Source organism: Pseudothioclava nitratireducens (assembly GCF_029210495.1).
In the GTDB taxonomy this organism is placed as follows: Bacteria; Pseudomonadota; Alphaproteobacteria; order Rhodobacterales; family Rhodobacteraceae; genus Pseudothioclava; species Pseudothioclava nitratireducens.
In genome coordinates, this window is the sequence record NZ_JARGDK010000013.1 from 1 (window position 1) to 84,222 (window position 84,222).

Sequence of the window (84,222 nt, forward strand, 5' to 3'; positions counted from 1 at the left end):
TCAGCATAACCACGAAAGCCGCCTGATCATGACCTCAGGCCATCTGGGAAATTACACCACCTTGACGGACGCTACCGAGCGTCCCGGCCTTTTTCGTTTCGCGCGAGACCTTTAGGCAAGCATTGCCATTGGATTCTCAAGGTTTGACACGATAGCTGCAAGCAATTCCGCGCCGAGTGCCCCGTCGATCACCCTGTGGTCGACTGAAAGCGTCATCGACATCACCGTCGCGACGCCGATTTCGCCACTCTCTTTGACCACTGGCTTCTGGATGCCGGCGCCTACCGCGAGGATCGCTCCATGCGGTGGGTTGATGACGGCGTCGAAATTTTCAATCCCCATCATCCCCAGATTCGAAATCGCAAAGCTGCCACCCTGGTATTCATGCGGAGCGAGCTTCCGATCGCGCGCACGTTTCGCAAGGTCCTTCATTTCGGAAGACAGTTTCGACAGGGATTTGCTTTCGGCATCTTGCAGTACCGGCGTAAACAGGCCGCCTTCGATTGCTACCGCGACCGCGACATCGGACGCTTTCATTTGCAGCACGCGATCGCCGGCCCAAACCGCATTTGCGGTCGGAACGGCCTGAAGCGCCAACGCGCAGGCTTTGATGATGAAGTCGTTGACCGACAGCTTCACCCCGCGCGCCTCCAATTGCTTATTTAGTTGCCCCCGAAACTCCAACAGGTTGTCAATCGTGACATCCCGGCGGAGATAGAAATGCGGGATCGTTTGCTTGGCCTCGGTGAGGCGCGCGGCGATGGTTTTGCGCATCCCGTCAAGTGGCAGTTCTTCAAAGGCACGGCCTTCGTAAATTTTGCGGATGACATCGGCGCCCGGGGACGTCGGTGCCGGAGTGGCCGTCGGGGTGGGCGCAGGCGCAGCCGTCGCGGGTTTCGTCCGCACGGTGCTTGCCTCGACATCCGCTTTCACGATGCGGCCTTTCGGACCCGAGCCGGTGATTGTCGACAGGTCCAAACCCTTCTCCGCAGCGATGCGACGGGCGAGCGGGGACGCAAATATCCGGCGCGCATCCGTCGCTTTTGGCGTGGTCGGCGCAGAAGCGGCAGCCGATGCTGCCGGTGCAGGGGCTTCGGCTTTCGGAGCAGGGGACGCCGCTTTCGGAGCCTCCGCTGCGGCCGAGGCGTCCTCACCTTCCTCCAAGAGCACCGCGATGGCCGTATTGACCTTCACGCCCTGCGTCCCGGCTTCGATCAGGATCTTGCCGATCACGCCTTCATCCACGGCTTCGAACTCCATCGTTGCCTTGTCAGTTTCGATCTCGGCCAGAATATCGCCGGACGAGACCGTATCCCCTTCTTTCACCAGCCATTTCGCCAGCGTGCCTTCTTCCATCGTGGGGGACAGGGCGGGCATCAGAATTTCAGTTGCCATTTCTCTAACCCCTTAGCGGTAAGTGACTTTTTTGACGGCATCGACCACTTCATCCGAGGTGATCAGCGCCAGTTTCTCGAGGTTGGCCGCGTAAGGCATCGGCACATCCTTGCCCGTGCAGTTGATCACCGGCGCGTCGAGATAGTCGAAAGCGCGTTCCATGATGACGGCACTGAGGTGGTTTCCGATGGAACCCACGGGCCAGCCTTCTTCCACGGTGACGCAGCGGTTGGTCTTCATCACCGAGGTGAGCACCGTGTCATAGTCAATCGGGCGCAGCGTGCGCAGGTCGATCACCTCCGCCGAAATCCCTTGCTCGGCCAACTTGTCTGCCGCTTCCAGCGTATGTGCCATGCCGATCCCGAAGCTCACCAGCGTCACATCCGTGCCTTCGCGCCAGATCTTGGCCTTTCCGAAGGGGATGGTGAAATCGTCGAGCACCGGCACGTCGAAGGAGCGTCCGTAAAGGATCTCGTTCTCGAGGAAAATGACCGGGTTGGGGTCGCGGATCGCACTCTTCAAAAGGCCCTTCGCGTCCGCCGCCGAGTAGGGCATCACCACTTTCAGGCCGGGGATTTGCGCATACCATGCGGCGTAATCCTGGCTGTGCTGAGCTGCCACGCGGGCGGCGGCACCGTTCGGGCCGCGGAACACGATCGGGCAGCCCATCTGGCCACCCGACATATAGAGCGTCTTGGCTGCCGAGTTGATGATCTGGTCAATCGCCTGCATCGCGAAGTTAAAGGTCATGAACTCGACGATCGGGCGCAACCCACCAAAGGCCGAGCCCACTGCAATCCCCGCAAAGCCGTGCTCCGTGATCGGCGTGTCGATCACGCGTTTCGCGCCGAACTCGTCCAGAAGACCCTGCGAGATTTTGTAGGCGCCCTGATATTCACCGACTTCCTCGCCCATCAGATACACGCTCGCATCGCCGCGCATCTCTTCGGCCATCGCCTCGCGCAACGCTTCGCGCACGGTCATGGACTTCATCTCGGTGCCTTCCGGCCAGTCGGGCGTCGTATCCGCCGCCTTGACCGGATGGGGCGCTTCTTCGACCGCGGAGACCGGCGCTGCCGGGGCAGGGGCATCCGCCTTGGGGGACGCCGGTTTCACGTCATCCGCGCTTTCGCCTTCTTCGACGAGGACCGCAATCGGCGTGTTCACCTTTACACCAGCGGTCCCGGCGGGCACTAGGATCTTACCCAGAATCCCCTCGTCGACCGCCTCGAACTCCATCGTGGCCTTGTCGGTTTCGATCTCGGCGATGATGTCGCCCGCCGCGACCGTATCGCCCTCGTTCTTGAGCCATTTCGCCAGCGTGCCTTCCTCCATGGTCGGCGACAGGGCGGGCATCAGGATTTCAGTAGCCATTTCTCGGTCTCCCCCTCAGGCCTGCGCCGCGTCATCGGCATAGATATCGGTCCAAAGCTCGCTCAGCGCGGGCTCGGGGCTCTCCTTGGCGAACTCGGCTGACTCGTTGACCACAGCCTTGATCTCCTTGTCGATGGCCTTCAGCTCATCCTCAGTTGCGTGCTTGCCCGCGAGCAGCAGCTCACGCACATGCTCGATCGCATCACGCTCTTCGCGCATCTTCTGAACTTCCTCGCGCGTGCGATATTTCGCCGGGTCCGACATCGAGTGGCCGCGATACCGGTAGGTCTTCACTTCCAGAATGTAGGGGCCATCGCCCGCGCGGCAGTGCGCAACGGCTTTCTCGCCCGCCGCCTTCACCGCCAGAACGTCCATGCCATCCACGATCTCACCGGGGATGCCGAAGGCCTCGCCGCGCGTGTAGAGATCCGGCGTCGAGGTCGAGCGCTTCTGCGCCGTGCCCATCGCGTATTGGTTGTTCTCGATCACGAAGATCACCGGAAGCTTCCACAGCGCCGCCATGTTGAAGGTCTCGTAGACCTGACCCTGGTTTGCAGCGCCATCGCCGAAATAGGTGAAGGTCACGCGGCCATTCTCATTATACTTGTCGGCAAAGGCCAGACCGGCGCCGAGCGGCACCTGCGCGCCCACGATGCCGTGGCCGCCGTAGAAATGCTTCTCCTTGGAGAACATGTGCATCGAGCCGCCCTTGCCCTTCGACAGGCCGCCCTCACGGCCCGTCAACTCGGCCATGACGCCTTTCGGGTCCATGCCACAGGCGAGCATATGGCCGTGGTCGCGATAGGAGGTGATGCGCTTGTCGCCGTCTTCGGCGGCCGCCTCGAGCCCGACCACAACGGCCTCTTGCCCGATATAGAGGTGACAGAAACCACCAATCAGTCCCATGCCGTAAAGCTGACCCGCCTTCTCCTCGAAGCGCCGGATCAGCAGCATGTCGCGGTAATAGGTTAGCAGGTCGTCCTTGGAAATATTGGCCTTGGAGGCGTTGCTCGCCTCCGACCCTTTGCGTGCCGCCATGGTGGCTCCTCCCATTCCGGTGGAATAGTTCAACGTTAAACCACTTTTATAACATTGCGTCATGAACTGCAATCGCCCTGCATGCAAAAGCCGCCCCTCATCGGGACGGCCTTGAAAACTGGCGATTTGTCGCTGAAAGCACGCCCAGTCGTGGCGCCGAAGCGGTTTAGCGGATCACGATTTCATCGGAACGCAGGGTGCCCAGAACGTCGCGCGCGCGCTCATCGAGCAGGTCGAGATCAAGATAGGCATCCGACAGGCGGCGCGTCAGGTTGGCCATCCGCTCAACTTCGGCGCGCAGCGCGTCACGCTCGACGGTCAACTCCGCGATCTCCGCTTCGATCTGGACCTGACGGAAAATCCCGTAAGACCCCTGCACGGCGGCAAAGGCGAAATACGCCGCCAGCACGAGGGAGATTCCGAAAAAGATCAGGGGGCCGAAACCGGGCCGTTTGCGCGTCATATCTGTCCTGCCTCAACGCCTCTTTCCGGGCGATAGGGTGATCATGCCATAAGTGATTCGCCTTGTGAATCCCCCTTGGGGTGGACGCGCAAAAAAAGGCTGCGGAAATGGAAACGGGCCCCGCAGGGCCCGTCCACTTTAACGTCTGTGATACGTTTAGCCCGCGACAGAGGCCGCGTGGATCGACGAGATTGCCTCTTCAAGCATCGCATCGAATTCCGCATCCGTCTGCTTTGCGCTCAGCCCCTCGGTCAGCGCGCGGCTGAACGAGGCGATCATGCCGGTGTTCTGCGCGAGTTTCGCATTCGCCTCGTCGCGCGAGTAGCCGCCCGACAGCGCCACGACCTTCATCACGCGCGGATGATCGACCAGCGGCTTATAGAAATTTGCTTCGCTCGGCAGGGTGAGTTTCAGCATCACCTGCTTGTCGGCGGGCAGGGCGTCGAGCTGTGCGAGAATCTCGTCACGCAGAATTGCCTCGGCCTCGGCCTTGTCCGCGATCGAGATCGTCACTTCCGGCTCGATGATCGGCACGAGCCCATGGGCGAGCACTTGATTGCCCAGCTCGAATTGCTGCGCGACGACCGCCTTGATCCCCTCGGCATTCGCCGCCGAAATCACCGAGCGCTCCTTGGTGCCGAAAATCCCGGCCTTGGCGGCGCGCGAGAGCAGATCGTCGAGCCCCGGGATCGGCTTCATCATCTGGCAGCCGTTCACCTCCGCCTCAAGGCCCTTGTCGATCTTGAGGAAGGGCACCACGCCGCGGGTTTCCCACAGGTAGGTTGCGGTCGGCGTGCCGTCGATGTCGCGGTCCATCGTTTGCTCGAAAAGGATCGCGCCAACCACTTTATCGCCGGTGAAGGCGGGGGATTTGATGATCCGGCTGCGCATCTGGTGGATCAGGTCGAACATCTCGGTGTCGCCCGAATATTCCGATTCTTCGATCCCGTAGAGGCGCAGCGCCTTGGGCGTCGAGCCGCCCGACTGATCCAGCGCGGCAATGAAGCCCTCACCCTTGCGCATCTGTTCGGTCTGCTTGGCGTTCGACATGAGAATCCCCTCAATCCATTGCAATCATGGGCCTTTGGCCCGGGTGCTGCCCCTCCGATAGCGGTTCGCGGTGGCGCGTTCAATCGGGGTAACGCTAACAGCCGTATGTCTCGCGCCGGGCGCGGGTGGTGCGGATGTGAAGCGGCCCGCCATGTGTCAGGGCGGGCCGCTTCATGTTTCAGTCTTGCAGCGCTTTCACGCCGGGCAGTTCCTTGCCTTCCATCCATTCAAGGAAGGCACCGCCCGCAGTCGAGATATAGGTAAAGCGCGCAGCGGCTCCGGCCTTGTTCAGCGCCGCAACCGTGTCCCCGCCACCCGCGACCGAGGTCAGCGACCCGGCTTCGGTCAGCTCTGCCGCCTTCACCGCCGCCGCATTGGTCGCGGCATCGAACGGCGCGATTTCGAACGCGCCGAGCGGCCCGTTCCAGATCAGCGTGCGCGAGTTCTCGAACACATCCGAAATCTCTTCGACCGATTTCGGACCTGCGTCGAGGATCATCGCATCTGCCGGGCAGGCATCCGCGGCGACTGTTTCGTTCGCGGCACCGGCCTTGAACTCGCGCGCAACGACGACATCGACCGGCAGCACGATCCGGCAGCCCGCCGCCGAGGCTTTTTCGAGGATTTCGCGGGCGGTGTCGGCCATGTCATGCTCGGCCAGCGATTTGCCGACATCCACGCCCTGCGCCACAAGGAAGGTGTTCGCCATGCCGCCCCCGATCACAAGGTTGTCCACCTTGCTCACGAGATTGCCCAGCAGGTCCAGTTTGGTCGAGACCTTGGCCCCGCCGACAACCGCCGTCACCGGGCGGACCGGGTCGCCAAGTGCGGCTTCCAGCGCCTTGAGTTCCGCCTCCATCAACCGTCCGGCGGCGGCGGGCAGGATATGGGCGATCCCTTCGGTCGAAGCATGCGCGCGGTGCGCGGCCGAGAAGGCGTCATTCACATAGACCTCGCCAAGCGCGCCCATCGCGGCAGCCAGTTCGGGATCGTTCTTTTCCTCACCCGCGTGGAAGCGGGTGTTTTCCAGCAGCAGAACCTCGCCCGCCTGCAATGCGGCCACCGCTTTCTTGGCCGGGCCACCGATGCTGTCCTCGGCGAATTGCACCGGGCACCCAAGGGCTTGCGAGAGCGCGGGCACCAACGGGCGCAGGCTCATCTCGGGGACGACCTCGCCTTTCGGGCGGCCAAAATGGGCCAGCAAAACCGGCTTGCCGCCAGCCGCCATGATATCCTTGACGGTCGGCACGATCTTGTCGATCCGGGTCGTGTCGGTGACCTTGCCGTTCTCGACGGGGACGTTGATATCCACGCGCACCAAAACGACCTTGCCCGATAGATCCATCTCGTCGAGCGTTTTCCAAGCCATACTGTCTTCTCCTGATTGACGCGCGCGGCGGGGGCCGTCCACCGGCGCGGTTCACGCAAACTTGCCCCGATGTGAGGGGGGCGTCAACGGCCCCGCGCGGTTTCGCCTTTCGAATCTGCAAGCCCTTGCCTAAAGTTGCGCAAAATTCTGGAGGACCGTTCATGGCCGAGATCAAAGACCCCGAAAACACGATCATCATCGAACTCAAGGATGGCCCCGTCGTCATCGAGCTTCTGCCCGATGTCGCGCCCAAGCATTCCGAGCGCATGAAGCAGCTCGCCCGCGATGGCGCCTATGACAACGTGGCGTTCCACCGGGTGATCGAGGGCTTCATGGCCCAGACGGGCGATGTCGAGAACGCCAATATGGAAAAAGACTACAATCCGGGCCGCGCAGGCACCGGCGGCTCGCAATACCCGGACCTTCCGGCGGAGTTTTCCAAGCTGCCGCATGATCGTGGCACGCTCGGCGCGGCACGTTCGATGAACCCGAACTCGGCCAATTCGCAATTCTTCATCAACTTCAGCGACAACCATTTCCTGAACGGCCAATACACCGTCTATGGCCGTGTCATCTCTGGGATGGAGCATGTGGACAAGATCGCGCGCGGTGAGCCGCCGCGGAACCCCGACCGGATGATCTCGGTGAAGGTGGCCGCCGATGCGTAAGCTTCTCGCCTCTGCCGCCCTTGTCGCATTTGCCACTGGCGCGCTGGCCGAAGGGTCGGGCGTGCCCGATACCGACGGACCGAACCTGACGCTCGAGATCGCGGGCGCGACCTCGGGCAAGGTGGTGATCGACCTGCTGCCCGACGTGGCGCCGAAACATGTCGAGCGCATCGTCGAACTCGCCAAGTCGGGGGCCTATGATGACGTGGTGTTCCACCGCGTGATCGACGGCTTCATGGCGCAGACGGGGGACGTGCAATTCGGCAAGCGTGGCGGCAATGTGCAGATGGCCGGGATGGGCGGTTCGGATATGCCCGATCTTCCCGCGGAATTCTCGAACCGCAGCTTCGAGCGCGGCATGGTCGGCATGGCGCGCTCGGCGGACCCGAATTCGGCCAATTCGCAATTCTTCATCATGTTCGAACCCGCCCCGCATCTGAATGGCCAATACACGATCGTGGGCCATGTGATCGAAGGGCTGGAAGTCGTCGATCAGATCAAGAAGGGCAGTGCCGCGCGCAACGGGATCGTGGACGAGCCTGACTACATCGCTGCGGCCTCGGTCGAGGAGTGAGGGCAGGGGGCGCTGTCCTCTCTGACCTGACGGTCATCCCCCCGGAGTATTTCGGGTTTGATGAAAGCAAAAGGGCGCGCGGGGGAAACCCGCGCGCCCTTTGATTTTGGTTTGGTGTGGCTTAGCCGAGTTCAACCAGAGCGTGACGCTTCTTGCCCGCCGAGAGCTTGACCGGGCTGACAAGATCGGCTGCGGTGAACATGCGGCCCGCGTCGGTGCAGGTCTCGTCATTCACCTTGAGCCCGCCCTCGGCGATCAGGCGCTTGCCGTCCTTGCCCGATTTCGCAAGACCCGAGCGCACCACGAGCTGCGCGAGGCTGATGCCCTCCACCAGTTCCGCTGCCGGCAGGGCGAGGGTGGGCAGGTCATCGCCCACGCCGCCCTTCTCGAAGACTTCGCGCGCGGTGGCTTCGGCAGCCTCGGCGGCGGCGCGGCCATGGCAGAGCGCGGTCACCTCATTGGCCAGCACGATCTTGGCCTCGTTGATCTCGGAGCCTTGGAGCGCGCCGAGCCGTTCGCATTCGTCGAGCGGAAGCTCGGTGTAGAGTTTCAGGAACCGGCCCACATCGGCATCGGTCGTGTTGCGCCAGAACTGCCAGAACTCATAGGCGCTCAGCATCTCTTCATTGAGCCAGATCGCGCCGTTTTGCGACTTGCCCATCTTCTTGCCGTCCGAGGTGGTCAGAAGCGGCGAGGTCAGGCCGTAGATCTCCTGATCGAGCACGCGGCGCGTCAGGTCGATCCCGTTGACGATATTGCCCCACTGGTCCGAGCCGCCCATTTGCAGCAGGCAGCCGTAGCGGCGGTTCAGCTCCAGAAAGTCATAGGCTTGCAGGATCATGTAGTTGAATTCGAGGAAGCTCAGCGATTGCTCCCGATCGAGCCGCGACTTCACCGATTCAAAGCTCAGCATCCGGTTGACCGAGAAATGCCGCCCGATATCGCGCAGAAAATCGAGGTAGTTCAGCCCGTCCAGCCATTCGGCATTGTCGAGCATAAGCGCGCCGTTCGGCCCGTCGGCGTAGTCGATATATTTCGCAAAGACCTTCTGGATGCCCGCGATATTCTCGGCGATCTGATCGGGGCCCAAAAGCGGGCGCTCATCCGAGCGGAACGAAGGATCGCCCACCTTGGTGGTGCCACCGCCCATGAGCGTGATCGGCTTGTGCCCGGTCTTTTGCAGCCAGCGCAGCATCATGATCTGGATGAGCGAGCCGACATGCAGCGACTTCGCGGTCGCATCGAAGCCGATATAGGCCGGCACGATCCCTTTGACCAAAGCCTCGTCCAGCCCTTGATAATCTGTGCAGTCGGCCAGAAAGCCGCGTTCGATCATCACGCGCATGAAGTCTGATTTCGGGTGGTAGGTCATCGTGCTTGTCCCTTTCTTCGCCCCATGCGTATATCGGTCCATGGAATGAAGGGGAAGCCATGTTGAAGCCCGACGCGATCTGGTCTGTGGGGGCGATGTCGGGGACATCGCTCGACGGGGTGGACGCGGCGCTGGTTCTGACCGATGGCGAGCGGATCGTCGAGTTCGGCCGCAGCGCCTATCGCCCCTATACCGAGGCCGAGCGCAACGTTTTGCGGGCCGCGCTTGGGTGCTGGCCGGGTGAAGATGGGGTCGCCGCCGCCGCCGAAGTGGTCGAACTGGCCCATGCCGAAATCCTCTCGGAGTTCCCGGAGGCTGAGATCGTGGGCTTCCACGGGCAAACGCTCGCGCATGATCCTTTCGGGTTGCAAGGGCCGCGCCGGACGCATCAAGCGGGTGATGGGGACATTCTGGCAGAGGTACTGGGGCGTAAGGTGGTCTGGGATTTCCGCTCGATGGATGTGGAGATGGGCGGGCAGGGCGCGCCGCTCGCGCCCTATTTCCACTTTGCCTGCGCAAAATGGGCGGGGCTCGACGCGCCGGTCGTGATCCTCAATCTCGGCGGCGTGGGCAATGTGACATGGCTCGATCCGCGCGAACCTGGGCCAGACGTGCCGGGCGCGATCCTTGCCTTCGATACCGGGCCTGCCAATGCGCCGATCAACGATCTGATGCGCGCGCGGTTGGGGCGCGATTGCGACGAGGGTGGCGCTCTGGCGCTCGGCGGGCAGGTGGATGAAGCCCTGCTGGCGCGGTTCCTTTCCCATCCCTATTTCTTGCGCATCCCGCCCAAATCATTGGACCGAAACGATTTCCATGACGCCCTGAGCGGTGTCGAGGCGCTGTCCGACGCCGATGCGGCGGCTACGCTTACCGCTTGTGCCGCCGCCGCCGTTGCGCGCGGGGCGGAGCATTACCCGGCCCCACCCGCGGCGATCTATGTCACGGGGGGCGGGCGGCTCAATCAGGCGCTGATGGTGGCGCTTGCGCAGCGGGTGAACTGCCCGGTTGCCCCCATTGAGGATATCGGCCTCGACGGCGACATGCTCGAAGCCCAAGCTTTCGCCTATCTCGCGCTGCGCGTGGCGCGCGGCCTGCCGACGTCGGGACCTGCGACGACCGGCGTGGCCGCGCAGATCGGCGGCGGACGCATCAGCGCGGGGGAGTGAGCGGGCTGGCCCGCCTTGCCGCGAGGTTTCGGGCTGTGGCCGCGCAAGGGGAACGGCGGAACGCAAGTTGCCCGGGCAAGACGCCCGGGCGTGCTGGGCCCAAACAGGGTAGCGATGCGATCAGGCCCGAACACGGTTCATGCCTCGGCAGTCTGTTGCGGTTTCACAAGGAGGCCCGCGCCTTTCTCCGAGACAAAGCCGAACAGGTTGCCGAGGATCAGCGAGACCAGAACCATGCCTGCGGCAGGCACGGAAGCGGCCAGATCGCCAATCGCAACGCCGGTCAACAGGCAGAAGGCCGCCGTGGAGGCATAGCCATAGACCGCCGCCGGAATCGTGGCCAGCAGCGGAAGATGCGCGCCGAGCACCAACACAACGACCGACAGGCCCACGATGAGCGAGGTCACCGGAACTGCCCCGCCGACCGTTGCGACGACGAACAGCGCGACGGTTGCGACAATCACGCCCCAGGCGTGGTTCGCGGCGCATTTGGTGATGCTCTGGGCGGTGCCACCCGTGTGGTAATAGGCGCCCCAGCCGATGAACAAGGCCCAGACTTGCAGGCCGAGCCCGGTGCCGAGGCACAGATAGGTGGCGACAGCGGCCAAGGCGCCGATGGAAATCGCCAGTGCGGTAATCAGGTTCATGTTCCCCTCCCTTTTATATGCGCGTCATGGCGCTGCGCGAGAGGGTATGGCGCAGGCAGGGGCTCGGCTATCGGGACCAAGGTGCGTCGCGTCTTACGACCGACCCGACTTTGGGCGCAGATGCGGGCGCGGCATGTAGCGGAGACAGATCCCGTGACCGAAGGCTCGCCCCGTCATGCGTTTCAAGATTGTGCGGGGCGCGTGCCGCCGGGCTCGTGCATCTCGGGGCAGGCGGCGTCATCGACCGCGCGGAACTCCGGTCCGACGCGCAGGAACACCTTGCGCACCGTAGCGCAGACCCAGTCCCCTTCGCGGAGGACGCGCGACGTCGGATCTGGCAAGAACTGGCCAGCCTCGCCCGAGAGGGTTTCGCCACGGATGACATAGCCCGAAGTGTAGCGGGCGTGGGAAACTTCGACCCGCGTGATGCGGACCCATTGCGCCCCGGAGGCCACGGTGCTGTGCCAGTTGAGAAGCGAGGCCAGATAAACCGCAAGCGCCAGAGTCAGCACTCCGGCGATCACGTCGGCATATCCGAACAGTCGAAATCTGCGCATCAATGGCCTTCCAACAGAATGTCCGTACTTGACCGCTGCGACATCACGACGTCAATCCGCGCTGATCTGCGTCATGGCGCAAGCGGGCCGAAAGGCGTAAGCTTGAGCCGTTCGGAAATGGAGGTTCCCATGACCGCGTCTCATACCGATCCCTGCCCAACCCCCGCCGCCCGCAAGGTCGCGCCTTTTTCCAATCGCGCTGCTGCGGTGTTTCTTGTGGGTCTCGCCTTTCTGGTGATGGTGCCCTCGGGACTCGTGGTGATGATCGCGCCCTCGGGGCGCATCGCCGCCGATCTCGGCTGGTCGCTTCTCGGCCTGTCGCGCCCGCAATGGGAGTTGATCCATCTCGCCACCGGGTTTGTCTTTATCGGGGCCGGCGTCTGGCATATCTGGCTGCACTGGTCGGTGATCCGCAACCTGCTCTGGTCGGCGGCGGCCCGCACGCTCTGCCACCGCCGCGAGCTTGCCCTCGCCTTGGGTCTCGTGGGTGTCACGGTTCTGCTCGCGGTTCTATCCTGGCCGCCGATAAGCTGGCTCGAACACCTCGCAAGCTGGTTCCGGCGCGATTTCTGGTGAGGCCCGCTTTCATCAAACCCCAGATACGCCCCGCGCGGCGCACATGAAAAAGGGGGCCGCGGGGCCCCCTTGATCCGTTCCGTGTCCCGCGATCACTTGAGGATCGAGCGCCCGGCATATTGTGCGGTCTCACCCAGCATTTCCTCGATGCGGATCAGCTGGTTGTATTTCGCAAGCCGGTCCGAGCGCGCCAGCGACCCGGTCTTGATCTGACCGCAATTGGTGGCGACCGCGAGGTCGGCAATGGTCGCGTCCTCGGTCTCGCCCGAGCGGTGCGACATGACATTGGTGTAGCGCGCGCGGTGGGCCATCTCGACCGCTTCGAGGGTCTCGGTGAGCGTGCCGATCTGGTTCACTTTCACCAGCATCGAGTTGGCGACGCCTTGCTTGATGCCATCGGCCAGACGGCGCGGGTTGGTCACGAAGAGATCGTCGCCGACCAGTTGCACCTTGTCGCCCAGCTTCTCGGTCAGGATCTTCCAGCCGTCCCAGTCATCCTCGGCCATGCCGTCTTCGATCGAGATGATCGGGTAGGCGGCGCAGAGCTTGGCAAGGTAATCCGCGTTCTCTTCGGACGAGAGCGAGAGGCCTTCGCCTTTCATCTCGTATTTGCCGCCTTTGAAATACTCGGTCGAGGCGCAGTCGAGCGCGAGATAGATATCTTCGCCCGGCTTATAGCCTGCCTTTTCGATGGATTTCAGGATCAGGTCGAGCGCGGCGGTGGTCGAGGCCAGTTCCGGCGCGAAGCCGCCCTCATCGCCCAGACCGGTCGAGAGACCCGCCGCCGACAGCTCTTTCTTCAGCGTGTGGAAGACTTCGGACCCCATGCGCACCGCGTCGCGGATATTGCCTGCCGAGACCGGCATGATCATGAATTCCTGAATGTCGATCGGGTTGTCGGCGTGCTCACCGCCGTTGATGATGTTCATCATCGGAACGGGCAGGATGCGGGCCGAGGTGCCGCCGACATAACGGTAGAGCGGCTGCATCGTGAAATCGGCCGCGGCCTTCGCACAGGCGAGCGACACGCCGAGGATCGCGTTCGCGCCCAGACGGCCTTTGTTGTCGGTGCCGTCAAGCTCGATCATCGCGCGGTCGATCTCGACCTGCTCGGTGACGTCTTCGCCCACGAGGTTCTCTGCGATTTCGCCATTCACCGCCATCACGGCTTCGAGCACGCCTTTGCCCATGTAGCGCGACGTGTCGCCATCGCGGCGTTCCACGGCTTCATGCGCGCCGGTCGACGCGCCCGAGGGCACAGCAGCGCGGCCCATCGTGCCGTCTTCGAGGATGACGTCGACTTCGACGGTCGGGTTGCCCCGGCTGTCGAGGATTTCGCGGGCGTGGATGTCGATGATCGTGCTCATGAGGGCGTCCCTTCAGAGTTGAAAGATTTGCCCAACCCTATAGACGCCTGCTGACGCGGCGAAAAGAGCGCTTTGGCCAAAATCGGCGCCTTGGCTCATGTTAGCGACGAAGCGCGGGCGGCACGGCGGGCCTGTGCCTGCCGCCAGAGCGTGTAAAGCCCCGATCCGACGATCACCGCGCCCCCGATCAGCGTGGCCTCGTCGACCTCTTCGCTGAAGACGGTCCAGCCGATGATCAGCGCAAAGATCAGCCGAGTATAGCGGAAGGGGGTGATGACCGCGACCTCGCCGATCCGCATCGCCGCGATCAGCGCGTAATAGCCCAGCGTGCCTACGATAATCGCGCCTGCGAGAAACCCGAATTCGGTCAGGTCGGGCATCACCGCCACATCCCCCATCAGCCAGAGCAGGAACCCGCCCGCCGGCACGACCGAGGCGAAACCATAGGTCGCAAGCTGCATCGAGGTGATCGTGCGGGGCACCTTGCGCGTCACCACGTCGCGCGCGGCCAGTCCGATGACCGCCGCCACGGAGAGCAGCGAGAGCACCGAAAACCCGTCCGTTCCCGGACGGATCACGATCATGACGCCCGCAAACCCGATCAGGATCGCCGTCCAGCGCCGCCAGCCGACGCTCTCGCCCAGAAACAGCGCGGCCCCCAGCGTCACGGCAAGCGGTGTCGCCTGCAAGATGGCCGAGGCCTGCGCGAGCGGGGTGAAAGCGATGGCGCAGACAAAGCACATCGTGCCGATGAGTTCGGTCAGGTTGCGCCCGATCACCGAAGGCGCCAGCAAATCGCGTGAGAACAGCCGGTCGCGTCGTATCAGGGCGAAGCTTGCAAAGACCAGCGCGCCACCGCCGCCGATCAGGGCCAGAACCTCGCCAATCGGCAGGCGCGCGGCCAGTGCCTTGACGAACATGTCCTCAAGGGCAAATCCCGCCATGGCGAGCACCATCAGAAGGCTTCCGCGCAGATTTTCCATTGGGTCACGATCCTGTCCGGGGGCGAGAGCCCTCCTTAGGCGGGCGCTATGGTGGCAGGCAAGCGCGCGATTGTGTCACGCACAATCGCCGTGCTCACAGGGGCCGGGCGCGCTGCACGATGCCCGCCAGATCGGCCCAGATCGGCAGATGATCCGATGCCTTGCGGGCCAGCGGCGTATCGAGCACGCCCATATGCACCACCCGGATCTGCGGGCAGGTCACCAGCCGGTCGAGCCGCCCGAAGGGCGCGCGCGCCGGATAGCTTGGCCCCGGCGCGTGCACGTGGAACCCGGTCAGCACCTCGAAGCCGCGCTTGGCCGACCATTCGTTGAAATCCCCGATCGCCAGAGCCGGGTGGGGCGCATGATGGCGCAACTCCTGCGCGAGGCGTCTCCATTGCGCGCGCCGGTCCATACGACGCAGGCCCAGATGCGCGCCGATCACCGTGAAGGGCGCGCCCGAGTCGATCGCCACCTGCACCGACAGCGCGCCACGCGGCTCCAGCCCCGGCAGTGCGATACCGCCCACGCCCAGCACCCGCGCGCCGCGTTTGACCAGCACCGCCTGCCCATGCCAGCCCAGACTGTCCGGCCCCGTGCGCGGCTGCTCGATCACCTCGAAATCGGTTTCGTCCTCGATCATCCGGGCGGGCAGGGTAGCCGGTCGCGCACCCATCCGGCGGTCGACCTCTTGCAGCGCGACCACATCCGCGCCGAGCGCATTGATCACGTCAAGCACCCGGCCCGGATCGCGCCGACCATCACTGCCCACGCATTTATGCAGATTGTAAGAGGCGATACGGATCGTCATGCCCTTGGTATAGCCATCTCGCGCGCCGCTTGCACCCCGGCTTGCACGCGCTAGTTTGATCCCATGCGGATCGGATCGCTTTTCAACAACCTACGTCAGCAACCCCGCCTCGTGCAGGCGATCTGGGCGGTGCTTGCGCTTGAATTCTGCGCGGCCCTGTTCGAGCGCCAATGGCCGCTCGCCGGGGTGGCGCTTGCGACCTTCTTGCTCACGCTGATCCCGCGCTATGTGACCTCGCGGATCGGTCTGGCCTTGCCGACCCCGATGATCGTGGCGATCACCCTGTTCATCTTTGCGACGATCTTCCTTGGCGAGGCTTTCGATTACTACAACCGCTTCTGGTGGTGGGACATTGCGCTCCATGGCGGCTCGGCGATCGGGTTCGGTCTCTTGGGGTTCCTCTTTGTCTTCACCTTGTTCGAGGGCGACCGTTACGCCGCGCCGCATTGGGCGCTTGCGCTGATCGCGTTTTGTGTGGCGGTCACCATCGGCGTGCTCTGGGAGATTTTCGAGTTCGGTATGGATCAGCTCTTTGGCATGAACATGCAGAAATCCGGGCTGATGGACACGATGGGCGACCTGATCGTCGATGTGATCGGCGCCTCGCTCGGTGCGCTGGCAGGGTGGGCCTATCTGGTCGGGCGCGGCCCCGGCTTTACCCGCAACCTGTTCGAGCAATTTGTCGCCAAGAACCGCCGCCTCTATCGCAAGTTCCGCGACCGCGACTAGATCAGGTCCCGCAAAAGGTGCGCTCGACAATCTCGGCGGCTTTGGGCGCGGCCTCCAGATCGGCGAATTCGGGCGCGGGGTCATAGGGCGCGGCAAGCCCCGCCATCAGGTGCTCGAAGGGGTCCATGTCGCCCGCGACGGCCGCCTCGATCATCTGCTCGATCCGGTGATTGCGTGGGATGCGCACCGGATTGGCGCGCGCCATGACGCCTTGCGCATCTGTCTCTCCCGCAAGACGCGCGTGCCACTTGATCTCCCATTGATCGAAGGCGGCAGGCTCGGTGAATTCGTCCCGCGCGCGCCCTGTCGATAGCCCTCGGAAACTGCGGGTGAAATCCGCCCGCTCTACGGCCATCCGACCCAGCAGGTCCTCGATCAATGCACGGTCATCGTCGGTCGGGTTGGCCAGCCCGATCTTCGCCCCGAACCGGCGCAGCCAGGCCGCCTGAAACGCCGGCGCAAAGCCATGCACGGCCTCGGTCGCAGCCTCGATGGCGGCCTCGCGTTCGCCCATCAACGGCAAAAGGCATGTCGCAAGCTGCGCCAGATTCCACGCCGCGATTTGCGGTTGCGCGGCATAGGCGTAACGGCCCCATTGGTCGATCGAGGAAAACACTGTCTGCGGGTGATAGGCATCCATGAAGGCGCAGGGGCCATAGTCGATGGTCTCGCCCGAAATCGCCATGTTGTCGGTATTCATCACCCCGTGAATGAACCCGACCGAAAGCCAGCCCGCGATCAGCTCGGCCTGGGCCGCGACCACCGCCCGTAACAGCCCTAACGGCCCCTCGGCCTGTGGATAGTGACGTGCAATCGCATGATCGCATAACAGGCGCAGCGCCTCGTCGTCGTCGCGGGCTGCGAAATACTGGAAGGTGCCGATGCGGATATGGCTGGCGGCCACGCGGGTCAGCACCGCGCCCGGACGGGCGAACCCGTCCCGGACGACCCGTTCCCCTGTCGCCACCGCCGCCAGCGCCCGCGTGCTCGGCAGTCCAAGCGCCGCCATCGCTTCCGAGACGACATATTCCCGCAGCACAGGCCCAAGCCATGCCTTGCCATCGCCCCGGCGCGAAAACGGTGTCTGCCCGGCCCCTTTGAGCTGTAGATCGAACCGCGCCCCTTCAGGGGTCACGACCTCGCCCAACAAAACCGCCCGCCCGTCGCCGAGCTGCGGGACCCAGCCACCGAACTGATGCCCGGCATAGGCCTGCGCGATCGGATCGGCCCCATCCGGCATCCAGTTGCCCGCGAGCATCGCGCGCCCGGCCTCGCTTTGTAGCCAGTCCGCATCGATCCCAAGCTGCTGCGTGAGCCGGCTGTTCGCCGCCAAAAGGCGCGGCTCCGGCACCGCCGCCGGTGCAACCCGGGCAAAGAACCGCTCGGGCAGGCGCGCGTAGCTGTTGTCAAATTCGATCATTCGATGTCTCCCACTGCGCCAGATAGGGCGCCGCGCCGCCCCGCCAATCCCCTCACGCTGCCGAAAATATCCCGGGGGGCTTCGGCAGGAGCGGGGGCAGCGCCCCCTCGGCCCTCAGAGCCGCGCGATCCGCTCGGTCAGAAGCGCGTAGAACCCTTCCGCATCGACATCGCCCATGAACATCGCATTGGCCGGACGGTCGGTGACGCGCCACCAATCGGCAACCGTCATGCCCAAGGTGAGCTCTGAGCCGGTCTCGATCTCGACATTGACGTGACGCCCCGAGAACAGCCCCGGCTGCAACAGATAGGCGATCACGCAAGGGTCATGCAGCGGCGCGCCTTGCGAGCCATATTTGGCCATGTCGTAGCGCTCGAAGAAATCGGTCCAACTGGCCACCGCATGGCCGACACGGGTGCCAAGGGCGCGCAGGGTCTCGATGCGCGGACGGGTGGTCAGCACCTGATGCGTGACGTCGAGCGGCATCACTACCAGCGGCACGCCGGATTTGAACACGATATCAGCGGCTTGCGGATCGACATAAATGTTGAATTCCGCAGCCGGGGTGACGTTGCCAACCTCGAAATAGGCCCCGCCCATCAGCACGATCTCGGCGATTTTCGGCACGATGTCGGGCGCGCGTTCCATGGCGGTGGCGATATTCGTCAGCGGCCCCAGCGGGCAGAGCGTGACAGCTCCCTCGGGCTCGGCTCGTAGCGTCTCGATGAGGAAATCGACCGCGTGTTGCTCGTCCAGCGCCATGCGTGGTTCGGGCAGTTCGATCCCGTCGAGCCCGGTCTTGCCATGCACATATTCCGCCGTCACCAGATCCCGCGCCATCGGCCGGTCGCATCCGGCAAAGACGCGCATATCGGCGCGCCCCGCCAATTCGCAGACCTTGCGCGCGTTCAGCGCGGTCAGCGTGAGCGGCACGTTGCCCGCGACGCAGGTGATCCCCAGAACCTCCAGTTCGGGGCTGGCCAGTGCCAGCAGGATCGCCACCGCATCGTCTTGTCCGGGGTCCGTGTCGATGATGATCTTGCGTGCCATGCGGGTCTCCTGCGTGCGGGTTTGGCGCGACTGTCGCAGCGCGCGGCAAAGTTGTCCAGAACCGCAATCCTGTCCAATCATGGCCACAATTGAGGGATAGTTTCTGATTCAAGAACAGGGAAAACCCTGAGAGCACAGACGGAGGCAAGGATGGGCAGGTCCGAGCATCACATCGTTCTTTCGACGCCTGCGTCGAGCGGGCTGAGCGGTCCGGTCCTGCGGGCGTTGAGCACCGCGCGCGAGGCGCTGGAGGCCGCGGGGTATGGCACGGTGGCGCCTGGGCCAGAACCGCGTGCGCAGCTTCATGTCGATGAGACGATTGCCGGACGCCCTGCCTCGGGGCTTGCTGATTTCTTCTCGCTCGCCGCGCCGCGCGCGCAGGATTTTGGGGCGCGGCTTGGCGGTCCGGTCGGCCGGATCGTGCTGCCGGTCATGCCCTATGATCTGCTCTATCCCAAGCTTTGGCGCCAGCAGGCGCAGCGCGTGGCGATGCCCGATTTTGCCCAGATCGCGCCGGAACTGGCCGGGCGCTCGCGCGGCTGGGTGGCGCTCGCGCAGGACATTCTCGCGGCCTTCGCCCCGCGAGAGCTGATCGTGCTGCCGATGCCGCAGGGAGCCGACGAAATCCTTGCCGCGCTTCTGCCCGATCTTGCGCTGACGGTCGGGGCAGGGGCTGCGCGCCCCGCCATGCCCGACACCGCGATTGCCATGATGCAGCGGTTCCACCGGGCGGGCCTTGCGCTGCCTGCACGCCAGATCGCGCGCCTTGTGCAGTTCCATGCCCGCCAGCCACAGCCCGCGCCGCTGGCCGCATTTGACGCGCTTGACGCTGCGCGGTTGCGCAAGCGATATCAGGCCGATCTGTCGCAACTGGCGGCACTGCCGGGGCTGCGTATCGCGCAAGAGACCTGCCTGCCGCTGGCGGCGGAGTGATCCCCTGAAACGCGAAAGGCGCCCCGGTGACCGGGACGCCTCGTCATGCGTTGGGCAGGGCGGCTGCCCGGTCGCATAAGACTGAAATTAGCCGTCGAAATTCACCGCTTCGATCAGCTTGAGCGCCGCGGGGCGCATCTTGGCCACATCCACGAGACCAAGGCTGTCGGGCGTGAACTCACCCCAGCTTTGCACCAGCTCCGAACGCGCCACGCCGTCCTTCACGGGGAATTCGTGGTTGGTTTCGGCATAGATCGCCTGCGCCGCGTCCGACACAAGGAATTCCATCAGCTGCATCGCCGCCGCCTTGTTCGGTGCGGCCTTGGTCATCGCCACGCCCGAGATGTTCATATGCGTGCCGTCGCCCTCGAAGACCGGGAACACGATGCGCACCGAGTCCGCCCATTCCTTCTGCTCGGGATCGGCGATCATCTGGCCCATGTAATAGGTGTTCCCCAGCGAGATATCGCACTCGCCCGCCCAGATCGACTTGACCTGGCTGCGGTCATTGCCCTCGGGCTTTTTCGCGAGGTTCGCCTTGACCCCTTCGAGCCAGGTGCGGGTCGCTTCCTCGCCGTGATGCGCCATATAGGCGGCGGTGAGGGCGACATTGTAATCGCTGGTGAAGGAGCGGGTGCAGATGCGGCCCTGCCATTTCGGATCGGCCAGATCCTCGTAGGAGGTCACCTCGCCATCGGCCACGCGATCTTTCGAGGCATAGACGATCCGCGCACGGGTCGTCAGGCCGAACCAGTGATTGTCGGGGTCGCGGAAGGCATCCGGGATGATCGAGATCAGCGCCTCGTCCTCGACCGGCTGGGTCACGCCGGCTTCGACGACCTGCTGAAGCCGCGCGATGTCGACCGTCATCACCAGATCGGCGGGGGAGCGGGCGCCCTCGGCCTGAAGCCGTTCGACCATGCCCTTGTCGACAAAGGCCACGTTCACGTTGATCCCGGTCTTTTCAGTGAAGGCGTCAAACAACGGCTGCACCAGCTCGGGCTGACGGTGGGAATAGACGTTGACCTCATCGGCCAGCGCGGGCGCAGCGGCCAGCGTTGTGGTCAGGGCGAGGAACAGGCGCGTTTTCATTGTCGACTCCTTTTGTCGGAATTTGAGCGTTCTATACGAGGCGACTCGGGGTCGGTCAATACCTGAGTGAAGCAATCGGAAATAAAAAGCCCGCCCCGGTGTTGGGGGCGGGCCTCATGTCGCGCGGGGCCGCATCGTCAGGCGTTTTCTGCCATCTCCAGCTTCTCCAGCGCCTCCATCCACAGCGCTTCGGCCCGGTCCATCGCCTCGCGCGCCTCCCCATGTTTGAGCAGCCACTTGTCGCGCTCAGCCGCGCGTGTGGCTTCGTAAAGCCCCGGGTCGGCCAGCTTTTCATTAAGCTTTTCAAGCATCTCGGAGAGCTTGTTCACGCGCTCCTCGCATTTGCGCACCTCCGCACGGAGCGCAAGGAGCGCGTCGCGCGACGGGCGCGCGGGCTTGTCCTTGGGTTTCGCGGGGGCCGGTTTCTCGGCCGGATCACCCGCCAGCAATTCGGCGCGGTAGGCCGCCAGATCGCGCTCATAGGGCGCGACCGAGCCGCCCTTGACCAACCACAGCCGATCCGCCACCAGCGAGAGCAGGTGCATGTCGTGGCTGACAAGGATCACGGCGCCGGTATAGGCGGTCAGCGCTTCGACCAGCGCCTCGCGGCTTTCGATATCGAGGTGGTTGGTCGGTTCGTCGAGGATCAAAAGATGCGGCGCGTCGAGCGTTGCCAGCAAGAGCGACAGCCGGGCCTTTTGCCCGCCCGAAAGCTGCCCGACCGGGGTTTCAGCCTGATCCGCGCCCAGTCCAAAGCCCGCCAGACGCGCGCGCAGGCGAGGTTGGCCCTCATCCGGGCGCTGGCGTTGCAGATGCGCGAGCGGCGTTTCGGCCAGCTCCAGCTCATCGACCTGATGCTGTGCGAAATAGCCGATCCGCAGCTTGGAAGACCGGGTGATCCGCCCTTCGCATGGTTTAAGTTTGTCGGCCAGCAGCTTGGAAAGTGTGGATTTCCCTTCGCCATTTCGGCCCAAAAGCGCGATCCTGTCGTCCTGGTCGATCCGCAGGCTCAGCCGCTTCAGAACGGGCGGGCCATCATACCCCACGGCGCAGCCTTCCATCGAGATGATCGGCGGCGAGAGTTGCTCGGGCTCAGGGAAGGTGAAGACCTGCTTGGCGGCCTCTTCGGGCGCGGTGATCGGCACCATCTTTTCGAGCATCTTGACCCGCGCCTGCGCCTGCGCGGCCTTGGTGGCCTTGGCTTTGAACCGGTCCACGAAGCTTTGCAGATGGGCGCGCCGTGCGTCTTGCTTCTTGGCTTCGGCGGCCTGCGCCTCGCGTTGGAGCGCGCGGGTGCGGGCGAAGGTGTCATAGCCGCCCTGATAGAGCGTCAACTTGCGCCCTTCGAGATGCAGGATCGCGCCCACGGCGCGGTTCAACAGGTCGCGGTCGTGGCTGATGATGACGACCGTATGCGGATATTTCGCCAGATATTGCTCCAGCCAAAGTGCGCCTTCGAGGTCGAGATAGTTGGTCGGTTCGTCCAAGAGCAGCAGATCGGGCTGCGCGAACAGCACGCCGGCCAGCGCCACGCGCATCCGCCAGCCGCCCGAGAAGTCGCTGCAAGGGCGGCGCTGTGCCTCGCTGTCAAAGCCCAGCCCCTTGAGGATCGCGCTCGCGCGCCCCTCGGCGGACCAGGCGTCGATATCGGCCAAGCGGGTCTGGATCTCGGCAATGCGGTGCGGGTCGCTGGCGCTTTCGGCCTCGGCCAGAAGGGCCGCGCGTTCGGTATCCGCGGCCAGCACCGTATCCAGAAGGCTCGTCGAGGAAGACGGCACCTCTTGGGCCACGCCGCCGACGCGGGCGCGGGCGGGCAGGTCGATTTCGCCGGTTTCGAGCGCCAGCTCGCCCCGGATCAGCCGGAAGAGCGTGGTTTTCCCCGCGCCGTTCGCGCCGACAAGGCCCACCTTGTGGCCGGTGGGAATGGTGGCCGAGGCGCCCTCCAGAAGGGGGCGTCCGCCGATCGAATAGGTGATGTCCGAGATCCGCAGCATGATGCGCCCGGCTTGCCCGAGGGGCGCGGGGCCGTCAAGCGGGGTTTCAGTCGAAAAGCCCGGTCATCAGCTCGGCGTCATAGCTGTGAAAGCCCACGAGCGGCTGATCGCCCTCTTCGGTGAAGACAAAGACGTGGAAGGCATCGTTGAACAGCGCGACGCGGCAAAACCGCCCCTCGGCCATGAGATCGAGCGGGCAGACGGCGAGATCGGTATGCGGCACAGACGCTTCGAACATCTCATAGGTGAAGGGCAGGGCGGCGGGGCTGGTCAGGCCGTCTTCATCCGCGAGGGACGGGAGGGCGAACAGCAGGGCGACGAAAGAGGTCAGAATCGGGCGCATGGGGGTCTCCTGTATTTCCGAGTGAAACTATAGGGTATTTGGGGGCCTGTCATGGTGCATTTGGTCGCAGCATGCGGCGCAGAAATGCTCCGCTTGCGCTAACGATGCGCTGCGCGCGGGGCTTTTCTTTGGCCGGGCCGCGTGCTAGCAGGCGCCAGAAACTTTGTCCGGGCGCCTATGCCCAAGACTTCATCAGGAAAGGGCTGTCCCATGGCCATCGAACGCACGCTGAGCATCATCAAACCCGATGCCACCAACCGCAACCTGACCGGCAAGATCAATGCCAAATTCGAAGAAGCGGGCCTGCGCATCGTCGCGCAAAAGCGCATCAAGCTTTCGATGGAGCAAGCCGGCAAGTTCTACGAAGTGCACAAAGAGCGTCCCTTCTACGGCGAACTGTGCGAATTCATGGCGTCGGCCCCGGTCGTCGTGCAGGTTCTCGAAGGCGAGTCCGCCATCGCCAAGAACCGTGAAGTGATGGGCGCCACCAACCCGGCCGAAGCCGCAGACGGCACCATCCGCAAGGAATTCGCGCTTTCGGTTGGCGAAAACTCGGTTCACGGCTCGGATGCGCCGGAAACCGCCGCGCAAGAGATCGCCTTCTTCTTCTCGGGTCTCGAACTGGTCGGCTGAGCCTAACGGCGCAACCCCAGACCCAAGGCATCAAGGGCCGCCTCCATCCGGGGGTGGCCCTTTTTCGTGTCTGCGGCGCCGGTCTTTCCGAAGGCTTCGTCCTCGAGCGCGTCGAAACGCAGACGCAGCGCGTCCTTCTCCGCGCCCTTGCAGTCATTCCAGGGGCGACCCTGAAGCGCCATGACCAGCGTGTAATAGGCGATGAAATGCGGACGCACGCCCACGCGGAGCTTGGCCAGATAGGCCGCATCCGCGCCGATCTCGCGCAGGGTCTCGGCGTCGGGAATACCGGCGCGCGCAAGCATTTCGGCCATGGCAGGGCCGATCCCGGAAATCGAGGTCAGGGGCGTAGGCATCGTGGGCTCCGTATCGCAGGAGCCCCGATTATGGGCGCTGGCCGCAGGTCAGGGCAAGCCCGACCGCGCGGCTCAGATTGCGGCCCAGTCCGTGAACTGGGTGCTGCCTTGCTGCTGGGCGGGCGCAGAGGCCTGCCCGTGCTGCTGGCTCGCGCCTTGCTGCGCGGTTTGCTGCGACTGGGCGCTTGGTTGACCCATCTGATGTTGCTGCATGATCTGCCTCATTGATCGCGAACGGCTTCAGGGAAAATCCAAAGCCTGGCGAGAATGCGGCGGCAGATAGTCCTGCGCCCGAAAAACGTCAATCGGGTGCAGATCGGTCACAGATCACATTCGCGGGACCTGTGTTCAGGCTGCCGCATCCGCCTTGCGCGCAGGCGCCGCGCCGCAGATCGGGATCGTCGGCGCGCCGGGCAATTGCAGAAGATTTTCGAGCGCGCGGTTATCCGCGACCAGATCGGCCAGCGTCTTGCGATCGAGTGCGGCATAAAACGAATCGAGCGCCTCGGTCAGCGCCTCACGGAACAGGCAGGCCTCGTGGAGCGGGCAGGTATTGGTCTCCAGATCGAAGCATTCCGCAAAGGGCAACGTCGCCTCGAAGGCGCGCAGCACCTCGCCGACACAGATCTGATCCATCGGCCGGGCCAGCCGCAAGCCGCCGCTGCGCCCGCGCTGCGTGTCGATAAACCCGCGTTGAGCCAAGGTGTTGACCACCTGTGCAAGATGGTTCTCCGACGCGTTGCAGGCGGCCGCGATCTCGTGCTTGCGCACGGTCAACCCCGGATTGACCGCGCAAAACATCAGCACGCGCATGGCAAGGTTGGTTCGGGTTGTCAGTCGCATGGGCCGCTCCTCGTTTGAGGTCTTTTAACGGATCTCCGCCCGAGACGATTTGACCCAGATCAGATATCGCAAATGCATCATTTCGCGCTGTGGTCCGCCGCCGGGACGCGATATATATGCGCAAAACTGAATGTGAAGCCCGGTCCCGCCGGGAAAGGAGCATGACATGACCACTGCCCAAGGCACCCCCGCCGCCATGCCCGAAGCCCATTCCCGGCTCGCGCATTTTCCGATCACCTTCTTCGCCACCACGATGGGGCTGGGCGGGTTCACGCTGGCGCTGCGGGCGGCCTCGGGCGTGATCGGGCTGCCCGCGATCTTCTATCAGGCGGGCTTTGCGCTGACCGTGCTGGTCTTTGCGCTGGTCTGCATCGGCTATCTCTCCAAGGCGCTGCGCCACCCCGGCGCGGTCAAGGGCGAATGGGCCCATCCGGTGCGCCTGTCCTTCTTCCCGACGGTTTCGGTCTCGCTGCTGCTGCTGGCGACCATCACGCTTTCGGTCTCCAAGCCAGCGGCGCTGGCGCTCTGGGTGATCGGCACGGCGCTTCAGGGCACGCTGACCATCGCGGTGGTCACCAACTGGATCGGCACGCGCAGCTTTCAGCACGGCCATCTCAACCCGGCCTGGTTCATCCCGGCGGTGGGCAATGTGATCGTACCGGTCGCGGGCGCACAGCTTGGCTTTACAGAGATCAGCTGGCTGTTCTTTTCGGCGGGGATGATCTTTTGGGTAGTGTTGCTGACGCTGGTCTTCAACCGGCTGGTGTTCCATGACCCGCTGCCCGGCCGCTTGCAGCCGACGCTGGTGATCATGGTGGCGCCGCCCGCCGTGGCCTTCATCGCCTGGCTGCGCCTGACGGCGGTTCCCGGCACCGAGGCGCATGGCGTCGATCCCTTCGGCCATATCCTGCTTTCGCTCGGCTATGTCTTTGCGCTGATCGTCGCGGTGCAGATCCCGCGCATCCTGCGACTTCCCTTTGCGATGTCCTTCTGGGCGCTGAGCTTCCCGCTCGCCGCGCTGACGATTGCGAGCTTCCTCTATGCCGAGATGACAGGATCGGCCTTCCACACCCGGCTGGCGACAGCGCTTCTGATCGGGCTTACGGTGCTGATCGGCGGGCTGCTTGCGCGCACGCTTCTCGGGATCGCGCGCCACGAAATCTGCCAGCCCGAATAAGCCACATTGCTGTGCTTTGCAAAACGGCCCCAGCGGGGGCCGTTTTCTTTTGCTGTTCCCGCTTTCATCAAACCCAAGATACGCCCGCCGGAGGCGCAGCTTTCCCTGCCCATGCGCGCGGCCGCTGGAGACAAAGAAAAGGGCGCAGGTCCGAAGACCCACGCCCCCTTGGGACACAACGTGCCGGGCCGATTACATCGGCGCGGGTTTCGGCGTGGTCGCGGTCGAGACCGGGAAGGTCGGGTGGACCACTTGCGGCTGCTCGCCGGTCAGCGTGCCGAGGAAGGCGGTGATATCGTCGATGGTGCCTTCGTCAAGCTTCTCGCCCAATTGCGATTCCGCCATGATGTCGACGGCCACTTTCAGATCCCACACCTTGCCCGAGTGGAAATAGGGCGCGGTGATCGCGATGTTGCGCAGCGGTGCCGCCCGGAAGACATATTCGTCATCGGCGGTTTCGGTGACCGCAAAGCGCCCACGGTCGCCTTCCGGCAGGATGTCGGCGCCGGGCTTCTCGATCAGGCCGAACGGGTAGTAGCCGTTGCCGCCGAAGTTGATGCCGCTGTGGCAGCTCACGCAGCCGGTGTCGATGAAGGCTTGCAGACCGCGTTTTTCCTGCTCATCCATCGCGCCGTCCTGACCCATCAGGAACTGGTCGAATTTCGAGTTGGGCGTGATCAGCGTGGCCTCGAAGGCTTCGATCGCCTTGGCGAAGTTGTCGAAGGTGACCGGGTCCTCTTCGCCGGGGAAGGAGGCTTTGAACGCATCCACATAGCCCGGCATCGAGGTCAGCGTTGCCACGACCTGCTCGGGGGTGTTGTTCATCTCGACGCCAGCCTGAACCGGGCCTTTGGCTTGCTCGGCGAGGTCGGCGGCGCGGCCGTCCCAGAACTGCGCGATGTTGAACACGGCGTTGAGCATGGTCGGCGCGTTGCGCGGACCGGCCTGCCAGCCGTGGCCCACAGAGGTTTCCAGCCCGTCAACCCCGCCAAGGCCCACGTTGTGGCACGACTGGCACGAGAACAGGCCCGATTTGGACATCCGCGGATCGAAGAAGAGCATTGCGCCCAGATCGACCTTTTCGCGGGTGATGGCTTCACCGCTCGGCAGTGCCGGCGCGTTCATCGGGATTGCCTCGAAATATTCTTTCGCCGCTTCACGCAGCGCCGCATCGTCGGCGAGGGCAGGGGTGGTCAGCATCGTCGTCACAGCGAGCGCAGATGCAAGATACCGTTTCATGGCTTTGTTCCTCCGTAGCTCCGAAAGGTGGAACCCTTCTAAGTTCACGGCGGCGTGAGCGATTTGATCTAGATCAGAACTATTCTAATTCCGGGTGTGACATCTTGTCAGCCGCTAGCGCCGAGAGGTCCGGGACGCGCTTGATTTTTGCTGCGAAGGGGGCGAGCAATATTCCAAAGGGAGGTGCGCATGGCACTCGAAGACGCGAAAAATCAAGTAGATATGGCTTTTACCCGCGAGGACCCGCGCGGGCTGGCCTATGAGAATGCTTTTGCCGGTGCGACTAGCGCCTTTCGGCGGCGCTATACCAAAGACCTCTCGGGTGTCGATCTGGCGATCACGGGACTGCCTTTCGATCAGGCGGTGACGCATCGGCCCGGGGCGCGCTTTGGGCCGCGGGCGATCCGCGAGGCGAGCACGCTTCAGGCGTTCGATGCGCCCTATGGCTGGGGCTATGACCCAATGAGCGCGCTCACCATCGTCGATTATGGCGATATGGCCTTCGATTATGCGAGCACCCGCGAGGTGCCGGGTCGGGTGCAGGCGCATATCGGGGGCATCCTTGCGGCAGGGGCGGGCAGTATCGCGCTTGGCGGCGATCATTTCCTGACGCTGCCGATCCTGCGCGCCTATGCCGAGCGGTTGGGGCCGGTCGCGCTCATTCAGTTCGATGCCCATTCCGACACCTGGGTCGATGACGACCCCGAACGGATCGACCACGGCACGTTTCTTTACAAGGCGATCCGCGAGGGCGTGGTGGCGCCGGAAACGACCGTGTCCGTCGGTATTCGCACTGACAACCCCGATACGATGGGCGTCACGATCCTTGACGCGCCCTTCGTGCATCAGGCGGGCGTCGCGGAGACCGTCGCGCGGATCAAGGCGGTGGTGGGTGCGCGTCCGACCTATATCACCTTCGACATCGACGGGCTCGATCCCGCCTTCGCGCCGGGCACCGGCACGCCCGTCTGGGGTGGGCTGGCGAGTTGGCAGGCGGCAGCGATCCTGCGTGGCCTTGCCGGGATCAACCTTGTCGGGGGCGATGTGGTCGAGGTCTCGCCGCCCTATGACACGACCGGGGCCACGGCGATTGCGGGGGCGCATGTCGCAATGGAGTTGATCGCGCTCTATGGCTGGACGCGGAGGGGGGCATGAAGCTGGCCGTCATCCTTCTGCTGGGGCTGGCGGCTCTGGCTGTGGCGGGGAGTCTTTATGTCCGGCTCGCGCCGCTGCCGATGGCCGACCCTGGGGACCGCGCCCCGCGTTTTCCGCAGTTCGAGGGCGATCCGGGCGGTTTCGGGACCACGCTACGCACCGAAGACCCCGACGCCGCCGCACGGCTCGACGCGGTGATCCGCGCCACCCCACGCACTCGTCTGCTTGAGGGTTCACTGGCCGAGGGGCATCTGCGTTACGTCACGCGCTCGCTGATCTGGGGGTTTCCAGACATTACCGATGTCCTCTTGCGCCCCGGCGAGATCCATATCCACGGCCACCTTGTCTATGGCCGCTCGGACCTGGGCGTGAACCGCAGGCGCATCGAGGGCTGGCTGGCGGCGGTGGGGCTCTAGCTCCGAGGCGGCCCGCTCTGTTGCGCCGAAAGCACGGGCGCGGGCGGGCTTGGGAGCCTGCCTTGTTGGCGGGGGAGCGGCATCTTATCTCGGCGCGGACAGCCCCGAGGTGCGCCATGCAAACCGTCCTTCACTATTTTCGCTGGCCCTTCGGTCTGACACTGCTCGGGCTTGTGCTCGCCTTCTGGCTGGGCTGGGGTTATGCGGATACGCTCAACGGTGCGCTGTCCTTTCTCGCAATCGCGGCGGTGCTGGCGGTGCTCGAAATCTCGCTTTCCTTCGACAATGCCATCGTGAACGCCAACAAGCTGCGCGACATGACACCCGAATGGCAACGCCGCTTCCTGACATGGGGGATCGTGATTGCGGTCTTCGGGATGCGGATCGTGTTTCCGCTCTTGATCGTGGTGGTGGCCGCCGATCTTGGCCCGATCGAGGCGCTGCGTCTCGCCGCGCTCCATCCTGCCGAATATGCCCGGATCATCGAGGGGGCGCATGTCTCGATTGCTGGGTTCGGGGGCGCCTTCCTGATGATGGTGGCGCTCAATTATTTCATCGACGACGCCAAGGATGTGGACTGGATCGCCGCCATCGAACGGAGGCTGCGCGCCTGTGCGTCGATCCGCGGGCTGGAGATCGGACTGGTGCTGTCCATCGCGCTGCTCTTTGCCACGATCCTGCCCGAGGCCGAGGCGCAGGCCTTTCTCTTTGCGGCCGTGGCGGGGCTCGTCACCTTTCTGGCCGTCGAGGTGCTGGGGCAGGTGCTTGACCGCGCCTCGATCTCGGCCGAGGCGGCGAAGGGCGGGATCGGTGCCTTCCTCTATCTTGAAGTGCTCGACGCTTCGTTCAGTTTCGACGGGGTAATCGGGGCTTTTGCGCTGACGCATAACCTGTTCCTGATCGCCATCGGCCTTGGCATCGGCGCGCTTTACGTGCGTTCGATGACGATCATGCTGGTCGAGCGCAACACGCTCGCGCATTTCCGCTATCTCGAACATGGCGCGTTCTGGTCGATCCTGATCCTGTCGATGATCATGTTCGCGCAGACACTGGCCCATATCCCGGAACTCGTGACCGGGCTTCTGGGCGCGGGCTTCATCGGGTTCGCGCTGATGTCCTCGGTGCGGTTCAATCGTCTGGCGCAGGGGCTTGGGGCCGATGGCGCCGCCCATTTGCGGTGAATGCGGATTCGGGGGTCGACACCCCGGCGCGGCCCGCTAGTCTTAACCCAAATGATACGGGTTGGGCGCAAGCTGCCGGTCAGGCAGGCGCTCGGCCTTTCGGGAGGGTAGCAATGATTTATGCGCAGATGCGGTTCCTGCCGCTCGTGGTGACGGCGGTGCTGGCGGTTCTGTCGCTTGGGCTGATCGGGGTTTCGGGCTGGTTCGTGCTGCTGTTTCTGGTCTCGGCGGGGCTGTTCGCAGTCGGGATCTATGACCTGATCCAGAAGCGCCATTCGGTGCTGCGCAACTACCCGATCATGGGGCATATGCGGTTCCTCTTCGAAGGGATCCGCCCCGAGATCCGCCAATACCTGATCGAAAGTGATCAGGACGAGGAACCCTTCTCGCGGGAAGAACGCTCGATCGTCTATCAGCGTGCCAAGAATGTCGAGGATGCGCGGCCCTTCGGCACCCGGCAGCGGGTTTACGATTCCGGCTATCAGTGGATCACCCATTCGGTGCAGCCCAAGCATATCGAGGACACGGATTTCCGCGTGATGATCGGTGGCCCCGATTGCACGCAACCCTATTCGGCCTCGCTTTACAATATCTCGGCAATGAGCTTCGGCTCCCTTTCGGCCAACGCGATCGAGGCGCTCAATCGCGGCGCGGCGATGGGGGGATTTGCGCATGATACGGGGGAGGGCGGGATCTCGCGCTACCATCGGGTCGGCGGGGGCGATCTCATCTATGAACTGGGGTCGGGCTATTTCGGCTGCCGCAACCACGATGGTAGCTTCAACCCCGACAAATTCGCGGCTCTTGCGCAGGAGCCGCAGGTCAAGATGATCGAAATCAAGCTCAGCCAGGGCGCGAAACCCGGCCATGGCGGGATGCTTCCGGCGGCCAAGATCACCCCGGAAATCGCCGAGGCGCGCGACGTGCCGATGGGTGTGGACTGCATTTCGCCCGCCTCGCATTCCGCGTTTTCGACACCTTTGGAGCTGTGCTATTTCATCAAGGAATTGCGTGACCTGTCGGGCGGCAAACCGGTCGGCTTCAAGCTCTGTATCGGCCACCGGCGTGAATTCATGTGCATCGTCAAGGCGATGCTGCAAACCGGGATCACGCCCGATTTCATTGTGGTGGACGGTAAAGAAGGCGGCACCGGCGCCGCACCTCTGGAATTCTCGAACCATATCGGCATGCCGCTGGTCGAGGGGCTGACCTTCGCGCATAACACGCTGCGCGGGGCGGGTATCCGGGACCGGATCAAACTGGGCGCGTCCGGTAAGCTGGTGACGGCCTTCGACATCGCACGCATCCTCGCACTCGGCGCGGACTGGGCGAATTCGGCGCGCGGCTTCATGTTTGCGATCGGCTGTATTCAGGGGCAGGCGTGCCACACCAACCGCTGCCCGGTGGGCGTTGCGACGCAAGACCCGATCCGCCAGCGCGCGCTGGTCGTGCCGAACAAATCGCGCCGAGTCTATAACTTCCATCGCAACACGATGAAGGCCCTTGGCGAGATGACGGGGGCCGCCGGGCTCGATCATCCCGGCAAGTTCCTGCCGCATCACCTCTTGGTGCGCGAAAAGGACCGCGACATGAAGGTCGGCTCCGAGGTTTATCCCTACCAGCCCGAGGGGTTCCTCTTGCGCGGCGAGGATGTGGGCTTTGGCTTCCTGTCACGGTGGAACCGCGCCCATCCCGAGAGTTTCGCACCCCCCGATGACGGGGTCTGAACCGGGGGCGCCGCGCCCCCTTGGCGGGGCCGCGCGGCGCGGCTAAAGAGGGTGTCCAACATTGCCGGAGGCCCCCTTGGACAGCACGCAACGCATTCTCTCGACCATCGCTCAGGATATCGGCGCGGGGGCGCATCAGGTCGCCGCTGCCGTGACGCTTCTCGATGAGGGCGCGACCGTTCCTTTCGTTGCGCGCTATCGCAAGGAAGCCACCGGCGGGCTTGATGATACGCAGTTGCGGCTCTTGGCGGATCGGCTTTCTTACCTGCGCGAGCTGGAGACGCGGCGCGCCTCGATCCTCGAGAGTATCCGCGGCCAAGACAAGCTGACCGACGATCTGGCGGCGGCAATCCACAAGGCGGAGACCAAGGCCGAGCTTGAGGATATCTATCTTCCCTACAAGCCCAAGCGCCGCACCAAGGCGATGATCGCGCGCGAGAACGGGCTGGAGCCGCTGGTCGAGGCGATCCTCGCCGACCGTGCCGCCGACCCCGAGGCGCTGGCGGCAGGCTTTGTCACCGAAGCCGTGCCGAGCGTGAAGGAGGCGTTGACCGGCGCGCGCGACATCATCGCCGAGGGTCTGACCGAGAACGCGCAGCTTCTGGGCGATCTGCGCGGCTGGCTGCAAAAGGACGCGCTGGTGACCGCCAAGGTGATCGACGGGCAGCAAGAGAAGGGCGCGAAATTCTCGGATTATTTCGACCACCGCGAGGCTTGGGCGACGGTCCCCTCGCACCGCGCGCTGGCGATGCTGCGCGGTTCGAATGAAGGGGTGCTGACGCTCGATATTGGCCCCGAGCCCGAGGCGGGCGCGGCGCGGGCCGAAGCCATGGTCGCCGCCACGCTTGATGCGGGCGGGCCGGGCAAGGGCAATGACTGGTTGCGCGGGGTCGCGGGCTGGACGTGGCGGGTGAAGCTGTCGCTTTCGATGATGCTTGATCTCTTGGGCGAGATGCGTGCGCGGGCGCAGGACGAAGCGATCCGCGTCTTCGCGCGCAACCTCAAGGACCTGCTGCTGGCCGCCCCGGCGGGCGCGCGCCCGACGCTCGGTCTCGATCCGGGCATCCGCACGGGCGTCAAGGCGGCGGTGGTTGATGCGACCGGCAAACTGGTGGCGACCGAGACGCTCTATCCGTTCCAGCCGAAGAACGATCTGCGCGGCGCGCAGGCGGCGATCCTTGGACTGGTGCAGCGGCATGGCGTCGAGCTGATCGCTATCGGCAACGGCACCGCCAGCCGCGAGACCGAGCGGCTGGTGGCCGAGACGCTGAAACTTCTGCCCGCTGGGGTGAAGGCCCCGACCAAAGTTGTCGTCTCCGAAGCGGGTGCGTCGGTCTATTCGGCCTCGGAACTGGCCGCGAAGGAGTTTCCGGGTCTCGACGTGTCGCTGCGCGGTGCCGTGTCCATCGCGCGACGCTTGCAGGACCCACTTGCCGAATTGGTCAAGATCGAGCCGAAATCCATCGGCGTTGGCCAGTATCAGCACGACGTGGATCAGCACCGTCTGAGCCGCACGCTGGAAGCGGTGGTCGAGGATGCGGTGAACGCGGTTGGCGTCGATCTGAACACGGCCTCCGCGCCGCTCTTGACCCATGTGTCGGGTCTGGGGGCGAGCCTTGCCGAAGCGATCGTCGCGCATCGTGATGCAAACGGGGCGTTCGGCTCGCGCAAGGACCTGCTGTCCGTGCCGCGTCTGGGGCCGCGCGCCTTTGAGCAGGCGGCGGGGTTCTTACGTATCCAAGGCGGCACCGAGCCGCTCGACGCCTCGGCGGTCCACCCGGAGGCCTATGACGTGGCACGCCGGATCGTTTCGGCCTGCGGGCGCGATATCCGGGCGCTGATGGGCGACAGCGCGGCGCTGAAAAAGCTGCGCGCCGAGGAGTTTGTGGATGACCGGTTTGGGTTGCCCACCGTGCGCGATATCCTGTCCGAGCTGGAAAAACCCGGCCGTGACCCGCGCCCGAGCTTCAAAACCGCGAGCTTCACCGACGGGGTTGAAGAAATCCGCGACCTGAAGCCGGGCATGGTGCTTGAGGGGACGGTGACCAACGTCGCGGCCTTTGGCGCCTTCGTCGATATCGGCGTGCATCAGGACGGGCTCGTCCATGTAAGCCAGCTTGCCGACCGTTTCGTCAAAGACCCGCATGAGGTGGTGAAGGCCGGCGATGTGGTCAAGGTGACCGTGACCGAGGTCGATATTCCGCGCAACCGGATCGGGCTGAGCATGCGCCGCGATGGCGGGGCGTCTGCGCGCGAGGATCGTGCGGCGCGCGGCGCTCCGGCTGGCCCCAAGGGCCCCGGCAAAGGTCCGCGCGGTCCCAAGGGGCCGATGAAGGCAGGGCCCAAGGAGAGCGGCACCGGGGCCTTTGGCGCGGCGCTGATGGATGCGATGAAGCGGCGTTAATCCGCCATTTGGTAGGAAAGCTCGGCCATCATCTTGCGGAACTCGGGGGAGAGCTGGGTCAGGGCCTCGGGTGAGAGGCTCTGGCGCCATTTCCCGATCGAATCCGGCGTGATCGGGCGCAGGACTTGCGCGTGATGGGCATGCACGCCCACATCGCCAAGCTTCTGCGGCATCTCGGTCAGGAAGCGCGGCTCAAACCGCAGGCCCGCCCAGTCGAAGATCCGCGCGAAACTCTCTTCGGGGTCCCGCACAAGGTCCTCATAGCGCATCGCCAGTGTGCGCGGACCCTTGGGCAGGTGCTTGAGGCAGGCCCGGTTCGCCACCACCCACCTCTCCGCCGAGCCGCTCAGGTCGCGCATATCCGCCTTGATCTGCGAGGCCACCGCGTCGCGCCCGTCGCGGATCAGATGCAGATACCATGCCTGCGGATAGCGCCTGACGATGCCGCGCAGATGCATCGTGTTCCACGGCGTCTTGTCGCCCCAGCGCGCCGCCGGGTAGCCGTGCTCGCGCCCCATGAAGGCATAGAGCGCGTCGAACAGCGCTGGCAGTGTCTGACGCGCCTTGGGCCATGTGATTGCATCATCGGCGAAGGGCGAAAAGCTTTCGATATCCAGATCGGCGCGGTGTTTGTGGCGGTCGAAATAGGCGCAAAGCAGCCAGACTTTCTCGCGCCAACTCAGCCAGAACCAGCGCGGCCAGCGCTCGATGATCTCGCCGATCACATAGGTCTCGGGCGGGATGTAGATCTGCCCGGAGGCCATCAGAACCCGCCGGGTGAGCGTGTTCCCGGAGCGCGGCGCACCGACGATGAAGAGGGGGGGCATGCTCATCTGTCGGCTCCTGTCTGCGGGGCCGTTGCGGCCGTGGACGCGCGGCGGCGGCGGTGAAAGCCCAGCCATTTGCGCGCAAGGATATGGGGCGGCATCTCGCCTTGAGCGGGACGCCCGCGCGTCGCGGGCGTGGCCAGCAGGCGCTGATAGCGGGCCGCGATGTCTTGCGCCGAAAAACTCTGGCGGCACCAGTCACCGGCGTCTTTCGCGGGGGTGCGGTGCTGGTCGGGATGGGCGCGGATATGCGCGATAAGCGCGGGCACCTCGTCGGGGCGGCCATAAAGCGCATGCGGGCCAAAGGTCGGGCGCAGGCTCTGGTCAAGGATACAGCGGGTCTCCATCAGCATCGCCTCCGCCACGGTGCGCCCAAAGGCCTCGCGCCAGATCGGGGCGTGAAAATAGGAAAACACGTCGAGACTATCGAGAAAGTCGCGTACCGGCTCGGCGTTGAAGGGCAGGATGTCCCAGGCGCTCGTATCGACGCCATGGCGCGCGAAGAATGCCGGGTCAGCGCCCAGCACCCGGACCCGCGTCTGCGCATCGGCGGGCAGGCTGGCCGCGATGTCGCGCCCGCGCGCGGGCCATTTGTCGGGATGCGCGCGCCCGTGCCGCCCGATGGTCAGCACCGGCCCCGTCAGCCGTGGGCGGGTCGGGCGCCAGGTCGCAGTGTCGAAACTGTTGGGCCAGTCCTCGGGCGTGATCCTGATAAGCGGCGCGAAGCTCTCCAACTGCGCGCGCAGCAGCCCCGAGATCGGCACCCAGTCGGGGCGCAGCCCGAAATCGCGCCGGATCGCGCGGGTCACCTGAAGCGGATCGTAGCACAGCGCGCCATTGCCGAGGATCGGCGGGTGATGGGCGATCATGAAGGCGCGCTCCGCCGCGATCCTCGGAGCATGGCCGGTTGCGCTCTGGAAAACCTGCGGGTTGTGAAACAGTGCGGCCTGCGCGCGGATCGGCGCGCCTGCCGAGACCCGCGTGACGCCCTCGAGATCGCACAGGGCCTCAAGCGCGGGATTGACGCCATCGCCGGGCTGAAAAAATCCCTCCGAGCGGTGCAGGCACAGCCCCACCCGCAGACCATACGCCGCCAGCGCCCGGATATCGGTCACAACAGCCGCCGCGGTGCCGCCCATGAAACGGGGATCGGTGATGATCACGAGATCGGTCATGCCGGGATGCGTCTGCGCTGCTCCTTGGTCGGGATCGGTCTGGGTCAGGGTGACGACAGGGGGATGAAAAAGAAAGCCCATGCCCGAAAACCGGGCGCCGGGCGCGGGGGTAACCCCTATGTCGCGCGCAAAACCGCCCAAACTGCCCAAATCATGAGCAAAAATGCGCGAAACGGGCCGCTCTGGGGGCAAATCCGCGCGGCGCAGGGCGGGCTGTCTTTTCCGCGTGACAGAATCGCCGCCAGACTTAGGCTTGAGAGATGACCCCGAAGGAGCTCCGCACCATGCTGCATTTCGTCAAGCGTCTCGTGCCCGAGCCCGCGCTCGATGTGGCGCGATTGCTGGCCGGGCGCCCGCAAAGCCCGCAGGAGACCTATCTGCGACAGCAGCGCCGGGCGGGGACGTTCTCTTTCGTGCATATCAACAAATGCGGCGGCACCTCGGTCGAGCGCGCGCTCGGTCTGCCGAAGATTCACGACACGGCGCTGGAGCGGCGCGACAGGATCGGCGCGGATCGCTGGGCGCAGATGTTCACCTTTGCCGTGGTGCGTCACCCCTATGACAAGGTGTGTTCGCATTACCGCTACCGGATCAAGACGAACCAGACCGGGCTGGGCGCGGCGCCGATCCCGCTCAACGACTGGGTGCTGCGCGCCTATGGTGAGAAAGACCCGGCCTACTACGACCAGCCGCTGATGTTTGCGCCCTGCATCCACTGGATCACCGACGCGCGCGGCAAGATCATCGTGGATCATATCGCCAAACTCGAAGAGATCGACCAGGACTGGCCCTCGATTGCGGCCCGGATCGGGGTTGCGGCGGCGTTGCCCAAGGCCAATGCGACGAAACCGGCGGGGGCTTCGCGTGAACTGTTGTCAGAGGAGGCGCGGGCGCTGATCGACACTCTGTTCGATGAGGATTTCACCGAGTTCGGTTACAGCAAGGGCTAGGGCGTCAGCCTTCGCCACGTTGCCGGCGCAGGTGGCGCAGCTCGCGCAGGCTGTCCATGAGTTGCGCGCGAAACAGCGTCGCCATGACGAGCGCGAACACCGCCAGCCCAAGCCCGACCAGCAGACTGAGCCGCAGAACCGGGGCGAGCGTCGCCATCTCGAAGCCGCGATCCGCGCCGATCACCGCCGTGACCATCACCGTCGAGGCGACCGTCGCCGGGGCCAGCACGCGCAGAACATCCCCCAAAGACTGCCCAAGCCTGCGCTGGACCTGCGCGTGATAGGGCAGGAACAGCACGACCTGCGCGGCCAGATAGGCCCCGGCCAGCCATGCGGTCGAGCCCATCCACACCCCGAAAGCAAAAGCAGGCAGGAAGAAGCCGAGCCGGATCAAGGCCCATTGCATCAACCGATGGGCCTCGCCAAGGGCTTTCCAGAGCACCTGCGCGGTCCCGTTGATCGCCTGAACGCCGCCCGCGAGGCACAGGAAGGCGAGCGTCGGGGCCATCTCGGTCCAGCGCGGGCCGAGCAGAACCCGCACGAAGGGCTCGGCCACGCTCGCCAGCCCCGCCATGAGGGGGATCGTCACCAGCCCGATGAGCGCCAGAAGCCGCAGATACATCCGCCCGAGCCGCGGCAGGTCGTGTTTGACGCTTGCCATTGCCGGGTAGAGCGCGAAATTCGCCCCTTGCGAAAGCGTTTGCACCGGCAGTTGCTTGATCTGATAGGCGCGCCCGTAAAAGCCCAGCCACTCCGCGCCCAGATAGCGCCCGACCAGCAGGTTATCGGCCTGCCGGTTCAGATAACCGACGATGCTCGACCCTGTCAGATGCAGCGAAAACGGCAAGATCGCGCGGATGCCTGCCCAGTCGAACCCCGCGCCGAGCGGTGCCTTGGAGAGCGCCAGCGCGCCCGCCAGCTTGATCATCGGCACCGCGATCTGTTGCCCGACCAGCGCCCAGACCCCAAACCCCGCAAGCCCCATGGCGATCGCCACCGCCGCCGAACCAATGGCAGAGGCAATGTCGATCATGGCGATCTGGGTGAAGCGGTGTCGATCATGGCGATCTGGGTGAAGCGGTATTCGCGTTGCAGCCATGCAATCGGCGCAAGCGTCATCGCATGCAGCACCATCACCACCGCCATCGCCTGCGCGAGCGGCGCGACCTCGGGACGGGCATAAAAGGCGGCGAGCCAGGGCGCACTGAGAAGCGCGACAGCCCCCATCGCCACGCCCATCCCGGCATTGATCCAGAAGGCCGACGACCACAGCCGGTCCGACGGTGCATCCGCGCGCACCAGCGCCGTCGACAGGCCGACATCATTGAACAGCGTCAGGAACGCGACCAGCGTCATCGCCATCGCAATCAGCCCGAACGCCTCGGGCCCCAGAAGCCGGGCGAGGATCGGCAGCACGATCAGGAACTGGATGCCCTGCCGCGCCAGAATCGCGACGATATTGATCGCGGCGCCGCGTGCCGTCTTGCCTCCAAGGCCCATGCCTATCCCTCGATACGGCCCCTCGCGGGGCCTCGGGTCCAGCTAAGCGCAGGTTGGAGACGAAAGAAATGCCCGATCTGCCACGCGCCCGGATTGTCACGTCGCCTGCACAAAAATCGTGCAATCTCCGGGGGGTGGCGGCAGACCGCGCGCGTGCCGGTTGCGATAGCGGGGGGCTTGCGGCAGGCTGGCCGCAGCATAAGGCGAAGGGAGCCACGATGAACCAGCGCGTGACGGTGCTGCTGCCGACCTTCAACCGGGCGGGGCTGATCGGCGAGACGCTGGACAGTTTGCTGGGCCAGACGCGCCTGCCCGACGAGATCATCGTCATTGACGACGGCTCTGAAGACGCCACGCCCGAGGTGCTGGCCGGTTATGGCGAGCGGATCACGGTGCTGCGCAAGCAGAACGCCGGAAAGGCGGCGGCGCTCAATGACGGGTTGGCGCGGGCGCGGGGCGATCTCATCTGGATCAATGATGATGACGACCTGATCCTGCCCGAAACCTGCGCGCGGCTCGCGGGCGCGCTCGAGGCCGATCCGGGGCTCGATTTCTGCGCGGGCCGGCACGAGGATTTCGAGGTGAACCCGAAAACCGGGGGGCGCGACCATCGCGCGCCGGGCTATTGGCGTCCCTCGCAGCCCGACGAGATCTTTCCCGATCTGCTGGAAGGGTGCCACATCTTTCAGCCCGGTCTGATGGTGCGGCGTGCGGTCTATGACCGGGTCGGGCCGTTTCGCACCGATCTGACGCGCTCGCAGGATTACGAGATGATCCTTCGCATCGCGCGGCATCACCGCGGGCGGGTTCTGCCGGAGCTTGCCTTCCTGCATCGCGAGCACAAGGGCGCGCGGGGCAGTGCGGGCGAGCGTTTCGCGGCGCAACAGAACGCGGATCGCTGGAAGGTCTTCAATCACCGGATTTTCAGTGCGCTTCTGGCCGATCTCGATGATGCGGAGCTGTTCGATCCCGTTCAGTGGCAGGGCACCGCGCCCGAGGCGCGTCCGCGTCTGGCTGCGATCAAGCGCGGCTGCGTGATGGCGCGCCAGCGCATGTGGATCGAGGCCCTCCCGACCTGGCGGGACGCGGTGCTGCGCGATACGGGACCGTTTTCGCCGGCCGAGATCGCTCTGCTGCATCGGTCCACGACCTCGCCGCTTGGTGCGCCGGAATTGTTCGACGATCCGGCGGTGCGCTTGGCGCTCAGGGATTTGTCGCGCTGTGGCCCGCGCGGACAACAGATCTTGCGGGTTCTGCAACGCAGCACGCGGTGGCAATTGCGCCGTGCGTTACAGCGGCGGGAATGGCTTCAGAGCGCCCGAATCATGCGCTTCCTGATTCCCTTCTCGTGAGGGGCTTGCCTGACGTAAGGGCACGTTCTTGCATGTAACATGTCCGAAAAATGCCACAATTCGCCCAAAATTTGGGCAAAAACGACGAAACTACCCAGAAAGATAGGTCGTTTACGCCTTTTCACACGGCTGACATGATCAAACGGTCAAAAGTTTAATAGAGTGTTAACAACACAAAAGAACTGACGGAAATGCGTCAAATCGACCCTGGGGCAGGGGGACGACAGTGACTTTGCGAGTGCGGAACGTCGAAGAGATTTGAACCCCTGGGAGACGCTAAATGACAGTGGAATTTATCCGCAATTTCGAGACTGCGGTCGCCCAACCTGTTTTTGTCCAAGATCGTAAATCGCGCGCTCAGAAAGCTCCTCCGACTGGTGGAATGATCAAGCGCATCATGGATATTACTTTGGTTGTTCTGGCCGTGCCATTTTTACTGCCGTTGATGCTCGGCCTATATATGCTTGTGAAATTAACAAGCCCCGGTCCGGCATTTTACGGGCATAGCCGCGTGGGCTTTGGCGGGCGTGAATTCAAATGCTGGAAATTCCGCTCGATGGTGCTCGATGGGGATGCCGTTCTCGAGGCGCATTTCCGCAAGAACCCGGCCGACCGGATGATCTGGGAGAGCGAGCGCAAGCTGCGCCATGACCCGCGTGTGACCCCCGTTGGTGCCGTGCTGCGCAAGCTGTCGCTCGATGAACTGCCGCAGCTTTTCAATGTGATCACCGGCGAGATGAGCCTTGTCGGGCCGCGTCCGGTGGTGCGGGATGAGTTGGAGAAATACGCCGCCTCCGCCGGCCATTACATGCGCGCGCGTCCGGGTCTGACGGGACTTTGGCAGGTTTCTGGTCGCTCGGAAACCACCTACCGGTATCGTGTGAAACTTGACCGTTTCTATGTGTCGCGCTGGAGCGCCCTGCTGGATATCTGGGTTATTCTGCGCACCATTCCTGCGGTCGTCTTCTCGCGCGGGGCGCATTGAGTCGCGATTTCGGTTTGGCGCGGGCAACCGCGCTGGCGATTGCGATCGCCGCCGGGCCTGTCCATGCTGGCCCGAGCGATATCCTGCCCTCGGATCAGTTGCGTCTGCGGGTGATGGAATGGCTTCCGCTTGAAGGTGAAATCAAGGATTGGTCAGCAATTGCAGATGCTTACACCGTTGCCGCCGATGGCACAGTAACCATTCCTTTTGTCGGCACGCTGCCCGCTGCGGGGCGCAGCACCGAAGCGCTTGCGCAGGAGATTTCCGAGGCGCTGTTTCAACGTTTCGCGCTGCCCGATTTGCCTGCGACGGCGGTTTCTCTGAATGCGCGCAGCCCGGTGATGATCACCGGCGAGATCCGGGCGCCGGGGGATGTGCCGTTCGAGGTCGGGATGACGGCGCGCCATGCGATTGCGCGGGCGGGCGGCGTCGGTTTTGCCGGGGCTTTGGGGCCGCGCAGTCCCGAGGAGCGGCTGGAGGCCGAAACCCAACTGGCGATTCTGCGCGACCGTGAAGACGGGTTGATGCTTCGCGCCGCGCGGCTCCGGGCCGAGATTTCCGGGGCCGATCAGCTTGAACCCGAGGCGATGCGCGCGGGGGGGCGCGGCGAGACCTTGCGCCAGCAGGAGGAAGAGCTGCTGCGGCTTCACCGGGATCAGAATGCCCGCGAGATTGCGCTGATAGATGGGCGTCGAGATCTTCTGTCTAATGAAATCAATGCATTGGAGGCAAAAGTTCAGTCGCTCACACATCGCATGGAGCTTGCCGCGGATCAGAAGCAGGCGATGGAGAGCCTTGCGCAGCGGGGGCTGACGGTGAATGCGCGGCTGTTCGATGCCGAGCAGATGCTTGCCACGCTCGAGACGCAGTTGCTCGATACCCAAACGGCGATTTTGCGCGCGAAACAGAACCTTGCGACGGCGGAAACCGACCGGTTGGAGCGGGTCGAGGGCCGGTCGGCATCGCTCTTGGTTTCGCTTCAGGAGACCGAGCAATCCCTGGCTGAAACCCGGAATCGACGGATCGCGCAGCAGCGCAGCGTGATGATGATGCAGGCGTCGGCGGGCGACTGGTCGAAGACGCTGGAGGTGACGATCCGGCGTATGATGGCGGGGGATGTCGAGATCCTGACGGACGCACTCGACACGGCGCTTCTGCCCGGCGACCTCTTGGAGGTCACCCTGCGCAACCCGGAAGATCAGGGCTAAGCGATTTATTCTATTGGTAAAAGGTAGCGCCGATCTGGCTGTGATGGTTGCTGTGCGCGGCGATGGCGCCCGAATTTGTCGCGGGCGATCCCTTTGGCGATGGGCAGAAAGTTCTGCGGCGGGGCGAGGGCAAAGAGCAGCGCGCGCAGCAGGCCCAAATCGCGCTTGCGATCCAGAAAGGCGCGCAGCAGGTAGCGATCGCGCAGATGGTCGCGATGTGCCCGCATTGCATGTCGCTCGCTCGGGTGCAGGTCGCGCAACGCCCGATGCGTTTGCGTAGCGCGCAAGAGCGCCGCCAGATCGGCGGTGCGATGCTGCCCGCTCAGAGAATTCGATCGCACGCGGGCGGCATAGCCAAGCTGACGGCTCAACTGGAACCGCGCGCCTTTGGCAAGCATGCGCACATAGAGATCGTAATCCTCTCCAAGCCAGAGCGCGGGGTCATAGCGCAACCCGTGGCGATCCAGAAAATCGCGCGAAATCAATGGCTTGAGGAATCCCAACTCGCCCCGCGCAATGCCTGGCGCGGGAATGTTTCCGGCGATGAACTCTGCGAGGTCGAGCGCCTGAAAGGCGTGATCCGCCACGTCCGGCAATTCGGACGGGGTGACGATGCCGGGGCGCTCGTCAGGAACGAAGACGATGTTATCCGCGACCATGTCGAACGCGGGGGCTGTCAATAACGCGGCAAAGCGACCTGGCAGCAGGTAATCGTCGGCATCGAGAATTGCGAGAAACGGTGCGTTCGACGCGTCGATGGCGTGATTGCGGGCCCGCGCGGGGCCGATATTCTGCGTTTCCTGAAGAATGCGCAGCCTGTCATCGCCCTCTGCCGCGGATTTGGCGCGCGCGGCGGTGTCATCTTGTGACGCATCATCGACCAGCACCAGCTCGCTCACTTCGGGTTCTGCCAGAGCCGAGCGCACCGCGTCCGCGATCGTCGCGGCGGCATTGCGCGCAGTGATGATGACGCAGACCGGTCCCGTCATCCGGCTGACCCCTCGGAATTTGCCCGGCGGTTTTGCCTTTGCAGGGCGCCATGATACAGGATCGAAAGCGCGGAGCGCCCGGCTTCGCGCAGATAGCGCAGCGGTGAGGGTCCGCAGAGTGCCCAGAGCAGCCGCCGTCGCCGTGGCCAGGGCAGGCCGGGTTTCCACGGGGTGATCAACATCTCGCGCAAGCTCTGCGACGTCAAATCGGGTAAGGGTGAGGGGTGCCGGGCGAGCCGCGTTCCAAAGCAGGCATCCGCCGCGTGACGTGCGAAGCACAGGGTTTCCGCTAACCCATGCTGGGAGGCATTTTCATAAATCAGATCAATGTCCTGCGGTTCGTTCTTTGCGTGAGACGCACGCAGATCGGCGAGGGCGCCAAGGCAGGGCTCATGCGCCAGAAACGCCTTGGCCACGCTGATCGCCGCGATCAACCCGCGATCGCCGGGCGACAACACGGGACAGGCTGCCCCCTGAAATGTCATGATCTCGCGGCGGTCGATGAATCCTTGCAGCGCGTGTGGGCGTGGCAGACCGGGTTGTTGCACCCCGTGATGGAGGTCGATCACGGTCCGGTCGCCGGGTCGGGTCAGATGCACCTCGCTCAGAAAACGCGACCACCAAGAGGCCATCGCCGCCTCGGTGGGGCGATATCCGAGCCGCTCAAGCACGGCGCGCGCGCGATGCCGATCGCGCGGGGCAACCAGCAGGTCGATATCGCCAGCAGGTTTGCGCAACGGGTCACCATACAGGGCGACCTGCTGCAACGGCCCCTTGAATTGCAGATGCGCAATGCCGGCCTCGGTGAGATGTTGCGAAGCCTCGAACCCGGCACGCAGGGCGGCGTGATTGCCCATCATGACCCGCAAGCGCGTCTGCGCGATCCGCTGCGGCAGGGCGGCGCAGCTTGCGGGCCAGCTTTGCGGTTCTTCGGGCAGGAACAGGATGACCTTGTTCAGCCGGGCAATATGAAACACGAATTCAGGATCGATCCCGTCGGGCGGCGCTGATGGCGGCGCGCCGAACCGCGCGCCGACCGCGTCCAGAACGACCTGTGCCTCGCGTTCGAACGATTGTCCCTCGAAGCGTCGAAACTGGGCGGGGTCAAAGGTCAATACCTGCTCTCCGTCTGGCCGCCGGACCTGCGGCTTCACGCCCCATAAAGGCAGAGACCCGCCGGGAGAATCAACCGTCTCGGCAACGAATCGCTCAGGGTGCGGAAAAATAATAAAATGCCTGCTCAAAAAATGGTCGATATTTATTGAGCTGCGATTATCGCCTTCGCGATATTTTAGAATGGGACGCGATATGTTGTGGTCGCTGTCTGTAAATATCTAGATTGGGCCGAAACCCCTAGCTTTTTAAGGTGTATTGATTGACTTGGCGTCACTTCCGCCGCACCCTGAAACAGCGTGGTTCGTATTAATTTCGGGCCATTGCATAACGCAACTTGAGACGGGGAAGTTATTATGAGCCTCAAGAAGACCTATGCCGCGCCGCGGCTGAGCGTTCACGGCAAGCTCGAAGATCTCACCCATGGTCAGACCTCGGGCAGCAAGCTCGACGCGGACTTTCCGGATGGGACGCCGTTTGGCGATCTGACCTTCTCGTAAAGAGAAGCCTCGAACGGGGCAATGATCGCGGCCGAAGCGGCCTTGTCGCTTCGGCCGGTTTTACTGCGGAGGGTGGTCATGAACGCGATGATTGATGAAAGCCGTTTTCGTCATGTCACCGATTGTGTGTCCTGCGCGTACGGGGAGGGGATCGCGATCCTTGACCTGCGCACGAACCTGTATTTCAGCCTTGACCCGGTGGGGGCACTCATTTGGGAAAAGCTGCAAAATCCCTGTTATCCACACGAGATCATCTCGGCTGTCGCGGCGGAGTATGAGATCGCGCCCGAGCAATGCGCCGATGATATCGCCGCGCTGCTGAGCGATCTGGAAAGCAATCATCTGATCGAGCCGGTGGAATGACGGAATTGCGCCTGCGCTCCCGGCTTGCCCGGTTGTCGCGCCACGATCTGGCGCTGTTGTTGCGGGCCTTCGGGGTTTTGCTCTGGGTGCGGCTCAACCTGTTTCTGCATCGCACGCCGTATCTGCGGGGCAAGATTGCCCAACTGGCTGCGCGGGCACCGCTGGACCCGGCGCCAGCGGCTGCCGATCTGCGCGAAGTGGTCTGGTCGGTGCGCAATGCGGCCCGGTTCGTGCCGGTGGGGAGCTGTCTGACGCAAGCGCTTGCGGGGCAGTATTTGCTCGCTGCGCGGGGGGCTGAGACCACCGTGCGGCTGTCGATGCCAATTGCGGGGACCGATCAGGCCCCGGCCTTCCGCCCCCATGCGTGGCTGATGTCGGGGCGCATGATCTTGCTCGGGGGTACGCCAGAAGAACTGGCGCGCCATCGCGCCCTGGTCGAATTTCACCCCGACCGTCCCGATGCCGGGGTGCCGGTTTCGTCTATCGGCGCGCCGTTCGGAACGGAGGCGCCCCCGTCATGAGTGGCTTCACCGGCTATCTTCACCACGGAGGGCATGGCGGGATGGCCGATGCCCTGTGTCGGGAGATGCTGGGACGCTGCGCGCATCGGGGACCGCACGGGCTTCATGTGCATTGCGAGGGGGCTATGGCGCTTGGCCACGCCTGGCTCGACGCGACCGGGGATGGTCCGGGCCCGTGGCAATGGCGCGATTCCGGGCCGGTGCTGAGTGGCGATCTGAGCCTGACCAATGCGCGCGCGCTCTGCGCAGAGCTGGGCATCTCCGAGGTCAGTGACGGGGCGGCGATCCTGGCGGCCTATGACCGCTGGGGGCGCGATTGTCTGGCGCGGCTTGAGGGCGAATTCGCCTTTGTCTTGTGGGACCCGGAGCGGCGGCGGCTTCTGGGCGCGCGCGACCGCTTTGGCGTCAAGCCTTTCGTCTATCATGCTGCCCCGCGCGGTCTGGCCGCGGCCAGCGAGATCGGGCCGGTTCTGGCGGTGTTGGGCAGCGACCCGCAGCCCGATGAGCGTTGGATCGCGGCTTATCTGTCGGGCTATGTGTTCGAGGCGCATCGCACCGCCTATCGCGGTGTCGAGCGTCTGCCGCCGGGGCATCTTTTGTGTCTTGAGGGGGACCGGGTCACGATCGAGCCCTGGTGGGTGCTGGAACCCGACCGGGTGCCGGTCGCAGAGGCGCCCGAGGCGCTGCACGCGGCGCTGAGCGATGCGGTTTCGACGCGGATGCGGGGCGGTCCGGTCGGTTCGATGCTGAGCGGGGGGCTCGATTCCTCGACCGTGTCCTGTCTTGCGGCGCGCACGAGCGTGCGCCCGGTGCCCGCGCTGTCGCTGCGCTATTCGACGCGGCCCGAGTTGGACGAGGGGGCATTCATCGACGCGGTGCGCTCGGGCGAGAATCTGTTGCCTTGCGATATCGACGTGACCCAATCGCTGGTGCTTGATGACATCGAAGGGATGCTCGCGCAGCAAGAACAGCCTTTCCTCGGCTATGGCTCTCCGATGATGCGGCACCTGCTTGATGCCGCACAGGCGCAGGGCTTGCGCGTGATCCTGAGCGGGCATGGCGGGGATGAGGTCATCGGCAAGGGCCAATGGCATTTCGCCGAGTTGGCGCGGCGCGGAAAATGGATGCAACTCTGGACACTTACGGGCCAGTTCGCCGCTTTTACCGAGGCGCGTCGCAGCGAAGAATTCAACCCGCTCCTGCGCCATTACGGGCCGCGCCCGTTGCGGGCGCTGCTGCGCAGGCTGGCGCCCGAGGCGACCAGCTTTGACCCCTATGAATGGCGCGCGCTGGTCAATTCCGAGTTCGCCGAGCGGGTCGATCTGGTGGCGATCGCACGCGCGGCGCGGCTGCCCGATAGCGCAGACGACCGCGACCCCGAGCTGACCGCGCATCTGAATCTGCTGCGTCCGACCGATGTGGCGAGCGGCTTCGAGGTGCTCGACCGGGCGGCGGCGCATCGCGGACTGGAGCCGCGCTACCCGTTCTACGACCGCCATGTCGTAGCGCTCTGCGTCGGTCAGCCGTCGGCGGCCAAGATCGCGCAGGGGCGGCCCCGCTCTTTGCTGCGCGCGGCGATGCGCGACGTGTTGCCGGCGAGCGTGTGCAACCGGCACAGCAAGATGGATTTCACCCGCAATTTCTGGGCAGGGATGCGCGCCGATCCGACCGGGCAAATCGAGGGGTATCGTCACATGATCCCCGAGCGTCTTGCGCCCTATGTCGATGCGCAGACCCTGCATCAGGCCGCCGAGCGTGCGTTGAAGGCGCCCGAGCCGGACACCACAGCCTTGCGGCAGGTCTGGCGGGCGCTCTGGCTCGACAACTGGCTGGCCAGGCTGTCCAATAGCTCTCAGGCCACGCCCGTGCCGATGGCCCGACTGGCCGAGGGGGGCGCATGAAACCGACCGATCCGAAATCCCTGACCGAGAGCGCGGCGGGCGTGTTCACCTATCGCAGCTATGGGCTGGTGATCCGGTCCGAGATCGTGCTGCCCGAATTCGACCCAGCGACTCCGGGGGGCGCCCCGGTTCAGGTGGCGATCCGGCGTGGACCCGTCGCTTTGCCAGAGGGCGTGCGCGCGCTTGGGGCGTGGTTCGAGTTTTCGGACAGTGGTGTGCGCTTCTGGTGGCAGGCGGTCGGGGGCTTTGCGGTCTCGGCGGATGGCTCCGAGGTAACCGTCGAATACGGGGCGGGCGTATCGGACGACCTGATCGCGTTTCCGCTGCTCGGTCCGGTGCTCTCCGAGGTTCTGCGTCGTCAGGGTTTGTTCGTGCTGCACGCCTCCTCGGTGGCATTCGAGGGGCAGGGCCTCGCGCTGATGGCGGATAAGGGCACCGGCAAATCGACCACCGCCACGGCGCTCTTGCGGGCGGGGGCACGGTTGCTTGCCGATGATCTGGTGGCGATCCGGCCCGATCAGAACAGCATCGTGCCGGGCTTCGGGCAGGTCAAACTCGCCGAGGAGGCGCTTACGCAACTGCCCGAAGGTTCGGCCGTTCCGCGCCCGCATGTGCATGATCAGATCGACAAGATCCGGGTGCTGGTGCCGGGGCTGATGGCGCCCGAGCCGGTCCCGGCGCGACGGCTTTACGTGCTGGTGCGCGGGGGCGGGTCCGAGGCGCGGATCGAGCGGCCCGCCACGGGTGAGATGGTGCCGGCGCTCCTGCGTTTTGCCTATGCGGACCGGTTCGGGCGCGCGGGCCCACAGGGCGCGGAGGCGGCGCGCCAGTTCCGCGACGCGGTGGCCGTGGCGCGCCACAGTGCCGTGCGTCGGTTGATCCTGCCCGACGGGGTGACAGAGCTTGACAAGGTGATCGCGGCCATTCGGACCGATTTGGGAGAGGCGCCATGAGCACCGATCTCTCGCCCCAACCCGAAGAGCCGCTGAGCGCGCGCGAAGCCTTCCATGATGTGCTGGGCGTGATCTCGGCGCTCAAGGATATGGGGCGGGTGAAATTCTGGCTGGCGCTCGGGGCGCTTACGCTGAGCAGCCTGACCGAAGGCGCATCGATCGTGCTTTTGCTGCCGATCCTGCATATCATCGGGCAAAGCGATGCGGGGGTGCGTGCCATTGATCTGGGCGGGCGCGAGGTGCTGGGCCTCGCGCTGCCCGATGTGTCACTGGGCCTGCCGGTCCTGCTGAGCATGGTGGTCGGGCTGGTGGCGCTTCAGGCGCTGTTCAACCGGGTGAAATCGGGCTTTCTGACGGGGCTTCTCTACGATTTCACCAACCGCATCCGCCGCGAGCTGTTTCGCGCTGTGGCCGAGGCCCGCTGGGACCGCGTGAGCCGGTTTCGCGGCTCGGAGCTGGAACATGCGTTGACCGGCGAGATTGCCCGGATTCAGACCGTCTCGATGGTCACGCTGATGCTGTTGCAGGGGCTTTTGGGGATCGCGATCTATCTGGCGCTGAGCGTGGTGATCTCGATTCCGATGTCGCTGTTCTCGGTGGGGTTCGGGGTGCTGGCCTTCGTGCTGATGCGCCCCTTCCGGCGGCGCGCGGCACGGTTCGGGACGCTCATTCAGGCCAATCGCAAGCGGCAATATGCGACGGTTGCGGATTTTCTGGCGGGGCTGAAAAGCGCGCGCAGCATGAATGGCGAGGGCGTGCATGTCGCCTCTTTCGAGGGAATTCTCGATCAGGCGCGTGGCGATGCGCGGGAATATTCGCGCCATGCTGCAACCGGGGCGGGGCTGTTTCAGGTGGCTTTGGCGGCGGGGGCGGCACTGTTCATCTACCTGTCGCTGATATGGGCGGGGCTGGCGATTTCGCAAATCGTTGTGCTGTTGCTGATCCTGATGCGGCTCGCCCCGCGCTTCATGGGAGTGCAGGGGCAGATGCAGCAATTGCTGATCGACCTGCCGGCCTGGCGCGATGTGCACCGCTTGCGCGATCAGCTTGTCGCGGCCCGCGATGACAGCGCAAGCCGGATCGTGCCGATCGCGCCGCTGAGTGACGGGATCGTGCTGGAGGATGTGACCTATCGCTACGATGAAGGTCCGGATGCGCCCGCGGCGCTGGTGGGGTGCTCGCTTAGCATTCCGGCGGGGCAGGTGACGGCGCTGATCGGGGCGTCGGGGTCGGGCAAGAGCACGGTGGCCGATCTGGTGACGGGGCTGATCCGGCCGCAGGCGGGGCGGCTTTTGTTTGACGGGCGTGAGCTGGGACCCGAGGAGCTTGGCGGCTGGCGCGAACAGATCGCTTATGTGCCGCAGGACAGTTTCCTGCTCCATGAATCGATCCGGGTGAACCTGCGCGCGGTGGCGCCCGAGGCAACTGAAGCCGAGATGCGGGTGGCGATCCGTCAGGCGGCGGCGGAGTTCGTCGATGACCTGCCGCAGGGCCTCGATACCAAGGTGGGCGATCGCGGGGTGCTCTTGTCAGGCGGCCAGCGCCAGCGCATCGCGCTGGCCCGTGCGCTGTTGCGCAAGCCGCGTTTCCTCGTGCTCGATGAGGCGACCAGCGCGCTCGATTGGGCCAGTCAGGACCGGGTGGCCAAGGCGGTGCAGGCGCTTGGCGACGAGGTGACGGTGCTCACCATCGCGCACCGGCCCTCGATGGTGCGCTTTGCGAGCACGGTGTACACGCTTGAGGCGGGCCGCGTCGTGGAGGCGGGGCGGAGCGAGGATCTGTTGCGCAATGACGAGGGGCATCTGGCACGGATGATCCGTCATGAGGCAGGTGGCGGCACCCGTTCGGGCAGCCGGACGGTCTTGCGCGTGCAAGGGGCAAGACTCGGAGCCTGAGCCATTCTGACGGCGCGCAAGCCTTAGCCGCGATGGGCGAGACCGTTTGCGACGGGCACGTCGGGTTTGCCCGAGGCTGCGGGTTCATCGTTGACGTATTCTGCGCCAAGCCCGCCCGAGCCACCGTTTTCGCGGCGTTTCGTTTCCGCGCGCACCATCACGACAACCCATGCCAGATAGAGCATCTGCGCCGCAAAGGCCCCTGCCACCACAAGGAGCAGCGTGCCAAGCCAGCCAAGGCCAAGCGCGACACCTACCCCGACGAGAGCGACGGAGAACAGACTCAACCCAGCGATGAAGGCCCGAAGATGCAAAGGCTCCCCCCTGTCAGCATCTAGCGCTGTTACGCAATCTTCACGCAACAACTAGATTCACGCAAGTATCCTATGATGCGCTCGGTGGAAATATGCCGCTTTTTGCATATGGGTCACGATTTCGCGCGCCCGGAGCCATATATGTATTCGCTGTATTCGTCCAGATAGGCGCCTGCGCTTTCATCCGAGGCCCAGTCGCGCAGCTTGGTCATGTTGACCTTGTTGAGCACCACGCCCATCGTCTTTTGCGCCAGCGCCGGGTCGTTGGCGAGCACGCTGCGCAGCATGGCCTTGGGCGTCTTGCCCCATTCCGCGACCATCACGACATGGGTCAACTGGCGCAGCATGGTGCGCGCATCGACCACCGGCCCGATCGGGGCCAGATCGACGATGACGAAATCGTAATGCATCCGCACGTCGTCGAGGAAACTGCGCATCACGCGCGTGCCGAGCAGTTCCGAAGTGTGGCTGATCGTGTCGGGCGCGATACAGGGCAAGAGTTCGACGCCGGTATCGCTGATGTCGCGCAGCGCGTCGCGCCAGTCCGTCTTGCCCAGTAGCACTTCGATGAGGCCCGGACCGGTCTTGAGGCCCAGCCCGCGACTCAGGCCGGGCCGGCGCGGGTCGCCATCGATCAGCAGCACGCTCGCGCCTGAGGCCGCGATCATCCCGGCAAGGTTCAGCGAGACCGAGGATTTGCCTTCGCCGGGGCGCACCGAGGTCACGCCGATCACCCGGCGGCTGTCATCGGCGGCGGTGATTTCGGCGCTCAGGCGGATATTGCGCAGGGTCTCGGCATAGAGCGAGCGCATGTGATCGAGCGCATAGATCGAGCCTTTGACCACCGCGCGGCGCGGTGTGGTGGTGGCACGCTCGCTCATCGGCGGGTCAGTGCTCTCGCGCAGGCCGCGCGGGCCGGGCAACGGTTTCGCCCGCACCGGGCGATCGGTCGTCGAGAACAGCGGCAAGTAACCCAGAAACGCCTGCCGCAGATCCAGTTGTACATCCTCGGCGGTGCGAATGAAACGGTCGCGCCATTCGCGCAGCGCGCCGATCACCGCCCCGGTCATCAGCCCGAGCACGATCATCATCAGCAGCGTGCGCGTGGTGCTGGGACCGGCGGCGACGCGCGGAATATCGGCCAGCGAGAGCACCCGCACATTCGAGATCGGGAAGGTCTTTTGCTGGTCGATCTCCTGAAAGCGGGTCAGGAAGGTCTGGTGCAGCGCGGCCAGCGTGCTCGCACGGCTTTCGAGTGCGTTCAGCTCGATCTGCGCGGAACCGGCCTCGGCGTTTTCGTTGACGGCGTTTTGCAGCGTCCCGCGCAGCGCCTCGATCCGGGCCTCGGCCAGAATTTGCTCGCCGCGCGCCTCTTCGAGAAGCCGGGTCATGGCGGCATGAAGCCGCGCGGCGCTATCCTCGACGCGGGCCTCGAAGGCGCGCAACTGCGGATGGTCTGGGCCGAAATTCTCGCGGATGCGCTCGAGATTGACGATCGCGTCCGAGAGTTTGCGTTGCAGGTCCACGAAATCCGCGTCCCCGGTCGAGGCCACCCCCATCGGCACCCCGTCGCGCAGCGCATCGGGGCCGCGCTCGACGATGGCTTCATAGGATTTCACGCGGGCCTCCGCGCGGGCGGCCTCGGCGATGGCGACGGTCAGATCGGCGTTCAGATTGGCGACGGCCTCTTCGGACATAAGCGAGCCGCGCGACGAGACCAGCCCGTTCTCCGAACGGAACCGGTCGGCGGCCACGGCGGCCGCGCGGGCCGAGGCCTCCAGCTCTTGCAAACGGCCCTGAAGCCATTGCGTCATCCGCTCGGTCGCCTCGTAATTGGCGTTCAGAACATCCGCGACATAGGCTTCGGCATAGGCGTTCACGACGCTCGCGGCGATGACCGGGTCGTGCGAGCTATACCAGATTCCGAAAGCCGCGGAACGACCGATCCGTTCGACCCCGATCTGGCCTTGCAGAGCGCGGGCGACCATCGCCTTGCGCATCATGGCGATCTCTTCGGGGGTGGGCGGCGGCGGCGGTTCGACATTGGGGTCGATGACCGGCTCGGGCGCCGCGCGCAGCATGTCGATGGGTTTGCGCAGCAGCGCGCGTACGCTGCCGATGATATTGGCGATGGCCGAGCTTGGCGGGTTCAGAAAGCTGGGGTTCTGATCGAGGCGGAGGTCATCCACCACGGCGCGCGCGATCCCGTCCGAGGTGATGACGAGCTGCGCGCTGGCGATGCCGCTGTCGGACATGTTCACGTCATCGAGCTGGGTGATATCGGCGGCGGCGCGGCCGATATTGCTGTCGAGCATGACGGTCGAGCTGGCGAAATATTGCTTGGGGGTGGTCACCACGTAGAATACGCCAAAGCCGATCCAGAACAGCACCGAAAGCCCGATCGTCCAGCGCTGACGCCGGATTGCGGCGAGCACCCGCGAGAGGTCGATCGTATCGAGCCCGCCATGCGCGGCCGGGTCCATCGAATTGCTGCTCTCGGCGATGCGGATACCGAATTGTCTCATCAAGATCTCCGGGCTTCGGGTGTCTGTGGGGGACCATGCTGCGCGGCGGCGGCCTGCCCGTAAAGCGTGATCGCGCGCATCCCCAGCAGGGCGGCGATCACCCCGAGATGCAGGCTGGCGCGGGTCAGCGCGCTGTTGCGACGAAGCGGGTCGGGCAGGCCGATCAGCGCCAGACCGAGGCAGGCGAGCGCCTTGGCCCCGGCCAGCCCCGCCTGTGCGAGCCGACCCGCCATCCCGCGCCCCTCGGCCAGCAGCGACCCATGCGTCTGGCCCATTCGAAAGCGCCGCCGCAAGAGCCAGCCAAGGCGTGCGCGCGCCTCGGGAACCGTTTCGCGGGCAATGGCATCGGGGGCGTAGGCAATCCGCCCGCCCGCCTGCGAGAGCGCGGCGAAAAAGGCGGTGTCCTCCCCCCCCGAGCGCCCGCGCGCGGGATCGAAGCTCAGCCCGGCGCTGGCGGGATGGGCAAGGTCGATCAGGGTGTTGCAGGTATAGCCGGTCAGCGCCCAGCCGGCGCTGTCGCATTTCGGCTCCGTGTCGTGGACGCGGCCACGCTGCATCCAGCCGGGCGCTTGCGGCAGATAGGCGGCGCGCACCGGGCCGAGCACAGCGGCGGCGCGGGTCTGCTGCGCCTGCGCGTAGAGTTTCACGAGCCAATCCGGCGCGACGGTTTCGTCATCGTCGAGGAAGGCCAGAATGCCCGCGCCCTGTGCCCGCGCCGCGCTCAGGATCGCGTTGCGCGCCACCGAGATGTTATGCGCGGGCGCGTGCAGGTAGGTGACCGACATGGCAAAGCCCTCGGTGGCCTGCGCGACACGCGCGCGGGCCGAAGGGGTCTCGTCGTTGTCGGCGACGATGAGTGCGATCCGGGTGTCCTCTGGCACCTCCAGCCGCGCAAGCGAGGCCAGCGTGTCGCGGAGCGACTCTCGCCGATAGGTGCACAGACCGATGCAGATCAGTGTCGCCCCCATGCCTAACCCCTCTGCATCTTTTGCACGATGGTCTGGGCCCAGAAGCCTGCCGACCACGCCAGATGCATCAGTCCCGCCAGAAAGCCCGACGCCAGACCGCGCAGGTCGCGCAGATGAAGCGCGATGACCGCGCCGCCCGCAAGGCAGGCCAGCGTCCACACAACCAGCGGCACCGCAAAGACGCCGCTCAGCGGCCACAGGATCGCCAGTGCCAGAAGGGGCGCCAGCGCCGCCACAGCCATCTGCCGCAGCGCAGGCCGCATCCGGTGCTTGGCGAGGTTGCGCGCGCGCCCCTTGCCGAACAGGAAATATTGCCGGAACAATGCGCCCAGCGTCGCGCGCGGGTAGTACTCGATGGCGGTGCGCGCCGTGAGCCAGATCGAAAAGCCCGCCATCCGCAGACGGTGATCCAGCTCGGCATCCTCGTTATGGCTGAAGCTTTCGTCATAGCCGCCGATTTGGCGAAACGGGGTGATCCGCATCAGCGCATGGTGGCCGTGATCGACCCAGGCACCCTCTCCGCGATTGCGATGCGAGGCCCCGCCATTGCCCAGCCGCGAGTTTTGCGCTGCGGCGATCAGCCGTTGCAGGGGCGTCTCGCCGACCGCGACCATCGAGACCGTGACGCTGTCGGCCTGCATCGCTTCGGCCTCGGCCAGAAGGATCGCGCAGTAATCGGCGGGGTAGCCCGAATGGGCGTCGATGCGGATCAGATACTCAGCCTCATCTCCGAATTGCTCGACGGCGAGATTGACGGCGGCGCTTTGCAAGCGGCGGGGGTTGTCGAGAAGGGTGATCTGCGGATGGGTCTCGGCCAGCTCCGCCACGATCCGCCGGGTCGCGTCGGTCGAGCCGCCATCCGCAACCACGATCCGCGCATCGTGATCCGCCGCGAAGGGCAGGACCGCGCGCAGTGTCGCGGCGATATGATGCTCTTCGTTGAGGGTGGGGATGACGATGAGCACGCTCATGCGACGGTGCCTTTCTGCGCGAGGGGGTGATGCGGGTGGCGCGGACCGCGGGGCAGGGCGCTCAGACGTGCGGTGAGCGCCCGGCAGGCCTTGGTGTCGGCCAGCCATGTGTCGATCGGTTGGGCAGCCACGGCGCGGCGCAGTTCGGCCAGTCGCGGCGCGTCGATCCGCGCCAGAAGCCCCGCCGCGCCCTCGGGGGCGGGGGCGATCAGGCCCAGACCAAGCGCCTCGAGCCGTGCCGCGACTTCGGTGCCGCGCAGCGCGATCGGCACCGCGCCGTAAAGTGCGCCCTCGTATAGCCGGTTCGGCAACAGCCAATCGGAATTCGCCGCGGCGTCGTAGCGGTCGATCAGCCAGGTGAAATCGGTCTCGCCATAGATCGCGGCCAGATCGTCAGGCCAGCGATAGGGGCCGTGGAACTCCAGATCGGGGTTGCGCGCGACGATCTCATGGAAACGCGGTACCGCATCAAGCGCAGGCTTGCCACGTAAGAGCACGCGGTAGCGGCCGGGCTGCATCCGCGTCATCCGGTCGAGCATGTCCAGCGACCAGGCGCAGCGCAGGATGCCATACCATGCGATGGTGAGGCGCGATGGGCTTGCAGGGGTCAGCCGCGCGGGCCGGGCCGGTGCCGCGACGCCTTCGGGCAGAAGCGGCTTGTTCTCGACCAGCAGGCGCGGGATCTGCGGCTGGCGATAGGCATCGAGATAGGCGCGCTCGAACCCCGGCGAGGACAGTATCACCAAGGCCGAGCGGCGCATCAGATACGCCTCGACCCGGCGCAGCGTCCGCGCGATCAGCCCGCGGCCCAGCATCAGCCGGTGGATGTCGAGCAGTTCATACACGATCGGCACATGGGCCAGCCGCCGCCCCGTGGCCACCGCCAGCGCGAGCATCTCGAGGTTGCGCGCCACGATCACATCGGGCGCGGCCTCGGTTGCGACGCGCGCGCCGATCCCCGGCAGGATCCGCAGCACTGCGCCGATCCGTGCGACCATCTTGCCGTTTTCGGTTTGCCCCAACAGCTCGGCCGGGCCGGGCAGCGCCCCCTCGCCACGGCGAAACCCCATGACCCGCACGCGCGCGCCGCCCCGCTCCAGCATCGACACGCGCCGCCAGATCGCGCTGTCGTCCAGATCATGTGCCAGATAGAGGATGTTCACTCGTTTCTCCGGGTCGCGGCGCAGGGCGCTTGCGCGCAATCTAGGCTTCGCGCACTCAACCAATGTGACGAAGCTGCACGCTTTGGGTCAGGTCTGACCTTATCCTAAGGTGAAAATCCCTTATTCTCCTAACGTTACGGCAAATCCTGCCGGAAATTCAGATGGTTTGCCTAATATCTGTGCGCTTTTGACGCATTCAAACCGCGGCGATCGTGGCGCGTTCCGGGGCGATTCTGCTCTCGGGTGCGCTGCGGCGCGCGGCGCGGCGCTGGCGCAGGGCGTAGACAATTGCCGCGAGCGTCAGGATCGTGACCGGTGAAAAGTGAATGAAATAGACCACTTCGGTCATCGAGAGCAGCAATTGCCGCATCATCAGCCCGGCGAGGAAATAGGTCTCGGCGCGGGGGTCCGACAGCGCCCAGCGCAGCACCGCATAGAGCCCCCAGAAGAACATCGCCGCCTGCAATGCGATGCCGATCAGCCCGATCTCCACCGCGTTCGAGATCAGCGTGTTGTGAAAGTGAAAGCCGGTCTTGGAAGCGATCCCGAAGCGCAGCCAAAGCTCCTCGGCCAAGGGGTTCCCGCGCACCCAGACGGCGCTATACCCCTGACCGAGAAGCGGGCGCTCGGCGATCTCGGCGAAGGCGGTGCTCCAGAGTTCGGTGCGCCCGGTCAGCGTCACGTTCTTGCCGGTCAATTGCAGCACGATCTGCGCGAATTCGTCGAAGAACCCGACGATCAGAAGCACCCCCATGACCACGCTCAGCAGAGTAAAAATCAGCAGGAACAAGCGTTGCCACGCACTGGCGCGGCGCATCAAAAAGATGGCGGAGACGGTGATGAGGGCGACGAATACGGCGATCAGGTTGCCCGCGGAATGGGCCTTGAGCACCAGAAGCGCGCCAAGCGTCAGCGCGACGAGCCCCACAGAGCGCCAGCGAACGCCCCGCGCCCGGTCGATCACCATGGCGAAGCCCGCTACGAGCAGCACGGAGGCGACCTGTGCCAATGCGTTCTTGGAGGCGAAAATCCCCAGCCAGATACCGTCCGAACGCACCCGGTTGAAGCCAAGGCTGGCGAGCCCGGCCAGAAGGTAGACGACCAGCACCACCTTGAGAAAGGCCAGCGGCGACAGCCGGTTCGCCATCGCAATCGCTATGGCGAAACTCAGGATGAGCTGCACGCTGTAACGCATTGTCAAGTCTGGATAATTGGACCAGAACACCGAGGCAAGACACCACAGCGCCAAGGGCCAGAGCAGCGCGTAGCCGCGCAGCTCCGCAAGGGCCGTGCGCGGGTGCCGGACGACCAGAAGCAGCCCCGCGCCAAGGAACATCAGCGCGCCCAACGCGCCAAGCCGCACCACGAAGACCAGCCCGATCAGCGCGAAGGCCGCCAGGACAGCATTCGGGCAGACCTGCACCGAGGCAGGCGCGATGCCGTCATAGCGGGTCTTCATCGCAACTGGCACAACAGCGACTCCTCAAAGGCGCAGCCCGCGCCAAGCGGCGTGTAGGCGATCCAGTCGATCACCATCTCACGCGCCGCCTCTGGCGTCTCGAACGGGCCCATCCATTGGGTCAGGGTATCGCTTGCCCACAGGCTCGCAAAGATTTTTTGCGGCTCGGTGGGGATATGGCGGGTCTCTTCGCGCACCAGAACCCCATCGACGAACCAGCGCAGCCGGTCGGGTTCCCAGATGAAGGCGTAATCATGGAAAGCCACGTCCGTGGCCGGGCTGACGGGCACGCTGCGGCCCGCGCCGCGATCCTTGCCGTTCACGAAGCGGTTGGTCCAGACCGCACCGGTATCTCGGGTCAGGATCTCGAAGTCGATCTCGTCATGGGGCGCGTCATGGGTCGGGCCGATATAGGTGAAGAAGGCCGCGTTAAAGCCCGAACCCCGGTCCGAGCGGATGCGGGCCTCGAAAGTGCCGGGGCCAAAGCGCTGACGGGTCTGGATTTCGCCGCACAGATGCGGGGCCTTGGGGTCGGTTCCGGCATCCGGCAGGAAGCGCAAGCGTAAGGTGCCATCGTCGATCCCGATAGCGCTGCGCGCCCATGTGCAGTTCTGATGCGCGCCATTCGTCCAGCCGTCCGAAATATACCAGCGCTCCGGGTCGAACCGCTCGAACGGATCGAAAAAGCCCGCGCCGAGCGCAAGGGCCGGGAGCGGCGCAAGCGCCAGAAGCGCCGCCAAAGCGCAGGCACCAAGGCGTGGGGCAGGCCGCTGAAAGCGGGGGAGAGGGCGGGCGGAACGATCCATGCCTTCAGCCTATCGCAGCGGTGAACGATTCGAGACATTGCGTGCCGATAGCCCGGAGATCCAAGGTCAAACACGCGTGAAACTGATTATTTATTAGGCATTTGCGACCAATTTCCGGGGGAATGGCGGCTTCACGCGGCAAGGGCTCAAGTTCTGCCTTAATATTTCTTAATGTGGACCCGGAGGGGTGGGTGCGGCGCGCGCGGAGACGCGGGCCTGTTCAGAGGTGTTTCGGGGCCGGGATGAAAATTTCTGTCATCATGGCGAATTACCGCAGCGAGGCCTATTTGCAGGCCGCGATGGACTCGGTCTTGCGTCAGACCCACCATGATCTGGAGCTGATCGTTTCGGATGACGCGTCCGGCGATGGCAGCGTGGGCCTCGTGCGCGCGGCGATGGCGGCGGATGCGCGCGTCAAGCTGGTCGAAGCGCCGCAGAACGCAGGTCCGGGGGCGGCGCGCAACCGGGCGCTGGATCTGGCCAGCGGCGACTGGATCGCGGTTTCGGACAGTGACGATCTGATGCATCCCGACCGGCTGGCGCGACTGTTGGCGGCGGCGCAGCGGCTCGGGGCGGATTTCGTGGCCGATGACAAGCTGTTCTTCGGCGAGACCGCCGATGCGAGCGGCTGCACGCTGCTCGGCAGCCTCGATCTGCACGCGCCGATGGAGATCGACGCAGAGCTTTTCGTGCGCGCGAGCGGGATGTCTTCGGATCTGCCCGCGCTTGGCTATCTCAAGCCGCTGATGCGCCGCGAGGGGATCGCGGGTCTGCGCTACGATGAGAGCCTGCGCATCGGCGAGGATTACGACTTTTACCTGCGCGCCCTGCTGCGCGGGGTGCGTTTCGTCGCCTTACCCGATCCGATGTATCTGTATCGGCGGCATTCGGGCTCGATCTCCTACCGGCTTTCAAGCCCGACCCTGCGGGCGATGATCGCGGCGCATGACCGGATCGTGCGGCAGACCGGCGAGGATGCGCTGGGGCGGGCGATGGCGGCGCGGCGCGCGGGGCTGGCCGAGGCGCTGCGCTATCAGGAGTTGGTCGATGCGATCAAAGCGCGCCGTTTCGGGGCTGCGCTCTGGCAGATGTTGCGTGCGCCCGCGCTGGCCGGAGCCTTGCTGCAAAGCCTGTCGCAGCGCTTGCACCGGGTTCAGGCAGAGGTGCAACCGCGCAAGCCGTGGGTGCTGTGGCTGGGCGGACATGCGCCGCCAGGGGACGTACCCGAGGGCGCAGGCGAGTGGCTTGCGCCGCTGATGCCGCCCGAGGCGGGCTTGCCATGGCAGGCCCCCCCCGGTCCGGTCGCGGCGCATCTGTCGGATCTTGCCGCGCGCTGCGATCTCGATGTGCGCGCGGAGGGGGGCGCGGCGCTTTGGGCCTTGTGGCTGATCCCGCGCTGGCAGACGGCAACGGTCCGCATTGACGCAGCGGCGCGCGATGCGACGCCCCTGCCGATCCCCGAGGGAGCGCGTCGCGATTGACCCTCATCGGGTCGGTAAGGGGCATGTTTCGCCCCCCCGATTTGCCCAACCTAGTCAAAAGTGCCACACTAAAGCGTGTTGGCGGCGCGTTTCCGACCCTTGGTCAGACCATCCTCGCGCGCCGTTCCTGAGCGTTGGCCCCGCTGTTGCCGGGGTCCGCGAAAGCCACCTTCGGGGTGCGTGTCTGCGCTTCGGGGGAAAACAGAAGGAGGGACAATGTTCAAGAAAATCGTCGTGCCTCTCGACCTTGCCCATGTGGAGCGGCTGCAAAAAGCGCTGCATGTGGCAGCGGGTCTCGCGCGGGAGCACGGGGCGAGCATCTGCTATATCGGCGTCACCACGGCAACGCCCGGCCCGATCGCGCGCACACCCGAAGAGTTCTCGGCAAAGCTTGAAGCCTTCGCCAAGGCGCAGGGGCTTGAGCAGGGGGTCAAGACCGAGGCCCATATGCTCGTGAGCCACGATCCGGCGGTTCAGATGGACCGCGAACTCGAAGCGGCGGTAACGGCGCTTGGTGCCGATCTGGTCGTCATGGCCAGCCATGTTCCGAATGTGACGGATTATGTCTGGTCCGGCCATGGCGCGCATCTGGCCGCGCATAGCGCCGCATCGGTGATGCTCATCCGGGCGTGACCCAACCCATTTCAGCGGACTGAAAGGAGGCTTCATGGCCGACCAATCACCCCAAGATCAAACCCCCGAGGGCATTCCCAGCCCCGAAGGCGTCGTCAATCTCATCGATACCGATTACGAGGTCGGGCAGGACAATGTCGAAGGCAATATCGGCCCGTTCGGCTTTGACATCCATAACCCGGTTTTCCTGATCTCCGGCCTCTCCATCGTGGCCTTCGTGTTCTATGCGCTGGCCTTGCCGGAACAGGCCGACAGCGCCTTTAGCTGGCTGTTTGCCAAGGTGACCAAGGGCTTTGACTGGTTCTTCCTCGGATCGGCCAACATCTTCGTGCTGTTCTGCCTGCTGCTGATCGTGACGCCCTGGGGCAATGTCCGGCTTGGCGGCTCGGAGGCGACGCCCGATTACAGCTATATCGGCTGGTTCGCGATGCTGTTTGCAGCCGGCATGGGTATCGGTCTGATGTTCTATGGCGTGGCCGAACCGATGAGTCATTTCTCCTCATCAATGGGTGGCACCACGGTCGAGAACGGTGTGCGCACCGACTGGGCGCCTTTGGGTGCGGCGGCGGGCGACGAAGCCGAGGCCGTGCGTCTGGGGATGGCGGCAACGATCTTCCACTGGGGGCTGCACCCTTGGGCGATCTATGCCGTGGTGGCGCTCGCGCTCGCGTTGTTCTCTTATAACAAGGGCTTGCCGTTGACGATCCGTTCGGCCTTTCACCCGATCTTCGGGGATGCGGTCTGGGGCTGGGTCGGGCATATCATCGACACGCTGGCGGTGTTTGCGACGCTGTTCGGGCTGGCGACCTCGCTGGGGTTTGGCGCGACGCAGGCCAATGCGGGGCTCAATGAGCTGTTCGGTATCCCGGTGGGCTCGGTCACGCAGGTCGTGCTGATCTCGATCATTACCGCCATCGCGCTGATCTCGGTGCTGCGCGGGCTTGACGGGGGCGTCAAGGTGCTCTCCGAGATCAATATGGGGCTGGCGCTGGTGCTTTTGCTCTTCGTGCTGCTGGTCGGCCCGACGGTCTACCTGCTCAAGCTGTTCGGCAGTTCGCTGGTCGCCTATCTCGAATACCTGCCCGCTCTGTCGAACCCCGTGGGGCGCGAGGACGTGAATTTCAGCCAGGGCTGGACGTCGTTCTACTGGGCATGGTGGATCAGCTGGTCGCCCTTTGTCGGTATGTTCATCGCCCGTGTGAGCCGGGGCCGCACGGTGCGCGAATTCGTGGTCTGTGTGCTGCTGATCCCGTCGATGGTCTGCGTGCTGTGGATGTCGGTCTTTGGCGGCACGGCGCTGCATCAGGTCGTGGCTGAGGGCTACACGGCGGCGCAGGATGCGGCGCTTGAACTCAAGCTGTTCAAGATGCTCGACGTGTTGCCGCTGGCCGCGATCACCTCGCTTGTGGGGATCGTGCTTGTGGTGGTGTTCTTCGTGACCTCGTCGGATTCGGGCTCGCTGGTGATCGACACGATCACGGCGGGGGGCAAGATTGACGCGCCGGTCCCGCAGCGTGCCTTCTGGTGCGTGTTCGAGGGGGCCGTGGCGATCGTTCTGTTGCTGAGCGCAGGCGGGCTCCAATCGCTGCAATCCATGGTGATCTCGACGGGCTTGCCCTTCACGCTCGTGCTTTTGCTGATGTGTTTCGCGATTGCGCGCGGGCTGATTTCCGAGCGGCGGTTGCACCGCTGAAACAAGGCAGACCGGCGCCGCAACACCGGCGCCGGTCTTTTCGCGCAGCATCTCTCCAAAGCGTCGGAAATGCGCTCGCACTGTCGCAAGGACAGAGCGACAGCATCGCCGGAGGGACAGATGAGCCGGAAACCAGTCTTTATCCTCAACGGACCGAACCTGAACCTGCTGGGCAAGCGCCAGCCGGAGATTTGGAGCGCCGAGACGCTTGAGGATGTGGAACGTGACTGCACCGCGCTGGCGACCGAGCTGGGGCTGGAGATCCGCATGTTCCAGTCGAATGTCGAGCGCGGGCTGGTCGAGCTGATCCATCGCGCCCGTGACGAGGCCAGCGCGATCATCATCAATCCGGGCGCCAATACACATACGTCCGTGGCCATTCTCCACGCGCTAAGCGCCTTTGACGGGCCGGTGATGGCGTGATGGCGGGTTTTGGGGTGCAGGGCTATGCGCTGTGCCTGCGCCGGGTGGCGACACTGCTCGGCTGAGCGACCCTTTGATCACATCTGCCTGCACCCGCTAGGGCGGGGCTCCGATCCGTGATAGGCTGGGGGCAGGGAGGATCGAGACATGCGTAGTCTTTTGGGATGGGCGCTGGCGGCCTTGCTCTGGGCGATGCCGGCGCAATCGGAGCCTGTTCTGGGTGATGACGGGTTGCACAAACCGCCATGGTTGCATGTGGGCTTCATGGATCTCGGCGAGGATCTGCAAGACGCCCGGGCCGAGGGCAAGCATCTGCTGGTGCTTTTCGAGCAGCGCGGTTGCCCCTATTGCCGCGAATTGCATGCGGTGAACTTTGCCCGCCCCGAGATCGTGGATTACCTGAACGAGCATTTTCTGGTGGTGCAGCTTGATCTTTGGGGCGCGCGCGAGGTCACTGATTTGCAGGGCGAGGCCCATGAGGAGCGCGATCTGGCGGCAAGCTGGGGCGTGCAATTCACCCCGACCACCGTGATCCTCAGCACCGACGCCGATGGCGCCAACCCGCGCGAGGTGTTCCGGCTGCCGGGCTATCTCAAGCCGTTCCACTATCTCTCGTCGCTCGAATATGTGGTGACCGGAGAACATGAGCGTCAGGGGTTCCAGCGCTATTTGCAGGACAAATTCGCCCGGCTGCGCGAGGAGGGGATCGACCCGGACGTCTGGTAGCAGGCCCGCAGCGCCCATCATTTAGGCGTGAGGCCCCGCCTTGCCTTGGCAATAGGCACATTTCCGCGCGCCTCCCGCGAGGGTTGAGCCATGTCATTTAGGCGTCGCGGTGCGCGTGCTACGGTTTCTGGGCGCGTTCGTGGGGTGTTCTGATCGTTGAGGAGGACGGCAAAATGGCGACGAAAAAGACGAAGGATGCAGAGGCGATGCAGGCAATCGACGGGATGGCCATGCTGATGGGGCCGCAGCTTCGGATGGCCGAGGCCATGCTGACGCAACAGATCGAGTTGCTCGATTTTCTCAAGAGCCGGTTCGAGCGTGACCGCAAGATGCTCTCGGACCTGTCGCGCACCAAGGACCCGAATACGGCGATGTCGCTCTGGGGCGATTTCTGGCAGAGCGCGATGTCGGATTATGCGATGGAAAGCTCGAAGCTGATGGCGTCGATGCAAGGCGTCGGAGAAGCGGCGATGAGCAGCCTCAAGCCCGATGACTCGGACGGTCCGGCCCCCGGTCACCACGCGACCCCGGTCTGACGGAGCGGTCCCGAACAGGGTGCGGCGGGCGACCTGCGGGGTCGCCCGGCCTTGTCTCGTTTATTGCGCGCCGAGGATTTCCATCACTTTCGGCATCACCTTGGGCATGTTCTGTTGCACGAAGGCGATGATCTGCGGCTGTTGCTGCTCCATCACCTTCGGCAGTTTGCCCATGACCGAGCGGCCCTCGGGCGTGCTGTAGAAGTCGCGCAGCGCGATTAGCTCGGCCTCGGTCATCAGATCGGCCATCACCGGGCTTTGGCTCGCCATGATCTCACGCATCGGAACGCGGAACGTGTCGCGGTAGAGCTGCTCCAGCTCTGCCTGCTGATCAGCGCTCAGCGGCTTGCCGCGTGCGGCTGACTCGGTGGCGATCGGTTGCCACATCGTGTCGATCATTGCGTCGAGGTCGATCACCTCCATCGAGATATCGGTGATCTCCTGCGCAAGGGCGAGGCGGTCCTCATAGGTTTCGGCAAAGGCAGAGGTGCTCAGCAGCACCGCGAGGGCTGCCGGGGCGGCAAAGAAAGACAGACGCATGAAACGCTCCTTAACTGATATGCGCCGCAGTGAGCGCAGCTTTGTCGGAGCGGGTCAAGGGGCTGACAGGGCAGGGCGGCTCAACGCCCTTTCCAGATCCAGCCCCCGCCGAAGATGCGACTGCTGTCGGGGTCGTAGAAGACGCAGGCCTGACCGGGCGACACACCTTCTTCGGGGGTCAGCAGTTCGACCTCGGCCTCGGTCTCCGAGATTGGACGGAGGATCGCCGGGCGCGGCGGCCGGGTGGAGCGCACCTTGACCGTGAGATGCCATTCGGGGCGGCTGGTGAGGGGGGCGTCGCCCAGCCAGTTGATCTCGCGCACGGGGATGGTGCGGGTGGCGAGCGCCTCTTTCGGGCCGACGACCACGCGGCGCGTGTCGGGATCGAGTTTGACCACGTAGAGCGGGTCGCCGAGGCCCCCGATGCCCAAACCGCGACGCTGGCCGATCGTGTAATGGATCACGCCCTTGTGCTCGCCCAGAACATTGCCCTCAAGATCGACAATCTCGCCGGGATCGGCCGCGCCGGGGCGCAGCTTTTCGATCACGGCGGCGTAGTTGCCGTTCGGCACGAAGCAGATGTCCTGACTGTCCGGTTTGTCCGCGACCGCCAACCCGTATTTCGCTGCGAGCGCCCGTGTTGCGTCTTTCGACGGCAGGTGGCCCAGCGGGAAGCGCAGATAGGCCAGTTGCTCGGGCGTGGTCGAGAACAGGAAATAGCTCTGGTCGCGGTTCGGATCGGCGGCGCTGTGCAGCTCCGGCCCGTTCTCACCCATCTTGCGCTGAATGTAGTGGCCGGTCGCCATGCAATCGGCCTCAAGGTCCTTGGCGGTTTCGAGCAGATCCTTGAACTTCACCCGCTCGTTGCAGCGGATGCAGGGCACCGGGGTCGCGCCGCCCAGATAAGCGTCTGCGAACTCGTCGATCACCGCCTCCTGAAAGACGTTCTCATAGTCGAGCACGTAATGCGGAAAGCCCATTTCCTCGGCCACGCGGCGCGCATCATGGATGTCCTGACCCGCGCAGCAGGCCCCCTTCTTCGCCAGCGCTGCGCCGTGATCGTAAAGCTGAAGCGTCACGCCCACCACGTCATAGCCCTCTTCGGCCAGTTGCGCGGCCACGACCGAGCTGTCGACACCACCGGACATGGCGACGACCACGCGGGTCTCGGAGGGTGGCTTGGCGAAGCCGAGCGAATTGAGAGGGAAATCCTTGCTCATCTGAAGGGTCCTTTAACCAGACGTGCAGGAATATAGGAAAATGCGAACTACTCACAACCCCGCGTTTCACCCGTCGTTAAGGCGAAAGGGCCATTCTGTCCCCCATCACGATGAAGGGGTGTGCCCATGTATCTGAAAAAAGTCGATGGACCGCGATCGGTGACGCTGCCGGATGGCACGATCCTGACCCGCGCCGATCTGCCACCGAAAGAGACCCGCAGATGGGTCGCAAGCCGCAAGGCCACTATCGTTCAGGCGGTCGCCTATGGGTTGATTGCTCGGTCCGAGGTTCTCGAGCGCTACGACCTGTCAGAAGAGGAGCTCGATCTGTGGTCCGATGCGGTAAAGAAACACGGAATCGCGGGTCTCAAGGTGACGGCGATTCAAAAATATAGACAACTTTAGGTTGCAAATCGTCTGAAAGCTGCAAGAGTAACTGCGTGTTAACCAATTGGTGCAAGTGTGAATGGTGATCGAGGGATTAATGCGGAGAACCCAGAATGCGGATTTTGTTGGTGGAAGACGATCCAACGACCTCGCGCAGCATCGAACTGATGCTGACGCATGCCAATCTTAACGTTTATTGCACGGACCTTGGCGAAGAGGGGATCGATCTAGCGAAGCTCTATGATTACGATCTCATCCTGCTCGACCTGAACCTGCCGGATATGAACGGGCACGAGGTTCTCCGACAGTTGCGTCTGGCCAAGGTGGATACGCCGATCCTGATCCTGACCGGTGCGGACGATACCGAGAACAAGATCAAGGGCTTCGGCTTTGGCGCGGACGACTACATGACCAAGCCGTTCCACCGCGAAGAACTCGTGGCGCGCATCCATGCGATCATCCGCCGCTCCAAAGGGCATGCGCAGTCGATCATCCGAACGGGCAAGATTTCGGTCAATCTCGACGCGAAAACCGTCGAGGTGGAGGGGCGTCCGGTGCATCTGACCGGCAAGGAATACCAGATGCTCGAACTGCTCAGCCTGCGCAAGGGCACGACGCTTACCAAGGAGATGTTCCTCAACCATCTCTACGGCGGCATGGATGAGCCGGAGCTCAAGATCATCGACGTTTTTATCTGCAAGCTGCGCAAGAAGCTCTCGGAGGTGACGGGGGGCGACAACTACATCGAAACGGTGTGGGGGCGGGGCTATGTGCTGCGCGATCCCGACCCGGTCGAGATGGAACGTCGTGTCGCCATCGGCGCCTGACCCTCTGGACGCCTGCCGCCACTGATCCTATCACTTGGGATCAGTCTTGGGGGTGCGTATGACAGAACCGGTCACTGAACTGACCCGCGCGCAGGCAGTCGCTGAATTGCCCGCGCTCAAATCCGCGATTGAGGCCGCGAACACGGCCTATCACACGCATGACCAGCCCGAGATTTCGGATGCCGAGTATGACGCGCTCAAACGTCGCTTGTCCGAGATCGAGGCGCGCTTCCCTGATCTGAAAACCGCCGACAGCCCCTCCGAAAAAGTCGGGGGGGCGGTCGCAGAAGGGTTCGGCAAGATCACCCATGAGCAGCGGATGCTCAGCCTGAGCAATGCGTTTGACCCTGAAGAGGTCGATGAATTCGATGAACGCATCCGCAAATATCTTGGTCTGGGTCCGCAAGCGCCCCTCGTTTATACGGCCGAGCCCAAGATCGACGGGCTGTCACTCTCGCTGCGCTATGAAGACGGTCAGCTGATCTATGCGGCTACGCGAGGGGATGGCGAAACCGGCGAGAATGTCACCGAGAACGCCCGCACCATCACGGATATTCCAAAGACTTTGACGGGTGCGCCCCACGTGCTTGAGGTGCGCGGTGAAGTCTATATGTCGCACGCGGATTTCGCCGCGCTGAATGCGGCGCAGGCCGAGAGGGGCGACAAGCTATTCGCCAACCCGCGCAACGCGGCGGCCGGCAGTTTGCGTCAGCTTGATCCGCGCATCACCGCGGCCCGTCCCCTTCGCTTTTTCGCCTATGGCTGGGGGGTGCTTTCAGAGCCGTTGGACGATACGCAATCGGGTTCGATCGCACGTCTTGCGGCGCTCGGGTTTGAGACCAACCCGTTGACGGCTCGTTGCGATGGGCCGGACGCGCTCGTGGCGCATTACCGGCGGATCGAGGCCGAGCGCGCGACGCTCGGTTATGATATCGACGGGGTCGTTTACAAGGTCGATGACCTTTCGTTGCAACGCCGTCTGGGGTTCCGGTCAACCACGCCGCGTTGGGCGATTGCACATAAATTTCCGGCCGAACTGGCCTGGACGCGGCTCGAAAAGATAGAAATTCAGGTGGGACGCACCGGTGCGCTCAGTCCCGTCGCGCGGCTGACGCCGGTCACCGTCGGGGGCGTCGTCGTTTCGAACGCGACACTGCACAACGAGGATTACATCGCCGGGTGTGACTCGCGCGGGGAGACGATCCGGGGCGGGAAGGACATCCGGGAGGGCGACTGGGTTCAGGTGTATCGCGCGGGCGATGTGATCCCGAAAATCGCGGATGTGGATCTCGCCAAGCGCCCCGCGGATGCCTGCCCCTTTGTGTTTCCCACGATCTGCCCCGAATGCGGCTCCGAGGCGATCCGGGAGGATGGCGATGCCGTCAGGCGTTGCTCCGGGGGTATGATTTGTCCCGCGCAAGCTGTTGAGAAATTGAAGCATTTTGTCTCGCGCGCTGCGTTCGATATTGAAGGGCTTGGCGCCAAACAGGTCGAATCCTTTTACAAGGATGGCTGGATTCGCGAGCCGGCGGATATTTTCACGCTAGAGGAACGTTTTGGCAGCGGCCTGCAACAGTTGCGCAACCGGGAGGGCTGGGGCGAGAAATCCGCGCGCAATCTGTTCGACGCGATCCGCGAGAAGCGCCGCGTTCCGCTCGCGCGGCTGATCTTTGCGCTCGGCATCCGGCATGTCGGGGAGGCTGGCGCCGCGCTCTTGGCGCAGCATTACCAAAGCTGGACGGCCTTCGAAACGGCAATGCGCGATGCGACGATCGGCAGCGGTGTCGAGTGGGACGAGCTGCTCTCGGTCGATGGTGTGGGGCAGACTTTTGCGACCTCAGTGATTAGTGCGTTCCATCAGGAGGCCGAGCGCGCCTCGATCGACCGGCTGGTCGCGCAACTCCAGATCGAAGATGCCGCGCCGCGCATGACTGAAAGCGCGGTTGCGGGGCTTACCATCGTGTTCACCGGAACGTTGGAACAGATGACCCGGGCCGAGGCGAAAGCCCGGGCCGAGGCGCTCGGTGCCAAGGTGGCGGGCTCGGTTTCGAGCAAGACCGATCTTCTGGTGGCAGGGCCGGGGGCGGGGTCCAAGGCGAAAAAAGCCGCCGAACTCGGCGTGAAAGTGATTGATGAGGCGGCGTGGATCGAGCTCGCGCGGATGCCATGACCGGACGGCCCGCCAGCCTCTTTCCGCTGTTCGCGCAGATCGAAACCCTTGCGGGGATCGGCGCCAAGACCGCGCAGGCGCTCTCACAGATCGGGGTGGAGCGGCCACGAGACATGCTCTTCACATTGCCCCATTCGGTGGTTGATCGACGCCCGGTTGACACGATCCAAGGGGTTGCGGCGCCCGCTGTTGTGACTGTCACGGTGACGGTCGGGGCGCATCTGCCGGCGCGCCGCAGGGGTGGGCCGGCACGCGTGCTGGTCGAGGATGCGGGCGCTGAATTCCAGCTCGTTTTCTTTCATGCCAAAGGCGACTGGCTGACGCGGCAATTGCCGCCCGGCTCGCGGCGGATTGTGTCCGGAAAGCTGGAAGTGTTCGACGGGATCGCGCAGATGGTGCATCCTGATTACATCCTCGCGGAAGAGGCCGCCGATGAAATCGCTAGGTTCGAGCCGATCTACCCGCTCACGGCCGGGGTCACGCAAAAGGTGATGGCCAAGGCGGCGGCAGGGGCGTTGGCGCGCCTGCCGGTGTTGGAGGAATGGATCGATCCGGCGCTCCGGGCGCGCGAGGGCTGGCCCGGTTGGGCGGATGCGCTCCGGGTTGCGCACGCACCCAAGGGGATGGCCGATCTGGCGCCGCAGGCCCCGGCGCGTCTGCGCCTCGCCTATGATGAGCTGTTCGCACATCAGTTGACCCTCGCGCTGGCGCGGCGGATGCAGCGGCGTGCGAAAGGTCGGGTGACGCAGGCAACGGGTGCCGTGTCGCAGCAGGTCTTGGCCGCTTTGCCCTATCAGCCGACCGGCGCGCAGCAACGCGCCGTGGCCGAGATTCTCGCGGATATGGCTTCGCCCCGGCGTATGCATCGCCTGCTGCAAGGCGATGTTGGCGCGGGTAAGACATTGGTTGCGTTTCTCGCCCTGCTGGCAGCGGTCGAGGCTGGCGGGCAGGGGGTGATGATGGCCCCGACCGAAATTCTCGCACGTCAGCATCTCGATGGGTTGGCGCCGCTCGCGGCCCTTGCCGGGGTCCGGCTTGAGATTTTGACCGGGCGTGACAAGGGCGGTGAGCGGGCGGCGAAGCTCTCTGATCTGGCGTCTGGGGCGATCCAGATCCTTGTCGGAACCCACGCGGTTTTCCAGAAAGACGTTCATTTTCAGGATCTTCGTCTGAGTATCATCGACGAGCAGCACCGCTTTGGTGTTGCGCAGCGGATGGAGTTGGGGGCGAAGGGGCAGGCAGTCGATGTCTTGGTTATGACGGCGACCCCGATCCCGCGCTCTCTGGCGCTTGCACAATATGGCGATATGGATGTGAGCGTGTTGGATGAGAAGCCGCCCGGGCGCAAGCCTGTCAAGACGGCGCTCATCTCGAACGGGCGCCTTGATGAGGTGGTCGCGCATCTGCGCAAGGCGATTGCCGAGGGGCGTCAGGCCTATTGGGTGTGCCCGCTTGTCGAGGAGAGCGAGGTGGTCGATCTCACCTCGGCTGAAGACCGTTTCGCAATGTTGCGTGCAGCATTGGGGGAGGCGCATGTCGGGCTTGTGCATGGGCAGATGCCGGTTGCGCAAAAGGACGCGGCCATGTCTGATTTCGTCGCCGGGCGGAGCCGGGTTCTGGTGGCGACGACGGTGATTGAGGTTGGCGTGAACGTGCCAAACGCGTCGATCATGGTCATCGAACGGGCCGAGACCTTCGGTCTGGCCCAACTCCATCAGTTGCGGGGGCGGGTTGGTCGCGGTGCGGCGGACTCCACCTGTCTGATGATTTATCAGCCGCCGCTTTCCGAAACGGGAGAACGCCGGTTGCAGATTCTGCGCGAAAGCGAGGACGGGTTTCGCATCGCCGAAGAGGACCTGGCGATGCGCGGCGCGGGTGACATGATCGGCACAGCTCAATCGGGACTGCCGCGGTTTCGCATCGCGGATCTCGATCGTCAGGCGGGCTTGATGGCGGTGGCGCAAACCGATGCCCGGGCCCTGTTGCACGCCGACCCCGAACTTGCCAGCCCGAGGGGGCAGGCCGCGCGCGTTCTGCTTTGGCTGATGGAGCAGGATCGGGCGATCAAACTCATTGATGTTGGATGAGTGTTCTCAAATGTTCTTAAAAAGTTCTTTACTTCCCGCGATGAATGTGAGAACAAATAAGCAACATCAGATGAGGGAGCCGATCATGCGCGACATCAAAGCCATTCTGACCCGCAACAGCGATGTGCTTTTGCAAGACGCCCTTGGGGCCGTGTCACTCTGTGTGAGTTTCGCGGTCGCTCTCTATCTGCCGGGGATTTTCTGACCTTTACGGGTTCACTGCCTCGCGCTTTTGGAGCCGCACCTGTCCCCAACACCGCGGTTCGCCTGTCCTGACCTCATTCGGTCGCCGAAAGCGCTTCCTCACCGCCATCTTCGGATGGCGGTTTTTTTTTAGAATTTGTAGCCGATCCGAAATCCACCCCAATGGCGGGACCCGACATGGATCGGGGCGGAGAGGTCCTTCATCAGCACGAAATCACCGCCGCCCATGTCGCGGCGATAGATCTGTAGAACGAAAGGGGCGCTGGACCTACCGGCCCGCAGCCCGACACGGTCATTAAAGATTCGACGGTTCCGGCAATGGGCCGCATTCCAGGACGGGTCCTTGCTCTGCGGCTGGGAGAATGCCTTGTTATGTGTCGGCAGATAGCCGTTGCGATCGACCGCGGCACAAAAAACGATCTTCGGATCGCTTTCGAGCAGCGTTTCTTGCAGCGATGCAAGGTGTTTGTCGGTGAAGGCGGTGAAGCGCGTCGTGACCTGTTGCGGGTTCGTGTCGGGAATGGGCACATAGGTTTGATCGAAGAGGTCGGCCTCCGAAATTTCTCCCGCTTCGATGGCTTGCCGGAACAGCGCGCTGATTTTCTGAGCGGTCTGCGTCGCGGTCTCGATCAGCCCGGAATCCGAGGTCGTTCCGCCGATCTGGATCGACTCCTGAACAATGGTCTCGCCCACGGTGATGAGGGCATTCGTCCGCTTTTGTGCAGCTCCGGTCTGGTGTGCGGTCTCCTGCGCGCCCCGTGCCATACGCTCAAAGGCGGGCGCGAACCGCTGATTGGCCTTGCGGACCTGTTCCGCGCGTTGCGTGATGGCGCGGATCGTGCTGCGGGTCTCATCGACACTTGCCGTCATGCGCGTCATGGCGCTGTCGGTTTCGCCGGCACTGGTCATCACGGCATCTGCGTGATCTGAAATCGTGACGGCCTCTTTGCGCATCTGCGTGATCCGGTCGCTCAGCCCGTGAACCGCCGTTCCGATCCCGTCCGCCGCACTGGCCGTCTTGCGCGACAATTCGTTGATCGCTTCTGCGACAACCGCAAAACCGCGCCCGGCGTCACCGGCCCGCACCGCTTCGATCTTGGCGTTGATCGCCAGAATGTTCACCTGTGTGGCGATGCTTCGGATTTCGGCGTTCTCGCTTTGCACCGTGGCGAGCGTCTGGGTCACTTCGGCCATTTTCTGAACCACGGACTGCACCCAGCCCGCGATGAGGCGCGCGTTCTCATCGGTTTGGCGCATTTTTCCGACGGTTTCGCGCACCGCCGTCATCGAGGCGTCGACCGCGCCCGTCACCACCTCGGCGTCGCGCAGAACCTCTCGGTTGGCGTCTTGCACGGTGTGCGCCGCTTCCTCCGCTTCGCGCAGCAATGCGGTTTGAGACGCGCTCACCTGCGCGAGATTGTCGAGCGCGGCGGCGATTTCGACGATTTCGCAACCGAGATTGACCGCCTCATTCGCGATACGATTCAGCGCATCGCCCTGGTGAAGAGTGGGATGAGAAGACAGATCGTTCATGCGCGCTCCGGCAGGATTCGTGCCAAAGCTCGCATCAAGTCATTGCGTTCGGGTTAACGCTTCTGCGTCAAAGGCCGCGAGCGTGGCATCGGGTGTCAGAAGGATCGAGGCGTGGCGATTGGGGTAATCCCGTGCGGCGGTCAGGACCTCATACTCCGCAAACGGGGCGTCTGGCACCGGCCCGCCCTTGAGCATCGCCGCCAGTTGGTCGCGGAGCGTCGCCACCTGTTCTCGGGTGCAGCCGATCACTGCGGCCCCGAAAATCGAGGCCGAGGCCTGCCCCAGTGCACAGGCGCGGACCTGTTGACTATAGCCCGTGATCCGGCCGTTCTCGAGGGCCAGGTCCACCGACACGGTCGAGCCGCAGAGCGGCGCGCGTTTGTCGGCATGCGCGGTGGGTGCGGGCAGGGGATCGGTATGGGGCATGTCCGCCGCCAGCGCGAGAATACGCTGCGAGTAGAGCTTCATCAGATCGGCGTCGCTCATGGCTTTTCCCCGGGGCTGGTCCGGCGTAAATAATGCTGTGACCCGCGAAAGGAAAGAGCCATGCCATTTGATCCGGCGAGTTTGACATATGACGAGAAGGGGCTGATCCCCGCCATCGCGCAGGATGCGCGCAGCGGCGAGGTTCTGATGATGGCGTGGATGAATGCCGAAAGCATCGCGCGCACTCTGGAGACCGGGCATGTGACCTACTGGTCGCGCTCGCGGCAGAGTTTCTGGGCCAAGGGTGAAAGCTCGGGGCACATGCAGCATCTCAAGGAGATGCGCGTCGATTGTGACCGGGATTGCCTGTTGCTGCTCGTCGAGCAAGAGGGGCCTGCGTGCCACACCAACCGACGGTCGTGTTTCTACACGGCGCTGCGGGGCGGTGAGGAGGTCGAGATCCTCAAGCCGGTCGAGGCGTGACACGCGACCACCGGCGGCCGTATTTCGAGTTTGATGAAAGCTAGAGCCCGATGAGCGCGCGGATGTCTTCGGGCGTGGCACCTTGCGCGCGATAGGTGGCGATGGCACGGGCATCATCTCGTTTCGCGAGCCGTTTGCCGGTTTCGTCGCGGATCAATCGGTGGTGGTGGTAGGCGGGCGTGGGCAGGCCGAGAAGCGCTTGCAGCAGAACGTGGATGAAGGTCGCCTCGAACAGGTCTTCGCCGCGGGTGACTTCGGTGATGCCTTGCGCGGCATCGTCGACCACGACGGCGAGATGGTAGGCCGCACCGATGTTCTGGCGCGCCAAAACCACGTCACCACAATGCGTTAGGAGCCATTCCTTATCTAGGACATGGTTTCCTGCGCGGGTGCCGCTGTCTTCGAATGACGGCCGTTCGGGGAGTATCGTGATCGCGCGGGCCATATCCAGACGGATCGTATCGCCCTCATCCCCACCACGGCAGGTGCCAGGATAGACCAAGCCGTCCGGGCCAAGGATCGGTGATCCTTCTTGAGGGGCGTCGAGCGCTGCACGAATATCGGCGCGGCTACATTTGCAGCGATACGTAACGCCAAGATTTTTCAATTTATCAATAGCTTGCTGGTAAAAGCTCATGCGGTCTGACTGGCGCAGGACGGGCTCTGGCCATGTCAGCCCCAGCCAATGCAGATCGTCATGGATTTGCGCTTCCCAATGCGGGCGGGCGCGCGATTGGTCGAGATCCTCGATCCGCAGAAGGAATTCCCCCCGCTCGGCCCGTTCTGCGGCGATCAGCGCGGCCAGCGCATGGCCCAGATGCAATGGGCCAGTGGGCGACGGCGCAAAGCGCGTGCGTCTTAGATTTGTGCCGCAAGCCATTGAGAAAACGCTTCTTTCGCGCGATCCGTATAGGCCTTGTAGCGGTCCTTGCGGCCCTTGCGCCCGCCTTTGGCATCAATCGGCGGGAAGAGACCGAAATTGACATTCATCGGCTGAAAGGTCTTGGCCTCGGCACCACCGGTGATGTGGTGGATGAGCGCGCCCATCGCGGTTTCGCCATTGGGTGCCTCAAGCGACCCGCCCTTGATCTCGGCCGCAGCCATCCGTCCGGCCAGCAGGCCCATAGCGGCACTTTCGACATAGCCCTCGACCCCGGTGATCTGGCCCGCGAAACGGATATTCGGGCGCGATTTCAGCCGCATCTGGGCATCCAAAAGGGTGGGCGAGTTGATGAACGTATTGCGGTGAATGCCGCCAAGTCGGGCGAAGCTCGCGTTTTCGAGGCCGGGGATCATCCGGAACACCTCGGTCTGCGCGCCGTATTTCATTTTGGTCTGGAAGCCGACGATATTGAACAAGGTCCCAAGCGCATTGTCGCGGCGGAGCTGCACGACCGCATAGGGCTTGTCCTCGGGCCGGTGCGCATTTGTCAGCCCCACCGGCTTCATCGGGCCATGGCGGAGCGTTTCACGGCCACGCTCGGCCATCACTTCGATTGGCAGGCAGCCGTCGAAATATTTGGCGGTCTCACCGTCGTGGAACTCGGTCTTGTCCGCCGCCAGAAGCGCGTCGATGAAGGCCTCGTATTGGGGCTTGGTCATCGGGCAGTTCATATAGGCGGTCTGCTCTTCAAGCGTTTCGCCCTTGTCATAGCGTGATTGCATCCAAGCCACGCTCATATCGACCGTTTCGGCATAGACGATGGGCGCGATCGCATCAAAAAAGGCGAGGCTGTCAGCCCCGGTCTCGGCGCGGATGCTCTCGGCCAGCGCGCCCGAGGTGAGCGGGCCGGTTGCGATGATCCAATGACCTTCACGCGGCAATTCGGTGATCTCACCGGGTGCCACCTCGATCAGAGGGTGTGCGCGCAGCCGCGCCGTCACGGCCTCGGAGAACGCCTCACGGTCCACGGCCAGCGCGCCACCTGCGGGCAGGCGGTGCAGGCGGGCCATCTCCATCAAGAGACCATCCGCCGCCGCCATTTCCCAATGCAAAAGCCCGACCGCGTTGCGCTCGTCATCATCCGAGCGGAAGGAGTTCGAGCAGACCATTTCGGCGAAGTTGCCGGTCTGATGCGCAAAAGTGCCGACCTCGGGGCGCATTTCGTGAATGACCACGCGCACGCCTGCCTGTGCGGCCTGCCATGCGGCCTCGGACCCGGCCATGCCGCCGCCGATGATATGAAGCTGTTCCGTCATGCCATGGCCTTTACAATCGAAAAGGGCCGCGCGCAATCGGCGGCCCTTTCACTATGCTCCAAATATCCCGGGGGGCTGGCGGCAGCCAGCGGGGGCAGCGCCCCCTCAGGCCTCGCCGCCTTCGCCTGCTTCGGGGGGTGGCGCCGCGTCGGCTTCGATCTCGGCGTTCTCGCCCTGATCGGCGATCCGTGCGACCGAGACGACGACCTCAGCCTTGGCGGTGTCGAAGACCTTGACCCCGCCCGCCGAGCGCGACCGGAACGAGATCCCGTCCACCGGGCAGCGGATCGACTGGCCGGTCGAGGTGGCCAGCATCACCTGATCCGAGATTTCGACCGGGAACGACGCAACCAGCGCCCCGCCGCGCATCGACTTCTCGATGGCGGTCACGCCTTGACCGCCGCGCCCGCGCACCGGGTAGTCGTGGCTCGACGAGATCTTGCCCGCGCCTTTGGCGGTGATGGTCAGGATCAGGTCCTCTGCCGCCGACATTTCGGCATAGCGCTCGGGGCTGAGCTGACCCTCCGCGACGGGGTCTTCCTCGTCATCGGCCTCGTCCTCGGTCACACCGGCCATCAGGCGGCGCTGCTTGAGATAGGCGGCGCGTTCTTCGGCGCTGGCCTCGAAATGGCGGATGACCGACATCGAGACGACCTTGTCCTCATCAGCCAGACGCACGCCGCGCACGCCGGTGGAGTCGCGGCCCTTGAAGATCCGCACCTCCGGCACCGGGAAGCGGATCGCGCGCCCGCCCGCCGTCACCAGCATGATGTCATCACCCTCGGTGCACATGCGCGCGTTCACCATCTCGACCCCCTCGGGGAGCTTCATGGCGATTTTGCCGTTGCGCTTCACATTGGCGAAGTCCGAGAGCGCATTGCGTCGGACCGAACCGTCGGAGGTCGCGAAGAAGACCTGATAGTCGTCCCAATCCTCTTCGGGCGCGTCCACCGGCATCAGTGCCGCGATCGAGACCCCTTGCGGGATCGGCAGGATGTTGACGATTGCCTTGCCCTTGGCCGTGCGTCCGCCCAGCGGCAGGCGCCAGCATTTGAGCGAATAGACCATCCCGTCCGTCGTGAAGAACAAAAGCTGCGTATGGGTGTTGGCGACGAAGAGCGTGGTGACCACGTCGTCCTCTTTGGTCGCCATTGACGACAGCCCCTTGCCGCCGCGCCGTTGCGCGCGGAAATCGGCGAGCGGGGTGCGCTTGATGTAGCCGCCCGAGGTGATCGTCACGACCATGTCTTCGCGCTCGATCAGGTCCTCGTCGTCCATGTCACCGGCCCAGTCGATGATCTCGGTGCGGCGCGGCACGGCGAAGAGGTCCTTCACCTCGCGCAGCTCCTCCGAGATGATCGCCATGATCCGGTCGCGCGAGCCGAGGATGTCGAGGTAATCCTTGATCTTCGCGGCCAGCTCTTCGAGCTCGTCCGTCACTTCCTTGACGCCGATCTGGGTCAGGCGTTGCAGTCGCAGATCGAGAATCGCGCGAGCCTGAGCCTCGGAGAGGTTATAGGTGCCGTCCTCGTTGATCGGGTGCAGCGGGTCGTCGATGAGGCGGATGTAGGCCGCGATCTCATGGGCGGGCCAGCGCCGGGTCATCAGCCGTTCGCGTGCCTCCGCGGCATCGGCCGAGCTGCGGATCGTGGCCACGACCTCGTCCACGTTCGAGACCGCCACGGCAAGGCCGCACAGGATGTGGCTGCGTTCGCGGGCCTTGCGCAGTTCAAAAGCGGTGCGGCGGGCGACGACTTCCTCGCGGAAGGTGATGAAGTGGCTCAGGAACTGCCGCAGCGTGAGCTGCTCGGGGCGGCCACCGTTGAGCGCCAGCATGTTGCAGCCGAACGAGGTTTGCAGCGCGGTGAAGCGGTAGAGCTGGTTCAGCACCACCTCGGGCGTCGCGTCGCGCTTCAACTCGATCACCACGCGCACGCCGACCCGGTCGGATTCGTCCTGCACATGGGCGATGCCTTCGAGCTTCTTGTCGCGGACGAGTTCCGCGATCTTCTCGATCATCGTCGCCTTGTTGACCTGATACGGGATCTCGTCGACGACGATGGCGTAACGGTCCTTGCGGATCTCCTCGACATGGGTTTTCGCCCGGATGATGACCGAGCCGCGGCCTTCGAGATAGGCCTTGCGCGCGCCGCCCCGGCCCATGATCAGGCCGCCGGTCGGGAAGTCGGGGGCGGGGACGATCGCCATGATCGCCTCGTCCGACATGTCCGGGTCCTCGATCAGTGCAAGCGTTGCGTCGCACACCTCGCCGAGGTTATGCGGCGGGATATTCGTGGCCATGCCGACCGCGATCCCGCCCGCGCCGTTGACCAGCATGTTCGGGAAGCGCGCGGGCAGAACCGTGGGTTCGCGGTCCTTGCCGTCATAGTTGTCCTGAAAATCGACCGTGTCTTTTTCGATATCGGCCAGCAGGTAGGCGGCGGGCTTGTCCATGCGGACTTCGGTGTAGCGCATCGCGGCGGCGTTATCGCCGTCCATCGAGCCGAAGTTACCCTGACCGTCCAGAAGCGGCAGCGACATGGAGAAAGGCTGCGCCATACGCACCAAGGCGTCATAGATCGCCGCGTCGCCATGCGGGTGATATTTACCCATGACGTCGCCGACCGGGCGGGCCGACTTGCGATAGGGCTTGTCATGCGTGTTGCCGGTCTCGTGCATCGCATAGAGGATGCGCCGGTGCACCGGCTTCAGACCGTCGCGCAGATCGGGGATCGCGCGGCTCACGATCACGCTCATCGCGTAATCGAGATAGGCGGTCTTCATCTCTTCCGCGATGGAGATCGTCGGCCCATCGTAATGCGGGCGTTCGGGCCCGGTTTCGGTGCTTTCCGGCGTTTCGGGAGTATCGGTCACACGCTTCTCGCAACTCTAGATATTGTTGGACCGGCTTATAGCGCACTCCATCGCTTGGGTGCAATCGCCAAGGCCCCCCAAAGGACGCTTTCGCGCGGCCCGTGTGCTGCTCAGGCGGATTTGCGCGCGCGGACAAAGGCCCAGAGCCAGATGCCCGCCAGCACGAAAGAGCCGATGGCATTGAGGTTCGCCATGGTCACGCCGAACATCTCCCACGGGATCTCGTCGCAGCGCACGAGCGGCGCGGCCTCGATCTGGGCGAGCAGGTCCTCGACCGAGAGATTGGCCACCCCGTTCGAGGTGCAGCTGTCAGGACCCTCGAAGATCTTGCGCTCGACGCCCGAGTGATAGACGCCGATCGCGCCGGTCGTCGCTGCGGCCAGCGCGCCCAGGAGCGCCGTCACCATCGGCAGGCGCAGCACAAGGATCGCCGCCCCGATCAGGACCGCCGCCAGATGCGGCCAGCGTTGCAGGATGCACAGATCGCAGGGCGCGTAACCCGCCGCCTGAAACAGAAGCGCGCCGGCCAGAACGGCGGCGGACCCGAAAGCGGCCAGAAGCACAAGGCGGCGTGGGGTCAGGTTTTCCATCACAGATACCTCAGCAGATAGAAGCCGCCCAGCAGGAGCACCACGAAGGCGGTGAACAGCCAGCCGAGCCAGCGCTCGATAAAGGTGCGGATCGGCGCGCCGAATTTCCACAAGAGCGCCGCCAGCACGAAGAAGCGCAGCGCGCGGGCAAGCACCGACACCCCGATGAACAGCGGCAGCGAGAGTTGCGTCGCGCCCGAGAAGATCGTGATGACCTTATAGGGGAAGGGCGTCACCCCCGCGACCAGCACCGCCCAGCCGCCCATCTCGTTGAAGCGCGCGGCGAGATCGTCGAACTTGTTGGCCTTGCCGTAGAACTCGAGGATCGGCGTGCCGATGGCCTCCATGAAACCGTAACCGATGACATAGCCCAAGAGTCCGCCCAGCACCGAGGCCACGGTCGCCACCGCCGCGATGTGGAAGGCGCGCCACGGCATGGCGAGGATCATCGGGATCATCAGGATGTCGGGCGGGATCGGAAATATCGAGCTTTCGACGAAAGCCACCGCCGCCAGCGCCCACATCGCGCGCGGATGCCCGGCCAGTCCCATCGTCCAGTCGTAAAGCCTGCGGATCATCTGCGCCTCGTCGCCCGTTTGCCGATCTGTTGCCCGTGCCGCGCCCGAGGTCAAGTCGGGCTGCCCGGGTTCGGGCGATAAAAGGGGCTGTCAGAGCCTCTATCGAAAGGATAGTCTCGGTTTCGTGATTGGTGGAGGGTTTCCGACATGAAATGGCAGGGGCGGCGCGGCAGCCGCAATATCGAGGATCGCCGCGGGCAACGCAGCATCGGGCGTGTGGGCGGTGTGACGGGGGTTGGTGCGATCGCCGTTCTGCTGCTGGGCTATTTCCTTGGCGTCGATGTCACGCCGCTTCTGAGCGGTGGCGGGGCGCCGACCGTGCAGACTTCGGGCGAGCTGAGCGCGCAGGATCGCGCGATGGGCGATTTCGTGTCCGTGACGCTGGCCGATACCGAAGAGGTCTGGACCGATATCTTCGCCGAGCAGCTTGGACGCGAGTACGATCCGGTGACGCTGGTTCTGTTCAGCCAGGTCACGCAATCGGCCTGTGGCAATGCCAGTGGCGCGACGGGGCCGTTCTACTGCCCGGGCGACAAGAAAGTCTATCTGGACACGGATTTCTTCACCACGCTGACGCGCCAACTGGGCGCGGGCGGCGATTTCGCCGCCGCTTATGTGGTGGCCCATGAGGTCGCCCACCATGTGCAGGACGAGCTGGGGATTCTGGGCAAGGTGAACGCCCTGCGCGCGCGGGCCAGCACGGCGGACAGCAACGCGCTCTCGGTGCGCGTGGAATTGCAGGCCGATTGCTTCTCCGGCGTCTGGGCGCGCCATGCGGCCGAAAATTTTGGCACGATCGAGCGCGGCGATATCGCCGAGGCGATGAACGCGGCGGCGAAGATCGGGGACGATACGCTGCAACGCAATGCCGGGCGGCGCCCGATGCCGGACAGTTTCACCCATGGCTCCTCGGAGCAGCGCCAGCGCTGGTTTGCCGCCGGCTTCGAGAGTGGCGAGGTCGCCGCCTGCGACACGTTCTCGGGCAACAGCCTGTGACCCGTGAGGGCAGGGGGTGCGAAACCCCTTGCCAGCCCGCGCGCGGGCGGCTAGATCGCAAGGGCTGGCCCGCATGGCGGAATTGGTAGACGCAGCGGATTCAAAATCCGCCGCCCTCGGGCTTGCCGGTTCGAGTCCGGCTGCGGGTACCAGCTGTTTCCAAAAATGATCGTTTGAGTCGTGTCGGGGGCGGTCTGCTTCAGGGCGGGCGACGGGCTGTGTCCACGGCGTGCCCGGCGTTCCCGGCGCAAACGCTCACGCCGGGCGACTCACTGCGCAAGAAAAAGGCGATTCGAGCGATGGCGCAACCTAAAGAGGAGTGAATTCTGTCAAGAGTGCGCGAAAGTTGTTTCGTCAGGCAGAATTGCCATATTTTTGCCATTATCGGTTCTGGAAACAAAATCACCGTTAATCCCGGTTCGATTGTATCCGGGCGGGCAACAATCACAAAATCTTTGATGTGCAACCCACGAAGCGCGGTCGGCAGCCGTCCTTTTTCCCTTCGTGAACACGATGCTCTCACGGCGGCGAAAGCTAAATGACCGAAATTGTTCAAGAAACAATCAGGGGCCGTTTTCGAGAACAAATCCCGCCTTCCCGGTTCCGGCGCACATATCCTTTGGGATAGGTAGAACAATATTAAGACATAATTCACTTCACGCCTTTCGGTCGGCGCGGTATCTAAAAGATGTCCATAGGGACGTGTTGGCCATGGGGGTGGCCATTGATGAGTGAGGCATCGGGGGATGCTTGTTGGAATGAAGTGCTGCCGGGGGGGCGGAACCGCAGGGTTCCCGACCCAGAAAACTTTGGAACGGTTTTTGTCGAGCGGCCCCGCGGGGGCAGCTTGGCGGCGTGGACGCCTTCGTCAGGCGTTCGCGGGTGCTTTTGACTGCCAGGACGACCTCTTGCCATCGGTAATGGCCCTGTCGCGGGGCTGACGTGCCGGTCTCGCCTGTTGCGAGGCCAAAGGATGAGTGCCGCGGGCTGTGTCACCCGCGTGCCGTATGAGAGGTGAGACGATGACCTATTATTACAATACCGCTCCGAACGCGTGTAACGACGCGGCGACGACGGATTACAACACGGCGGTCACCGTCCGCGTTCTCGCGAATGATTACGATTACAATGGCGACTGGCTACGGGTGACGAGCGTTGGCGCGACGAATGACGGCGCGGTGGTGCTTAACGCGGATGGGACCGTGACATTCACGCCCGATCCGGGCTTCGTCGGCACGACCACGTTCACCTATACGATTACCGATGGGCGCGGCGGCTATGACACGGCCACCGTGACCATCAATGTTTGCGCCCCGGACAGCGACGGGATCGTGTCTGGCACCGCTGGCAGCGATCTGATCGACACCGCTTATATCGGCGATCCCGATGGCGACCGCGTGGATGCCAATGACGCGGTTCTGCCCGGCGAATACGGCGATGACGATATTATCCATGCCGGGGCGGGGAATGACACGATCCTCGCAGGCAACGGCAATGACGAGGTTCTCGCGGGCACGGGCGACGACCTCATCGACGGCGGTGCTGGGAATGACTCGCTGCGTGGCGAGGCAGGCGACGACACCTTCGTGGGCGGCGCTGGCAACGATACGTTCTCGGGGGGCACCGGGCTCGACATGGTCGATTATTCGGCCTCTGGCGCGGCTGTGAATGTCAATCTCACCACCAATGGCGCGACCGGCGGCGATGCGACCGGCGACGTGCTTCAAAGCGGCATTGATGGGATTTTCGGCTCCGATTTCAACGATACGCTGGTCGGCTTCGACAATCAGGGCACGGAGCCCGGCGATACCTTCACCAACGTGTTCTACGGCAATGACGGCGACGATCTGATCGAAGGGCGCGGGGGCGATGACAGCCTTTATGGCGGCGCCGATAACGACACGATTTTCGGCGGCAGCGGAGATGATGAGATCACCGGCGATGCCGGGGCGGATACGATCTATGGCGACAATGGCGGCGATGTCCCCAGCACGGCCGGTCAGGCGCTGGATGTGGACTGGGGCAAGATGTCGTCCTCTGGCTGCACCAATGCCGACGGCACGCTGATCAACGGCGCGAGCATGGATCTGGGTGGCGTGCAGGTCACCGTGGGCTTTACCGTGCAGGATTACGGCGCGACGGCAACGGTCGTGGGCGACACGCAATATACCGAGAGCACCGATGGCATCGACAATCTCTCGGCGCTCAAGCTTTACGGTCTGGGCGGCGAGGGCGGTGCCGACAATACCTCGACGACGACGCTCGATTTTTCGTCGACCGATGCCGCTTATGGCGATGAGGTGCAGAATGTCAGCTTCCGCCTGAACGACATCGATGTCGGCACGTCGACCGACTTCCACATCGATATCGTGACCGTTCGCGCTTATGACGCGGATGGCAATCCGGTCGAGGTCATCCTGACGCCCGAGGGCGCTCAGACCGTTTCGGGGAACACTGTCACCGGGACTGCGGTCGATAACGGCTATATTACTCCGAGCACGGCGGCGGGCTCGGTTCTGGTGACCATCGCGGGTCCGGTCGCGCGGATCGAGATCGACTATGACAATGGCGGCAATACCGATCAGGCGATCTGGGTCACCGATATCTACGCCGAGACCACCGATCCGGGCGCTGGCGCCGGGGAGGATGGCAATGATCTGATCGACGCGGGTGACGATGACGATGTCGTCTTTGGCGAAGGCGGCAATGACACGATCACCGGCGGCGCGGGCGCGGATACGATTTCGGGCGGCGATGACCGCGACCTGATCTTTGGCACTGCGGGCGACCGCGTGGACGGGAACGAAGGCGGCGACGACTGGGATACGCTGGACCTGACCGGGCAGGGCGCATACCGGATCATCAACCAGGTGCCGGACGAGAATGGTAACGGCACCAATGGCACCGTCGAATTCTACGATGCCGATGGCACGGTCACCGGCACGCTCGATTTCTTCAACATCGAACAGATCATCGGCGACGATGTGAACTATGCCCCGGTGGCCAATGACGACACCGCCTCGACGGATGAGGACGTGCCGGTCACGATCAACGTGCTGGGCAATGACGTGGA

78 protein-coding genes, 1 tRNA gene and 1 pseudogene are annotated in these 84,222 nt (G+C 64.3%); 37 read left to right on the forward strand and 43 right to left on the reverse strand.

Translation table 11 applies throughout. From position 1 onward, the window contains the following. Positions 1 to 111 precede the first annotated feature (111 nt). From P0X85_RS13250 to P0X85_RS13275, 6 genes are all read right to left on the reverse strand, one after another. The gene (locus P0X85_RS13250) at positions 112 to 1,395 is read right to left on the reverse strand and encodes a pyruvate dehydrogenase complex dihydrolipoamide acetyltransferase (RefSeq protein WP_275814220.1); all 1,284 of its coding nucleotides are present in this window, start codon (positions 1,393 to 1,395) and stop codon (positions 112 to 114) included. 12 nt (positions 1,396 to 1,407) lie between these two features. After that, positions 1,408 to 2,769, reverse strand: a complete 1,362-nt coding sequence (locus P0X85_RS13255; protein ID WP_275814223.1) for a pyruvate dehydrogenase complex E1 component subunit beta — start codon at positions 2,767 to 2,769, stop codon at positions 1,408 to 1,410. Between the two features lie 15 nt (positions 2,770 to 2,784). Further along, a complete protein-coding gene (gene pdhA / locus P0X85_RS13260; protein ID WP_275814226.1) occupies positions 2,785 to 3,807 on the reverse strand; it encodes a pyruvate dehydrogenase (acetyl-transferring) E1 component subunit alpha in 1,023 nt (340 codons plus the stop codon). Between the two features lie 166 nt (positions 3,808 to 3,973). After that, positions 3,974 to 4,270 (reverse strand): FtsB family cell division protein, encoded by a 297-nt coding sequence (locus P0X85_RS13265; RefSeq protein WP_275814229.1) that lies wholly within the window; start codon positions 4,268 to 4,270, stop codon positions 3,974 to 3,976. Between the two features lie 156 nt (positions 4,271 to 4,426). Then, on the reverse strand, positions 4,427 to 5,320 hold the full coding sequence (locus P0X85_RS13270) for a fructose bisphosphate aldolase (protein WP_275814232.1): 894 nt from the start codon (positions 5,318 to 5,320) through the stop codon (positions 4,427 to 4,429). Positions 5,321 to 5,498: 178 nt separating this feature from the next. Continuing rightward, positions 5,499 to 6,689, reverse strand: a complete 1,191-nt coding sequence (locus tag P0X85_RS13275; RefSeq protein WP_275814235.1) for a phosphoglycerate kinase — start codon at positions 6,687 to 6,689, stop codon at positions 5,499 to 5,501. Between the two features lie 161 nt (positions 6,690 to 6,850). On the opposite strand from P0X85_RS13275, the gene P0X85_RS13280 reads away from it, so the two are divergent. Together P0X85_RS13280 and P0X85_RS13285 are read left to right on the forward strand one after the other, a co-directional pair. Continuing rightward, complete coding sequence (locus P0X85_RS13280) at positions 6,851 to 7,357, forward strand: peptidylprolyl isomerase (RefSeq protein WP_275814238.1); 507 nt, start codon at positions 6,851 to 6,853, stop codon at positions 7,355 to 7,357. Beyond that, the gene (locus P0X85_RS13285) at positions 7,350 to 7,931 is read left to right on the forward strand and encodes a peptidylprolyl isomerase (RefSeq protein ID WP_275814241.1); all 582 of its coding nucleotides are present in this window, start codon (positions 7,350 to 7,352) and stop codon (positions 7,929 to 7,931) included. Before P0X85_RS13280 ends, P0X85_RS13285 begins: the two co-directional genes overlap by 8 nt. 121 nt (positions 7,932 to 8,052) lie before the next feature. Here the strand turns inward: P0X85_RS13285 and tyrS are convergent, their stop codons facing one another. Beyond that, positions 8,053 to 9,303, reverse strand: a complete 1,251-nt coding sequence (gene tyrS, locus P0X85_RS13290) for a tyrosine--tRNA ligase (protein ID WP_275814244.1) — start codon at positions 9,301 to 9,303, stop codon at positions 8,053 to 8,055. Between the two features lie 59 nt (positions 9,304 to 9,362). On the opposite strand from tyrS, the gene P0X85_RS13295 reads away from it, so the two are divergent. After that, positions 9,363 to 10,472 (forward strand): anhydro-N-acetylmuramic acid kinase, encoded by a 1,110-nt coding sequence (locus P0X85_RS13295; RefSeq protein ID WP_275814248.1) that lies wholly within the window; start codon positions 9,363 to 9,365, stop codon positions 10,470 to 10,472. A 137-nt stretch (positions 10,473 to 10,609) separates the two neighbouring features. On the opposite strand, the gene P0X85_RS13300 is transcribed toward P0X85_RS13295, so the two are convergent. Then, the gene (locus P0X85_RS13300; protein ID WP_275814251.1) at positions 10,610 to 11,119 is read right to left on the reverse strand and encodes a DUF1097 domain-containing protein; all 510 of its coding nucleotides are present in this window, start codon (positions 11,117 to 11,119) and stop codon (positions 10,610 to 10,612) included. Positions 11,120 to 11,301: 182 nt separating this feature from the next. Then, positions 11,302 to 11,676: a hypothetical protein gene (locus P0X85_RS13305; RefSeq protein ID WP_275814254.1), complete on the reverse strand. Its 375-nt coding sequence runs from the start codon at positions 11,674 to 11,676 to the stop codon at positions 11,302 to 11,304. A 129-nt stretch (positions 11,677 to 11,805) separates the two neighbouring features. Here P0X85_RS13305 and P0X85_RS13310 point away from each other — a divergent pair, with 129 nt between their 5' ends. Beyond that, entirely contained in the window at positions 11,806 to 12,252 is a 447-nt protein-coding gene (locus P0X85_RS13310; protein ID WP_275814257.1) for a DUF4405 domain-containing protein, read from the forward strand. Between the two features lie 92 nt (positions 12,253 to 12,344). On the opposite strand, the gene eno is transcribed toward P0X85_RS13310, so the two are convergent. The 3 genes from eno to P0X85_RS13325 form a co-directional block, all read right to left on the reverse strand. Further along, the gene (gene eno, locus P0X85_RS13315) at positions 12,345 to 13,619 is read right to left on the reverse strand and encodes a phosphopyruvate hydratase (protein ID WP_275814259.1); all 1,275 of its coding nucleotides are present in this window, start codon (positions 13,617 to 13,619) and stop codon (positions 12,345 to 12,347) included. A 95-nt stretch (positions 13,620 to 13,714) separates the two neighbouring features. After that, positions 13,715 to 14,602, reverse strand: a complete 888-nt coding sequence (locus P0X85_RS13320; RefSeq protein WP_275814262.1) for a DMT family transporter — start codon at positions 14,600 to 14,602, stop codon at positions 13,715 to 13,717. A gap of 94 nt (positions 14,603 to 14,696) precedes the next feature. Then, entirely contained in the window at positions 14,697 to 15,413 is a 717-nt protein-coding gene (locus tag P0X85_RS13325; protein WP_275814265.1) for an endonuclease/exonuclease/phosphatase family protein, read from the reverse strand. Positions 15,414 to 15,476: 63 nt separating this feature from the next. Here P0X85_RS13325 and P0X85_RS13330 point away from each other — a divergent pair, with 63 nt between their 5' ends. Then, the gene (locus tag P0X85_RS13330; RefSeq protein ID WP_275814268.1) at positions 15,477 to 16,142 is read left to right on the forward strand and encodes a DUF2238 domain-containing protein; all 666 of its coding nucleotides are present in this window, start codon (positions 15,477 to 15,479) and stop codon (positions 16,140 to 16,142) included. A gap of 1 nt (position 16,143) precedes the next feature. Here P0X85_RS13330 and P0X85_RS13335 read toward each other — a convergent pair whose 3' ends face one another. Both P0X85_RS13335 and P0X85_RS13340 read right to left on the reverse strand, forming a co-directional pair. Next, positions 16,144 to 17,562, reverse strand: coding sequence for a protein adenylyltransferase SelO (locus P0X85_RS13335; RefSeq protein ID WP_275814271.1), 1,419 nt, complete (start codon positions 17,560 to 17,562; stop codon positions 16,144 to 16,146). A 114-nt stretch (positions 17,563 to 17,676) separates the two neighbouring features. Next, positions 17,677 to 18,612: a nucleoside hydrolase gene (locus tag P0X85_RS13340; protein ID WP_275814273.1), complete on the reverse strand. Its 936-nt coding sequence runs from the start codon at positions 18,610 to 18,612 to the stop codon at positions 17,677 to 17,679. Between the two features lie 150 nt (positions 18,613 to 18,762). Here P0X85_RS13340 and P0X85_RS13345 point away from each other — a divergent pair, with 150 nt between their 5' ends. Then, a complete protein-coding gene (locus P0X85_RS13345; protein WP_275814276.1) occupies positions 18,763 to 19,545 on the forward strand; it encodes a hypothetical protein in 783 nt (260 codons plus the stop codon). 87 nt (positions 19,546 to 19,632) lie between these two features. On the opposite strand, the gene P0X85_RS13350 is transcribed toward P0X85_RS13345, so the two are convergent. The 3 genes from P0X85_RS13350 to P0X85_RS13360 all read right to left on the reverse strand — a co-directional run bounded on the left by P0X85_RS13350 (position 19,633) and on the right by P0X85_RS13360 (position 22,974). Continuing rightward, a complete protein-coding gene (locus P0X85_RS13350; protein ID WP_275814279.1) occupies positions 19,633 to 20,637 on the reverse strand; it encodes a Fe(3+) ABC transporter substrate-binding protein in 1,005 nt (334 codons plus the stop codon). A 137-nt stretch (positions 20,638 to 20,774) separates the two neighbouring features. Further along, positions 20,775 to 22,631, reverse strand: a complete 1,857-nt coding sequence (locus P0X85_RS13355; RefSeq protein ID WP_275814282.1) for an ABC-F family ATP-binding cassette domain-containing protein — start codon at positions 22,629 to 22,631, stop codon at positions 20,775 to 20,777. Between the two features lie 46 nt (positions 22,632 to 22,677). Then, positions 22,678 to 22,974 (reverse strand): hypothetical protein, encoded by a 297-nt coding sequence (locus P0X85_RS13360; protein ID WP_275814285.1) that lies wholly within the window; start codon positions 22,972 to 22,974, stop codon positions 22,678 to 22,680. A 210-nt stretch (positions 22,975 to 23,184) separates the two neighbouring features. Here P0X85_RS13360 and ndk point away from each other — a divergent pair, with 210 nt between their 5' ends. Then, positions 23,185 to 23,607, forward strand: a complete 423-nt coding sequence (ndk, locus tag P0X85_RS13365; RefSeq protein WP_275814288.1) for a nucleoside-diphosphate kinase — start codon at positions 23,185 to 23,187, stop codon at positions 23,605 to 23,607. Positions 23,608 to 23,609: 2 nt separating this feature from the next. Here the strand turns inward: ndk and P0X85_RS13370 are convergent, their stop codons facing one another. The 3 genes from P0X85_RS13370 to P0X85_RS13380 form a co-directional block, all read right to left on the reverse strand. Then, complete coding sequence (locus P0X85_RS13370; RefSeq protein WP_275814290.1) at positions 23,610 to 23,963, reverse strand: TfoX/Sxy family DNA transformation protein; 354 nt, start codon at positions 23,961 to 23,963, stop codon at positions 23,610 to 23,612. 72 nt (positions 23,964 to 24,035) lie between these two features. Next, entirely contained in the window at positions 24,036 to 24,176 is a 141-nt protein-coding gene (locus P0X85_RS13375; RefSeq protein WP_275814293.1) for a hypothetical protein, read from the reverse strand. A 135-nt stretch (positions 24,177 to 24,311) separates the two neighbouring features. After that, a complete protein-coding gene (locus P0X85_RS13380) occupies positions 24,312 to 24,806 on the reverse strand; it encodes an RrF2 family transcriptional regulator (RefSeq protein ID WP_275814296.1) in 495 nt (164 codons plus the stop codon). A gap of 166 nt (positions 24,807 to 24,972) precedes the next feature. Between P0X85_RS13380 and P0X85_RS13385 the strand changes: the two genes are divergently transcribed. Then, the gene (locus P0X85_RS13385; protein WP_275814299.1) at positions 24,973 to 25,983 is read left to right on the forward strand and encodes an SLAC1 anion channel family protein; all 1,011 of its coding nucleotides are present in this window, start codon (positions 24,973 to 24,975) and stop codon (positions 25,981 to 25,983) included. A 192-nt stretch (positions 25,984 to 26,175) separates the two neighbouring features. Here the strand turns inward: P0X85_RS13385 and P0X85_RS13390 are convergent, their stop codons facing one another. Then, the gene (locus P0X85_RS13390; RefSeq protein ID WP_275814302.1) at positions 26,176 to 27,222 is read right to left on the reverse strand and encodes a cytochrome-c peroxidase; all 1,047 of its coding nucleotides are present in this window, start codon (positions 27,220 to 27,222) and stop codon (positions 26,176 to 26,178) included. 189 nt (positions 27,223 to 27,411) lie between these two features. On the opposite strand from P0X85_RS13390, the gene speB reads away from it, so the two are divergent. From speB to P0X85_RS13415, 5 genes are all read left to right on the forward strand, one after another. Next, positions 27,412 to 28,377 (forward strand): agmatinase, encoded by a 966-nt coding sequence (gene speB / locus P0X85_RS13395; protein ID WP_275814305.1) that lies wholly within the window; start codon positions 27,412 to 27,414, stop codon positions 28,375 to 28,377. Then, positions 28,374 to 28,793: a DUF1499 domain-containing protein gene (locus tag P0X85_RS13400; protein ID WP_275814307.1), complete on the forward strand. Its 420-nt coding sequence runs from the start codon at positions 28,374 to 28,376 to the stop codon at positions 28,791 to 28,793. The genes speB and P0X85_RS13400 overlap by 4 nt, the downstream gene beginning before the upstream one ends. A gap of 116 nt (positions 28,794 to 28,909) precedes the next feature. Beyond that, positions 28,910 to 29,974 (forward strand): DUF475 domain-containing protein, encoded by a 1,065-nt coding sequence (locus tag P0X85_RS13405; protein ID WP_275814310.1) that lies wholly within the window; start codon positions 28,910 to 28,912, stop codon positions 29,972 to 29,974. A 113-nt stretch (positions 29,975 to 30,087) separates the two neighbouring features. Next, the gene (locus P0X85_RS13410; protein WP_275814313.1) at positions 30,088 to 31,701 is read left to right on the forward strand and encodes an FMN-binding glutamate synthase family protein; all 1,614 of its coding nucleotides are present in this window, start codon (positions 30,088 to 30,090) and stop codon (positions 31,699 to 31,701) included. Positions 31,702 to 31,777: 76 nt separating this feature from the next. Continuing rightward, complete coding sequence (locus P0X85_RS13415) at positions 31,778 to 34,105, forward strand: Tex family protein (RefSeq protein ID WP_275814316.1); 2,328 nt, start codon at positions 31,778 to 31,780, stop codon at positions 34,103 to 34,105. Here P0X85_RS13415 and P0X85_RS13420 read toward each other — a convergent pair. Both P0X85_RS13420 and P0X85_RS13425 read right to left on the reverse strand, forming a co-directional pair. Beyond that, positions 34,102 to 34,938 (reverse strand): sulfotransferase family protein, encoded by an 837-nt coding sequence (locus P0X85_RS13420; RefSeq protein ID WP_275814319.1) that lies wholly within the window; start codon positions 34,936 to 34,938, stop codon positions 34,102 to 34,104. The two genes, P0X85_RS13415 and P0X85_RS13420, sit on opposite strands and share 4 nt — an antisense overlap. Next, positions 34,935 to 36,188, reverse strand: a complete 1,254-nt coding sequence (locus tag P0X85_RS13425; RefSeq protein WP_275814322.1) for a glycosyltransferase family protein — start codon at positions 36,186 to 36,188, stop codon at positions 34,935 to 34,937. Before P0X85_RS13425 ends, P0X85_RS13420 begins: the two co-directional genes overlap by 4 nt. A 179-nt stretch (positions 36,189 to 36,367) precedes the next feature. On the opposite strand from P0X85_RS13425, the gene P0X85_RS13430 reads away from it, so the two are divergent. Continuing rightward, the gene (locus P0X85_RS13430; protein WP_275814325.1) at positions 36,368 to 37,057 is read left to right on the forward strand and encodes a sulfotransferase family 2 domain-containing protein; all 690 of its coding nucleotides are present in this window, start codon (positions 36,368 to 36,370) and stop codon (positions 37,055 to 37,057) included. A gap of 4 nt (positions 37,058 to 37,061) precedes the next feature. Here P0X85_RS13430 and P0X85_RS13435 read toward each other — a convergent pair whose 3' ends face one another. Then, positions 37,062 to 38,090: an oligosaccharide flippase family protein gene (locus P0X85_RS13435; protein WP_275814329.1), complete on the reverse strand. Its 1,029-nt coding sequence runs from the start codon at positions 38,088 to 38,090 to the stop codon at positions 37,062 to 37,064. Next, positions 38,087 to 38,557, reverse strand: coding sequence for an oligosaccharide flippase family protein (locus P0X85_RS13440; RefSeq protein WP_275814332.1), 471 nt, complete (start codon positions 38,555 to 38,557; stop codon positions 38,087 to 38,089). Before P0X85_RS13440 ends, P0X85_RS13435 begins: the two co-directional genes overlap by 4 nt. A gap of 218 nt (positions 38,558 to 38,775) precedes the next feature. On the opposite strand from P0X85_RS13440, the gene P0X85_RS13445 reads away from it, so the two are divergent. The 3 genes from P0X85_RS13445 to P0X85_RS13455 all read left to right on the forward strand — a co-directional run bounded on the left by P0X85_RS13445 (position 38,776) and on the right by P0X85_RS13455 (position 42,102). Further along, positions 38,776 to 39,909, forward strand: a complete 1,134-nt coding sequence (locus P0X85_RS13445) for a glycosyltransferase family 2 protein (RefSeq protein ID WP_275814334.1) — start codon at positions 38,776 to 38,778, stop codon at positions 39,907 to 39,909. Between the two features lie 382 nt (positions 39,910 to 40,291). Then, positions 40,292 to 40,894 carry a sugar transferase gene (locus tag P0X85_RS13450; RefSeq protein WP_275814337.1) on the forward strand — a complete coding sequence of 201 codons (603 nt, stop codon included), beginning with the start codon at positions 40,292 to 40,294 and terminating at the stop codon, positions 40,892 to 40,894. Further along, positions 40,891 to 42,102 carry a polysaccharide biosynthesis/export family protein gene (locus P0X85_RS13455; RefSeq protein WP_275814340.1) on the forward strand — a complete coding sequence of 404 codons (1,212 nt, stop codon included), beginning with the start codon at positions 40,891 to 40,893 and terminating at the stop codon, positions 42,100 to 42,102. The genes P0X85_RS13450 and P0X85_RS13455 overlap by 4 nt, the downstream gene beginning before the upstream one ends. Before the next feature lie 5 nt (positions 42,103 to 42,107). On the opposite strand, the gene P0X85_RS13460 is transcribed toward P0X85_RS13455, so the two are convergent. Both P0X85_RS13460 and P0X85_RS13465 read right to left on the reverse strand, forming a co-directional pair. Then, positions 42,108 to 43,091, reverse strand: a complete 984-nt coding sequence (locus tag P0X85_RS13460; RefSeq protein ID WP_275814343.1) for a glycosyltransferase family 2 protein — start codon at positions 43,089 to 43,091, stop codon at positions 42,108 to 42,110. Beyond that, positions 43,088 to 44,206 (reverse strand): nucleotidyltransferase family protein, encoded by a 1,119-nt coding sequence (locus P0X85_RS13465; protein WP_275814347.1) that lies wholly within the window; start codon positions 44,204 to 44,206, stop codon positions 43,088 to 43,090. Before P0X85_RS13465 ends, P0X85_RS13460 begins: the two co-directional genes overlap by 4 nt. Before the next feature lie 354 nt (positions 44,207 to 44,560). Here P0X85_RS13465 and P0X85_RS13470 point away from each other — a divergent pair, with 354 nt between their 5' ends. The 6 genes from P0X85_RS13470 to P0X85_RS13495 are packed head-to-tail and all read left to right on the forward strand — an operon-like array spanning position 44,561 to position 50,337. Beyond that, a complete protein-coding gene (locus tag P0X85_RS13470) occupies positions 44,561 to 44,704 on the forward strand; it encodes a hypothetical protein (protein ID WP_275814350.1) in 144 nt (47 codons plus the stop codon). A 21-nt stretch (positions 44,705 to 44,725) separates the two neighbouring features. Then, positions 44,726 to 45,067, forward strand: coding sequence for a PqqD family protein (locus P0X85_RS13475; protein ID WP_275814353.1), 342 nt, complete (start codon positions 44,726 to 44,728; stop codon positions 45,065 to 45,067). Next, positions 45,064 to 45,588 carry a lasso peptide biosynthesis B2 protein gene (locus P0X85_RS13480; protein WP_275814356.1) on the forward strand — a complete coding sequence of 175 codons (525 nt, stop codon included), beginning with the start codon at positions 45,064 to 45,066 and terminating at the stop codon, positions 45,586 to 45,588. Before P0X85_RS13475 ends, P0X85_RS13480 begins: the two co-directional genes overlap by 4 nt. Continuing rightward, a complete protein-coding gene (locus tag P0X85_RS13485) occupies positions 45,585 to 47,489 on the forward strand; it encodes an asparagine synthase-related protein (RefSeq protein ID WP_275814359.1) in 1,905 nt (634 codons plus the stop codon). The genes P0X85_RS13480 and P0X85_RS13485 overlap by 4 nt, the downstream gene beginning before the upstream one ends. After that, positions 47,486 to 48,442, forward strand: coding sequence for a phosphoenolpyruvate carboxykinase (ATP) (locus P0X85_RS13490; protein ID WP_275814362.1), 957 nt, complete (start codon positions 47,486 to 47,488; stop codon positions 48,440 to 48,442). Before P0X85_RS13485 ends, P0X85_RS13490 begins: the two co-directional genes overlap by 4 nt. Continuing rightward, the gene (locus P0X85_RS13495; RefSeq protein WP_275814365.1) at positions 48,439 to 50,337 is read left to right on the forward strand and encodes an ABC transporter ATP-binding protein; all 1,899 of its coding nucleotides are present in this window, start codon (positions 48,439 to 48,441) and stop codon (positions 50,335 to 50,337) included. The genes P0X85_RS13490 and P0X85_RS13495 overlap by 4 nt, the downstream gene beginning before the upstream one ends. A gap of 23 nt (positions 50,338 to 50,360) precedes the next feature. Here the strand turns inward: P0X85_RS13495 and P0X85_RS13500 are convergent, their stop codons facing one another. The 7 genes from P0X85_RS13500 to P0X85_RS13530 all read right to left on the reverse strand — a co-directional run bounded on the left by P0X85_RS13500 (position 50,361) and on the right by P0X85_RS13530 (position 58,543). Next, a complete protein-coding gene (locus P0X85_RS13500; protein WP_275814368.1) occupies positions 50,361 to 50,651 on the reverse strand; it encodes a hypothetical protein in 291 nt (96 codons plus the stop codon). 113 nt (positions 50,652 to 50,764) lie between these two features. After that, complete coding sequence (locus P0X85_RS13505; RefSeq protein WP_275814371.1) at positions 50,765 to 53,176, reverse strand: polysaccharide biosynthesis tyrosine autokinase; 2,412 nt, start codon at positions 53,174 to 53,176, stop codon at positions 50,765 to 50,767. Further along, on the reverse strand, positions 53,176 to 54,144 hold the full coding sequence (locus P0X85_RS13510; protein ID WP_275814374.1) for a glycosyltransferase family 2 protein: 969 nt from the start codon (positions 54,142 to 54,144) through the stop codon (positions 53,176 to 53,178). The genes P0X85_RS13505 and P0X85_RS13510 overlap by 1 nt, the downstream gene beginning before the upstream one ends. 2 nt (positions 54,145 to 54,146) lie before the next feature. Then, positions 54,147 to 55,115 carry a glycosyltransferase family 2 protein gene (locus tag P0X85_RS13515; RefSeq protein WP_275814377.1) on the reverse strand — a complete coding sequence of 323 codons (969 nt, stop codon included), beginning with the start codon at positions 55,113 to 55,115 and terminating at the stop codon, positions 54,147 to 54,149. Then, positions 55,112 to 56,278, reverse strand: coding sequence for a glycosyltransferase family protein (locus P0X85_RS13520; protein ID WP_275814380.1), 1,167 nt, complete (start codon positions 56,276 to 56,278; stop codon positions 55,112 to 55,114). The genes P0X85_RS13515 and P0X85_RS13520 overlap by 4 nt, the downstream gene beginning before the upstream one ends. Before the next feature lie 196 nt (positions 56,279 to 56,474). Continuing rightward, positions 56,475 to 57,749, reverse strand: coding sequence for an O-antigen ligase family protein (locus tag P0X85_RS13525; protein WP_275814382.1), 1,275 nt, complete (start codon positions 57,747 to 57,749; stop codon positions 56,475 to 56,477). Next, complete coding sequence (locus tag P0X85_RS13530; RefSeq protein WP_275814385.1) at positions 57,734 to 58,543, reverse strand: family 16 glycosylhydrolase; 810 nt, start codon at positions 58,541 to 58,543, stop codon at positions 57,734 to 57,736. Before P0X85_RS13530 ends, P0X85_RS13525 begins: the two co-directional genes overlap by 16 nt. 242 nt (positions 58,544 to 58,785) lie before the next feature. On the opposite strand from P0X85_RS13530, the gene P0X85_RS13535 reads away from it, so the two are divergent. The 6 genes and pseudogenes from P0X85_RS13535 (at position 58,786) to P0X85_RS13560 (ending at position 64,035) form a co-directional block, all read left to right on the forward strand. Beyond that, entirely contained in the window at positions 58,786 to 60,024 is a 1,239-nt protein-coding gene (locus P0X85_RS13535; protein WP_275814388.1) for a glycosyltransferase family 2 protein, read from the forward strand. 216 nt (positions 60,025 to 60,240) lie between these two features. After that, on the forward strand, positions 60,241 to 60,657 hold the full coding sequence (locus tag P0X85_RS13540) for a universal stress protein (protein WP_275814390.1): 417 nt from the start codon (positions 60,241 to 60,243) through the stop codon (positions 60,655 to 60,657). Between the two features lie 34 nt (positions 60,658 to 60,691). Next, positions 60,692 to 62,350 carry a BCCT family transporter gene (locus tag P0X85_RS13545; protein ID WP_275814392.1) on the forward strand — a complete coding sequence of 553 codons (1,659 nt, stop codon included), beginning with the start codon at positions 60,692 to 60,694 and terminating at the stop codon, positions 62,348 to 62,350. Between the two features lie 120 nt (positions 62,351 to 62,470). After that, positions 62,471 to 62,838 (forward strand): annotated as a pseudogene (locus tag P0X85_RS13550) (type II 3-dehydroquinate dehydratase). Positions 62,839 to 62,920: 82 nt separating this feature from the next. Continuing rightward, complete coding sequence (locus P0X85_RS13555) at positions 62,921 to 63,499, forward strand: thioredoxin family protein (RefSeq protein ID WP_275814395.1); 579 nt, start codon at positions 62,921 to 62,923, stop codon at positions 63,497 to 63,499. A gap of 173 nt (positions 63,500 to 63,672) precedes the next feature. Then, the gene (locus tag P0X85_RS13560) at positions 63,673 to 64,035 is read left to right on the forward strand and encodes a phasin family protein (RefSeq protein WP_275814397.1); all 363 of its coding nucleotides are present in this window, start codon (positions 63,673 to 63,675) and stop codon (positions 64,033 to 64,035) included. 60 nt (positions 64,036 to 64,095) lie between these two features. Here P0X85_RS13560 and P0X85_RS13565 read toward each other — a convergent pair whose 3' ends face one another. After that, positions 64,096 to 64,575 carry a DUF2059 domain-containing protein gene (locus P0X85_RS13565; protein ID WP_275814400.1) on the reverse strand — a complete coding sequence of 160 codons (480 nt, stop codon included), beginning with the start codon at positions 64,573 to 64,575 and terminating at the stop codon, positions 64,096 to 64,098. Positions 64,576 to 64,655: 80 nt separating this feature from the next. Further along, the gene (gene mnmA, locus P0X85_RS13570; RefSeq protein WP_275814403.1) at positions 64,656 to 65,795 is read right to left on the reverse strand and encodes a tRNA 2-thiouridine(34) synthase MnmA; all 1,140 of its coding nucleotides are present in this window, start codon (positions 65,793 to 65,795) and stop codon (positions 64,656 to 64,658) included. A 126-nt stretch (positions 65,796 to 65,921) separates the two neighbouring features. Here mnmA and sciP point away from each other — a divergent pair, with 126 nt between their 5' ends. The 4 genes from sciP to recG all read left to right on the forward strand — a co-directional run bounded on the left by sciP (position 65,922) and on the right by recG (position 71,266). Next, entirely contained in the window at positions 65,922 to 66,200 is a 279-nt protein-coding gene (gene sciP, locus P0X85_RS13575; RefSeq protein ID WP_275814406.1) for a CtrA inhibitor SciP, read from the forward strand. Between the two features lie 95 nt (positions 66,201 to 66,295). Then, positions 66,296 to 67,009 carry a response regulator transcription factor CtrA gene (gene ctrA, locus P0X85_RS13580; protein ID WP_275814408.1) on the forward strand — a complete coding sequence of 238 codons (714 nt, stop codon included), beginning with the start codon at positions 66,296 to 66,298 and terminating at the stop codon, positions 67,007 to 67,009. A 58-nt stretch (positions 67,010 to 67,067) separates the two neighbouring features. Beyond that, positions 67,068 to 69,179 (forward strand): NAD-dependent DNA ligase LigA, encoded by a 2,112-nt coding sequence (gene ligA / locus P0X85_RS13585; protein WP_275814411.1) that lies wholly within the window; start codon positions 67,068 to 67,070, stop codon positions 69,177 to 69,179. Then, complete coding sequence (gene recG, locus P0X85_RS13590) at positions 69,176 to 71,266, forward strand: ATP-dependent DNA helicase RecG (protein ID WP_275814442.1); 2,091 nt, start codon at positions 69,176 to 69,178, stop codon at positions 71,264 to 71,266. Before ligA ends, recG begins: the two co-directional genes overlap by 4 nt. A 333-nt stretch (positions 71,267 to 71,599) precedes the next feature. On the opposite strand, the gene P0X85_RS13595 is transcribed toward recG, so the two are convergent. Further along, positions 71,600 to 73,003, reverse strand: coding sequence for a methyl-accepting chemotaxis protein (locus P0X85_RS13595; protein ID WP_275814414.1), 1,404 nt, complete (start codon positions 73,001 to 73,003; stop codon positions 71,600 to 71,602). Positions 73,004 to 73,042: 39 nt separating this feature from the next. After that, the gene (locus P0X85_RS13600) at positions 73,043 to 73,489 is read right to left on the reverse strand and encodes an iron-sulfur cluster assembly scaffold protein (protein WP_275814417.1); all 447 of its coding nucleotides are present in this window, start codon (positions 73,487 to 73,489) and stop codon (positions 73,043 to 73,045) included. A gap of 60 nt (positions 73,490 to 73,549) precedes the next feature. Here P0X85_RS13600 and hisI point away from each other — a divergent pair, with 60 nt between their 5' ends. Beyond that, the gene (gene hisI / locus P0X85_RS13605) at positions 73,550 to 73,912 is read left to right on the forward strand and encodes a phosphoribosyl-AMP cyclohydrolase (protein ID WP_275814420.1); all 363 of its coding nucleotides are present in this window, start codon (positions 73,550 to 73,552) and stop codon (positions 73,910 to 73,912) included. Positions 73,913 to 73,952: 40 nt separating this feature from the next. Here hisI and gluQRS read toward each other — a convergent pair whose 3' ends face one another. The 5 genes from gluQRS to P0X85_RS13630 form a co-directional block, all read right to left on the reverse strand. Further along, the gene (gluQRS, locus tag P0X85_RS13610) at positions 73,953 to 74,792 is read right to left on the reverse strand and encodes a tRNA glutamyl-Q(34) synthetase GluQRS (protein WP_275814423.1); all 840 of its coding nucleotides are present in this window, start codon (positions 74,790 to 74,792) and stop codon (positions 73,953 to 73,955) included. Beyond that, entirely contained in the window at positions 74,771 to 76,111 is a 1,341-nt protein-coding gene (gene trmFO / locus P0X85_RS13615; RefSeq protein ID WP_275814426.1) for a methylenetetrahydrofolate--tRNA-(uracil(54)-C(5))-methyltransferase (FADH(2)-oxidizing) TrmFO, read from the reverse strand. The genes gluQRS and trmFO overlap by 22 nt, the downstream gene beginning before the upstream one ends. A gap of 105 nt (positions 76,112 to 76,216) precedes the next feature. After that, positions 76,217 to 78,985 carry a DNA gyrase subunit A gene (gyrA, locus tag P0X85_RS13620; protein ID WP_420851841.1) on the reverse strand — a complete coding sequence of 923 codons (2,769 nt, stop codon included), beginning with the start codon at positions 78,983 to 78,985 and terminating at the stop codon, positions 76,217 to 76,219. Between the two features lie 110 nt (positions 78,986 to 79,095). After that, positions 79,096 to 79,575: a disulfide bond formation protein B gene (locus P0X85_RS13625; RefSeq protein WP_275814429.1), complete on the reverse strand. Its 480-nt coding sequence runs from the start codon at positions 79,573 to 79,575 to the stop codon at positions 79,096 to 79,098. Continuing rightward, on the reverse strand, positions 79,575 to 80,153 hold the full coding sequence (locus P0X85_RS13630) for a YqaA family protein (RefSeq protein ID WP_275814433.1): 579 nt from the start codon (positions 80,151 to 80,153) through the stop codon (positions 79,575 to 79,577). The genes P0X85_RS13625 and P0X85_RS13630 overlap by 1 nt, the downstream gene beginning before the upstream one ends. A gap of 147 nt (positions 80,154 to 80,300) precedes the next feature. On the opposite strand from P0X85_RS13630, the gene ypfJ reads away from it, so the two are divergent. The 3 genes from ypfJ to P0X85_RS13645 all read left to right on the forward strand — a co-directional run. Further along, positions 80,301 to 81,149, forward strand: a complete 849-nt coding sequence (ypfJ, locus tag P0X85_RS13635; protein ID WP_275814436.1) for a KPN_02809 family neutral zinc metallopeptidase — start codon at positions 80,301 to 80,303, stop codon at positions 81,147 to 81,149. Positions 81,150 to 81,216: 67 nt separating this feature from the next. Further along, positions 81,217 to 81,301: transfer RNA gene (locus P0X85_RS13640), tRNA-Leu, on the forward strand. Between the two features lie 870 nt (positions 81,302 to 82,171). Next, positions 82,172 to 84,222, forward strand: a 2,051-nt coding sequence (locus tag P0X85_RS13645; protein WP_275814439.1) for an Ig-like domain-containing protein, incomplete at its 3' end; no start/stop codon positions are given.

Excerpts from the sequence above, each read along its gene's own strand:
- P0X85_RS13600 (WP_275814417.1), bottom strand. The coding sequence starts at position 73,489 with ATGAGCGACGCCGATCTGATGAAGCTCTACTCGCAGCGTATTCTCGCG.
- P0X85_RS13385 (WP_275814299.1), top strand. The coding sequence starts at position 24,973 with ATGACCACTGCCCAAGGCACCCCCGCCGCCATGCCCGAAGCCCATTCC.
- P0X85_RS13495 (WP_275814365.1), top strand. The coding sequence starts at position 48,439 with ATGAGCACCGATCTCTCGCCCCAACCCGAAGAGCCGCTGAGCGCGCGC.
- P0X85_RS13330 (WP_275814268.1), top strand. The coding sequence starts at position 15,477 with ATGCGGATCGGATCGCTTTTCAACAACCTACGTCAGCAACCCCGCCTC.
- P0X85_RS13340 (WP_275814273.1), bottom strand. The coding sequence starts at position 18,612 with ATGGCACGCAAGATCATCATCGACACGGACCCCGGACAAGACGATGCG.
- P0X85_RS13485 (WP_275814359.1), top strand. The coding sequence starts at position 45,585 with ATGAGTGGCTTCACCGGCTATCTTCACCACGGAGGGCATGGCGGGATG.
- P0X85_RS13535 (WP_275814388.1), top strand. The coding sequence starts at position 58,786 with ATGAAAATTTCTGTCATCATGGCGAATTACCGCAGCGAGGCCTATTTG.
- P0X85_RS13410 (WP_275814313.1), top strand. The coding sequence starts at position 30,088 with ATGATTTATGCGCAGATGCGGTTCCTGCCGCTCGTGGTGACGGCGGTG.
- P0X85_RS13320 (WP_275814262.1), bottom strand. The coding sequence starts at position 14,602 with ATGGAAAATCTGCGCGGAAGCCTTCTGATGGTGCTCGCCATGGCGGGA.
- P0X85_RS13295 (WP_275814248.1), top strand. The coding sequence starts at position 9,363 with ATGTTGAAGCCCGACGCGATCTGGTCTGTGGGGGCGATGTCGGGGACA.
- P0X85_RS13280 (WP_275814238.1), top strand. The coding sequence starts at position 6,851 with ATGGCCGAGATCAAAGACCCCGAAAACACGATCATCATCGAACTCAAG.
- P0X85_RS13310 (WP_275814257.1), top strand. The coding sequence starts at position 11,806 with ATGACCGCGTCTCATACCGATCCCTGCCCAACCCCCGCCGCCCGCAAG.
- P0X85_RS13450 (WP_275814337.1), top strand. The coding sequence starts at position 40,292 with ATGATCAAGCGCATCATGGATATTACTTTGGTTGTTCTGGCCGTGCCA.
- tyrS (WP_275814244.1), bottom strand. The coding sequence starts at position 9,303 with ATGACCTACCACCCGAAATCAGACTTCATGCGCGTGATGATCGAACGC.
- P0X85_RS13555 (WP_275814395.1), top strand. The coding sequence starts at position 62,921 with ATGCGTAGTCTTTTGGGATGGGCGCTGGCGGCCTTGCTCTGGGCGATG.
- P0X85_RS13265 (WP_275814229.1), bottom strand. The coding sequence starts at position 4,270 with ATGACGCGCAAACGGCCCGGTTTCGGCCCCCTGATCTTTTTCGGAATC.
- P0X85_RS13285 (WP_275814241.1), top strand. The coding sequence starts at position 7,350 with ATGCGTAAGCTTCTCGCCTCTGCCGCCCTTGTCGCATTTGCCACTGGC.
- P0X85_RS13305 (WP_275814254.1), bottom strand. The coding sequence starts at position 11,676 with ATGCGCAGATTTCGACTGTTCGGATATGCCGACGTGATCGCCGGAGTG.
- P0X85_RS13440 (WP_275814332.1), bottom strand. The coding sequence starts at position 38,557 with ATGGGCCTTGGAGGCAAGACGGCACGCGGCGCCGCGATCAATATCGTC.
- P0X85_RS13370 (WP_275814290.1), bottom strand. The coding sequence starts at position 23,963 with ATGCCTACGCCCCTGACCTCGATTTCCGGGATCGGCCCTGCCATGGCC.
- hisI (WP_275814420.1), top strand. The coding sequence starts at position 73,550 with ATGCCATTTGATCCGGCGAGTTTGACATATGACGAGAAGGGGCTGATC.
- pdhA (WP_275814226.1), bottom strand. The coding sequence starts at position 3,807 with ATGGCGGCACGCAAAGGGTCGGAGGCGAGCAACGCCTCCAAGGCCAAT.
- P0X85_RS13595 (WP_275814414.1), bottom strand. The coding sequence starts at position 73,003 with ATGAACGATCTGTCTTCTCATCCCACTCTTCACCAGGGCGATGCGCTG.
- P0X85_RS13505 (WP_275814371.1), bottom strand. The coding sequence starts at position 53,176 with ATGAGACAATTCGGTATCCGCATCGCCGAGAGCAGCAATTCGATGGAC.
- P0X85_RS13380 (WP_275814296.1), bottom strand. The coding sequence starts at position 24,806 with ATGCGACTGACAACCCGAACCAACCTTGCCATGCGCGTGCTGATGTTT.
- gluQRS (WP_275814423.1), bottom strand. The coding sequence starts at position 74,792 with ATGGCTTGCGGCACAAATCTAAGACGCACGCGCTTTGCGCCGTCGCCC.
- P0X85_RS13460 (WP_275814343.1), bottom strand. The coding sequence starts at position 43,091 with ATGACGGGACCGGTCTGCGTCATCATCACTGCGCGCAATGCCGCCGCG.
- speB (WP_275814305.1), top strand. The coding sequence starts at position 27,412 with ATGGCACTCGAAGACGCGAAAAATCAAGTAGATATGGCTTTTACCCGC.
- P0X85_RS13475 (WP_275814353.1), top strand. The coding sequence starts at position 44,726 with ATGATCGCGGCCGAAGCGGCCTTGTCGCTTCGGCCGGTTTTACTGCGG.
- P0X85_RS13270 (WP_275814232.1), bottom strand. The coding sequence starts at position 5,320 with ATGTCGAACGCCAAGCAGACCGAACAGATGCGCAAGGGTGAGGGCTTC.
- P0X85_RS13530 (WP_275814385.1), bottom strand. The coding sequence starts at position 58,543 with ATGGATCGTTCCGCCCGCCCTCTCCCCCGCTTTCAGCGGCCTGCCCCA.
- P0X85_RS13425 (WP_275814322.1), bottom strand. The coding sequence starts at position 36,188 with ATGGGCTTTCTTTTTCATCCCCCTGTCGTCACCCTGACCCAGACCGAT.
- ligA (WP_275814411.1), top strand. The coding sequence starts at position 67,068 with ATGACAGAACCGGTCACTGAACTGACCCGCGCGCAGGCAGTCGCTGAA.
- P0X85_RS13540 (WP_275814390.1), top strand. The coding sequence starts at position 60,241 with ATGTTCAAGAAAATCGTCGTGCCTCTCGACCTTGCCCATGTGGAGCGG.
- P0X85_RS13360 (WP_275814285.1), bottom strand. The coding sequence starts at position 22,974 with ATGCGCCCGATTCTGACCTCTTTCGTCGCCCTGCTGTTCGCCCTCCCG.
- P0X85_RS13405 (WP_275814310.1), top strand. The coding sequence starts at position 28,910 with ATGCAAACCGTCCTTCACTATTTTCGCTGGCCCTTCGGTCTGACACTG.
- P0X85_RS13300 (WP_275814251.1), bottom strand. The coding sequence starts at position 11,119 with ATGAACCTGATTACCGCACTGGCGATTTCCATCGGCGCCTTGGCCGCT.
- P0X85_RS13355 (WP_275814282.1), bottom strand. The coding sequence starts at position 22,631 with ATGCTGCGGATCTCGGACATCACCTATTCGATCGGCGGACGCCCCCTT.
- P0X85_RS13375 (WP_275814293.1), bottom strand. The coding sequence starts at position 24,176 with ATGCAGCAACATCAGATGGGTCAACCAAGCGCCCAGTCGCAGCAAACC.
- P0X85_RS13275 (WP_275814235.1), bottom strand. The coding sequence starts at position 6,689 with ATGGCTTGGAAAACGCTCGACGAGATGGATCTATCGGGCAAGGTCGTT.
- P0X85_RS13490 (WP_275814362.1), top strand. The coding sequence starts at position 47,486 with ATGAAACCGACCGATCCGAAATCCCTGACCGAGAGCGCGGCGGGCGTG.
- P0X85_RS13350 (WP_275814279.1), bottom strand. The coding sequence starts at position 20,637 with ATGAAAACGCGCCTGTTCCTCGCCCTGACCACAACGCTGGCCGCTGCG.
- P0X85_RS13445 (WP_275814334.1), top strand. The coding sequence starts at position 38,776 with ATGAACCAGCGCGTGACGGTGCTGCTGCCGACCTTCAACCGGGCGGGG.
- P0X85_RS13545 (WP_275814392.1), top strand. The coding sequence starts at position 60,692 with ATGGCCGACCAATCACCCCAAGATCAAACCCCCGAGGGCATTCCCAGC.
- P0X85_RS13250 (WP_275814220.1), bottom strand. The coding sequence starts at position 1,395 with ATGGCAACTGAAATTCTGATGCCCGCCCTGTCCCCCACGATGGAAGAA.
- P0X85_RS13335 (WP_275814271.1), bottom strand. The coding sequence starts at position 17,562 with ATGATCGAATTTGACAACAGCTACGCGCGCCTGCCCGAGCGGTTCTTT.
- ndk (WP_275814288.1), top strand. The coding sequence starts at position 23,185 with ATGGCCATCGAACGCACGCTGAGCATCATCAAACCCGATGCCACCAAC.
- P0X85_RS13255 (WP_275814223.1), bottom strand. The coding sequence starts at position 2,769 with ATGGCTACTGAAATCCTGATGCCCGCCCTGTCGCCGACCATGGAGGAA.
- eno (WP_275814259.1), bottom strand. The coding sequence starts at position 13,619 with ATGAGCACGATCATCGACATCCACGCCCGCGAAATCCTCGACAGCCGG.
- trmFO (WP_275814426.1), bottom strand. The coding sequence starts at position 76,111 with ATGACGGAACAGCTTCATATCATCGGCGGCGGCATGGCCGGGTCCGAG.
- P0X85_RS13420 (WP_275814319.1), bottom strand. The coding sequence starts at position 34,938 with ATGAGCATGCCCCCCCTCTTCATCGTCGGTGCGCCGCGCTCCGGGAAC.
- P0X85_RS13345 (WP_275814276.1), top strand. The coding sequence starts at position 18,763 with ATGGGCAGGTCCGAGCATCACATCGTTCTTTCGACGCCTGCGTCGAGC.
- P0X85_RS13470 (WP_275814350.1), top strand. The coding sequence starts at position 44,561 with ATGAGCCTCAAGAAGACCTATGCCGCGCCGCGGCTGAGCGTTCACGGC.
- P0X85_RS13565 (WP_275814400.1), bottom strand. The coding sequence starts at position 64,575 with ATGCGTCTGTCTTTCTTTGCCGCCCCGGCAGCCCTCGCGGTGCTGCTG.
- sciP (WP_275814406.1), top strand. The coding sequence starts at position 65,922 with ATGTATCTGAAAAAAGTCGATGGACCGCGATCGGTGACGCTGCCGGAT.
- P0X85_RS13625 (WP_275814429.1), bottom strand. The coding sequence starts at position 79,575 with ATGGAAAACCTGACCCCACGCCGCCTTGTGCTTCTGGCCGCTTTCGGG.
- ctrA (WP_275814408.1), top strand. The coding sequence starts at position 66,296 with ATGCGGATTTTGTTGGTGGAAGACGATCCAACGACCTCGCGCAGCATC.
- P0X85_RS13510 (WP_275814374.1), bottom strand. The coding sequence starts at position 54,144 with ATGGGGGCGACACTGATCTGCATCGGTCTGTGCACCTATCGGCGAGAG.
- P0X85_RS13630 (WP_275814433.1), bottom strand. The coding sequence starts at position 80,153 with ATGATCCGCAGGCTTTACGACTGGACGATGGGACTGGCCGGGCATCCG.
- recG (WP_275814442.1), top strand. The coding sequence starts at position 69,176 with ATGACCGGACGGCCCGCCAGCCTCTTTCCGCTGTTCGCGCAGATCGAA.
- ypfJ (WP_275814436.1), top strand. The coding sequence starts at position 80,301 with ATGAAATGGCAGGGGCGGCGCGGCAGCCGCAATATCGAGGATCGCCGC.
- P0X85_RS13390 (WP_275814302.1), bottom strand. The coding sequence starts at position 27,222 with ATGAAACGGTATCTTGCATCTGCGCTCGCTGTGACGACGATGCTGACC.
- P0X85_RS13400 (WP_275814307.1), top strand. The coding sequence starts at position 28,374 with ATGAAGCTGGCCGTCATCCTTCTGCTGGGGCTGGCGGCTCTGGCTGTG.
- P0X85_RS13560 (WP_275814397.1), top strand. The coding sequence starts at position 63,673 with ATGGCGACGAAAAAGACGAAGGATGCAGAGGCGATGCAGGCAATCGAC.
- P0X85_RS13515 (WP_275814377.1), bottom strand. The coding sequence starts at position 55,115 with ATGAGCGTGCTCATCGTCATCCCCACCCTCAACGAAGAGCATCATATC.
- P0X85_RS13325 (WP_275814265.1), bottom strand. The coding sequence starts at position 15,413 with ATGACGATCCGTATCGCCTCTTACAATCTGCATAAATGCGTGGGCAGT.
- P0X85_RS13435 (WP_275814329.1), bottom strand. The coding sequence starts at position 38,090 with ATGATCGACATTGCCTCTGCCATTGGTTCGGCGGCGGTGGCGATCGCC.
- mnmA (WP_275814403.1), bottom strand. The coding sequence starts at position 65,795 with ATGAGCAAGGATTTCCCTCTCAATTCGCTCGGCTTCGCCAAGCCACCC.
- P0X85_RS13480 (WP_275814356.1), top strand. The coding sequence starts at position 45,064 with ATGACGGAATTGCGCCTGCGCTCCCGGCTTGCCCGGTTGTCGCGCCAC.
- P0X85_RS13430 (WP_275814325.1), top strand. The coding sequence starts at position 36,368 with ATGACCCCGAAGGAGCTCCGCACCATGCTGCATTTCGTCAAGCGTCTC.